Origin of the sequence: Pseudoalteromonas sp. S8-8 (genome assembly GCF_000497875.1) — a bacterium.
In the GTDB taxonomy this organism is placed as follows: domain Bacteria; phylum Pseudomonadota; class Gammaproteobacteria; order Enterobacterales; family Alteromonadaceae; genus Pseudoalteromonas; species Pseudoalteromonas arctica.
Window position 1 is genome coordinate 163,237 of record NZ_AUTR01000039.1, and the last position, 87,412, is coordinate 250,648.

At 38.7% G+C, this 87,412-nt stretch carries 70 protein-coding genes and 1 pseudogene; 39 read left to right on the plus strand and 32 right to left on the minus strand.

The window, feature by feature from the left end; all coding sequences use genetic code 11:
• A partial coding sequence (locus L659_RS1000000124125) for a PQQ-dependent sugar dehydrogenase (RefSeq protein WP_442960114.1) occupies nucleotides 1-564 on the minus strand: 564 nt, incomplete at its 3' end.
• 275 nt (nucleotides 565-839) lie between these two features.
• Between L659_RS1000000124125 and L659_RS0113570 the strand changes: the two genes are divergently transcribed.
• The 3 genes from L659_RS0113570 to L659_RS0113580 all read left to right on the plus strand — a co-directional run bounded on the left by L659_RS0113570 (nucleotide 840) and on the right by L659_RS0113580 (nucleotide 4,126).
• Nucleotides 840-1,883, plus strand: a complete 1,044-nt coding sequence (locus L659_RS0113570) for a flavin reductase family protein (RefSeq protein WP_024590896.1) — start codon at nucleotides 840-842, stop codon at nucleotides 1,881-1,883.
• Entirely contained in the window at nucleotides 1,880-2,932 is a 1,053-nt protein-coding gene (locus L659_RS0113575) for a fatty acid desaturase family protein (protein WP_024590897.1), read from the plus strand. Before L659_RS0113570 ends, L659_RS0113575 begins: the two co-directional genes overlap by 4 nt.
• A gap of 135 nt (nucleotides 2,933-3,067) precedes the next feature.
• The gene (locus L659_RS0113580) at nucleotides 3,068-4,126 is read left to right on the plus strand and encodes a branched-chain amino acid aminotransferase (RefSeq protein ID WP_226929038.1); all 1,059 of its coding nucleotides are present in this window, start codon (nucleotides 3,068-3,070) and stop codon (nucleotides 4,124-4,126) included.
• A gap of 81 nt (nucleotides 4,127-4,207) precedes the next feature.
• On the opposite strand, the gene L659_RS0113585 is transcribed toward L659_RS0113580, so the two are convergent.
• The gene (locus L659_RS0113585; RefSeq protein WP_024590898.1) at nucleotides 4,208-6,778 is read right to left on the minus strand and encodes a TonB-dependent receptor plug domain-containing protein; all 2,571 of its coding nucleotides are present in this window, start codon (nucleotides 6,776-6,778) and stop codon (nucleotides 4,208-4,210) included.
• A 669-nt stretch (nucleotides 6,779-7,447) separates the two neighbouring features.
• Nucleotides 7,448-7,762, minus strand: a complete 315-nt coding sequence (locus tag L659_RS0113590) for a DUF962 domain-containing protein (protein WP_002959779.1) — start codon at nucleotides 7,760-7,762, stop codon at nucleotides 7,448-7,450.
• A gap of 164 nt (nucleotides 7,763-7,926) precedes the next feature.
• Here L659_RS0113590 and L659_RS0113595 point away from each other — a divergent pair, with 164 nt between their 5' ends.
• Nucleotides 7,927-10,083, plus strand: coding sequence for a prolyl oligopeptidase family serine peptidase (locus L659_RS0113595; RefSeq protein WP_024590899.1), 2,157 nt, complete (start codon nucleotides 7,927-7,929; stop codon nucleotides 10,081-10,083).
• A gap of 103 nt (nucleotides 10,084-10,186) precedes the next feature.
• Here the strand turns inward: L659_RS0113595 and L659_RS0113600 are convergent, their stop codons facing one another.
• Nucleotides 10,187-11,479 (minus strand): anti-phage deoxyguanosine triphosphatase, encoded by a 1,293-nt coding sequence (locus tag L659_RS0113600; protein WP_024590900.1) that lies wholly within the window; start codon nucleotides 11,477-11,479, stop codon nucleotides 10,187-10,189.
• 247 nt (nucleotides 11,480-11,726) lie between these two features.
• Here L659_RS0113600 and L659_RS0113605 point away from each other — a divergent pair, with 247 nt between their 5' ends.
• Both L659_RS0113605 and L659_RS0113610 read left to right on the plus strand, forming a co-directional pair.
• Entirely contained in the window at nucleotides 11,727-12,533 is an 807-nt protein-coding gene (locus tag L659_RS0113605; protein ID WP_010552527.1) for a glucosaminidase domain-containing protein, read from the plus strand.
• Nucleotides 12,526-13,194 (plus strand): DUF2987 domain-containing protein, encoded by a 669-nt coding sequence (locus tag L659_RS0113610; protein WP_024590901.1) that lies wholly within the window; start codon nucleotides 12,526-12,528, stop codon nucleotides 13,192-13,194. Before L659_RS0113605 ends, L659_RS0113610 begins: the two co-directional genes overlap by 8 nt.
• Nucleotides 13,195-13,266: 72 nt before the next feature.
• Here L659_RS0113610 and L659_RS0113615 read toward each other — a convergent pair whose 3' ends face one another.
• From L659_RS0113615 to L659_RS0113625, 3 genes are all read right to left on the minus strand, one after another.
• Nucleotides 13,267-14,271 (minus strand): LacI family DNA-binding transcriptional regulator, encoded by a 1,005-nt coding sequence (locus tag L659_RS0113615; RefSeq protein ID WP_010552528.1) that lies wholly within the window; start codon nucleotides 14,269-14,271, stop codon nucleotides 13,267-13,269.
• Nucleotides 14,272-14,333: 62 nt separating this feature from the next.
• Nucleotides 14,334-15,656, minus strand: coding sequence for a glycoside-pentoside-hexuronide (GPH):cation symporter (locus tag L659_RS0113620; protein ID WP_024590902.1), 1,323 nt, complete (start codon nucleotides 15,654-15,656; stop codon nucleotides 14,334-14,336).
• A 46-nt stretch (nucleotides 15,657-15,702) separates the two neighbouring features.
• Complete coding sequence (locus L659_RS0113625) at nucleotides 15,703-17,031, minus strand: GH1 family beta-glucosidase (protein ID WP_024590903.1); 1,329 nt, start codon at nucleotides 17,029-17,031, stop codon at nucleotides 15,703-15,705.
• A 258-nt stretch (nucleotides 17,032-17,289) separates the two neighbouring features.
• On the opposite strand from L659_RS0113625, the gene L659_RS0113635 reads away from it, so the two are divergent.
• Complete coding sequence (locus L659_RS0113635; protein WP_024590904.1) at nucleotides 17,290-18,564, plus strand: sugar MFS transporter; 1,275 nt, start codon at nucleotides 17,290-17,292, stop codon at nucleotides 18,562-18,564.
• A complete protein-coding gene (locus L659_RS0113640; RefSeq protein ID WP_024590905.1) occupies nucleotides 18,564-21,116 on the plus strand; it encodes a glycoside hydrolase family 3 protein in 2,553 nt (850 codons plus the stop codon). Before L659_RS0113635 ends, L659_RS0113640 begins: the two co-directional genes overlap by 1 nt.
• Before the next feature lie 189 nt (nucleotides 21,117-21,305).
• Here L659_RS0113640 and L659_RS0113645 read toward each other — a convergent pair whose 3' ends face one another.
• Both L659_RS0113645 and L659_RS0113650 read right to left on the minus strand, forming a co-directional pair.
• On the minus strand, nucleotides 21,306-22,259 hold the full coding sequence (locus L659_RS0113645; protein ID WP_081709162.1) for a GGDEF domain-containing protein: 954 nt from the start codon (nucleotides 22,257-22,259) through the stop codon (nucleotides 21,306-21,308).
• A gap of 354 nt (nucleotides 22,260-22,613) precedes the next feature.
• On the minus strand, nucleotides 22,614-23,504 hold the full coding sequence (locus L659_RS0113650) for a TIGR01777 family oxidoreductase (RefSeq protein WP_024590907.1): 891 nt from the start codon (nucleotides 23,502-23,504) through the stop codon (nucleotides 22,614-22,616).
• A gap of 169 nt (nucleotides 23,505-23,673) precedes the next feature.
• Here L659_RS0113650 and L659_RS0113655 point away from each other — a divergent pair, with 169 nt between their 5' ends.
• Nucleotides 23,674-24,711 (plus strand): AI-2E family transporter, encoded by a 1,038-nt coding sequence (locus L659_RS0113655; RefSeq protein ID WP_024590908.1) that lies wholly within the window; start codon nucleotides 23,674-23,676, stop codon nucleotides 24,709-24,711.
• Nucleotides 24,712-24,780: 69 nt separating this feature from the next.
• Here the strand turns inward: L659_RS0113655 and L659_RS0113665 are convergent, their stop codons facing one another.
• The 6 genes from L659_RS0113665 to L659_RS0113690 all read right to left on the minus strand — a co-directional run bounded on the left by L659_RS0113665 (nucleotide 24,781) and on the right by L659_RS0113690 (nucleotide 29,096).
• Complete coding sequence (locus tag L659_RS0113665; protein ID WP_024590909.1) at nucleotides 24,781-25,860, minus strand: flavin monoamine oxidase family protein; 1,080 nt, start codon at nucleotides 25,858-25,860, stop codon at nucleotides 24,781-24,783.
• Nucleotides 25,861-25,967: 107 nt separating this feature from the next.
• Nucleotides 25,968-26,378 carry a hypothetical protein gene (locus tag L659_RS0113670; protein WP_024590910.1) on the minus strand — a complete coding sequence of 137 codons (411 nt, stop codon included), beginning with the start codon at nucleotides 26,376-26,378 and terminating at the stop codon, nucleotides 25,968-25,970.
• On the minus strand, nucleotides 26,365-27,702 hold the full coding sequence (locus L659_RS0113675; protein ID WP_024590911.1) for an ATP-binding protein: 1,338 nt from the start codon (nucleotides 27,700-27,702) through the stop codon (nucleotides 26,365-26,367). The genes L659_RS0113670 and L659_RS0113675 overlap by 14 nt, the downstream gene beginning before the upstream one ends.
• Nucleotides 27,696-28,370, minus strand: a complete 675-nt coding sequence (locus L659_RS0113680) for a response regulator transcription factor (RefSeq protein ID WP_007375447.1) — start codon at nucleotides 28,368-28,370, stop codon at nucleotides 27,696-27,698. Before L659_RS0113680 ends, L659_RS0113675 begins: the two co-directional genes overlap by 7 nt.
• A 3-nt stretch (nucleotides 28,371-28,373) precedes the next feature.
• Nucleotides 28,374-28,631 carry a PepSY domain-containing protein gene (locus tag L659_RS0113685; protein WP_002959808.1) on the minus strand — a complete coding sequence of 86 codons (258 nt, stop codon included), beginning with the start codon at nucleotides 28,629-28,631 and terminating at the stop codon, nucleotides 28,374-28,376.
• 162 nt (nucleotides 28,632-28,793) lie between these two features.
• Nucleotides 28,794-29,096: a YciI family protein gene (locus tag L659_RS0113690; protein WP_010552536.1), complete on the minus strand. Its 303-nt coding sequence runs from the start codon at nucleotides 29,094-29,096 to the stop codon at nucleotides 28,794-28,796.
• A 188-nt stretch (nucleotides 29,097-29,284) separates the two neighbouring features.
• On the opposite strand from L659_RS0113690, the gene L659_RS0113695 reads away from it, so the two are divergent.
• Nucleotides 29,285-30,709: a sodium-dependent transporter gene (locus tag L659_RS0113695; RefSeq protein WP_024590912.1), complete on the plus strand. Its 1,425-nt coding sequence runs from the start codon at nucleotides 29,285-29,287 to the stop codon at nucleotides 30,707-30,709.
• 275 nt (nucleotides 30,710-30,984) lie between these two features.
• The gene (locus tag L659_RS0113700; protein ID WP_024590913.1) at nucleotides 30,985-31,437 is read left to right on the plus strand and encodes a DUF1311 domain-containing protein; all 453 of its coding nucleotides are present in this window, start codon (nucleotides 30,985-30,987) and stop codon (nucleotides 31,435-31,437) included.
• Nucleotides 31,438-31,490: 53 nt separating this feature from the next.
• Here L659_RS0113700 and moeA read toward each other — a convergent pair whose 3' ends face one another.
• Nucleotides 31,491-32,708, minus strand: a complete 1,218-nt coding sequence (gene moeA, locus L659_RS0113705; protein WP_024590914.1) for a molybdopterin molybdotransferase MoeA — start codon at nucleotides 32,706-32,708, stop codon at nucleotides 31,491-31,493.
• A 45-nt stretch (nucleotides 32,709-32,753) separates the two neighbouring features.
• On the opposite strand from moeA, the gene modA reads away from it, so the two are divergent.
• From modA to L659_RS0113720, 3 genes are read left to right on the plus strand one after another with little or no spacing between them, the layout of a single operon-like run.
• Nucleotides 32,754-33,506, plus strand: coding sequence for a molybdate ABC transporter substrate-binding protein (gene modA / locus L659_RS0113710; protein ID WP_024590915.1), 753 nt, complete (start codon nucleotides 32,754-32,756; stop codon nucleotides 33,504-33,506).
• Complete coding sequence (gene modB / locus L659_RS0113715) at nucleotides 33,493-34,170, plus strand: molybdate ABC transporter permease subunit (RefSeq protein ID WP_002959821.1); 678 nt, start codon at nucleotides 33,493-33,495, stop codon at nucleotides 34,168-34,170. The genes modA and modB overlap by 14 nt, the downstream gene beginning before the upstream one ends.
• A gap of 1 nt (nucleotide 34,171) precedes the next feature.
• Complete coding sequence (locus L659_RS0113720; protein WP_024590916.1) at nucleotides 34,172-35,200, plus strand: ATP-binding cassette domain-containing protein; 1,029 nt, start codon at nucleotides 34,172-34,174, stop codon at nucleotides 35,198-35,200.
• On the opposite strand, the gene moeB is transcribed toward L659_RS0113720, so the two are convergent.
• Entirely contained in the window at nucleotides 35,201-35,959 is a 759-nt protein-coding gene (gene moeB, locus L659_RS0113725; RefSeq protein WP_024590917.1) for a molybdopterin-synthase adenylyltransferase MoeB, read from the minus strand.
• Nucleotides 35,960-36,248: 289 nt separating this feature from the next.
• Between moeB and L659_RS0113730 the strand changes: the two genes are divergently transcribed.
• The 12 genes from L659_RS0113730 to L659_RS0113785 all read left to right on the plus strand — a co-directional run bounded on the left by L659_RS0113730 (nucleotide 36,249) and on the right by L659_RS0113785 (nucleotide 48,975).
• Nucleotides 36,249-37,718, plus strand: a complete 1,470-nt coding sequence (locus tag L659_RS0113730) for a NarK family nitrate/nitrite MFS transporter (RefSeq protein ID WP_024590918.1) — start codon at nucleotides 36,249-36,251, stop codon at nucleotides 37,716-37,718.
• Between the two features lie 13 nt (nucleotides 37,719-37,731).
• The gene (locus L659_RS0113735; protein WP_024590919.1) at nucleotides 37,732-39,474 is read left to right on the plus strand and encodes a bifunctional protein-serine/threonine kinase/phosphatase; all 1,743 of its coding nucleotides are present in this window, start codon (nucleotides 37,732-37,734) and stop codon (nucleotides 39,472-39,474) included.
• A gap of 9 nt (nucleotides 39,475-39,483) precedes the next feature.
• Nucleotides 39,484-40,677, plus strand: a complete 1,194-nt coding sequence (locus L659_RS0113740; RefSeq protein WP_024590920.1) for an alginate export family protein — start codon at nucleotides 39,484-39,486, stop codon at nucleotides 40,675-40,677.
• A 227-nt stretch (nucleotides 40,678-40,904) separates the two neighbouring features.
• Nucleotides 40,905-42,428 carry an FAD-dependent oxidoreductase gene (locus L659_RS0113745; protein WP_024590921.1) on the plus strand — a complete coding sequence of 508 codons (1,524 nt, stop codon included), beginning with the start codon at nucleotides 40,905-40,907 and terminating at the stop codon, nucleotides 42,426-42,428.
• A 43-nt stretch (nucleotides 42,429-42,471) separates the two neighbouring features.
• Nucleotides 42,472-45,168, plus strand: coding sequence for a nitrate reductase (locus L659_RS0113750; RefSeq protein WP_024590922.1), 2,697 nt, complete (start codon nucleotides 42,472-42,474; stop codon nucleotides 45,166-45,168).
• Nucleotides 45,169-45,184: 16 nt separating this feature from the next.
• Nucleotides 45,185-46,156, plus strand: coding sequence for a GTP 3',8-cyclase MoaA (gene moaA / locus L659_RS0113755; RefSeq protein ID WP_024590923.1), 972 nt, complete (start codon nucleotides 45,185-45,187; stop codon nucleotides 46,154-46,156).
• 1 nt (nucleotide 46,157) lies between these two features.
• Nucleotides 46,158-46,838 carry a molybdenum cofactor guanylyltransferase gene (locus tag L659_RS0113760; RefSeq protein ID WP_024590924.1) on the plus strand — a complete coding sequence of 227 codons (681 nt, stop codon included), beginning with the start codon at nucleotides 46,158-46,160 and terminating at the stop codon, nucleotides 46,836-46,838.
• On the plus strand, nucleotides 46,835-47,374 hold the full coding sequence (moaB, locus tag L659_RS0113765) for a molybdenum cofactor biosynthesis protein B (protein ID WP_008135434.1): 540 nt from the start codon (nucleotides 46,835-46,837) through the stop codon (nucleotides 47,372-47,374). The genes L659_RS0113760 and moaB overlap by 4 nt, the downstream gene beginning before the upstream one ends.
• 1 nt (nucleotide 47,375) lies before the next feature.
• A complete protein-coding gene (gene moaC / locus L659_RS0113770) occupies nucleotides 47,376-47,846 on the plus strand; it encodes a cyclic pyranopterin monophosphate synthase MoaC (protein WP_024590925.1) in 471 nt (156 codons plus the stop codon).
• Complete coding sequence (locus L659_RS0113775) at nucleotides 47,824-48,123, plus strand: MoaD/ThiS family protein (protein WP_024590926.1); 300 nt, start codon at nucleotides 47,824-47,826, stop codon at nucleotides 48,121-48,123. Before moaC ends, L659_RS0113775 begins: the two co-directional genes overlap by 23 nt.
• Nucleotides 48,123-48,581: a molybdopterin synthase catalytic subunit MoaE gene (gene moaE, locus L659_RS0113780; RefSeq protein WP_024590927.1), complete on the plus strand. Its 459-nt coding sequence runs from the start codon at nucleotides 48,123-48,125 to the stop codon at nucleotides 48,579-48,581. The genes L659_RS0113775 and moaE overlap by 1 nt, the downstream gene beginning before the upstream one ends.
• 25 nt (nucleotides 48,582-48,606) lie before the next feature.
• Entirely contained in the window at nucleotides 48,607-48,975 is a 369-nt protein-coding gene (locus L659_RS0113785) for a hypothetical protein (protein WP_024590928.1), read from the plus strand.
• 323 nt (nucleotides 48,976-49,298) lie between these two features.
• Here the strand turns inward: L659_RS0113785 and L659_RS0113790 are convergent, their stop codons facing one another.
• Together L659_RS0113790 and L659_RS0113795 are read right to left on the minus strand one after the other, a co-directional pair.
• Nucleotides 49,299-50,459 (minus strand): zinc-binding metallopeptidase family protein, encoded by a 1,161-nt coding sequence (locus L659_RS0113790; protein WP_024590929.1) that lies wholly within the window; start codon nucleotides 50,457-50,459, stop codon nucleotides 49,299-49,301.
• Between the two features lie 69 nt (nucleotides 50,460-50,528).
• On the minus strand, nucleotides 50,529-51,302 hold the full coding sequence (locus tag L659_RS0113795; protein WP_024590930.1) for an SHOCT domain-containing protein: 774 nt from the start codon (nucleotides 51,300-51,302) through the stop codon (nucleotides 50,529-50,531).
• 1,021 nt (nucleotides 51,303-52,323) lie between these two features.
• Here L659_RS0113795 and L659_RS0113800 point away from each other — a divergent pair.
• From L659_RS0113800 to L659_RS0113835, 8 genes are all read left to right on the plus strand, one after another.
• A complete protein-coding gene (locus L659_RS0113800) occupies nucleotides 52,324-55,635 on the plus strand; it encodes a transglutaminase family protein (RefSeq protein ID WP_024590931.1) in 3,312 nt (1,103 codons plus the stop codon).
• Between the two features lie 112 nt (nucleotides 55,636-55,747).
• Nucleotides 55,748-58,267 carry a circularly permuted type 2 ATP-grasp protein gene (locus L659_RS0113805; protein ID WP_024590932.1) on the plus strand — a complete coding sequence of 840 codons (2,520 nt, stop codon included), beginning with the start codon at nucleotides 55,748-55,750 and terminating at the stop codon, nucleotides 58,265-58,267.
• Nucleotides 58,264-59,142: a transglutaminase family protein gene (locus L659_RS0113810; protein WP_024590933.1), complete on the plus strand. Its 879-nt coding sequence runs from the start codon at nucleotides 58,264-58,266 to the stop codon at nucleotides 59,140-59,142. Before L659_RS0113805 ends, L659_RS0113810 begins: the two co-directional genes overlap by 4 nt.
• 46 nt (nucleotides 59,143-59,188) lie before the next feature.
• Complete coding sequence (locus tag L659_RS0113815) at nucleotides 59,189-60,643, plus strand: circularly permuted type 2 ATP-grasp protein (RefSeq protein ID WP_007585223.1); 1,455 nt, start codon at nucleotides 59,189-59,191, stop codon at nucleotides 60,641-60,643.
• A 1-nt stretch (nucleotide 60,644) separates the two neighbouring features.
• Complete coding sequence (locus L659_RS0113820; RefSeq protein WP_024590934.1) at nucleotides 60,645-61,580, plus strand: alpha-E domain-containing protein; 936 nt, start codon at nucleotides 60,645-60,647, stop codon at nucleotides 61,578-61,580.
• A 118-nt stretch (nucleotides 61,581-61,698) separates the two neighbouring features.
• Nucleotides 61,699-62,352 (plus strand): MOSC domain-containing protein, encoded by a 654-nt coding sequence (locus L659_RS0113825; protein WP_024590935.1) that lies wholly within the window; start codon nucleotides 61,699-61,701, stop codon nucleotides 62,350-62,352.
• A 135-nt stretch (nucleotides 62,353-62,487) separates the two neighbouring features.
• Complete coding sequence (locus L659_RS0113830; RefSeq protein WP_024590936.1) at nucleotides 62,488-63,942, plus strand: sensor histidine kinase; 1,455 nt, start codon at nucleotides 62,488-62,490, stop codon at nucleotides 63,940-63,942.
• The gene (locus L659_RS0113835) at nucleotides 63,939-64,388 is read left to right on the plus strand and encodes a response regulator (protein WP_024590937.1); all 450 of its coding nucleotides are present in this window, start codon (nucleotides 63,939-63,941) and stop codon (nucleotides 64,386-64,388) included. The genes L659_RS0113830 and L659_RS0113835 overlap by 4 nt, the downstream gene beginning before the upstream one ends.
• Nucleotides 64,389-64,540: 152 nt before the next feature.
• On the opposite strand, the gene L659_RS0113840 is transcribed toward L659_RS0113835, so the two are convergent.
• The 6 genes from L659_RS0113840 to nirB all read right to left on the minus strand — a co-directional run bounded on the left by L659_RS0113840 (nucleotide 64,541) and on the right by nirB (nucleotide 73,109).
• Entirely contained in the window at nucleotides 64,541-66,259 is a 1,719-nt protein-coding gene (locus L659_RS0113840) for a two-component system response regulator (protein WP_024590938.1), read from the minus strand.
• A gap of 58 nt (nucleotides 66,260-66,317) precedes the next feature.
• Entirely contained in the window at nucleotides 66,318-67,508 is a 1,191-nt protein-coding gene (locus L659_RS0113845; protein WP_024590939.1) for a sensor histidine kinase, read from the minus strand.
• Between the two features lie 278 nt (nucleotides 67,509-67,786).
• Nucleotides 67,787-69,049 carry a nitrate- and nitrite sensing domain-containing protein gene (locus L659_RS0113850; RefSeq protein WP_024590940.1) on the minus strand — a complete coding sequence of 421 codons (1,263 nt, stop codon included), beginning with the start codon at nucleotides 69,047-69,049 and terminating at the stop codon, nucleotides 67,787-67,789.
• 273 nt (nucleotides 69,050-69,322) lie between these two features.
• Nucleotides 69,323-70,186: a uroporphyrinogen-III C-methyltransferase gene (gene cobA, locus L659_RS0113855; RefSeq protein ID WP_024590941.1), complete on the minus strand. Its 864-nt coding sequence runs from the start codon at nucleotides 70,184-70,186 to the stop codon at nucleotides 69,323-69,325.
• A 9-nt stretch (nucleotides 70,187-70,195) separates the two neighbouring features.
• Nucleotides 70,196-70,549, minus strand: coding sequence for a nitrite reductase small subunit NirD (nirD, locus tag L659_RS0113860; protein WP_024590942.1), 354 nt, complete (start codon nucleotides 70,547-70,549; stop codon nucleotides 70,196-70,198).
• The gene (gene nirB / locus L659_RS0113865; protein ID WP_024590943.1) at nucleotides 70,536-73,109 is read right to left on the minus strand and encodes a nitrite reductase large subunit NirB; all 2,574 of its coding nucleotides are present in this window, start codon (nucleotides 73,107-73,109) and stop codon (nucleotides 70,536-70,538) included. The genes nirD and nirB overlap by 14 nt, the downstream gene beginning before the upstream one ends.
• 394 nt (nucleotides 73,110-73,503) lie before the next feature.
• On the opposite strand from nirB, the gene L659_RS0113870 reads away from it, so the two are divergent.
• Nucleotides 73,504-75,654, plus strand: a complete 2,151-nt coding sequence (locus tag L659_RS0113870) for a 2Fe-2S iron-sulfur cluster-binding protein (RefSeq protein WP_024590944.1) — start codon at nucleotides 73,504-73,506, stop codon at nucleotides 75,652-75,654.
• 99 nt (nucleotides 75,655-75,753) lie between these two features.
• On the opposite strand, the gene L659_RS0113875 is transcribed toward L659_RS0113870, so the two are convergent.
• The gene (locus tag L659_RS0113875; RefSeq protein ID WP_024590945.1) at nucleotides 75,754-77,448 is read right to left on the minus strand and encodes a HEPN domain-containing protein; all 1,695 of its coding nucleotides are present in this window, start codon (nucleotides 77,446-77,448) and stop codon (nucleotides 75,754-75,756) included.
• A 203-nt stretch (nucleotides 77,449-77,651) separates the two neighbouring features.
• Nucleotides 77,652-78,275, minus strand: a complete 624-nt coding sequence (locus tag L659_RS0113880; RefSeq protein ID WP_024590946.1) for a glutathione S-transferase — start codon at nucleotides 78,273-78,275, stop codon at nucleotides 77,652-77,654.
• Between the two features lie 117 nt (nucleotides 78,276-78,392).
• Here L659_RS0113880 and L659_RS0113885 point away from each other — a divergent pair, with 117 nt between their 5' ends.
• Nucleotides 78,393-79,310: a LysR family transcriptional regulator gene (locus L659_RS0113885; RefSeq protein ID WP_024590947.1), complete on the plus strand. Its 918-nt coding sequence runs from the start codon at nucleotides 78,393-78,395 to the stop codon at nucleotides 79,308-79,310.
• Between the two features lie 87 nt (nucleotides 79,311-79,397).
• On the opposite strand, the gene L659_RS0113890 is transcribed toward L659_RS0113885, so the two are convergent.
• From L659_RS0113890 to L659_RS0113900, 3 genes are all read right to left on the minus strand, one after another.
• Nucleotides 79,398-80,249 carry a universal stress protein gene (locus L659_RS0113890; RefSeq protein WP_024590948.1) on the minus strand — a complete coding sequence of 284 codons (852 nt, stop codon included), beginning with the start codon at nucleotides 80,247-80,249 and terminating at the stop codon, nucleotides 79,398-79,400.
• 10 nt (nucleotides 80,250-80,259) lie between these two features.
• Nucleotides 80,260-81,750 (minus strand): SulP family inorganic anion transporter, encoded by a 1,491-nt coding sequence (locus tag L659_RS0113895; RefSeq protein ID WP_024590949.1) that lies wholly within the window; start codon nucleotides 81,748-81,750, stop codon nucleotides 80,260-80,262.
• 271 nt (nucleotides 81,751-82,021) lie between these two features.
• On the minus strand, nucleotides 82,022-82,750 hold the full coding sequence (locus tag L659_RS0113900; RefSeq protein WP_024590950.1) for an NUDIX hydrolase: 729 nt from the start codon (nucleotides 82,748-82,750) through the stop codon (nucleotides 82,022-82,024).
• Between the two features lie 128 nt (nucleotides 82,751-82,878).
• On the opposite strand from L659_RS0113900, the pseudogene L659_RS0113905 reads away from it, so the two are divergent.
• Nucleotides 82,879-83,508: pseudogene (locus L659_RS0113905) on the plus strand (MFS transporter); the annotation flags it as partial.
• Nucleotides 83,509-84,077: 569 nt separating this feature from the next.
• On the opposite strand, the gene L659_RS0113915 reads toward L659_RS0113905, so the two are convergent.
• The gene (locus L659_RS0113915; RefSeq protein WP_024590952.1) at nucleotides 84,078-84,545 is read right to left on the minus strand and encodes a hypothetical protein; all 468 of its coding nucleotides are present in this window, start codon (nucleotides 84,543-84,545) and stop codon (nucleotides 84,078-84,080) included.
• A gap of 1,281 nt (nucleotides 84,546-85,826) precedes the next feature.
• Between L659_RS0113915 and L659_RS0113920 the strand changes: the two genes are divergently transcribed.
• The gene (locus L659_RS0113920; protein ID WP_024590362.1) at nucleotides 85,827-86,726 is read left to right on the plus strand and encodes a hypothetical protein; all 900 of its coding nucleotides are present in this window, start codon (nucleotides 85,827-85,829) and stop codon (nucleotides 86,724-86,726) included.
• Between the two features lie 181 nt (nucleotides 86,727-86,907).
• Nucleotides 86,908-87,003: a DUF4236 domain-containing protein gene (locus L659_RS1000000123485; protein WP_076915493.1), complete on the plus strand. Its 96-nt coding sequence runs from the start codon at nucleotides 86,908-86,910 to the stop codon at nucleotides 87,001-87,003.
• Between the two features lie 15 nt (nucleotides 87,004-87,018).
• Here L659_RS1000000123485 and L659_RS0113925 read toward each other — a convergent pair whose 3' ends face one another.
• The gene (locus L659_RS0113925) at nucleotides 87,019-87,354 is read right to left on the minus strand and encodes a hypothetical protein (protein WP_024590361.1); all 336 of its coding nucleotides are present in this window, start codon (nucleotides 87,352-87,354) and stop codon (nucleotides 87,019-87,021) included.
• Between the last annotated feature and the right edge of the window lie 58 nt (nucleotides 87,355-87,412).

Consider the following 87,412-nt stretch of genomic DNA (forward strand, 5'->3'; position numbering starts at 1 on the left):
AATTGAAAAATAAACATAACCTTCATCATCAAACACAATACGGCTGCCGTAGTGCTGGCCTTTGGTACTATTATGCTCGCCTTTGTATAGCAATTGCTGATCAGACAACTGCGTATGATCGCTACTTAGCTTAGCGCGCATTAAGGCGGTGTTACTTCCGCTTCCTTTGCCCTCACTACTTGAGTAACTAAAGTACAGCCATTGGTTTTGCTTACTATCGGTGTGTAGTGATAAATCAAGTAATCCACCTTGGCCATTAGCGTCAATGTCGGGCAGCCCTGAAACCTTAGTTAACGTAGTTGTATTTTTAGGTAATAAAAATAACGTTCCACTGCGCTCAGATATTAGCAAGTCACCATTAGCTAAAGGCTCAATAGCCCAAGGTATAACCACACCTTCTGCCGCTGTTACTGCGTTAACGTTAAGCGATAAAGTATCGAGCTGTTTATAGTTTTTTACGTAATCGCTTTTTGCATTTGCGGGTGCATTAATAGCAAACATAACAACGGTTAAGCCTGCACTTATTATTTTAGGGAGTGTGTTATGTGACATTAAATTTATCATTATGGCTTCCAAAATTAATCCAATCTTACATAACCTTAACATGGCATAAATAAATTTGTTAAGCGTTGAGTTGAATGAAAAACACACACTTATATTTTTATACGATGATCTTTTAACAGAAAATTGTTTTAGTAATTAGCGCTAATAAAAAATTGAATAATTACTCTATTGGGGTTGAAAACTAAAAATTTCAGCGTACACTTGTGCGCTGAAGTTTGAGCGTACACGTGTAAGTTCAAACGTTAAGTATTTTACGATCCAAGAGATTAATAGTGATGATAATTAAAGTATTAAACCAATTTTCAAAATGGTTTTTACACCATCAAAGTTTTGCAGGCTATATAGAGCCAATAATGCAGGTGTTTAAACCTGCGTGGCGTGCAGGACAGTTTAGAGCGCAAGTAGTTAGTACCGCTGTGCTTGATGGCGGTTTTTTAAGTGTGCAACTTAAGCCAAGCAAACAATGGCAGGCGCATACGTCAGGGCAGCATATAAGTTTAACGCTTGAAATTAATGGGCGATTATTAACACGCGTTTTTACCGTGGCTTCAAGCGTTCAACAATTTAAAAATACAGGTTTAGTGCGCTTACTAATCAAAACAAATGCGCAAGGGCGCTTTACAGGCTTACTCAGCAGTGCATTAAAAGCGGGTTTATGGTGCAATATTTCTGCGCCAAACGGCGACTTTGTATTTAAAAATACACATACACCGGCTACTTTTGTTGCCGGTGGGTCGGGTATAACACCTATGCTGGCTATGCTTGATGATTACTTAAGCCAAACTACACAAAAAGTGTCGTTGGTGTATTACGCAAAAGCCACTGAGCATCAATGTGTTGATGAGCTAAGTGAGTTGGCAGCGCAATTTGAGCATTTTTCGTTTTTATTATTAACGCGTGAGCAATCAAGCGATATAACCAGCAATATTAAGCCGTGGGAAAACCCAGACATTTACTGCTGTGGCCCTGCAGCATTTATGCAAACGGTGAGCGATTTTGCTAAAACTCATAAGCTAAATTATTACCAAGAAGCATTTGGTTTAGCGCTGCCTACCTTAAACGACGATAGCCAATTTAATGTAAAAATTAACGCCAGTGCCCATGTTGTATCGGGCAACGATGTTTTACTGACTCAGTTTGAAGAAAAAAAGCTCCCCGTTAAACGCGGTTGCGGTATTGGTATTTGCCATCAATGCCAATGTATTAAAAAGTCAGGCGTGGTACGTAATTTAAAAACAGGTGAATTGAGTGACAACGGCGAGCAATTAATCCAACTTTGCGTAAGCCAACCTGTTAGTGATTTGGAGTTACAATTATGAAAAACATTAACTATGACATGCTCGCAAGCGAGCTAGATGCCATTAAAATGGACACCCTTGGCAAAGTTGGCCAACAAGATGCTGACTATATTCGCTCTGTTGTGCGCAAACAGCGAGTGTGTGAATGGAGCGGGCGAATTTTGCTAATGCTTGGTTTTATTCAGCCACTATTGTGGGTTGCAGGCGTGTTGCTATTAGCGCTTGCTAAAATTTTAGACAATATGGAAATTGGCCACAATGTAATGCATGGTCAATACGATTGGATGAACGACAAGCAACTTAACTCACAACATTATGAGTGGGACATAGCGTGCGACGGGCAAAGTTGGCATCGCGTTCATAACTTTGAACACCATACGTATACTAATATTATTGGTAAAGACAGAGACTTTGGTTATGGCTTGTTGCGTTTAAGCGATGATTTTAAGTGGCGTTTTAAAAATGTATGGCAGTTTTTTACGTATATTAATTTAAGTGTGTTATTTCAGTGGGGCGTGTCGTATCACGAGTTAGCTGCAGAGCGTGTTTTTATTGGTAAAAAGAAAGAAAACCGTGAAGGGCTTGTATCACACTCTACATTAAAGCAGCGCTTTTTTAGTAAAGGCGCTCGCCAGTTAATTAAAGATTATGCGATATTTCCGTTACTTGCAGGCCCATTATTTTTATGGGTATTGGCGGGGAATTTACTGGCAAACTTAATCCGTAATTTATGGACGTCGACCATAATATTTTGTGGTCACTTTACAGAAGAAACACAAACTTTTAAACAAGAAGACTGCGTAAACGAAACGCAAGGGCAGTGGTATTATCGCCAAGTACTGGGCTCGTCTAATATTAAAGGGTCGCATTGGTTTCATGTTTTAACGGGGCATTTGAGCTGCCAAATAGAGCATCACTTATTTCCAGATATGCCGTCTTCGCGCTACCAAGAAGTTGCACCTCAAGTACAAGCCGTTTTGAAAAAACACGGTATTGATTACCATACAGGTAGCTTTTTTAAACAGTATACCTCGGTGCTAAAACGTATTATTAGATATTCGTTCAAGTAAATTATTTACCTTTAAAAAATCGGCTAGTGCAACTGTATTAGCCGATTTTTTTGTTTATAGCACCCAATGCGGTTGATTAGTAAACAGCACTTGCAAAAATTTCTCATAGTTAATTAAAAAAGCCTTACTTTAGCTATGGTTAAACAGCGTGTGATTGTCATACAATGGAGGAAAATAGACCACACAAGAGAGATTAAAATGGCCGCATTTGGTACCGTGTTTATGCCGCAGATGATTCAAGCTCGTTTTTCTGATAATAAATGGAGCGAAAGCTCAATTGTCCCTTCCGATAAACTTGAACTTCATGCTGGTGCGCACGTTCTTCATTATTCAAGTACATGTTTTGAAGGCTTAAAAGCCTTTCGCCATGAAGATGGTTCTGTTTATCTTTTTAGAATGGATGCAAACATTGCACGCATGCAACAAAGCTCAGCGCTATTAAGCTTACCGAGTTTTGACAGCGATATGCTAAAAACGATGATTATCGATATTATGCGCGAATACGCAGATGAAACGCCATTACCGCCGGGCTCTATGTATATTCGCCCAACCCATATTGGTACTGAGGCTGCAATTGGTAAAGCGGCAGCGCCATCAATGAGCTCGCTTTTATATACGTTACTATCGCCAGTAGGTGATTACTTTGCCGGTGGTGCAACTGCACTGCGTGTACTGCTTGAAGAAGATGGCATGCGCTGCGCCCCGCACATGGGAATGGTAAAAAGTGGTGGTAACTACGCCAGTGCTCTAGCACCTATTAGTGCTGCACGAACTAAGTATCAAGCAGATCAAATTTTATTTTGCCCAGGTGGCGACGTACAAGAAACCGGTGCTGCTAACTTTATACTTATTGATGGCAACGAAATTATTACTAAAGCGCTTGATAGCACGTTTTTACATGGCGTAACGCGTAATAGTATTTTAACCATAGCCAAAGATTTAGGTATGACGGTAAGCGAGCGTAACTTTAGCGTTACTGAGCTATTAGAGCGTGCTGCTAAACCAGGTACCGAAGCGGCGCTTTCGGGCACTGCAGCTGTACTAACTGCTGTGGGTACATTTATTCATAACGATAAAGAATACAAAGTAGGTACTGGCGAGCCAGGCCCAACTACTGCACGCCTTCGCCAAGCATTGAACGATATTCAATGGGGTAAAAGTGAAGACAAACACGGCTGGTTAACTAAAATCTAATTATAGATTTGATTCTAACTCGCATTAAAAAGCCACCTAATCGGTGGCTTTTGTGTGTTTGGTTACTTTAAGCTGTGCTTATTAAAACTTCATTTCTATTTTGCCGTACACGTAGCGTCCGTTAAATCCATACGGCGAGAAGCTAGAGTAAGCAAATAAACGAGAGAAGGTGGTTACATCGTCAACATTTTCACGGGTTGCATCTGGGTAAACATCAAAAATGTTATTAGCCCCTAAGCTCAGCGATAAGTTTTCACTAAGCGAGTAGGCGACATCTAAGTCGGTTATCCATTTAGGCTTAAGCACTTCATTACGTTCTGGGATATCTGAAGGGTCTTGAGTTTCACCGTAACGCGTTGTTCTAAGCGTGGTACGTATGTCGTCGTTAGTCCACGTTGCGCTTAAGTTGTACTTATTACGCGGTGTGCTTACTTCAAAACGACGCAGTTCAGTGCCTGAGAACAAGTTGTCTTGATCAAACCCTGCACCTTGCAGCTCTGCTGGTGGGTCGATAATATTTGTTACTTCATTTTTACCGTAGTTGTAACCTAGGTTAAAGGCTAAATCGCCATAACCATCAGTTGCTACATTATAAGAGGCAACCACATCCACACCACGGGTTTTACTGTCAATTGCATTTAAGAAGAAACGACCTTGGTTAGCACCGGTACCTTCAAGTAGTTGCTCAATAGCAGCACCCGATAAGTTATTTGATAATACAATACGGTCATCAATTAATATTTGGTAGTAATCAACCGATAAGCTGAAATTAAAGTCGGTAGACCATGTAAAACCAACGCCGTAGTTTGTTGCTTCTTCAGCATCAAGACCAGGTGAGCCCAGTGCTTTTGCTACATCGCTGCTTGGTGCGAACGTACCTGTTTCGGTTGGTTCGCCATCAACAAATACAGTGGCTACTGAGGTAAAGTATTGTTGCTGCAAAGAGGGTGCTCTAAAACCAGTTGATACAGAGGCGCGCAGCGCTAAGTCTTCAGTTAATGAATAACGAGTCGCAACTTTACCGTTAAGTGTATCGCCAAAGTCTGAGTAATCTTCATAACGAGCAGCAACCGCTAAATTCCAATCGTCGGTTAGGTAGGTTTCAAGGTCTATATATAAGCTCACGTTGTGGCGGCTGTTATCGCCCTCTGATTCGGGTGTAAACCCCGGGAATACTTGTGCCCCCGCTGCGCCAAATGGGCCATCAATTGGGTCGGTTACTGCGCCTCCTGGGCCAAATGTGCCTTGTGCATATGAAGCTTCTTCGCCTGCATCTATTTGGTATCCTTCGCGGCGATACTCAGCACCTACAGCTACGTTTACAGAGCTTTCTAAAAAGCTGACGTCTACCTCGCGGCTAAAATCAACGTTTAAAGTAAGTTGATCGTAGGTAAGTGTTCCTGCATCAAAGCTTGTTTGGCTAGTAGGGCCATATGAGGTATTTAAGCTATTTATAACACCAAACTCAAATGCATCTTGACCATATACGGCCGATACATCGTAATTCCATTCACTTACAAAACCTTTAGCGCCAAGTGCCAGTGAAAAGTCATCTATATCTGAGGTAATAACAGGTAAAAAGCCATCAGGGTATACTTCTTCTATATTACGGCTATCGCTTGCACGGCGATAAAACCCGCCGCCTTCGCCTTCACGTTTGCTGTAAGAGCCAAACGAATATAAGTCGACTTCGTTTGTTAATTGATACCCTGCGTTATAAAACACAGAAAAGTCTTCAACATCGCCATTACCAAAGTTATGGTTATATCGATTTACGGTAAGTTCACGTGGGTCGAGAGAGCCATCATCTAATCGTGCGTAGTTTTCACGATTATCGTAGTCAGAGCGGTTAGTTGAATGGCGGTCGCGGTATTCTGTTGAAATGTTTAAAAAGCCATTATCGCCAAGTTCAAAACCCATATTACCTTGCAGCGTTAGTGTTTGGCCGTCTGTTAAAGAGCGATCGCCTCCTTCAGTAAAGGCTAAATTACCATCACTGCCTTCAGATACTGATTTTAGCTGTGGTACACCGTCCATTTCGGTTACGTTAGCACCATATATAGCCGCAACTGAACCACCGCTGCTGGCACTTTTAAGTACAATATTAATAACACCAGCTATAGCGTCAGAGCCATATTGCGCTGCTGCACCATCGCGTAATACTTCAATACGGGCAATAGCATTTGCAGGTATCGCATTTAAATCAACTGATGATGAACCACGACCCGTTGAGCCATTTAAGTTAAGTAATGCGTTGCTGTGGCGGCGTTTACCATTAACAAGCACTAAAGTGTGATCGGGTGCTAAGCCACGAAGCTGAGCGGGGCGTACATGGTCGCTGCCATCAGTAAGTGATGCTTGTGGGAAGTTAAAGCTGGGTAATAAACTGCTAAGTAGGGCATTCGTTTCAGTAAAGCCTGAGTTTTTAAGTGCATCTGCACCAATTATATCGATGGGTACTGCGCTGTCTTCTACTGTACGGCCTAATCGGCGAGAGCCAATTACGCTTATTTGTTCGATGTTTTCTTCTGCTTTAGTGTCTTGCTCTGCAGCATTTACTGAGAGCGAACCAAGTAGTGCAGCAGACGCGCTCATTGCGAGTAATATTTGTGGTACCGATTGCTGTAATTTAAATAACGGTTTTCTATTCATGCTGTATTTCCCCATACCCATTGAATTATTTTAGTTTTGTACAAAAAGATTAATACCAACCCGCAATAATACTTAATCATTTTTAGGGGCTAAACGTGCCGTTACCTGCGTTAAAAAATTCTCATTTAGAGCAACTAAATAGCGAATTTTTTGCCTAGCTATCAACACGTTTTTCCATCCTCAAAATAGATCACTTAATTAAGCGGATTGGTATAAACTTTTTTGTTACCTTGAACATATACTTAATTAACAAAGTCAGTCAATTGAATAACATTCAATTAATTTAAGGGTTTTTATAATTACATTTGGTTGTTTTTTATAATGACCATTGTTTTAGTTATATAGCGAAGGTAATTGCTAAGTAATTGATGGGTAATGAATTATATTTAAAAATTAAATTTAACGTTTAATTAACTGGTAAGATGAGGTTGGTGGATTTAACTAATCATGAGTAGGAAGCCGTTTTTATTGGGCTGGCAATAAACAACTGTTGAGCTATAAATATTTTTAAAAATATAAAATAAAAACACACCCATTAAATGTTAACTAAATTAACATTTAATGGGTGTGTTATAAATTATGTACTACTTATTAGAACCTATACTTTAAAGCATGAAGTAATTTTGTTTTTATAAGTAATTGGTATAAAAAAGAGTGCTAGAAATAGTGTTAAAATTTAATTTTTCCAACAAGCATATCTTTAAACATTACCCAATCTCCCCACAAACTGTAAAAAGGGTGTTTAAAAGTAGCTGGGCGGTTTTTTTCAAAAAAGAAATGCCCAACCCACGCAAACCCATATCCAATAACAGGTAATAGCCACAATAAACTGTAGTGTTGTTTTAATAATGCTATTGCGATTACAGCAAGAACGAGGGTGCTTCCTATAAAATGTAAGCGGCGGCAAGTAACATTGCGATGCTCTTTTAAATAATAAGGGTAGAAGGCTTTAAAGCTTTTAAACGTGGGGTTTGTACTTTGCATAGTATGCTCTTTTATTGTTTTTTATTTTAATGAGGGTCGTGCTATTAAAGCGTAAGTTTACATTTGTTTACAGCGATAAATGGCGCTTAACGCATCTAAATAGACAAAAGGGCTAAAAGTTAATAACTTAGGCGCACTATTAATAAATAAGAATGGAACTCAGGATGTTTAAACATACTCTAGCGTGTGCTGTAATTGTAGCGCTTAGCGGCTGTTCAGAGCCAACTAATACGGTAACTCAAGAAGAAGTAAAAGCACCTATGAAGCAAGTTAACGCAGTTATATACCCAGAAACAAAAAAAGGCGATATCGTAGACACCTACTTTGAAGAAGCCGTTAGCGACCCGTATCGTTGGCTTGAAGATGATATGAGCAGCGAAACTGCCGATTGGGTTAAAACGCAAAACAATTTAACGTTTTCTTATTTAGAACAAATCCCTTATCGCGATAAGTTAAAGCAGCGCCTTGAAAAACTAATGAACTACGAAAAAATAGGCGCTCCTTTTACTGAAGGCGATTACACCTATTTTTATAAAAACGATGGCCTGCAAAATCAATATGTTTTGTACCGCAGTAAAGATGGCGGCGACGTTGAAGTATTTTTAGATCCAAACAAGTTTAGTGACGATGGTACGACGTCTATGTCGGGTTTATCGTTTTCAAAAGATGGGTCATTACTCGCATATCAAATATCTGAAGGTGGCAGCGATTGGCGTAAAATTATAGTTATTGATGCACATACTAAAGAGCAAGTTGAAGAAGCGCTTGTTGACGTTAAATTTAGTGGCATTGATTGGTTAGGCAACGAAGGTTTTTATTATTCAAGTTACGAAAAACCTAAAGGGAGTGAACTTTCGGCTAAAACAGATCAGCATAAAGCGTATTACCATAAGCTAGGTACTGCACAGTCTGCTGACCAAGTTGTATTTGGTGAAACTGATGAGCAAAAACATCGCTATGTAGGCGCTGATGTAACCCATGACGGCCGCTACCTACTTATTTCGGCAAGTACGTCTACCTCAGGCAATAAACTGTTTATAAAAGACTTAACAAAAGAAAACAGTGAGTTTGTAACGGTTGTTGGAAATACTGATTCAGATACATCAGTTATTGATAACGAAGGCAGCAAGCTGTTTTTAGTTACTAACCTCAATGCACCAAACAAAAAAGTAGTGACGGTTGATGCAAGTAATCCAAGCCCTGAAAATTGGGTTGATTTAATTCCTGAAACCAAAAACGTATTAAACCTTACAAAAGGTGGCGATACCTTTTTTGCTAACTACATGGTTGATGCAATTTCACAGGTAAAACAGTACAACAAAAAAGGCGAGCTAATTCGCGAAATTACATTACCAGGCGTGGGTACTGCACGTGGTTTTGGCGGTAAAAAAGATCAAACAACGCTTTATTATTCGTTCACTAACTACAAAACACCAGGTACTACTTATACGTTTGATGTAACTACGGGTGAATCGGGTGTTTATCGTAAGTCGGCTATTGATTTTAATAGTGATGATTACACGTCTGAGCAAGTGTTTTACACATCAAAAGACGGCACTAAAATACCGATGGTAATTACCTATAAAACAGGCATTAAGCTTGATGGTTCAAACCCTACTATTTTATACGGTTACGGTGGTTTTAATATTAGTTTAACGCCAAGCTTTAGCCCTGTTAATGCAGTATGGCTTGAGCAAGGTGGTGTATACGCCGTTGCTAATATTCGTGGTGGTGGTGAGTACGGTAAAGACTGGCACAATGCCGGCACAAAATTGCAAAAGCAAAATGTGTTTGACGACTTTATTGCAGCGGCTGAGTACTTAAAAGATAAAAAGTACACGTCTAAAAAGCGTTTAGCACTTCGCGGTGGATCTAACGGTGGTTTGTTAGTTGGCGCAGTGATGACGCAGCGCCCAGACTTATTTCAGGTGGCACTACCTGCTGTAGGTGTACTTGATATGCTGCGCTACCATACATTTACTGCCGGCGCTGGTTGGGCATATGACTACGGTACCAGTGAGCAAAGCAAAGAAATGTTTGAATACATAAAAGGGTATTCACCACTTCATAATGTAAAAGCAGGTGTTGAGTATCCAGCCACTATGATCACAACTGGCGATCATGATGACCGCGTTGTCCCTTCGCATTCGTTTAAGTTTGCAGCTGAGCTTCAAGCAAAGCAAACAGGTAATAACCCAACGCTTATTCGCATAGAAACAAATGCGGGGCATGGTGCAGGTACACCAACGAGTAAAACAATTGAGCAGTATGCTGATATATTTGGTTTTACGCTATATAACATGGGCGTAGAGTCGTTATAAAACGTTCCAGCTAAATATAAAAACTAAAAAGGCCGAGTAAATTAAATTTACTCGGCCTTTTTAATAATGCTCAGTTTTATATTACTTACGTCTATTGGTATTGCTACTGCATAGGTGAAAACAATCGTTGATACGTTTTATAAGCGTATTCGTCGGTCATTCCGCTCAAATAATCGCAAATTATACGCATCCCTTGGTTTTGCTTTTGTGCTTCTATGTATTGTGCTTGTGTTGTTTCGGGCAATAAACGCAGCGGATCGCTAGCAAACGCGGTAAATAACTCTATTAGTAAGTTTTGACCTTTGAATTCTATTTGCTGCATTTCGGGGTCACGTATTAAACGTTGAAACACAAAATGCTTAAGTATTTGCAAAACACTGTCGTATTGGGCATCTAATTTAGCGGTGTACTTTAAAATAGGGCATTCAAAGGCATCGTTTTGAATATCTAAATGTATATGAATAATAAAGGTATTAACCAGCTCACCTATGGCATCTTTCCGCTCATAATCATTTTTTGAAAACAAACGCTGGGTGAGTGACTCAAGCATGGTGTTTAACCAGTCAAAGTTTAATGCTTTTAAATGAGGTAGAGCATGAGTTTGCCAATCGTCTAATGTAAGTACATGGGTTGCAATGGCATCTTCTAAGTCATGTACCGCGTATGCTATATCGTCGGCATGTTCCATTATGGCGCTGTCGAGCGATTTATACGTTGTTTTAGCGCGGTACTTATCAATAGCGGCATGGTTACCTAGCAATGTTTTATCGTTTTGACTCAGTGGTTCTACTATCCAATTGAATATGGCTGCATCGTCGTTGTATAACCCTTTGGCAGGTCGCCAATCATCTGCTTTTATAAATGCACGACCGGTTGTATCGTCGGGAATGGTATGCCAAAGCGTATTAATAAACGCGGGGTATTTTATAAAACCTAATAAAGTACGACGAGTTAGGTTCATCCCGTGCCCATTACTGTAGGGCTCAAGTTTTGCAACTATGCGCAGTGTTTGTGCGTTACCTTCAAAACCACCGTGATCGCGCATCATGTAATTTAGCGCTATTTCACCACCATGGCCAAAAGGTGGATGGCCAATATCGTGCGCCAAACACAGTGTTTCTAGCAGTCCGGTTGATGGAAAGTGCGTAAAGTCGCTATGTTGCGCTTTTAAGTGGCGCAATATGCCAGTACCAATTTGCGATACTTCTAAAGAGTGGGTAAGGCGAGTGCGGTAAAAGTCGTTTAGGCCAATGCCCATAATTTGGGTTTTAGCTTGCAAACGCCTAAATGCAGCTGCATGAATAATACGCGAACGGTCGACCTGCCACGGCGAGCGGTTATCGTTAGGACGATGTTTATATTGCTCTATTATTCGGCTTTGCCATTGTTTATCCATACTGCTTACTCACACATAGTTAATATTATTAAACTTTGCCCAGTATACCCATGGACTTATAAATTGCGAATGAACAAATGCACTACATAGGCTCTGTTTTATCTAAAATTCAAATACACTGCTGAAAATTCAACCGTAAAAGGTCATCAAACCCCAGTTATTCGCGTTTATAAAGTGGCTTAGGTATAATGCGCCTTCGTATGCTTGTGTATAAACCATGCATAACTAAGTTTAATAGAGAGAATAGATGTTAAAAACGATTTTTAAGCTTTTACTAACCGTGTTTTTTGTATGGGCGCTTGCATATCCGTTTATACAAAATGATGATGTTGAACTAGATGAACAAACGTCAGAACAACCAAAAAAAGTGAAGAAAAAAGAAAAACCATTACATAATGTAAAACTGCCAAAGTTTTCAGAATTTAGTGATGTTAAAGAAAAAAAACATGCATTTTTTAGCTTTATTCGTCCGCACGTTGAAGCCGAAAATAAAAAAATATTACAGCAACGCGCTAAGCTCGAAATAGCACGCATGATGTTACAAAACGAATTACCTTTAGAAAAAAAGCAAAACAAAGATATTGCTAAAATTTTAAAGTCGTATGACTTACCAACCACAGTTGATACGCTAATACTTACGCAAGCACTACGCCGTGTTGATATAATTCCTAAAGAATTAGCGCTTATGCAAGCTGCAAACGAATCTGCATGGGGCACTTCGCGTTTTGCACGTATTGGCCTTAACTTTTTTGGTCAGTGGTGCTACACAAAAGGTTGTGGCATGGTGCCAAAACGCCGTAATACCGGGGCTGCGCACGAAGTTGCTGCGTTTAAATCGGTAAGAGCTGCTATAAACTCTTACTTTAAAAACATAAATACGCATCCTGCTTATAAAGATTTGCGCGCAATACGTGAAAACTTACGTCTTGAGCAAAAACCAATTTTAGCGACTGAACTTACACAAGGTTTAATGTCTTACTCTGAGCGCGGTGAAGCGTATATAGAAGAGTTAAACACGATGATTAGCCAAAATAGAGCCTACTTTGATGAATAAATACATTTTTAATTGTACCAACGCTATTGTGTTAGTACTGCTGAGCATTAGTGCGTTTAATGTAAATGCGAGAGAATTTGTGATGTCGTATGACGGTTTTTACGACCGCTTAAAAATTGTTAACAAAGGCGATTTTCAATATGCGCGAGTTAACTTTTACATTAGTGATATTGGTACTAATGAAACATGTGCGATTAAAAGCGGTACTATTTTAACCGAAAGAAACGAGTATCCACTTAACTTTACCGATAAAGCACAATTACTATTGCCGTTCGATAAGCAGCTTGATACCGATAAAGCGGTCATTGTAGTAGAGCCGCTCAACCCTGTACACGATTGCCAATTAAAGCTACAAATAGAAGCAAACGAACTTGAAGGTTTAGTATTTTCAAAGCAGTCGTTATATACCATTAACGAAGAACTTGATGAACTATTAACTGATTTGTCGGGCTTTTTTGTAAGTAAATTAATGTGGTTTTTATTACCAGAGCAAAAGGGCGTAGCAGTTACATTTAAAAGCCCAATGCAATTTGATGATGAAAATATAACGTGTGAAAAGTCAGTGTGTTATTTTGCAGTTGAAGATAGCTGGGAAGATGATAGCGCAGTGCTTGGCGATATATCGAACGTTATTAAAGTAACGCCTTGGATTGTTAAGTAGCTCACATACAAAAAGCGGCATTTAGCCGCTTTTTTTGTACCAAAATTAGTACTCGTTTTTAGTCTTTGGTTTTTATTTAATAAGTGGTGCTGATGAATCTCGCTGCATTAAAGTGGGTTCAAAAAAGCGATTTATAACAAGGTTTTTATTTTGATATACGTCTTTAAGCACTAATTTAGCTGCCATTTCGCCCATTTTCCCGACCGGATTATCTATGGTCGTGAGTGTAGGGTATAGGTAGTTTGCAAAAATAACGTTATCAAATCCAACAATCGATAAATCAATTGGTAAGTTATAACCGTGCTCTCGTGCATACTTCATGGCACCGGAGGCCATTTCGTCATTGGCGCATACCAGTGCAGTAAAGCTAAGTTTTTCATCAATAAAATGTTTTAAGCCTTTACTACCGCCAGTTTCGTTAAAGTCGCCAATATAATAAAGCGTAGGATCAAATTTAACACCAGCCTCTGTAAGCGCTTGTTTGTGACCTTCTAAGCGGTTAAAAGCATCGGCTTTAAACTGCGGGCCTGCAATATACGCTATTTGTGTATGGCCTTGATTTAATATCGATTTAGTGGCTAGGTAACCACCTAATTGATTATCTAGGCTGATACAGTTGTCTTTTAGTTGCTCTACGTAACGGCTCATTAAATAAACGGGTGTAGAGCCTTGGCTTAATTTTATTAGGTAGTCGTCTGAGACGGCTTCTACGTGCAAAATAATGGCATCGCAGCGTCTGCTAATTAAAAACTCAATGCCTTCTTGTTCTTTGTCTTCTTCACTGTGTCCGGTGGTAATAATAACGTGTTTACCCGCAGCACGAAGCTCTGACTCAATACCTGCCATCATTTGGGCAAAGAAAGGACCATGTAACTCAGACACTAAAATACCGACACTGTTAGTACAGTTAGAGGCTAAAGATTGCGCTATTGAATTAGGCTTGTAGCCAAGCTGCGCCATAGCATCAAGCACTTTTTGTTTAGTTTTATCGCTTACACGGGTATTTTTGTTCATCACGCGAGAAACGGTGGCTAACGATACGCCCGCAAGCTCTGAGACTTGATAAATTGTTGCCATGTTATTTGTTCACTCGCTTATCCTTAACTACTTCGGCTAAATAATACCTTAGAGTATATATCTTAACTAGCTGTTAGTTTAGATTGAATATTTTCAACAACCTGATTAGTCAGTGTATATTTTTTCATTATGTAGGCAACAAATAATGAGCCAAAAGCAGGTAGTACAGTGAATGACAGTAAAATACCGTGCTGGGTATCAAGAGTTTGTACTGCATCGGCCTGATAACTGTAAAAAGATAACAACCAGCCTGCAATTGCGCCGCCTACAGCCACGCCCATTTTAATAAAAAATATAACGCCCGAATAAACTAAACCCGTAATGCGTACCCCTGTTTTTTCATGCCCGTAATCTATGGTGTCGGCCATTTTTGCCCACAACAACGGGGTTGCCATATCTAAAAAGAATTTCCATAAAATAAAGGCAGTAAATGCGAGTACTAATTGATCTTTACTAATAAAGTAACTAAAACCACAAATAGCGGCGGCAATAACTTGTAAGCTTATATAGGCCTTTATTTTACAAAAGCGCTTTGCAAGTGGTTGAGCTAAAGCACAACCTACCATGCTGGCTGCAACACCTAGCGTCATAAATAAAGTGATTAAATCGTCTCGACCTAAATAGTATTTTACGTAGTAAACAGCAAGCGTAAGCCTTAATACTTGCCCGGTAAGTAAAAAAAATGCAGCTAAGCAAAGTGTTCGCCATTGATCGTTTTTAATTAATGCTTTAACACTTTGGGCAAAAGGAATGTTTTGCTCTTTAGGCTGTTGTATACGCTCTTTTGTGCCTAAAAAACAAAGTAAAAACAGTACAAAACCTAAAATACTCATTGCAGTCATTGTGTATTGATAGCCCTTGGCAGCATCGCCTTGGCCAAAGTACTCAACCATTGGCATAGTACAACCCGCTACTATTACGCCGCCTAGCATACCAAATACAAACCGGTAAGACTGAATAGTAACGCGCTCTTTTACATCAGCCGTAAGTACGCCGCCCAATGCACAATAAGGAATATTGATAGCGGTGTAGACAACCATAAGCAGAGTGTAAGTAGTAAAAGCGTAAATTATTTTATCGGTGCCTTCTAAATCAGGCGTAGTGAACGCTAAAATACTAATAATGGCAAAAGGAAGGGCAAGCCAAAGTAAGTAGGGGCGAAAGTGCCCCCAGCGCGTATGTGTTTTATCAGCAAGGTTACCCATTAATGGATCGGTTACGGCATCAAAAATACGCACTGCTAAAAACATAGTACCTACAACAGCAGGCGATAAACCCACTACGTCTGTGTAGTACAGCATTAAAAACATCATAACTGTTTGAAAAATAATATTACTTGCGGTGTCGCCTAAGCCATACGCTATTTTTTCTTTTACACTGACCATGATTGTTTATCCCGCTTTATACTTGTTTTTAGTTGTGGGTATACTCTTATCTTTTAGAGATGAGTTCTTTATAAGCTAAGCCACTATTTTTAATAGTGCGTTGCTGCGTCTTATAATCTACATACACAATACCAAAACGTTTTAAGTAGCCTTCTGCCCATTCAAAGTTATCCATTAAGCTCCAAGCAAAGTAGCCATGTATAACAACACCTTGTTCAATCGCATTATGAACCGCATTTAAGTGATCATTATAGTAATTTAAACGATCTAAGTCGTTAACTTCACCATTATTATATGTATCGGGCATGGCTGCGCCATTTTCGGTTATATAAATAGGCGGTAGGGTGTATGTTTTATTAAGCGATACGAGCAGGTCGGTGAACGATTGTGGGTAAACTTCCCATCCCATATCAGTTAACGGACCCGTAGGTGCAATGGGTTCATAAATGTCAGTAGGATGCGCTTTATAAATTTGGCGGGTATAAAAGTTAATGCCTAAGTAATCAATTGGCTGAGAAATTAATTCCATATCACCAGGGTGTATGTCTGGTAAATGATTGCTTGGTAATTGGTTAATTATATCGGGGTACTTACCATCCATTATTGGTTTCATGTACCACTGATTTAAGTAGTCATCAGCGTATTTGGCACTGTCTATGTCTTGCTGAGCATCAGTAAGTGGATATGCGGGTGTAAAGTTAAGCACAATGCCGTTTTTAGTATTAGGTGATATTTTATTTAGCACGCTCATGGCCAGACCATGAGCGAGTAATAAGTGATGAGCTGCTTTTTTACCATACTGCTTACCGACCAGGCCCGGGGCATGTATGCCAATTTCGTAACCCAAAAACGCGCTGCAAAAGGGTTCGTTTAATGTAGCGTAAGAATACACTCGTGTTCCAAATGCGTTAGTAATTAGTTCTACGTATTGCTCAAATGCATAAGCTGTTTTTCTGTTGAGCCAGCCGCCTTCATCTTCAAGGTGTTGCGGTAAATCCCAGTGGTACAAAGTAACAAAGGCTTTTATATTTTTTCGTTTTAGCTCATCTAAAATATCAGTATAAAACTTAACGCCTACAGGATTTAACTTTCCGTCTTGAGTCATCACGCGAGGCCATGAAATAGAAAGCCTGTAAGCATCAACACCTAGAGACTCTATTAAATCTATGTCTTGTTGCCAATTGTTGTAATGATCGCAGGCAATATGACCATGTGAATTGTCAGCAATTTTACCTGCAGTACTACAAAAGGTATCCCAAATACACGGTAAGCGATGCTCATACCCGCCCTCTATCTGAAATGATGCTGTAGCTACACCATAAACAAAGTCTTTTGTTAATAGAGGTGAATTAAATGGTAATGATATTTTTGTCATTGGTTACAAACCTTTTTGAGAACTTAATTGCACGCTTAGCGCTTATTTTTACTGACTTTCAGCGGGTACAAAACATTATTAAAAATAAAAGTTGTTGAAATATGTAACATGTTCGTATTTAATTAGCCGTGAAAGCGCTTACATTTTTAGATTAATGTTAATTAATCTTCAGGTCAACTCTTAAATACTGCGCCTTAGCGGGGTTTGTATTAATTACTTACTGAAGATCAATTTATAATAATAAATTGCGGAGAGCACATGGCTAGTTCAGCACCACTGACATCACACACACAGTCGCAAAACCACCAAGATAAAAACTATGGTTTTGCACTTACATCTTTAACTTCACTGTTTTTTATGTGGGGTTTTATTACCTGCTTAAATGATATTTTGATTCCGCATTTAAAAGCGGTTTTCGATTTAACGTATGTACAAGCAATGCTTGTGCAGTTTTGCTTTTTTGGCGCTTACTTTTTAATGTCACTCCCTAGTGGACACATTGTTAAAAAGCTTGGTTATAAAAAAGGAATCGTGGTTGGGCTTTTAATTGCGGCAGTAGGGTGTATCTTATTTTACCCAGCAGCGTCTTTACATAGTTATCCTGTATTTTTATTTGCTTTATTTGTACTTGCCAGTGGCATAACGTTATTACAAGTATCTGCAAATCCTTATGTAAGTTTGTTGGGTTCAGCAAAAACTGCGTCGTCTCGTTTAACACTAACCCAAGCTTTTAACGCGTTAGGTACTACGGTTGCGCCATCATTTGGTGCTCTGTTAATTCTGGACTCAGCGTCAGAAGCCTTTTTAACACCGGCACAAAATGCAGAGTCAGTTCAACTTCCTTACCTCCTTTTAGCTGCAATGCTTATTTTACTAGCCGGTATTTTTGCATGGCTTAAATTACCAGACATTATGAGCGAGCAAAAAGCAGAAGCCGAAAAATCAGAGGCAATTGAAGGCAGTGCTTGGCAGTATCGCCATCTTGTATTAGGTGCTGTGGGTATATTTATGTACGTTGGCGCAGAAGTGGCAATTGGTAGCTTTTTAGTAAGCTTTTTAGCACAAGAAAATATAGCAGGGCTAAAAGAGCATGCTGCAGCTCATTACATCACTTATTATTTTGGTGGTGCTATGGTTGGGCGTTTTATTGGTGCTGCTGTAATGCAAAAATTACCTGCTGGTAAAGTACTTGGCTTTAACGCAACCATGGCTATTATTTTAGTCGTTATTGCCATGAGCACGTCGGGTCAATTAGCAATGTGGTCAATACTATTGGTTGGTTTATTCAATTCTATTATGTTCCCCACTATTTTTAGTTTAGCGTTAAATGGACTTGGCAAACATACAGCTCAAGGCTCTGGTATTTTGTGTTTGGCGATTGTGGGTGGTGCAATAGTGCCACTTTTACAAGGTGCACTTGCTGATAGTGTGGGTGTTCAACTTTCGTATGTTTTACCTATTTTATGTTACATATTTATCGTGTTCTATGGTTTAAGCGGTAGCAAACCAGTTCAAGCGCAGGAGACTCTATAATGAAAACCCCTTTTACACTTAATAAAATAGCCTTAGCAACATTAATTGCATCAGTAGGTACTTTATCGGCTTGTTCAAACGACGCAGTGACATCGGTTGAAAGTAATGAAACGTTATCTAAAACAGCGCAAATTTGGCCAAAACTTAATATTGCTGTTAAAAAAGATGCCAATATTGAAGCTAAAATAGTTAGCTATTTAAAAGCCATGACACTTGAGCAAAAGGTTGCTCAAATGATTCAGCCAGAAATTCGTGATATTACCGTTGAAGACATGCGTAAATATGGCTTCGGTTCATACCTTAATGGCGGTGGTGCATTCCCTAATGGTGACAAACATGCAACACCAATGGACTGGGTCGCCTTAGCAGAGAGCTTTTATCAAGCTTCTGTCGATGACTCAGTTGATGGCAGTAGTATCCCAACTATGTGGGGCACCGATGCAGTACATGGTCATAACAACGTAATAGGCGCGACGCTTTTTCCACATAACATTGGTTTAGGCGCGGCTAATAACCCTGATTTAATAGAGCAAATAGCGTCTATTACCGCAGTAGAAGTAATGGCTACGGGGATAGATTGGGTATTTGCACCCACTGTAGCTGTAGTACGAGACGACCGATGGGGCAGAACGTACGAAGGCTACTCTGAAGATCCAAAGATTGTTCACGATTACTCAGCAGCGATTGTAAATGGATTGCAAGGTAAAGCCGATGGCGACTTTTTAAGTGATAAGCGTGTTATTAGCACGGTTAAGCACTTTATTGGCGATGGCGGCACCGTTGATGGGGATGATCAGGGAAATAATATAGATAGCGAACAGTCGCTATTTGATATTCATGCCCAAGGTTATGTAGGTGGTTTGTCGGCGGGTAGCCAATCGGTTATGGCTTCTTTTAATAGCTGGAATGGCGTTAAAAATCACGGCAATAAATACTTACTTACTGATGTATTAAAAACACGAATGGGTTTTGATGGATTTGTAGTAGGCGATTGGAACGGTCACGGTCAAATTGAAGGCTGTACTAACGAAAGCTGTGCACAAGCCGTTAATGCTGGTCTTGATATTTTCATGGTGCCAACAGGCGCGTGGAAGCCGCTATATGAAAATACAATTGCACAAGTAAATGCAGGTAAAATAAGTATGAGCCGCATTGATGATGCGGTCGCACGTATTTTACGCGTAAAGTTACGCGCTGGTTTATTTGATAAACCAAGCCCGGCTAAGCGTCTTTACTCTGGAAAAACAGAGCTAATTGGTGCCCAAGAGCACCGCGAAGTAGCACGTCAAGCTGTGCGCGAATCGCTTGTATTACTTAAAAATAAAAATAACCTATTACCTATCGCAGCTAATCAACGCGTACTTGTTGCAGGTGATGGTGCTGATAATATAGGTAAACAGTCGGGTGGTTGGAGTATTACGTGGCAGGGGACTAATAATAAAAATGCTGATTTCCCTGGTGCTACTTCGATATATAAAGGGCTTGAAGAACAAATATCTGCAGCAGGTGGAAGTGTTACTTTAAGTGCTGATGGTACGTTTGATCAACGTCCTGATGTTGCCATTGTTGTATTTGGTGAAGAACCTTACGCAGAAGGGCACGGCGATAAAGATAACCTTGAGTTTGAGCGCGGAAATAAAAAGTCATTAGCACTTTTAAGCTTGCTAAAAGAGCAAGGTATCCCTGTTGTATCGGTGTTTATATCAGGTCGACCTATGTGGGTTAACAGCGAACTTAACGCATCTGACGCGTTTGTAGCTGCATGGTTGCCAGGTACAGAAGGCGCAGGTATTGCTGATGTTTTATTAAAAGCGGCAGACGGCACCATTCAAAATAACTTTAAAGGTAAATTATCGTTTTCTTGGCCTAAATCAGCGGTACAAACTGCAGTTAATAAAGGCGATGAAAATTACGACCCATTACTCCCTTATGGTTTTGGTTTAACGTACGGCGATAAAAACGTATTAGCTGACGACCTTGATGAAGACTCTAAACTTGATAACTCAGGGCTTACGAGTATGGATATACTTGTTGGTGCACCTGTAGCACCATGGCGCTTATTGTTAAAATCGGGCGATGAGCTTTTAGATGTATCGAGTAGTACTCATGAATTTGGTGCAATTAAATACCGAACTGAGGACAAAATAGTACAAGAAGACGCGCGCCAATTTAACTTTAGCGGTGCAGAAAAAGCCAGTGCTGAAATAGTAACAAGCTTTGCAGAAGATACCATTACTTACGTTGAAGCAGATAGTGTAATTAGCTTTGATATTAAATTAAACGAAGCACTAACGAGCGATATAGCACTTGCTATGACTTGCTCGGGTGAATGTGGTGCAAGCATTGATTTAGCAAACGTAGTGGATAAAACCATTGAGAATAAATGGCAGTCAGTATCAATCGATTTAGGTTGTTTTGCTGATAAGGGTGTTAATTTTGCAAACCTAACAAGCCCATTTAGCTTACGCAGCAATGGTAAAGCATCAATTTCTGTGGCTAATATTCAGTTTGTGCCTAATAAGGCAGACGAGGCTACACTGTCTTGTAAGTAGTTTATTAACTCTATTGTGTGTATACCAAAGCCCTTCGAATGAAGGGCTTTTTTTATGTAGAGGATTAATACTAACCTGCATAAATACTTGAGCTAATTGATATAACTTAATAGGGGTAAATCTATATAAATACAAAGGGTTACCACGTTTTTATTGGTGGGACCTTTTTTATAATTGCTTATAAAATAATTAGCACTGCATTAAGAGGTTTTTTTCGTCAAAGCTAACTACTTTATCTCTGCCGGTTTCTTTAGCAAGGTAAAGGCGTTTATCAGCCAACGACAGTAAGTCTTTTACACTCATTTTACCATTTACAGAGTGACTCACTCCCGCGCTCACAGATAGGTTTATATGCGCGTTTTGATAATAAAACGGATGCTTAGAAATATTTTCACGTAAGTGCTCTGCATATTCTTTAGCTGCTCGTAGGGAATAGTCTGGTAGTAATATTGCAAACTCTTCACCGCCTATTCTGGCGCAAATACCTTCATCAAAAAATTGCTCTTTTATGTGCTGTGCAATCCATTTAATTGCTTGATCGCCCGTGTCGTGGCCATACTTATCGTTTACATGCTTAAAAAAGTCGATATCTAAAATAATTATAGATACATTTATATCATTGTTATTAGGTTGTTTAAGGACTGCTCTAGCGTTGTTAAAAAAACCTCTGCGATTAAATAACTGTGTAAGAGAGTCGGTATTGGCAAGGTTCGATAGCGTGTATTCACTATTGGAAAATAACAAAAATGGCAGTATAAGAGCACTCAGTGTGGCTAATAGTAAATGACTAATAAGCACAATTTGCAAAGGGGTTGCTACATCTTGAATACTCGAACTAAGTACCGGTATTGATAGAAATATAGCATTTAAAAACATAACTCCACTGTGCACTAAAAAGCAGGTAATTAACGCCTTTTTCTGGGCTTTAGCAACAAAGCTCATGCTTTTGATTAAATACGCTGTGTAAATAAATAATCCGGCAATTACTAAACTCGTTAGCATTTTTGCTGCACCGAAAGGATAAATTGCCAATAACAATAAGCTAGAAAAACCAAATATACAGTAAAGAGGCATTAAGCTGATTTTTTGTACGTTTTTGTACTTATATAGTCCAATAATAATTAAAAGCGGACTAGTAATCATTGAAACACTAGCTAAATAGTGGGTTATTAAAGGAAGATCTATGAATAAGCGCAAACATGCCAGTATTTCGGCTAATGCAAATGTGGCACAGGCTAAACCAAATAATAAAAAAGATGTTTGTTTTTTATATTTGTAAATTGAGAGAAAAAATAAGCTTATTAATAAGTTAAGGATAAAAGAGAAGAAGATCACAGTAGGCAAATGAAACATGATTTATTCTCTTTATTATAAAATGATGAAATATATATTTAACTAACTGTTGTAATTATTATGTATTAATAAGAAAAGGTCAATTCAGTTAAAAGGATTGCTTTTTCAATTTTTATATTTTACCTCAAGAATTATTAACGCCCGCTAAACCAAACTCGCTAAAGCTGATTTAATATCAGGATGATGAAAACTATAATTATGAACGAGTGCCTTTTTAGGGACTACAAATTGTCCCGTTGTTAGTAAGTCTGACATTTCACCCATTAATAGTTTAAGTACTGCAGTGGGCATAGTGATAAATGCAGGTCGCGATAACGCCTCGCCTAAGCTTTTACCAAATTGAGCATTGCTTACAGGATTTGGCGCAGTTGCGTTAACAGGGCCAGTTATTTCTGGATGCTTAATAATAAAGAGTATTAGCTGAATCATATCGTCGATGTGTATCCACGACATTCCTTGCTCGCCATTACCAATTGGGCCGCCTAAACACAATTTAAAGGCAGGGAGCATTTTACTTAATGCTCCACCTTTTTTAGCTAAAACAATACCCGTGCGTAAAAGGCACACTCTGGTGTGTTCTGATTGCGCGAGTAGCGCTGCATTTTCCCAGTCTTTACAAAGCTGGTGGCTAAATTCGTCGTGTGGGTTTTCAAAAGTTTCATCAATAGGGTTACTATTTTGTCGACCATAAAACCCAACGGCGCTTCCAGATATATAAGTATGCGGGGCAGTGCTACAAGCTTTAATAGCTTCACTAATTTGCTGTGTAACACCAATACGACTGTCGCGTATTATTTGCTTTTGTTTGTCGCTCCAGCGTTTATTTACAATCGGTTCGCCAGCTAAATTAATAACAATATCAACGGTGTTAAAATCTACTGCATTAACATTGCTTACGGCTTTAACTTTATGGCCCAATAATACGTTTGCTTTAGTCGGATTTCGGCTAAGCACAGTAACAGTATTATGGTGAAGTAAAAAAGGGCATAAGTGCTTACCAATTAATCCCGTCGCGCCAGTAACAAATATATGCATTATTAATCCTTACAATAAAATAGTAGCAAGTGATTAAAAACATACTCGCTAGCAAACAGCTTTGCAAATTTATACGTAAAACAGGCTTTTATGATCACTTCGTAATTATTTCATTTAATTACCTTTTGCCTTACACTAAAGCCATATAATTAATAAAAGGATTAATAAATTGGCAAGTTTAACTGGAGTAAATAAAAGCTTAATAGTTTTTGCTTCCTTGGTGGTCGTACTCGCGGGGATAAAAGCGGCAAGTGTAATTATTATTCCGTTTATTTTGGCGGCGTTTATTGCCATTATTTGTAATCCGCTTATCAAGTTTTTTGCGCGCTACAAAATTCCTAAAGGCATTGCTGTTATGTTGGTAGTGCTTATTATAGTTGGCTTAGGTGTAAGCCTAGGCGGGCTTGTAGGGCAATCAATAAACGATTTTTCGCAGCAACTTCCTGAGTATAAAACACAACTCAAAGAAGAATTTGTATGGCTGGTCGATTTAGCATCTCAATACAACATACTGATTAATAAAGAACAGTTAATCAATATGTTCGACCCAGGTAAAATGGTTGATGTAGCCACTAATATGCTCACCGGTTTAGGTGGCGTAATGGCAAACATGTTTTTAATTATTTTAACCGTTGTTTTTATGTTGTTTGAAGGGCCAATGCTGAGCAAAAAAATACACATGGCACTTGAAGATCCCGATAGCAAAATGAAGCAAATTGACCGCTTTTTAGAGTCTATTAATTCATATTTGGCAATTAAAACGCTAGTAAGTTTAGGTACGGGTATTATTGCTGCGTTTTACTTATGGATTTTAGACGTTGACTACTTTGTGCTGTGGGGGGTATTGGCATTTATGTTCAATTACATTCCTAATATTGGGTCAATTATTGCGGCTGTACCGGCTGTATTACTTGCGCTTATTACTCAAGGTCCGTTAATTGCGGGATTGGTTGCTGCAGGTTATTTAACAATAAATACGGTGATGGGCAATATTGTAGAGCCTAAGTTTTTGGGCAAAGGGCTGGGTCTTTCAACGCTAGTGGTATTTTTATCATTAATATTTTGGGGCTGGTTATTAGGTACTGTGGGTATGCTTTTATCTGTGCCATTAACTATGATTGTAAAAATAGGCTTAGAAGCCAGTGCTGAAGGTAAGTGGGTTGCCACCTTGCTAGGCAGTGGCGAAGACGTTGCTAAAAATAACTAACATTTATAACCATCAAGGGCTGTAAAATTAAAGCCCTTGATGGTTAAGTTATCAGTAAATACAGGGCTATTAATTAACAAAAAATTTAATAGCGTCATCCACCGCGTTTATTGCGCCTTCTAAATATCCTGCTTCTTGTTTTGCAAACTCACTCGCTACAAAATGAATGTTCAAGTTATTTAATTGCTCATCTAAGCATGAAAAATCAAATTCTGGGTGCTGCGAAGGCTGAGTTTGATCGTCTCTATTAGCTACAAACTTATCGTCTGCCCAGTCTTTAATAAAATACCCCGTTGCCTTTTCAGCATCCTTACCATAAAAGTAGCTAAGCTGCTGGGCACAGGCTTGAATTAATTGCTCTTTAGTTACTTGGTTTCTTGATAAGTAGGGCACACCTATAAAGCCAAATAATGCGGCGTAATTGCTATCCTCAGCACTGGCATCGTGAACTTCGACCATAGGGCCTACGCGACTAAAGCATTGGCCTGATAAGTTTTTATCACGCCAAAATGCATGTTCAAAAGTAGCTATAAATTTGGCTTGTCCTGCCATCCATGTAGGTACGTTATTTAGGCGGTTTATGAGTGTTGGAGTAGCCCATAGTTCAGGTGTTAAGTGTGTTGTAACCATACGAGCAGGAATAGCTGAAATTAGTTTTTCAGTAGTAAGGTGCTTTATATTACCTAAGTGATTAACCGTAATTTGCCAGTTATTATCACCTTTTTTAAGCTCAGTGACATTGTGTTCTAATAACACTGAATCAGGATTAAGTTGCTCGTATAAGGCAGTTATTAAGGTATTCATGCCGTGTTTGAGTCTAAATAGTTGCATATCTCCAGCACCTGCAATTTGTTGAGGCTGCTTGGCGTTAGGTGCTTGATATAACACATCACCTTTGTTGTATTGCTCAAATATACTTAAGTGGAGTGACTTTACTAAAGCTTGGATTTTTGGTTGGTGAGGAAATATCCACGTAGGACCCAAATCAAAACTAACATCGTTATTTATTGGTGATTGCGCAGCAAAAATTCGGCCGCCTAATTGCGATTTAGCTTCCAGTAATAAGTACTCAATATTAAGCAGTTGTAATTTATACGCACTGTACAAGCCGGCGAGTCCGCCACCTATAATTATTACTGGTTTAGTCATTTATTTACCTATTAGCTATTTAGCAATCTACTAGTAGGTAGTTTGTTTTGATATGAATAAATTGTCAAGTAGGCTAAACGTAACTAGTTTAGTGTGCTTAAGTTACGTTAAAATGGGTGTTTTAGTGATTCTGTAAATTGATTTATAAGCTCTATTTCACAGAGTTTATAGCTAATGGCCGCTGTTGTCGCATTAGGAAGTTTTATTAAGTAACGCCATTGGCAGGCGCTCTCAAGGTACTTTTCGTTATTTTTAATGCTGCGCATAAATAACGGTAATACTTGCGTATTGCCTGTGCTTTCTTGTGATTTAGTTAGCTCATATTTGCGCTTTTGTATCCAACTGCCTTGTGCTTGCTTTGCTTTATCAATTTGGGTATCTAGGCATTGAATATACCGCTTAGCTTCATCGGTTGTTGCTTTAGCGGCTAAAGTACATGCCTCATCTGCAAAGCTGTACTGGCTTGTAGCTAATAGCACAATGGCAGTTAGTTTTAATAAATAGTTACTTTTTGTCATTGTAATTAAACTCTAAAATAAATTGAGCGCCGGCTAAGTTATCAGCATCGGTAATGGTAAGCGTCCCGTGATACGACTTAACTAAATCAGATACAATCGCCATGCCTACGCCGTGTCCGCTTTCGTATGTATCGAGGCGAGTACCACGTGTAAGTAAAGATTCACGTTTATCCTCTGGCACGCCAGGGCCATCATCGCTAATTCCAATACACAGAGTTTTACTTTGGATTACTTGTATTTCTACTTGCGAGCGACACGCTTTACAGGCGTTATCAATCAAGTTACCGAGTAATTCCATTAAATCTGTTTGGTCACCTAAAAAGTAATCTTTTTCGGTTACGGTGCAGGTAAAAATAATATCTTTATCACGGTATACTTTTGCCATAGCACTGAGTATTGAATCGAGTACTGGCTTAATAGGTGTTTGCTTTTTCCACGTGTCTGATGCACCCGTTGCAGCACGCTTTAATTGGTGCTCGATCATCACATTAATTCGGTCGAGTTGTTCTTGTGCATCGGCATCATTTGCCAATGGACTTGATTTAAGTACTGCAAGCGGTGTTTTAAGTGCATGAGCAAGGTCGCTTAATGAGGCTCTGTAGCGCTCTTTTTGGCGCTGTTGCGACTCAAGTAGCAAGTTTAGGTCTGCTTTTATTGTTTGCAGCTCTACAGGGTAGAGGCCTTTAATTTCTTGAATATCACCCGATTCAATCGCTTTTATTTCTTTATCGAGTCGTTGGAGTGGGCGAGCGCTCCAAATGAAACCAATCGCCATTAGGCCTGCAATTGCAATCCCCATGATAAACATCCAATCTACAAGGGTTTGCTTAAAGCCATCCATCAAACGAAGTAGAGCGTCGTTTCGTTTAACTAATATAAAGCGGGCTTGTTCTGATTGATCTATGTTGTTTAAAATTACAGTCAGGCTAAGTTGCCAGTACGCGGTATTATTATACTCCACGCGCCTGAAGTCGGCGGCACCGGCTTTGGTCTCTATTTGTTGAGGTACATAGTTTAAATTTACAGCCGATTCTGAGTTCCAAACAGGGTCATCATCGCGGTAAATCATTGCGTAGGTATCTGAATTTAATCTGTTTAACTCAGGCGCTAAAATAGTGCTGGGCATAATAATACCATGCTCAGTAAAGTCGACTTCAGATATTAGCGAGTAAAGCTGTGCCTCGAGGGTTTTTTCTGTCGCATCAACAAGTGAAGCGTAATACGCTTTGCCAATTGAATAAAATAAGATAGGGAGTGCGACTAATAAAACAAAGACAAGGATAAATCCTTGCCTTATTTTTAACGATATTTGCGGTATTACCACTGGCTTTTAAGCCTGTAACCACGCCCACGTAGTGTTTCTACTGGGTTTAGTACGCCTTCTGGATCAAGCTTTTTACGCAAACGTAGTACAAATACTTCAATTACGTTTGAATCAAGGTCGAAATCTTGGTCGTAAATATGCTCAGTAAGTTCTGATTTAGAAATTACTTTTTGCGGGTTTACCATTAAGTATTCAAGTACTTTATATTCGTAAGCTGTAAGGCTAAGTTCTTTATCATCAACCCATACTTGTTGTGAACGTGTATGAATTTTAATTGGACCCGCAGTCATTTCTGGATTTGCTTTACCAGCACTGCGACGGATTAATGCATTACAACGTGCAATAAGTTCTTCAACATGAAATGGTTTAGTAAGGTAGTCATCAGCACCCGCATCTAAACCTTCTACCTTATCCTGCCAGCGATCGCGCGCTGTTAAGATTAAAATAGGGATAGTAATGCCTTGTGCTCGTGCTTTATTGATTAGCTCAATACCGTCTATTTTAGGTAAACCTAAATCAACTACGGCCATATCAAGCGGGTATTCTGTAATGTGGAAAAGACCTGCTTCACCATCGTGACATAAATCCACGCTGTAACGTTCTTTTTCTAAAGCATTACGTAGGTTATCTGCTAAATGTAAATCGTCTTCAATAACTAAAATTCGCATTTGTTAATCCTTTTTCACTTCGCCGGTTTTTTTATTTATATGTAAATCAACGACGTGGCCGTCAGATTTGAGTATTCGTACGGTATAAAAATCTGTTTTTTCGGTAATTTTTAAGGTCTTACCGCCTATTGTTTTCTTTGCAAGTATTACGGCTTTCTTTTTGTCCACCTCAGCATGAGATGCTTGGGTGGCCGTCGCTGCTTGAGCAAAGTTAGCTAAGCTAACACAAGCAATAAAACCGAGGCTTAATAATACGCGCATAATGGAAAACTCCTAGACCAGACCCACTTAGTTTAATTAACTAAGTTACTAAAATTCAAGTAAAAACGCTAAATTCGCTTTTATCTCAGTAATTTTAATTAAAATCTTGTGAACAAACCCTGAATTACAGTGCAACACACGCTCTTAGGGTTTAATACACTTTTAAGCAGGGAACACTTTTTTGAAAGGTTTAACAATTGTATTTTCATAGATGCCAGCGGCAACGTAAGGGTCAGCTGCTGCCCACTCTCGAGCTGCTTCTATTGACTCAAACTCAGCAACAACTAATGAACCGGTAAAACCTGCTTCTTGAGGATCTTCACTATCGACTGCCGGAAACGGACCCGCAGTTAATAAACGGTTTTGTGAATCAAGCTCACTAAGGCGTGCTAAATGTGCCGGGCGTGCTGCTTTTCTAAGCTCTAAGCTGTTTTCAACGTCTGTTGAGTGAATCATGTACAACATAAGGAATCTCATAAAATTGTTAAATTTAATTAACGCAATACTACCACAGCGTTGAAAATTGGTGAATTAAAAGCGTATTTACACAGGTTTACACTTCGATTTTATTTTTAAGCTGTAATTGCTTGAAAATCTCTGTGTAACACTGGTAGAGTCGCTGAAATATACAAAATAATAAAAAGGTTTTATGCATGAGCGAAAATAGAGAACGATTTAGTTCCCGTCTCGGATTCATAATGGCAGCGGCAGGTTCGGCTGTTGGTATTGGTAATTTAGTTGGTTTTCCGGTTTCTGCTACCAAAAATGGTGGTGGCGCATTCTTATTAATTTACGCCTTATTTGTCGTGTTCATTTGTTTACCAGTCATGATGGCTGAAATGGCAATGGGTCGTAACGCTCAAAAAGATCCACTTGGTTCGTACAAGCTATTATCTACTAACGATAAAAAATGGAAGCTAGCAGGTTTTTTAGCGGTGCTTACACCATTTATGATTGCTGTGTTTTATATGGTAATTACGGTTTGGATTTTTGGTTACTTAACGCAAACAGGCCTCGGTAATTTAGATTTACTTGCAGATCCTGGCCACTTTGGTGTTTTTATTAATAGTTACACTGTGTTTGGTTATATGGCCGTTGTGGTTATTATTGTTAACTTAATTTTATTAGGGGGTGTTAAACAAGGCATAGAAAAAGCCGCTAAATTTTTAATGCCAGCCTTACTTTTCATGCTACTTGCCTTAGTTACTTATGTATTAACGCTTGATAACGCAATGGCCGGTGTTAAATACTACATTATTCCTGATTTTTCTAAGATGAGTGCAAGTGTACTTAATGGCGCATTAAGCCAAGCGTTTTTCTCGCTATCGCTGGGTATGGGTATATTAATGACTTACGCGTCGTACATTTCTAAAAAGGATGACATTGTAAGTAGCGCTAAAATGGTCGCTATTACAGACTCACTCGTTGCGTTTGTAGCGGGCCTAATGGTGTTGCCCGCTATATTTAGCTTTGATCCAAACACAGACCCATCAGCACTTTCTGACTCGTCTGTATCAATGATTTTTGTATACCTACCTAAAATATTATTAGCACTGCAAAATGATATTGGTTATGTCGGTGCGTCTATTGTTGCGTTCTCATTCTTCTTATTAGTATTTTTTGCAGCGATTACTTCACTTGTTTCAATAGTAGAAGTACCGACAGCAACACTAAGTGACCGTAAAGGTATTAGCCGTAAAAAAGCATTGGGCATCCTTACACTTTCAACCGGTGTACTTACTATTTTATGTACAATGTCGTTTGGTATGATTGACAGCCTTACTTCGTTCACCAGTTATGGCGGCGTTAATAAGAGCTTTTTTGATATTATTGTTGATGTATTTTACGACACAATTTTACCGCTTAATGGCTTAATGGTGTGTTTGTTTGTAATGTACCGCTGGAAAAAAGCACGCTTAACACAAGAGCTAAGCTTAGGTTCGCCTAATTATGCTGGAAGCTTGATGGAAAAGTACGTTAACTTTTCACTTTCAACGTTTATTCCTGTCATTCTAGCTGTGATATTTATAAATACAGTGGCGACTAAGTTTTTTGATTTAAAAATATTTGGTTTTTAAATAGACCTCTTTAAAAGCTTGTTGAATAATAAAATGCCGCTCAGCTAAGCTTAGCGGCATTTTTTATAGGCGTTTTTTACAGGTATCTGGTCTAACTATTATACCAACCTGCATAAATCTTTGATCAATTTAACGAATTAAATTGCACTAAAACGTCGTTAAAAATTTTTTATTTAGAACAACTAGATACAAAAATTTTTGCCTAGTTCTAGCGTAATTTTCTTAACGTTAAATAGACCCCATATATAAGCAGATTGGTATTAAAGAGATTTAAAATGAATAAAATTATTATTGGGTTTGCTTTTGCTATTTCATCATTTGGCGCATTTGCACAAAGCGCTGATGGTTGGCCAGAAGGCGGTGCAATGCACACCGGCAATACTTATAATTTAGAGGGTAATAGATACAAAACTAAAATCAGTAAAATGATGGATGAAATTTACGCGCAACTAACTGATGATTACCAAGTTGATGCAGTTAAAGCGCAAATATCAGCATGGGAGCAGTATATAGATGCTACATGTAATGTTGTTGGAGTAGCAACAGGTGCTGGTGGCTCTTGGCCCTCAACGTATAGTGTTAAATGCGAAAGAAGCCTAAGTTATGATAGATACTTTGCGACTAAAAATGCGCTAAAGTGTGTTAATAGATTGAGCAAAGAAGAGTTTGTAGGACATAGCGAAAAGTTAAATTGTTTAATTCAAACATTAAATATAAAAATATTTTAAGACCTACATAGCGCTACAGCTAAATTATACAGTTAGCTGTAGCATTTTAGGCTTTATAGCAACTCAATACTTACTGTTGCACCTTTTTCGATATTGCCGCTTTGTGCTGGCACTACAATTAAGCAGTTAGCTTTACTAAGCGACGAAAGTACACCCGAGCCCTGTTTATTAAACGGGGCAACCACTAAGTCACCTTGCTCGTTAATTGTTGCTGTACCACGCTGAAAGTCAGCTCTGCCAGGGCGCTTTTTAATAACGGATGTAGTAACAGCGTTAAAGCGCATTTTAGGGTTTACTTCACCAAGACCCGACAGCTTTTGCAGTGCAGGCTCTACTAATTGATTAAACGTAACAGCAGCCGACACAGGGTTACCTGGCAAGCCAAAAAAGTAACTGTTACTTAATTTACCAAAGGCAAAAGGTTTGCCTGGTTTCATGGCTATTTTCCAAAAGTGGATATTGCCAATTTCGTTGAGCACTTCTTTAGTAAAGTCGGCTTCACCAACCGATACACCGCCTGAGCTTATTACGGCATCGGCAAGTTCGTTCGCTTTTAAAAATGCATTAGTGATGAGTTCTTTGTCATCAGGAATAATTCCTAAATCAATCACGTCGATATTGTTTTGTTGCAGCGCACTAATAATAACAGCGCGGTTACTTTCAAAAATAGCACCTTGCTTAAGCGGCTGACCAGGTTCTATTAGCTCATCACCAGTAGAAAGCACGGCTATTTTTAAGGTTCTTACCACGTCTATATTGGCAATCCCTAAAGATGCAAGTAATCCCACATCAACGGCTTTTAATTTATCGCCTGCTTTTAAAATAACATCGTCAATTGCAATATCTTCACCAGCAAAACGCACGTTTTCATTTAGCTCAGGTTGCGCAGTAAACGTAATTTTATCGCCATCAACCGAGGCGTTTTCTTGCATTACAACGCCGTTAGCGCCGGGTGCAATGGCGGCGCCGGTCATTATTCTTACGCATTGCCCTGGGGTAAGCGTTCCTTCAAAAACTTGACCCGCAAACACGCTACCTACTTGTGTATAGGTTAAGCTTTTATCTGAAATACATAGCGCATAGCCATCCATTGCAGAGTTGTTATGAGCTGGTACGTTTATAGTTGATTTAACATCGCTTGCTAAAACGCGATCAACGCTTTGCATTATAGTGATGGTTTCAACGTCTTTAACAGGCGTTATTGAGCCAAGTATATTTTGTATTGCAGCTTCAATTGGCAATAAACCGGGTGCATTGCAAACATCGTTCATATATATTGCTTACTTAAATCATTTTATTTTGAAATAATACTTATAATGTCAAAGCTTTACAATACATGGTTGGGTTATTTTTTGCTTATAGCATGCACGCTTTCGTGCGGCGTAAACGCAAAAGAAACGCTGCAAGTAGCCGTAGCGAGTAATTTTAAAACTGTATTGCAAACCCTACTAAAAAAATCCCCATTACCTAATGTTGACGTGAAAATATCAGCCGCTTCTAGCGGTGTTTTATATTCGCAAATAGTGCATGGTGCGCCATTTGATGTGTTTTTATCGGCTGACGATTTTCGACCGCAATCACTTATTAAAGAAGGTTATGCCGAGCAAAGTAGTTTAATCACTTACGCGTTAGGCGAACTTGCTTTGTGGCAACCCAAAGCTGAAAAAGTAAATGATAAAGTAGCCATTGCTAATCCGCGTTTTTCACCATACGGGCGTGCCTCAAAGCACTACGCGAATAACCATTTTAAAAAGCCAGTAAATTATGTGTACGGTAATAACATTACGCATGCGTTTCAGTTTGTTGAAAGTGGTAATGTAGGAGTAGGGCTGGTAGCTGTTTCATCACTAAAGGCGGCTTACAGCAACACGCATGATCAAAAATATTTAGATTACACCGTGCTGCCTACAAATCAATATCCCGATATAATTCAACAAGGCGTTATTATTAAGTCGACTAAAAAGCGTGCTAGCGCTAAGCAACTCATGCAATTTTTAATGACGCAGGCTACGCAGCAGCAGTTAATTGAATTAGGTTACAGAATAAAGGACAACAATGCTTCAAAGTGATTTAACCGCGCTGTGGTTAACTATAAAACTTGCCTTTATAACCGCAGTGCTCCTTCTTGTTTTTTGTATTCCACTGGCTTACAAGCTCGCTGGCTATAACGGTAAATTTAAACCATTTTTAGAGGCATTAATTGCAATGCCTTTAGTGCTGCCGCCTACGTTATTAGGGTTTTACTTACTTGTTTTGTTTTCGCCTGATCACGCTTTTGGGCAGTTTTGGTTTTGGCTAACGGGTACTCAGCTTGCGTTTAGTTTTCAGGGCGTGGTTATTGGCTCGCTTTTTTATTCGCTGCCTTTTGTAATGCAGCCGCTTGTGGCTGGGTTTAAGCATATTAATCAAACCTATAACGAAGCAGCCATTGCGCTTGGGTTAAGCCCGTTTAAACGCTTTGTGCATTTAATTATTCCGCTTTTAAAACCCAGTATTGGTAGCGCATTTGCTTTAGGCTTTGCGCATACATTGGGTGAGTTTGGTTTGGTATTAATGATTGGCGGTAATATTCAGGGGCAAACACAGGTGGTGTCTATTGCGCTTTATGACCATGTTGAATCGTTAAATTATACGGCGGCGCATCAGCTTTCACTTATTTTACTGGCTATTTCGTTTGCCTGTTTAGTGCTGTTATTTAAGTTTAATAAAAGCATTGTTGGGGTTAAGCAATAACATGATTAAGTTAAGCCTTTTTAAAGCACTCAATAATTTTGATTTAGATATAAACCTTGAGCTTGAGTCGTTTAATGTATTGGGTGTTTACGGGCCTTCTGGCTCGGGTAAGTCAACATTACTGCGTTGTATTAGCGGTTTAGAGCCTGCAAAAAGTGTTTATGTAAACAATCAGCCAGTGCATGAGTTGCCAAGCGATAAACGCGGTATTACGCTTCAGTTGCAATCGTGCCCGTTGTTTCCTCATTTAGATGTGGCAGGTAATTTAGCGTTTACACAAAAACACTGTGCCAATAAGCAAACCAGCTTAACGCTTCAATACGTTGTTAAAACACTTGAATTACAAGATTTACTAAATCGTGATGTACAAAGCTTATCGGGCGGTGAGCGCCAACGTGTAGTATTTGCGCGCACTTTGCTTGCCGGGCAAAAATTTATAATGCTTGATGAGCCTTTTAGCGCACTTGATTGGTCATTGCGTTTTAAAACGCTCACTAAACTTAGCGAGTTTGCAGTTAAGTTTAATATTAAATTTATAATAGTAAGTCACTCATTAAAAGAGCTGCTATTTTGCTGCGATACCCTTATTCAGCTTGATAAAGGTAAGGTGATAAACCAAGGTGCAAGTGCACACGTTGCAAAAGCTATTTATGCAAACGATAGACAAACACCGCTGAGCTTAATTAATTACAATGTGGTTAAATTTGATGAAGACTACGGGCTATATCAACTGCAATTACAGCAAAGTGAGCAACCGCTTTTTGTGCTTCCTGCACTTATAGATAGCAGTAATAAGCTAATTATAGAAAGTGAGCAAATGTCGTTTAGTGCGTTAAAGCCTGAGCAAACAACGCACAGTAATGTTTTAAAGTCGATATTAACTCAGGCTGAGCTTATTAATAATAAGTGGCAGCTAACGCTTAATGTAGATGGGCAAACATTGTATTGCTTGGCTTCAAGACGAGTGTGGGACAAAAACGACTTTAAAGTGGGCGATGTGCTTTATACAACAATCAGCAATCTAGAATAACTAAATACTGCACACCGCACATTGACTGTTTTTAGCTATTTTAAAACGATTAAACTCCATGCTTAAACCATCCACCAGCAATAAGTGTTCGCTTAAGCCGCTGGGTAAACCAGCAAGCATTTTTAGCGCTTCAGTAGCCTGAATACTGCCTATTAGCCCCACAATTGGGGAAAGTACGCCGGATTCAGAGCAGCTTTGTGTTTGTTCACTAAAAAATTGCGATAAACAACCATAACAGTGGCTGTTTTCATCCATAGTAAAACAGGCGACTTGTCCTTCCATACGTATTGCAGAGCCTGACACCAGCGGAACTTTAGCCTTAAAACAGGCGCTATTAAGTGCATTGCGCGTTGTTAGGTTATCTGAGCAATCAATCACTATATCAATGTTATTAAATAATTGTTCTGTAGAGGTACTTGCATCAAAAAATGCCTCAATAGTGTTTATGTCTATTTCACTATTAAGCGCGTTAAGCTGTTTTTTAGCAGCACTGCATTTTGAGCTACCAATATCACTTTCTTTATACAGTATTTGCCTTTGCAGGTTGGTCACGTCTATTTCATCGTTGTCAACTAAGGTAAGCGTCCCAACGCCAGATGCCGCTAAGTATTGACCTACCGCACACCCAAGCCCACCCACACCAATAATTAAAGCATGCGATTGCCATAGTCGCTCTTGTCCGTCTATATCAAGCTGCGGGAGCATAATGTGCCGAGAATAGCGCAGTTGCTGCTGGTAAGTTAGCGGTGTTTTTTGCATTTTCAAACTTCTCATACTTTTTTTGAACAATACCAAGTTGTTAAATCCAAGAGCAAGTAGTAACGCTTTTTATTTGCACTCTAACAACCCAGAGCCCTTCACTCATATAGTGCAACTATAACGTATAAAAACAAGTGTTGCATGTAACCATATGAAATTTATGATTTTTAATTAGTGGCTCAGTAATTGCTATATCGGGTTAACTTAAATTTAACAAACATTGGGCTGCTACTCATATAAAAGGGTGGGGCATTAATAAAACAATAATACGTTTACGAGGAAAATAAACATGCAACCGAGTTCTGGGTTTAACCTAATATCCTTTAAAGGAAAAATGAAAGTATTACATCTGAGTTGGATGGTCTTTTTTGTGTCATTTTTTGTATGGTTTAACCATGCTCCATTATTAGGTGCTATAGCAGGTTCGCTTGGGATCACCATGGCACAAGTTAAAACATTACTAATTTTAAATGTAGCGTTAACTATTCCAGCGCGTGTTGTGGTGGGTATGCTAACCGATAAATTTGGTCCCCGTATTGTTTATGCGGCACTACTTATTAGCTGTAGTATTCCATGTTTTATGTTTGCTATGGCAACCACATTTGAGCAAGCCGCAATAGCGCGTTTTGCTTTAGGCTTTATTGGTGCTGGCTTTGTTGTGGGCATTCGTATGGTGAGTGAATGGTTTCCTGCTAATGAGTTGGGTATAGCTGAAGGTATTTATGGCGGTTGGGGTAACTTTGGTTCAGCAGCAGCGGCTATGTTATTGCCAATTATTGCACTAATGTTTGGCGGCGAAGATGGCTGGCGTTATGCAGTAGGTTTAACCGGTATATTAAGCGTTATATTTGGTGTTATTTGGTACTTAAATGTAACCGATACGCCAAAAGGCGGTACATACTTTAAGCCTAAAAAAGTAGGCGCAATGGAAGTAACCAGTAAAGGCGACTTTGTATTACTGCTTATTATGAAAATTCCTATGTACGGCGCATTAGCATTACTTACTTGGAAGCTTTCGCCAACCGGTGCTAACCTAATTTCGGCTAATTTTGTACTTGTTGTGTATGCTTTTTTAGTTCTACTTTATATTTACGAAGTGTATAAAACCTTTGACGTAAATGGTCATATTTTTAAAGAGCCTGTACCTGAGTCGCATCGTTATGAGTTTAAGCAAGTGGCTGTTTTAAATATTTTATATTTTACAACTTTTGGTTCTGAGCTTGCGGTTGTCTCTATGTTGCCGCTGTTTTTTATGGATGTGTTTGCGCTTGATATGGTGTATGCCGGTATTTTAGCCTCTGCTTACGCATTCATGAACTTAGCATCTCGCCCTGGTGGCGGTTGGATTTCAGATAAATTGGGTCGTCGTATAACACTTATTGTACTTACGATGGGTCTTGCTGTTGGTTATTTTTTAATGGGCTTGGTTGATGCATCGTGGCCTTTATGGCTTGCAGTTGTAGCGGCTATGGCGTGTTCGTTCTTTGTGCAAGCTGGTGAAGGCGCTGTATTTGCCGCAGTACCGCTAATTAAGCGCCGTTTAACAGGGCAAATTGCAGGTATGACAGGCGCTTACGGTAATGTTGGTGCAGTAGTTTACTTAACGGCATTGTCACTTGTTGATTATCAAACCTTCTTTTTCATTATTGCGGGTAGTGCATTACTTGGCTTAGGCGCACTGTTTTTTATGAAAGAACCAGACGGACACATTACCGAAGTAAATGAAGACGGCACCGTTGAACTTATTTCAGTGACTTAAGGCATTATTGACTATGTTTGATGAAACACACCACGCTAAAGCGCTAAAAAATGAACTCAATGTTTCATTTGGCGGGCACAGCGCTAAAGGGTTAAAAGCAGAAAACCAAGATGCGTTTGCTGCTCTTAACACTAAAGCGCAAGAAAAAGAGTCTAAAGGCGTTATTGCCTGCTTAGCCGATGGGTGTTCATCAGCAAAAAATGCGAAACAAGCGTCTCAACTTTCGGTTACTCATTTTATAAATGAGTATTTAAATACCCCCGAAAGTTGGGCGGTTAAAAAGTCAGTGTCGAAGGTGTTAGCAAGTTTAAATCAGTGGCTTTATTCGCAATCGGTTAATTACAATCACTTAGGTCAGCGCCAAGCCGATTGGATGACGACTTTTACAGCACTTATTTTAAAGTCGGCAACGGGTTATATATTTCACTTAGGTGATACGCGTATTACTCGCTTGCGAGGAAATAAAATAGAGGCAATAACACGGGATCACAAAGTAAACGATACGCTAACGCGTGCACTTGGCGCACAACTTCATCAAGAAATAGATGTATACGAAGTTGACCTAAAAGCAGACGATATTTATATATTAACCTGCGATGGCGTACACGATGTGCTCCCAAGTAGTGATATAGCTAAATTAATTAACGAGCACACTAATTTAGAAGATGCAGCTAAAGCAATTACCGAACTTGCATTAGCGCGAGACAGTGACGACAACGTAAGTTGTTTACTGGTAAAAGTAGAAAATATTGCCGAGCAAAAGTTAGATGAGCTTTATCATTCGCTAACACGACGAAAAATTCCACCTGCGCTTAATGTTGGACAAAAAATTGATGACTACACGGTTATCCGTAAATTGCATGCCAGTAGTCGCTCGCATATTTATTTAGTGCAACAAGCGCCCGATATACCGCCAGTGGTTTTAAAAGCACCTTCGGTTAATTTTGAAGACGATGTGCACTATCTTCAAGGCTTTATAAGAGAAGGCTGGGTAGGGCAACGCATAAACCATTTAAACGTGATGAAAGTACTGAGTACGCAATCGCAGAGTCGTTTTTTGTATCATATTTGTGAGTACATGGACGGGCAAACACTCAGTGATTGGAAGCACGATGTGCCGCACCCAGAAATAACCCAAGTGCGCAGTATTATTGAACAAATAGTACATGCACTAAGGGCGTTTCAGCGACTCGATATGGTACATCGTGATTTAAAGCTCGATAATGTAATGATAGATGCGCACGGTAAAGTAACGCTCATTGATTACGGCACAGTAAGTGTTGCGGCTATGGACGAGTCGGTTAAACAAATTGCGGATGATTGCCCGCAAGGCACTGCCGACTACACCGCACCCGAAACACTTATTACTATGCATGCCGATTTTAAAAGTGATTTGTTTTCACTTGGCGTTATTGCATACGAGTTATTATGCTCAAAATTGCCTTACAAACCACTGCCACTTAACCATGTAGCGCCAAAAGATTACAGCCATTGGCACTACACAAGTATTCGTAAATACAGAGCCGATATTCCGTTTTGGTTAGATCAAGCCCTAATGAAGGCGCTTGCCCCTAAACCAGAGCTCAGATACCAAGCTTTTTCTGAGTTTATAAACGATATCAACAAACCTAATCCTTATTTAGAAAGTACCGCTAATAAAAGTTCAATAATGAAACGCGATCCAGTTATGGTATGGAAATGTATTTCGCTGTGTTTATTTATTGCTTTGGTATGTGTATTAATAATTAAAACTTAGAGAACCAAAATGCTTAACTATAAGAACAACTTACCTATTATTTTTATACTGGGTTGCTTCACTGCGCCTTCAATAAGCTTTGCTGCGCAAACTGATCTTGATTTTAGACTGCGTTTTGAAAGCGTTGATCAAGAAAATGCCTTAAAAGATGCAAGCGGCTTAACACTTAGAACCCGCTTAACGCATCAAACAGATGAGGTGAATGGTTTTTCAGTACTTATTGAAGTAGAAGACACTCGCAGCCTATTTGGCGTAGATGATTACAACAATACGGTGGGGAAAAATACTAATTACTCTGTTATTGCAGATCCAGAAAACACTGAGATAGACCAAGGTTTTGTTAAATATGCCCGCGATGGTCTATCGCTAAAAGTAGGGCGCCAAATAATAGCCCTTGATGGGCAGCGTTTTGTTGGGCACGTAGGTTGGCGCCAAGACAGACAAACCTTTGATGCAGCAACCATTAATTACGCATTTAATAACATAGATTTACAATACAGTTATTTAAATAAGCGTAACCGCATATTTGCTGACGATAAAGACATTAAATCGTCCGATCATCTAATTAATGCAAGCTTTAAAACAGACTACGGTAAAGTGGTTTTATACAGTTACTTATTAAGTGACGATGCACTACAAGACGACAGTTTAGACACTTATGGCGTTTCTTTTAACGGTAATAAAACCCTAAACGACATAAAATTTTATTACAAAGCGGAGTATGCAACGCAGTCTGCCTCAACAAGCGTGAGTGATTTTGATACCGATTACTATGCACTTGAAGGCGCTGTGGATTTAAATGGGTTGGGTATAAAAACAGTAACATTAAAAGTCGGCATAGAGTCACTTGGCTCTGACAATGGCGATTACGGCTTTGCAACACCACTTGCCACGCTGCATAAATTTAATGGTTGGGCAGATACATTTTTAAATACACCCACACAAGGCTTGGACGACACCTACATAAGCTTAAATGGTAAAGCGTTTGACGGAAAATGGCTGGTGGCTTATCACAGTTTTGATGCTAATGAGCAATCAAATGGGATTGACGATTTAGGCAATGAGCTAAACGTACAATACGTTAAACCTATTAATAAACAGTACGCAGTGGGTGTTAAATATGCTGATTACTCAGCGGGCGATACTGCAGCTAATAAAGTCGATACTCAAAAATTGTGGGTCTGGATGAGCGCTAAATTTTAATCCTCTTTATCTTCTAATATTCACTTGTAATTTATAGCGACACAAGATGGTGCAATTGCACCATCTTGTTGAGCTTTATGCTTTTCACCTCTGCACCAATGTAGCCAACTTGCTGATTTTAAATGCTTATATATTTGGCTTACATATTGCTATAACAAACCTATAACAAATTATTCGATTTCAATTTTAGTCAATTACTAAAATAGGTATCACTTTAAGGTGAGTAAATGCTAAGCAAGCAGCGTGTTGTAGTGGTAGGAAACGGAATGGTGGGGCATCATTTTGTGCAGCAGCTAGTTTCTCAAAATCAAGCTGATGAACAATTTGAAATTATGGTACTGAGCGGTGAAGACCGTTTAGCGTATGACCGAGTGCAACTATCTTCCTTTTTTAAAGGTAAAACCGCAGACGACCTCGCACTTACATGCAGTAAAACCTATGACGATTGGCAAGTGTGCTTTCATACTCATTCTAAAGTGGTTGATATAAATCGTGATGCGCAAACAGTAACAACCGCTAAAGGGGAGTTGTTTGAATACGACAAGCTTGTGCTTGCTACAGGTTCATTTCCATTTGTACCTCCTATACCGGGTAAAGATCGTGAGCATTGCCTTGTTTATCGCACCATTAACGATTTACACGCAATAAAAAACTCAGCCCACGGTAGTAAAGTAGGCGTGGTAATTGGTGGCGGTTTACTGGGGCTTGAGGCTGCAAACGCATTAAAGCAACTGGGTTTACAGACTCACGTAATAGAATTTGCACCGCAACTTATGGGCGTACAAGTTGATGCGGGAGGCGGTCGGTTACTAAAAAACAAAATTACAGATTTAGGCGTTACTGTGCATACATCGGTAGCAACCGAGAAAATAGTAGAAGGTGAAAGTTGCCGTTATAAAATGTGTTTTAAAGGCGGTAAAACCCTTGAAACCGACATGATTGTATTTTCTGCGGGAATTCGCCCTTATGATAATTTAGCCCGCGAGTTTAATTTAGAGATAGGTGAGCGCGGCGGTATTGTAATTAATAACCATTGCCAAACGAGTGATGAAAACATATACGCGATTGGTGAATGTGCACTATGGAATAATTTTATTTTTGGCTTAGTGGCACCCGGTTACGCCATGGCTAAAATAGCAGTTGGGCATATTTTACAACAGACCCAGCAAGACTCTCTGCAAAGTACTGGCTTAGGCAATAAAGCCGATGAATTTAGCGGTGCCGATATGAGTACTAAGCTTAAATTAATGGGTGTTGAAGTAGGCTCTATTGGCGATGCACATGCACGCAGCGAAGGCGCAATAAGCTATTACTTTGAAGACCAACCCAATGGCATTTATAAAAAAGTAGTCACTAATTCACAAAGTAATAAGCTGATTGGCGCAGTACTTGTTGGCGATACCAGCGATTACGATAATTTACTGCAATATCATTTAAACGACATTGAACTTACCACCGCCCCCGAAGCGCTCATCATGCCCCTTGCCGGCGACATCGCAGAGCTAAGCGCCGACGACTTGCCTGATGACGCCATTATTTGCGCTTGTCATAAAGTAACTAAACACACCATTGAGCAAACAGTCGCTAAAGGCTTTATAGACCTAGCAAGTGTGCAGCAAAGCACCAAAGCCAGTACAGGTTGTGGAGGGTGTGAAAAACTCGTTCAAAACGTAATAAACAGCGCACTCGCAAAAGCTAGTAACACCATTAACGTAGTTACCCTTAATGAGCCTGTAAAGCAACCTGCATAAATTAAAACGTACTAATTAAAGCACACTAAAAGAGAGCAGTAGCATGACAACCGCAAACACGTCACCAACTATAAATAAAACCAGTTTAAAACAAACAACATGTGCTTACTGTGGTGTAGGGTGTGGTGTTGATATTTCACTTTTTAATAATGTGCCTACCAAGCTTGAAGGCATGCGAGAGCATCCCGCAAACTTTGGTCGCTTATGTGTAAAAGGCACGCATTTGCTCGACACGACAGGCAGTGATAATCGCTTAACGACGCCTCTTATTAATAACCAAGCCGTTACGTGGGATGAAGCCACCGACCATGTTGCCAATAAATTTAACGACATAATACAAAAGCACGGACCCGATGCTGTGGCATTTTATGTATCGGGGCAACTGCTTACAGAAGATTACTACATCGCTAATAAATTAATGAAAGGCTACATAGGCTCAGGCAATATTGATACAAATTCGCGCCTGTGTATGTCATCTGCTGTGGCAGGTTATAAACGCGCTTTTGGTGAAGACGTAGTGCCGTGTACTTACGAGGATTTAGAGCAAACTGAGCTGCTTATTTTAATTGGCTCTAATGCCGCGTGGACTCATCCGGTTTTGTATCAGCGAATGGAACGTGCAAAGCAGCTTAACCCAAATATGAAAGTGGTGGTTATTGATCCGCGTAAAACCGACACAGCTGAGCTTGCCGACACATTTTTAAATATAAAACCAGGCAGTGACGCCGCACTTTATAACGGCTTACTTAATTATTTAAATGAGCATAACCACCTCGATACGCAATTTATTGCTCAGCACACAAACGGCTTTGAAAGCGCACTGCAAGAGGCAACAAAATGGAGCTGCGAGGCAGTTAGCGACTTTTGCGATATAGCAATTGAGCAAGTCACTGAGTTTTACGCGCTATTTGCTAACAGCCCAAGTGCGATTAGCTTTTACTCAATGGGTATAAATCAATCAAGCTCGGGTGTAGATAAATGCAACGCCATTATTAATGCGCACTTAGCCTCAGGTAAATTACTTAAACCAGGTAGCGGTCCGTTTTCGATTACAGGCCAACCCAATGCGATGGGCGGGCGCGAAGTAGGTGGTTTGGCTAATCAGTTAGCGGCGCATTTAGATATTGAAAACGAAGCGCATCAATCACTTGTGCAACGTTTTTGGCTCTCGCCAACTATGGCTAAAAAAGCAGGCAGCAATGCCATTGATATGTTTGATGAAATAGCCGCAGGCAAAATAAAAGCAGTGTGGATAATGGCAACAAACCCAATGGTGAGCTTGCCCAACAACGCCGCTATTAAAAAGGCATTAGAGACCTGCGAGTTGGTGGTTGTATCTGACTGTATTGCAAAAAGTGATACGTTAAAATTTGCCGATGTTGCTTTTCCATCAACTGGATGGGGTGAAAAAAACGGCACTGTGACTAATTCAGAACGCAGAATATCAAGGCAACGACCGTTAGTAGCGCCTTATTCGGGTGCTAAAAACGATTGGCAAATTATGTGCGACGTTGCTAAAAAAATGGGCTTTGAAGGGTTTGATTTTATAGAACCTAGTGGCATTTTTGAAGAATGGGCACAATTAACTGATTTTGAAAATAACGGCAGCCGATTACTAAATCTTTCTGGTTTAGTTGGGCTCACAAAAAGCCAGTACGATAATTTAAAACCCATTATGTGGCCGGTTGTTAAAAATCAGCCTTATAAAAATGGTCAGGTTTTTACAGATAACCAATTTAGCACCGCTGATAAAAAAGCACGCTTTATACCTATAACGCCGCAATTACCGGTGCAACAAACATCAAGTGATTATCCGTTTGTAATGAACTCGGGTCGTATACGCGACCAATGGCATACCATGAGCCGCACCGGTAAAAGTACCGCGCTTTCATCGCATATTACACGCCCGTATATTGAAATTAATCCGCTTGATGCCAGTAAATTAGCAATTAAACAAAACGATTTAATTAGTGCGATTGCCCAAACAGGGCAGGTTACCGCGCATGCAAAAGTAACCGATGCCGTGCGAAAAGGCGAATGCTTTATGCCTATTCATTGGAACAAGCAATTTGCGTCATCAGCAACAGTAAGCGGGCTGTATCAATCGGTAGTTGACCCACTATCTGGTCAGGCTGAGTGTAAACACGGCGCTGTTAATATAGTTAAAGCACCGTATGCGCAATATATGCAGCTGTTTGCTAAAAACGAACTTGTTATAAAAAGTGATTTTTGGCTCAAAGTTAATGCAAGTAATTGCTTTAATTATCAGTTGGCGCTTAATGAACCACAAAGTGATTTACTGTATTTCTGCCAAACCTTAACCGGTTTGCAAGGGCAGTGGTCGGCTATGAATACGGCAAAAGCTATGCATGTGCAGTGTATTCAAAACGATCAATTAGCGTTTGTTGGTGTTATATCTAATGAGCAAAAAGAAATATCACTTGAGTGGATAAACCATTTATTTGCAGAGCCTTTGCTGAGTTTTACACAGTTACAGTCTTTGCTTTATGCAACCCCCGATGAAGAATTTACCCAAGGTATGCAAGTGTGTAGCTGCTTTAAAGTAAGAGAGCAGCCAATTATAAACGCCATTAAAAACGGTGCAAACACGGTAGAGCAATTGGGGTCAGAACTTAAATGTGGAACGAACTGTGGTTCGTGTAAAACACAATTAAGCCAATTAATAAAACAACATTACAAAGCAGGTTCTAGCAGCATTGATGTTGCGGTTGTAATGTAAAGAAAAAAGGAAGCATATGCTTAATGATCAATTTGGTCGGCAGTTTAACTATTTGCGTCTCTCAATAACCGATGTATGTAATTTTAGTTGTAGTTATTGTTTACCAAACGGGTATCAGTGCGATACGCCGCGTAATTTTTTAAATAAAAACGAAATTAGCACGCTTGTAAATGCGTTTGCAGAACTAGGTACTAAAAAAGTGCGTATTACAGGTGGCGAACCATGCTTACGAAACGACGTAACCGATATTATAAAGCTCTGTAAAAATACGCCAGGCATAGAAAAAGTAGCTATTACTACCAACGGGTTTAATTTATTAAATAAAATTGATGAATTTGCAGAAGCAGGGCTTGATGCGCTTAATGTCAGCATTGATAGTTTAAATCCGAGTATGTTTAAACTCATAACAGGGCACGACAAACTTACCCTTATTTTAAAAGGGATTGAGCGCGCGGTAGAGCTGGGCATAAAAGACATAAAAATAAATGCAGTGCTTGCCAAGCAGTTTAATAAAAACCAATTGAAGGATTTTTTAGCGTGGGTAAAACACCACAAAGTTACGGTTCGCTTTATAGAATTAATGGAAACAGGTGACGGCGCAACCTTTTTTGAAGAAAACCACTTAAGTGGGCAAACGGTTAAAGCCCAATTACTCGACCAAGGTTGGTTACAAGTAGTTAGGGGGAAACTAAACGGACCCGCTGAGGAGTTTTGTCATCCTGATTACGATGGTCGTATTGGTTTAATAATGCCGTACAGTAAAGATTTTTGTAAAAGCTGTAATCGCTTAAGGGTGTCGGCGCTGGGTAAATTACACTTATGCTTGTTTGCCGAGCAAGGTATAGATTTACGCGAACTACTAAACGAGGACGATACTGCAGCGACCGTAAAGGCAATTCGAGCCGCTATGGGCAATAAAGAAATAAGCCATGAGCTAGATAAACGCTTAACAGGTGCGACAACTCACTTAGCTATGTTGGGCGGCTAATATGGAAGTAAAAGCTAATCGAGATTTTACAGGTGTTGTGCTTGCTGGTGGTAAGTCATCAAGAATGGGCACAGACAAAGCCGATTTAGTTTTAAAAAATAAAACGCTATTGCACAATGCGTGTGATTTATTAAAAGACGCAGGCGCTAAAAACATACTGATAAGCCGCAACGTTACAAATCCAATCAAATCATTGAACCATTATTCACCGAGCGATTATCCCTCAGAAAAGTACGTTAAAGATATATACCCAAACAGTGGGCCCCTTGGCGGAATTTACTCAACATTAATAGCCACTGAGCACGATTTACTTATTACTGCGGTAGATATGCCTCTACTTACGAGTAGTTTGTTAAGCACAATAGTGCTGGCTTCTCAGACAAATAACGTACAAAGTGTGAGCAATCAATTAAATCAGTCACAAATACATGCTTGGCACTTTGAAAATGAACCGCTACCGCTGTATATTCGTAATACAAGCAGTGTAAAAAATCATTTAAAACACATACTCACAAACGCAAACAGTCATAAATCAATAAAACAGTTTACCCAAAGCATTGGTGTGCAAACGCTTTTATGTAATAAAGCGCATGCATTAATAAACACCAATACACCGGCGCAATTTAAAGCTGTAAATGAGCATTTTGACCTAAGCATTAACCAATTGAGAAGAACATTATGAGCCACACAAGCGAGTCACAAATACCTTTAAACATTGCCGTACTTACCGTAAGCGACACGCGCGATGCGATTACCGATACTTCTGGTCATTACTTAATTAAAGCGCTAACTGAGGCGGGTCATCACTTAGCGGATAAAGAAATTGTAAAAGATGATGTGTACCAAATGCGCGCTATTGCATCGCAGTGGATAGCCGACGACACCATTCACGCTATTTTAGTGACTGGTGGTACAGGATTTACCGAACGTGATTCAACACCTGAGGCATTTGCGCCGCTGTTTGATAAAAGCGTAGACGGCTTTGGTGAGCTATTTAGACATATATCGTACGGTGAAATTGGTAACTCAACTATTCAATCTCGTGCACTTGCGGGACTTGCTAACAACACCGTTATTTTTTGTATGCCAGGCTCTACAGGCGCATGTAAAACAGCGTGGACAGGTATTATAAAAGATCAACTTAACTCAATGCATAAACCGTGTAACTTTGTACCGCATATTACCATTGGTAAAAAGTGTGAATCGCGTGAGCAATAGTATGTTAAGCCACGTTGACGAAAACGGCCAAGCTAATATGGTTGATGTATCGCTCAAAGACATAACCCTGCGCGATGCCTCAGCTGAAGCATTTATTAGCATGAGCAAGCTTGCCTTTGAACAAGTAATGCTTAATCAAAACAAAAAGGGCGATGTGTTAGGCGTGGCACGTATTGCGGGTATTCAAGGCGCTAAAAAGTGCGCCGATTTAATTCCGCTTTGTCATCCGCTTGCACTTACTAAAGTCGCTGTTGATTTTGAACTTGATGAAGCAAACAGCCAAATTAAAATAACCAGCTACTGCAAACTTGCCGGTAAAACTGGCGTAGAAATGGAAGCGTTAACAGCGGTATCTGTGGCTGCGCTTACTTTGTTTGATATGTGTAAAGCAGCCGACCCACTAATGGAAATTAGCGGTATGCGCGTTACTCAAAAAGCTGGGGGCAAAAATGGCAGTTGGCAGCGAGATTAATCCAAACGATGCTATATCTAGCGCCCAAAATGTAGAGTTATTGTTTTTTGGGCAACTAAAAGAGCGCTTGAAGTGCAGTAAATTAAGCCTTGAGATTACGCAGCCGCTTAGTATTTCAGAGCTTAAATTAAGATTAGTTAGCCAATACCCGCATTGGCAACCGTGGCTGGAGGAGCGTGAGCTACTTGCAGCGCTTAACCAAACTATGTCATCAAGCGACGCAATAGTGAAAGCAGGGGATGAGCTTGCCTTTTTCCCGCCGGTTACAGGTGGCTAATGAGCATACATATTCAAGTACAAATTGATGATTTTAATGTAGGTGACGAGCACAATGCGCTTTGTAGTAATAATAAAAGCGATGGCGCTGTTGTCACCTTTACAGGTTTGGTAAGAGAGTTCAGCAGTGGCGATAACGTTACTGCACTTGAGCTTGAGCACTACCCTGGTATGACCGAGCAACTGCTTCAATCTATTGCAGAGCAAGCACAAACTCGCTGGCAACTGGCGAGAATATGCATTATTCACCGCGTTGGTTACTTAGCACTTGGCGAGCAAATTGTATTTGTAGGCGTAACTTGCCGCCATCGCCAAGCCGCGTTCGAAGGCGCACAATTTATAATGGATTATTTAAAAAACCACGCCACGTTTTGGAAAAAAGAGCACTTTAAAGACTCATCAAATTGGGTTGAGTTTAAACAAAGCGACAAACAAGCGCTGGGTAAATGGGAAGAGTAGTTATAAATGTAATGTGTGAATAAAGATGCGTTCAAAATTTATCTCAAAAAGAGAGTCATTAGAGTCCGCTGCACTTTGGGTAGCGGCTCTATTAATTTTAGCTATTATGTTAGAGCTCATAACAGGCTGGTCGATAGGTGGAAAAAGCACTGCTGGTCACTCTATAAATATTGAGCCTGAACAGTTTTGGTTTGAAATAAAATTGCACTGCAGCTTAGTATTGTGGTTTATTTTTAGATCTTTTTTTACTTTTCCATTTTTTAGGGCGCAGTACAATAGCTTGCTTAGCTTCAGAGAAGAACACAAAATCATATCAAATATTCTTTTTTATATACTTACTCCCATTTTTGTAGTGTTTCTAATTTTAACTTTATTATTTATTAGCGACTTATAAATATTGTTCAGTTTCTTATTAAGAACGAGTGATTAAAATTTATACGCTCTTACTATTAGCCATTTTTTACAGCCGTTCTATATTTACTTTTTGCCTTAGTTGGAACGTTAAGCCTTACTCATTTTACAGTGAAGTGTTTTAGGGGCATTTACATATCGTGATTATTTTATTGTCGCTTATAGCACCCAAAATTCTAAATTTAAAACTAATAGAATATAGTCTTCGAAAAGATCAATACGCCCTAATGTTTTCTATCTCTTTATCAGTTATTTTAATAGTTTACTGAGTAAAACAGTAAACTATCTTACTCAATTAATTACTTCTTATGTTAGTAAATCAGGCATTAAATTGAGCCTGTTATGAATAGCATGATGGATGAAAGACAACTTAGTTCGCACCGCTTGAGTAAGTACAAATGGGTAGGCATCGGCAAGTCCCATGCTGCGATTTAGTGAATTTAGAATGATCGAAAATTCCATCCAAGTATCTAAAATAGCATCAATCGATGTTTGTGAATTAAAGTAATAAGCACTTTGTGGCAATCGAAGCTCGTCTGCTTCATCTAATTCAAACTCATTACCCGTTGTTGAGCCTGTAATTGAAAAGTTTTTGGCTGTTTCTAGCGTATCGATAATATGCATGTAATGCGCCCATGTTTCTGCCCAGTCTTCATAAGGGTGCATAGTAGCGTATTCACTAATAAAGGTTTCATGCCAGTTAGCTGGCGCGCCTTGCTTGTAATGAGTATCGAGCGCTTGCTGGTAATCTAATTCGTCATCACCAAAATATTGCTTACATAAAGCATGTTTTTTTGGTGAATTTGCGATTAGTTGATCAAAATAATAATGACCAAGTTCATGGCGAAAATGACCAAGTAAAGTACGGTAACGCTCACCCATTGCTATTTTAGCTTGAGAGCGTGCTACGTCGTCTGCTTCAGCTAGGTTTATAGTGATATGCCCGCAATCGTGTCCTGTAAATACAACGTCCTGACCTATAATAGGGCTTACAAAGTGATCGCTTACGTTACGGTCTGCTATAAAATCGAAGCTTAATCCGCTTTCAGGTTCTTGAATCGTTGTATTTAAAGGGAGTGATAATGATTTTAATGTATACAAAGCGCGACGTTTTGCAGTCTCCATTTTTTTCCATAATGGAATATGTTCAACAATACTTAAATCGGGCACCGTTTCATTAAAGCGGCACGAAAAACACAGCACTTCGTCTTTATCGGCAACAGGTATAAATGTGTCTAAATTAACCATACCATTGCATACGTGATACTGAGCGTTGTTATCACATTTTTTATAAAAAACTTCAGGCGCTTCTGCTTTGTAAAATAACCCCGATTGCTCATCAATTTCATAGGGTTCAACTTGATCGAAATCGTCGTCTATACCCACGGTTCTGCCGCAAGCCAAACAATGGCTGCTTTCAAAAAATAAAATAAGTTGATCTGTGCAATTACATTTAAATGTTTTCATATGTTACCGAATAAAAAAGAGACCGTATAAACCACTTTTACTTAGCGCTATGCTATTGGAGGATAGTGGTTAAATCCTTTTTAATAGTTCAGACTTTTTAATATTAAATTCATCATCACTCAACGCATTAGAGTCGCGAAGTTGTGCTAACTTTTCAATTATTTGAAGCGTTTCGTCTACCGAGTATTGCCCCACAGTATTATTAGCCGGTGCTTCAACTTGGTTTGGTGTTAACGATGCAAAATTCGGCTGCGTTACTTGCTGCGTAAAGTCTTTTTGTGGTTCTGGAGGCGTTGGCGTTTGCCCTGAAATTAATGGCAGGGTATTTACATTAATTGTCCCCCACTGACTGTTAAATGTAAGAGAGGTATTATTGCCTTGCTGTTGGCTTACACCACCAATATTATGATCTAACGTGTCGTATACGCTCACTTGTCCATTTAATTCAACGGCTAAGCGATTAGGGAATATAGCGTAGCGAATATTATTTTGCGCACCACTGCTAAATGGGCTGCCTAGATTACCTGGCCACCATTGATTGATGCCAGGCGTTCCTGCAGGAATAACCGGAAATATTTGGTTATTGCTCAATATATTAGCAAGTTCGTTGCACAAGTTATCAACGGTTGATTTTAAACCGTTGTTAAACATGTCGCCAACCATTGTCATTCCGCCACGCATCCATTGACCAGAACCACCAAGTTCTGGGCAATTAAACTGTGCCATTGAGCAACCGCCGTTATTAACGCTAACTAACATGTGAATTACTGCATCGTGACTGAGGTTATAACGAGATGCTATACCATTAACTAAGTTTTCACCGACATCTGTTAGCTTTTGCATAAGAAAATATCCTATTAGGTAGATTGGGTTGATTTAAAAAATCTGAAAATACGCTAGGCCGTGTTGATTTTTGGGATTGAAATTTGTTCAATCTAGGGGCGATTTAATCGCGGCGCGAGGTTTGTAACCTAGTGGGCTAAGTAAAAACCGAGCAACAAAGAGTCAATCGTCCCTAGAAAGAACCCAGGGGCAGCGCATGTTTGGCATTTATGCTGCGTTATCGCCTATGTATGGGGAACAACCACACATCATAGACTCTGCCTTGCTTAAATACCAAACACACTGCTGCAAATTCAACCACCAAAGAACAACACGCCCTAGTGCTGCATTACCTTTAGCATTGATGATAATGAAAAATTAACAGGTTAGTGAGATGTGTTGGTTTTTCAAATTGGACGTGTTCTGTTTTGTTTGAAATTAAAACACACCGCTGCAAAACTAATCTTTAAAACAAGCATCTTTGTATTAAAAGTTACTTGTTTTATCTCATCGAGATTGTTAGTTTTGCTGTAACGTAAGCGGTTAAAAATCGATCTAGTATAGCACCGTTACTTACTTTAACAGCAGCTTTATTGTGAACTATTTCTTACTATTTAATGATTTTTTTTAATGATTTTTAAACTATAAATAAATACTTTTAATTATACCTGTTTAGCGTTATAAATAACGGAGTAAGTATTTTAAAAAATTAACATTATTTGTTTTATTTCAATATTTTAAATTAACTAGTTTTAATTGTAAGTTATTTTTAAGCACTATTTTGGTGCATTATCTGCACCATTAAAAATCTAAAATTGATGGTATAAATTACACCAAGTTTAATATTTACAGAGTTGGTGTGTTTTTTCTATTAATTTGGTCAAAACCTTTATGCATGGCGTTGCTTTGTGTATGAGTCGGCAAATGGATGAGGAGCACTAATTTATAAGTTTGCTGGTATAAAAATTGCACAGGTGAATTAGTCCAAATAATATTTTCAGCGTTATATTGTGGCCATACATTATTAAAGGGGAATTAATAGATGACAATTACAGTTGGGATTTCGCACCATACTCAGTATAAATACGATCGGTCAGTTAATATGGGGCCGCATATATTCCGATTACGTCCAGCGCCACATAGCCGTACAAAAATTAAAAGTTATTCTTTAAAAATAGTTCCAGAAGATCATTATATAAATTGGCAACAAGACCCTTTTGGTAATTACCAAGCGAGGGTGGTGTTTAACAAACCAACTACCGAATTTAGTTTTACGGTCGATTTGGTCGCCGAACTAACGGTTATTAATCCTTTTGATTTCTTTTTAGAAGATTATGCCGAAAACTTCCCATTTGTTTACGATGCTATTTCAAAGTCAGAGCTCGCTCCTTATTTAAAAAAACGCAAAGCCAGTCCAAAATTTAAAGAGTTAATTGAATCTTTAAATCCTAAAGAGCCGCTTAGAAGCGTTGATTTTTTAGTGGCTGTTAATCAAGCTATTTATGAATTAGTAGGTTATGGCATTCGTTTAGAACCCGGTGTGCAAACGGCAAACGAAACAATAAGTAAAAAAACAGGTTCGTGTCGTGATTCTGCTTGGTTGTTAGTACAACTGTTTCGTCATTTAGGGTTGGCATCTCGATTTGTATCGGGCTATTTAGTCCAGCTAACCTCAGATCAAAAATCATTAGATGGTCCAAGTGGTCCAGAAGAAGACTTTACCGATTTGCATGCATGGACCGAGGTGTATATTCCGGGTGCAGGTTGGATAGGGCTTGATCCTACCTCGGGTTTATTTGCCGGTGAAGGGCATATTCCATTGGCATGTACGCCAGAGCCAAGCTCGGCGGCGCCGGTTACAGGCGGTATAGACGACTGTAAATCTGAGTTTAGCTTTTATAATAAAGTAACGCGTGTACACGAAGACCCACGTGTAACTAAGCCATATTCTGAGGCGCAGTGGGCGGCAATTAACCGCTTAGGTCAGCACGTTGACAATGTTTACAATGAAGAAAATATACATTTAACCATGGGCGGCGAACCTACGTTTATTTCTATTGACGATATGGAACATCCTCAGTGGAACACTGATGCCGATGGTAAAGAAAAAAGAATATTAGCTCAAAATTTATTTGTAGAAATGAATAAAGTATACACAAAAGGTGGCTTTACTCATTACGGACAAGGTAAATGGTATCCGGGTGAGCCATTACCACGTTGGCAATATGCGTGCTATTGGCGCAAAGACGGCGAGCCTTTATGGCAAGATGCTGCACTATTAGCCGATCCTAATAAAGATTATAAATTTGATCATACCGATACTAAAAAGTTTGCTGATAAACTGTGTGACTCACTTGGTCTTGAAACCAAGGCACTTACTACGGCTTATGAAGATATTTTATATCACATGTGGCAAGAAGCCTCATTACCTACCGAAATAAAGCCAGATCAACCAGAACTTCTCCATGCAATGAGCCGAAAAGGCTTTTTAGCTAAAATGGATAAAGGCATAGAAAAGCCTGTTGGCTATGTTCTACCTTTAAAATGGAACGATAGTAAAAACTGTTGGCAGTCGTGTACGTGGGAGTTCAAACGGGGTCATTGTTTTTTATTGCCGGGTGAATCACCACTTGGTTATCGCCTACCTTTAGACAGCCTTGAGTGGAGCGGCAATATTATTGACCGCGACCCGTTTGATATTCCAGAAAATTTTACCAAAGCTAAAAAGCTTAAAAAGGGCTTTATTGGTAAAGAAATGGTTAAAACTGCGCTTGTAATGGAAGTGAGAGAGGGGCGTTTATATATATTTATGCCACCAACAAGTCATTTTGAACATTACATGGGTTTAATAAGTAGTATAGAGAGTGTGGCTAAAGAACTTAAAATGCCGCTTGTTATTGAAGGCTATAGCCCACCTAAAGATAGCCGCGTAGAAAAATACGCTGTAACGCCAGATCCAGGTGTTATTGAAGTAAATATTCATCCTTCAACATCGTGGGATCAATTAGTCAGTCGAACCACAACGTTATACGGTTTAGCAAAAGAATGCCGATTAGGTACCGATAAGTTTATGGCAGATGGTCGCCATACTGGTACTGGTGGTGGTAACCACGTAACGCTTGGTGGCGAAACACCTGAGCAAAGCCCATTTTTACGCAGACCTGATATTTTAAGAAGTTTTATTACCTATTGGCAGCATCATCCTGGTTTGTCGTATTTATTTTCGGGGCTTTTTATTGGCCCTACAAGCCAAGCGCCGCGAGTGGATGAAGCCCGTGATGAAGTTTTATACGAGCTAGAAATTGCCTTTTCGCATATGCCCGAAGGTGAGGTGCCTGAACCTTGGTTAGTTGATAGGTTACTTCGTAATTTATTAGTGGATTTAACGGGTAATACACACAGAGCAGAATTTTGTATTGATAAGCTCTATTCACCCGACTCAGCCACAGGTCGTTTAGGGATTGTAGAATTTAGAGGCTTTGAAATGCCTCCACATTCACAAATGAGTTTAGTGCAAATGCTACTGTTGCGTACTTTACTTGCTTGGTTTTGGAAAAAACCTTACCACAAGCCATTAATACGTTGGGGTACTGAGTTACACGACAAGTTTTTATTACCACAATATGTAGAAAACGATTTAGCTGAAGTAAGCCGCGATTTACAACAAGCAGGTTTTCAATTTCAGTTAAGTTGGTTAAATCCATTTTTTGAATTTAGGTTTCCGGTATGTGGAGCGCGAGAACTTGATAACGTGACACTTGAGCTTAGAACCGCAATCGAGCCTTGGCATGTACTAGGCGAAGAGGCAAGTGCGTCGGGTACGGCGCGCTATGTAGATTCGTCATTAGAAAGAGTACAGATAAAAGTACAAGGAACAATGAGCGACCGCTATGTTGTAACGTGTAATGGTCGAAGAGTGCCGCTTAAACCGGTTAAAGGTAAAGCAAAAGATGAAATGGTCGCGGGTATACGATACCGAGCTTGGCAACCACCTACAGCGCTTCACCCAACTATTGGCGTACATGCTCCATTAGTTTTTGATTTAATCGATACGTGGGAAGGTCGTTCAGTTGGAGGCTTTGTATATCATGTGAGCCATGCTGGGGGTCGTAATCCTGAAACGCTACCGGTTAATGCATTTGAAGCTGAAGGGCGCAGAGTTGCAAGATTTTGGGAGCATGGGCATACACCATCGTTACTTGCATCAGCAGAACCAAGCTGGAGCCCATCGGCGGTTACGCATAGTTTTCAATCGGCGCAAAGCGCAAGTGAATACGTGGTACCTGATGAAGAAAGTAGTAATCCTGATTATCCAAATACCTTGGATTTACGCAGGCAGCCTAACTTTAAATAATAATTGATAGTTGTGTCATTCCACTTTGAAATTATTTAAAGTGGAATGACTAAATATTTTTAAAGCATCATTATGAACACGGCTATTTACTATAAATTGGAGCACTTTCAGCTTGTATATTAACAATAACGCGATGCCGGAATTGCCTGAGTGGTTGTCTTTATACCTTGATAAATCACATGGACATGATGAACTGGCAAACCACAGTGGTTTAAACCCAGACCATTGGGATACTTTATTTAAGCGTTTAGCTAGTCTAACAGCAGATGATGTTAGTAGCCGCGCTACAGAAATAAGCCAATTGCTACAAAATGGCAATATTAAAAATGAAAGTAATAAGCAGTGGCACTTCGACCCGTTGCCATTTATGTTATCTAAAGCTGATTGGGCGTTGCTCGAAGAGGGAATAAAACAAAGAACCCTTTTATTAAATAAAATTCAGCAAGATATTTACGGTGACCAAACATTATTAGTTGATGGTCATATTCCTGCAAAGCAGCTTTTTCAAGACCCTAATTACTTACGCGAAGGTTTTAGTTTACCTAGCAACGAATTAACACTATTTTTTACTGCATTAGATGTTTACCGCACGCCAACAGGCGAATTTAAAGTATTAAGCGATCATTGTCAGTGCCCGCTGGGCTTAGGGCTATTAATTAAAAGCCGTATTATTGCAAGGCGTGTAATGGCTGAAGAATTTGCCGAATGTAATGTTCAGCAAATTAAAGAATTTTTAAACCTATTCCAAGAGGGTATTAATGAATATACCCACTATATGGATGACCCACGAATTGTAATTCTAACCCAAGGAATTGATGACCCTAACTACAACGAGCATGCATTCCTATCTACCTACTTTGGCTATACATTAGTACAAAGCGCCGACTTAACCGTACGTGGTGGTGACGTTTGTTTAAAATCGTTACAAGGCTTGGGTAAAATTAATGTCATTTTACGCTGGGTTTCTGATCGTTGTATTGACTCTTTAGAGCAAACTGAATATTCACTTCATGGTATTCCGGGCTTATTACAATCTGTACGACAAGGGTCGGTTAAGGTTTTAAACCCGTTTGGTAGTGGTGTGCTCTCGTCACCTTCAATAAAATGCAACTTAGAAAAGTTATCGCAGCAAATTTTAAAACAACCGCTGTTGTTAGGTGAGCCAAATTACTTAAGTGTAAAAGAAGCGCAAGCCATTGATTGGAATAACCTCGAACTACTATCTGCTATAGACCCTACACTTAAGTTAGATGGAGTGTTAGACGAGCAAGAAATAAAGCTACTTATTAGCAAAGAACCCGATAATTACTTTTTCCAAGAAAAGCCTTCTTTTAGCAGTGCACCATTTTGGCATGACGGGCAATTAATCTCCAAGCCAGTGGTGTTTAGATGCTATGCATTAACCACAGAAAATGGCGTAGAAGTACTTCCTTCAGCACTGTGTTTTTCGAACGAAAAAAGTAACAACCCGAGAATATCTGGTTGGATCAAAGATACATGGATAAATACAGCCGATAGAGTTGATTTAGGCGAGCATAATCCACCGGTGCCAATTAGAAAAAGAATGGATGTAACGCTACTCGAAGGGGTTATTTCGAGCCGTACGGCTGAGCACCTTTTTTGGTTGGGTCGATACTTAGAACGCTGCGAAAACACCATACGTATTTTGCGTATTTTTATAGACAAGTACACCGAGTTTTCTGTTTACCCAGATTCAATACGAAAAAGTATAGTTGCACGGCTTTCTAATGCCATTAGGTCGCAATATATTGTTTATCCCTATATAGAACCTGATTTAAAACTAGATGGCATTGATGTAAATCTGTCTAAAGAAACTTCTTTTCAACTCCTTGCAGACGAGCAATGCGCTGGCAGTATTATTAATACATTAAAGTACATTGCAAATGCGTCGGTGCAAATTCAAGAATTACTATCTCATGATAGTCGCCGAATAATTGATGATATTAATGAGCAAATTAAAGTATTTAAAAATGTAAATATTAATATTCCAACGCGTGCAATGCAAAGCAGCCTAGATAGAGTTATAGGCTCAATTATGGCTTTTAATGGCTCGATTGCAGATTGTATGCCAAATAGTAATGGCTGGTTTTTACTCGAAATGGGCAGAAGAGTAGAGCGTAGCTTACAAATAACATCACTAAGTGCGGCTTTATTAACCAAAGAGTTAGACGAGCCCGAAGAGCTTGGCTTACTTGAAGCAGTGCTAAGTTGCCAAGTTAGTTTAGTTACGCATAAGCGCCGATACAGAATGTATCAAACCATTGGTACAGGGCTTGAGCTATTACTTTTAGATGCTGAATACCCACGTTCTTTATTATTTCAGTTAGAGGAAATTAATAAGTTGTGTAAGCATTTACCCACAAAACGCAGACAAGGCGTAATTGCGGCACACGAAAAAGCAATTTTACTGTCTAAAACAAGTTGTTATGTAACTGAGAAAGATTACCTACAAAAAAGTGAAAATGGACAACGTAACCAGTTAATCGAATTTAACCATAATACGCGTATGAACTTAGATACATTTTGTGATGTATTATTACTACAGTATTTTTCTCATACCCAAACGGCAAATAAATTGAACTGGACTAATATTGAGCAAGCTCAATCGTGAAATATAAAATAAAGCACTCGACTACATACAACTATTCAGACTTTGTTAGTTTGTGTCAAAACCAAGCGCGATTAACGCCAAAAACGAATCGCGGGCAAATATGCCACAGTAGTCGTGTAGAAATTGAACCTACACCGACTTACTTACAAACATTTACTGATTATTTTAATAATCAGGTAACAGCGTTTGAAATAGCAATACAGCATAAAAAACTTAAAGTAACGATGATCAGCGAGGTAGAACTGTTAGTCGGCGCTAATAGTAATTTAGAGAGCGTTGATATTGCTTGGCGAAAAGTACGTGATTTATTGGTTAAACCAAATACAGCGGAATTATTAAAAACGTCTGAATTTGTACTACCTTCACAGCTTATTCCAATAGATAAAGGAATTAAGGAATACGCATTAATTTCGTTTGATGCACACAAAAATATAATTTCTGCATGCAAAGATCTAATGGCACGGATTTTTCATGAATTTCATTATGATCCTGGTTTTACAACAATTAGTACGCCTTTGAGCACTGTTTTTGCACAAAAAAGGGGCGTTTGCCAAGACTTTGCACACTTTGCGCTTGCATGCTTACGTAGCGTAGGGTTAGCAGGTCGATACGTAAGTGGGTACATAGAAACCATGCCGCCAGAAGGCGAAGAAAAGCTAGAAGGTGCAGATGCAACTCATGCATGGTTTGCGGTATTTGTGCCAAACTTTGGTTGGGTTGATTTTGATCCAACAAATAATGTTTTACCACGCGATCAGCATATTACTCTAGCCGTAGGGCGAGACTTTTCTGACGTAACTCCTTTAAAAGGAGTGGTATTTGGTGGCGGTAGTCAATTGCTTGATGTAGCGGTTGATATGATTCGAATGGAATAGCAGTTTAACTACGTCATATATGATGATGGATAAGGTGAAAGAGTGTATGAAAATTGATTGGAAAGCGTACCAAACAAAAGGTTTCTTTGATGAATTAATTGATGCACAAGGAAACGTTAGATCGCATGGAACACAATTAGCACAATTTTTTGCTAATTTATCAGCAGAAGAATTAGTAAAAGCCAGAGCGGTTGCTGATTTAGCAATTAAAGAAATGGGTATTACTTTCACGGTTTACAACGAAGGTAATATGATTGATAGAGCCTGGCCGTTTGATATTATCCCTCGAACTATTGGTAAAAAAGAATGGCAAAGCGTAGAGGTTGGTTTAAAGCAACGTGTTGAAGCGCTTAACCTTTTTATAGATGATTTATACCACGACCAAAAAATAATAAAAGATGGTGTTTTTCCAAAAGGGTTACTAGAAAAATCAGTTAACTTTCGCCAGCAATGCGTGGGAATAAACCCGCCAAATAAGATATGGGCGCATATTTGTGGCTCAGATTTAGTACGCGATGGTAGCGGTACAATGTATGTGCTTGAGGATAACCTGCGTGTTCCTTCTGGTGTATCTTATATGCTTGAAAATCGCTCTGTAATGAAGCGTGTATTCCCTGAATTATTTGAGCAAGTATCGATTTTACCTGTTGATGATTACCCTTCACAATTATTTGATATGCTAGCGGCAATGTCGCCTCGTCCACAAGATAAACCAGAAGTCGTGGTACTTACTCCTGGGGTGTTTAACTCCGCTTATTTTGAGCATTGTTACCTTGCCCAAGAAATGGGTTGCGAACTGGTAGAAGGGCGCGATTTAGTTGTTGAAAAAGATGACTGTGTATACATGAGAACAATCACAGGGCTACAACGAGTTGATGTTATTTATCGTCGTATAGATGATTTGTTTTTAGACCCAGAAGCCTTTTTACCAGAATCCCAACTTGGCGTTCCTGGATTAATGCGTGCTTGGTCTAAAGGTAATGTTGCTTTGGTTAATGCACCAGGCGCAGGTGTTGCTGATGACAAAGTAGTTTACGCCTATGTACCTGAGATGATTAAGTACTACTTAGGCGAGGAAGCTAAACTTGCTAATGTCCCAACGTTCAAATGTTTAGACCCGAAAGAATGCGACCATGTGATTAAAAATATCGATAAGCTTGTTGTTAAACCAGCAAATGAATCTGGCGGATATGGATTATTAATTGGTCCTAAATCGACTAAAAAAGAACAAGAAGCGTGTATTGCTCAAATTAAAGCGGACCCACGAAACTGGGTAGCTCAACCAACATTAGATTTATCAACAGTACCAACATTTGATGGTAATAAACCAGATGGTCGACATACCGATTTAAGACCGTTTATTTTATCATCAGGTAAAGATACGCAAGTTACCACTGGCGGATTAACGCGTGTTGCTATGGTTAAAGGCTCTTTGGTGGTTAATTCATCACAAGGTGGTGGCAGTAAAGATACTTGGATTGTTGACGAAGAGGCTAAATAATATGTTATCAAGAGTAGGCGAAACTTTATATTGGGTATCTCGATACATTGAGCGCGCGGAAAATGTAGCTCGTTTAATCAACGTTAACAATTTACTGATGATGGACTTACCCAAAGGCGTATGTACCGGCTGGGAGCCATTAATTGATATTATTGGTGTGCGTAAAGCGTATTCAGAAAACCATACTGATTTTACTGAACAAAAAGCATTAAGGTATTTACTTGTTGGTAGTGATAACAGCTCGTCAATTTTAAACTCTATTACTTCGGCACGAGAAAGCGCGCGTACAATCCGCGATGTAATTCCTCGAGATGTATGGGAAGAAATTAACTCTCTGTATTATTATGTAAAAGATAATCAAAAAGAAGGGATAACAAAGCGCGGACGTTTTGATTATTTAAAAAAGATTATAGATTCAGCCCATCAAATATTTGGGGCGTTAGATGCCACAATTAATCATGATCAGGGCTACGTTTTTATCCGCTTTGGTTCGATTATAGAGCGCGCAGACATGACATCGCGAATTTTAGATATTCGCTCTGCTACGTTAATTACTAATGAAGAAAAAGTAAAACCGTTTGATAATATTCAGTGGATCAGTTTATTGCGCTCATTAAGTGCTTATCAAATGTATCGCCAAGAAATGGGCGTTAGAGTACAGCGTGCAGATGTAATAGAATTTGTGATGCACAGCAAAGTATTCCCTCGGTCAATTTTATTTTGCATGAATGAATTAAAAGCATTGGTTTTACCTTTGCCAAACTCAACAGAAATTATTAAATCAATTGATGATGCAATTATTGAGTTAGAAAATAAAGACGTACGAGTACTTAAAAATGGTCTGTTGCATGACTTTATCGATGAAATACAAATAGACTTAGCTGGAATACATAATGGACTGGCCGAAACGTATTTTTTAAAGCAAGCAGAACAATAAAAAATGTATATTTTAAAATGACTGCTTAGCTTTAAGCGGTCATTTTTGCTTTAATTTATTTATAATAATTTTAAAATCTTCATAATTAATCTCCACTTTCCCAGCCGTTGGTATCGCAGTGAAAATAATCTCGACTAATATCTCTAAAATTAAAACTCTTATCCACAATGGTAAAGAGGTGAAAACGGGAATATTCAAAACCCCAACTAACGAACCTGTAGTGATTGAAAAGCTAAACATTATAGGTGATGAGCAAGCTGATTTAGTTAATCACGGCGGGGTAGATAAAGCGGTATATGCTTTTTCGCACAATCATTATGAGTATTGGCAGAAGACTCTTGAAAACGAGAACTTAAGTAGCGGTGTATTTGGCGAAAACTTCACGATTTCTGACCTTGATGAAGCGAATATACACATAGGTGACCATATTCGAATTGGTACTGCACTGCTTGAAGTAAGCCAGCCTCGTGTGCCTTGTTTTAAATTAGCTATCGCCCTTAATAATAAAAACAGCCTTAAACTGTTTACGCAGCATTACTGCACTGGCGTGTATTTTAGGGTACTAGAGCAGGGCGTTGCAAAAACGGGTGATAGTGTTGTTATCGAGAAGAAAGCCTCGCACGACATATCAGTTAAAAAACTGTTTCAGGCATTTTTTGATAAAAAATATGTAGGTTATGAAGACATACTTTTAGAAGCATTAACTTTGCCAGAGCTTGCTGTAGAGTGGCAAGAAAAGCTAAAGAAGAAGCTTGCTATTAAAAGTGAATAAAGTTAAATATAAATTGTTATTTATAGAGCATCTAGTAAAAAAGATAAAATCTGCTATACCTAAGGTTATAAATACTATACTTAATATAGTGTTACGCAAAAACTATTGGGTTAGTAGCTAAAATAGGTGTCGTATATGAATATCTCCAGAAAATTGATGCTTATTGTGATTTTAACTGCAGCAGAGGTAAGCATTACTGTTTATTCAGCTTTTGAAATCGCTAAAGGGGCTAAGTTTCACCAACTTAATTTTCTTCACTTAAAATATACACATCAACTTACCAAGTCAGTTAAAAAAATAGAAAACAATATCCCCATAGATATAAATACCATTGAGTCAGATATATTGTCAATTAGGCAGCAACCGATTGAATGTATTGAAGAAATAAACCCATTAAATTATGCTGTTATGAAATTTATTAACACAGAGCAAACTTTAACAATTTGTGAAAACGATATAGAAATTGCGGATAAAGCACTATTGTCAGTTATTCAATATAATAAAGGTGAACTCAGCAGAGATGATTTTTTATTAAACCTTAATGTTGCACTTGATAGCTTTAACAAACACTCTGAGATGTTTGAAGAACCAATCAGAAAAACAGTATCGTTTATACTAATGACGTTAATTCCACTTGTTATAATCATATCTTTTATTAATATTCTTTTTATAAGTTATCTTTCTCGCACAATATCCAGCTCTATTCGAAATCTAACTGTACTTTTATCAAGTAAGCCCGAAAGCAATATTAATCTAGACGATGAACTTGATATAAAAACGTCGGGTGAATTAAAAGCACTCGTTATCGCGGCCAGGCAGCGGGTCAAAAATGATCTTTTAAATATTGAAAACAGTATTGAACTCAAAGAGATTATAAATAGCCAAACAGCTTCCCTGCAGCAAGCAAATGACGAACTTGCACAGTTTGCTTATCGAGCTTCTCATGACCTGAAATCACCGCTGTCAGGGGCTAAATCCTTAGCGAATTTTGTTATCGAAGATATAAAAGCGGGAGACACAGAGGAGGCAAGCCGAAATGCACTGGTTATTTATCAACAAATGGAAAAGTTAGAAACACTTGTTGTTGATATTTTATTGTTAGCCAAAGCTGAAATTGGTAATGAGGATAGAGATGTAATTGACTTTAATCAGTTAATTATTGATATGAAAGAACGACTGTCTTGGCTCATGAAAGATAATCCTTGTACGCTCGAAACAACAATTAATCTATCAGTACCTATAAGGTCTGAAAAAGCACGTTTTGCACAAATCATTGAAAATTTAATATCAAACGGGTTGAAGTATTACGACAGAAATAAAGACTCGCCTTATGTCCGCTGTGATATTTTCAATGAGCAAGAGACGTTTTTTATTACTGTTACAGATAACGGAATGGGAATACCACAAAAGCATCAAAGTGAAGTGTTTGATATGTTCAAGCGATTCCATGCACAGACGAGCACAGGCTCTGGTTTAGGGATGGCGTTGGTTAAAAAACATATTGAGTACTTAAGCGGAGAAATATCACTGCAAAGCTCTGATGAAGGTACAGCGTTTAAAATAATAATACCAATGGATAAGCTAACATGACAAAAATTAAACCCCCTATATTAATTGTCGATGACAATGAAGTTGACCGGTATATTCTTAAAAGATTAATTAAAGAGGCTGAATTAGATCTTACAATTTTTGAAAAAAAAGATGGCCAGGAAGCATTAGAATTTCTCGAGAATTATGAAGCTAACAGAAAAGAGTACCCTGATGGATTTCCTCCAATACTCATATTTTTGGACATCAATATGCCAAGAGTCAATGGTATTCAGTTTTTAGAAGCGTTTTCTAAACTGAGGAAGATGATAGAAATCAGCTCTTGTGTGGTTATGATGTTTAGCTCATCAGAAAGAGAAGAAGAAAAAAAGATTATAATGTCACACGATTTTGTTAAAGGTTACCTTGTAAAAGGAAGTTTTCAGGCAGCAGAGTTAAAAGAAAAAGTATTGGCTGTCATCGGTCAGCATTTGGAAAAACACAGCTGATTTGCATGTGTTTTAGGTTTTAACCCGCTAGGCGGTGCAAATTGGAGAACCTTTAGTTTGAGTATGTGGCACAAACCAAAGGTTTTAGCTTAATTTTATACAGGTGTTTGATTTAAGCTTCAATTTTACAAAGGCTCAAAATAACCTATTTATTAAAGGCTTATTTTTTTACAATAGTCATCGAGCAGCAAATTAATTTCGTTTACAGGCATAGGCTTTGAAAAGAGAAAACCTTGTAAGTAGTCTATATTTAATTTTTTACATAGCTGATGCTGGGTTTCAGTTTCGATTCCTTCAGCTACCACAGAAAAATCTAGTTTTTTCAGCATTAAAGATAAGCTCTCGATTATTTTTAATCGCTTATTATTTTCTCCACTTAACGATTGCATGCTTTTGTCTAATTTTACTATATCAATAGGGTAGGAAATAAGGTGAGATATGGATGAGTAACCCATACCAAAATCGTCCAAAGCAATTCTAAACCCTTTGTTAGACAAATAGGTTAATATCTCAATCACTTCTTTACTGTTTTCCATAAAAGCTGTTTCTGTTATTTCTAGAATAATACTACTGGTTTTTAAATTGTATTTTTCGACTGTCTCTAATAGATACGTTTGTAAAACTTCTCTTTGCAACTGTATCGGTGAAATATTAATAGATAGAGTTAACGGCGTTTGGTAGTCTTTCTGCCACAAAGATAACTGCTTTAAAGCGCTCGCAATTATCCATTTTCCAAGGGGGGCTATTAATCGGCACTCTTCAGCAATAGGAATAAACTCATCGGGGGTATAATTAACGGTTGTATCTGGCCAACGGATCAGGGCTTCGACACCTGTCATTATTTGTGTTTTTGAACAGTAAACAGGTTGATAAAATAGCCTAAAGTTTTTTTCCTCTATGTGCTCTTTTATACTATTTTGAATATCTACCCGACGACTAAACTCATATTGATATTGCTCTTTGTAAAAGCTTATTCTACTTTTACCACTTTGCTTTGAGCGATACATTGCAATGTCAGCGCATTTTAGCAGTTCATGCGATTCAGTCGCATCATTTGGGTATAAGGCACTTCCTATACTAACACTGCAATTTAAAGTTCTGCCTTCATGCAAAAAGGGTTTAGAAACTTCAGCTAATATTCTATTTGCTATCATACCTATTTGATTAATGTTGCAAATCCCACCTATTATAACTGCAAATTCATCGCCTCCTAACCGTGCAAATCCTTCATTTTGCCTCAGGCAACTATGAATTCTTTCTACTGTTTGTATTAAAATTTCGTCGCCGACACTATGGCCAAGCGTATCATTAATATTTTTGAAGTTATCTAAATCTAAAGCAAGTAACGCCACGCAGTTTTTAGCACGTTTATTGTTAGCTATCATTACTTTTAGTATTTCTTCAAAATGATATCGATTAGACAAACCAGTAAGCTGATCCCGTTCTGCCATATGCTTTACAGCAAGATAACTGTTGTGAATACGTTGTTCTGCTTCGAAGCGTTTTTTGGCATATATAAGCGCTTTATTTAAACTATCCCTCGTTATATCACCTTTTGGTAAAAAGTCTTGAGCGCCGGCTTCTATACACTCAATAGCCAAAGCTGAATTTTCTGAGGAGCTAATCATGATAATTGCGGTGTTACCGAGTTTAGGCTTTGCACGCATTTCAATTAGCATTTCAATGCCATCTTCTTTAGGCATATTATAATCGAGTAGTATTATATCAAAGTGCTTGTTTTCAATGGCTTTCAAGCCCTCGGATACGCACGTTACCTCGGTAATGTCATGATGATGAGATCCATCAGAAATAAGCATTTTTTTAATTAATTTGCGATCAACTAAGTCATCATCAACAATTAAAATATTCATAAGTTCCTTCTAAGAGCAGCATCTACATGATGCTCGTTTATAATTGATAATTTCATAGTTAAACTTTGGGCCAAAAAATAGTGAATGTACTGCCAAGTTTCCCATCGGAGGCTACTTCAATTTTGCCTCCATAATTAATAATGAGCTTATTGGCAATACAGAGTCCAATGCCGCTCCCTTCAACATCATCTCGAGATTGCAATGTCTGAAATAACTTAAATATGAGTGAAAAATACTTAGGGTCAATTCCAGGGCCATTATCTTTTATTTCAATAATGTAATATTGATTAGAGGGGATAAGTGAAATGTCGATAACCGGGTGCTCTTTATTGTTATGTTTTATTGCATTACTAATAAGATTTTGAAAAACAGTTTTAAAAGGGAGCAGCGGTATATCGAGCACTTCGTTCTTGGCGTGTATGTAAACAGTGACAGTTTGTGGAACTTCCAAAATTTGTTCTACATTTTGGTAAATACTTTCTAAAGATATGTTTGCACGAGTTGAATCACAGCCATTTATTCTCGAGTAGCTTAGTAAATCTTCTAGTAGTACTTGCATTCTATTAGCTCGGCTGAGCACAAGCTGAAAGTTTTCTAGGTGCTCCTGAGGGAGTAAATCTTTGCAATCATCATAAACCCACTCTAATAAACGTTTTATAGCATTTAATGGTGACTTTAGATCGTGTGAAGCAATACTGGTAAATTCATCAAGTTCATCGCTCATTTTTTGTAATTTTTTGATTAGGCGATCTTTTTCAGTTTCGTCTTCTTTTAGCTCGCTAATTGTTGAGTGAAACTTAGAGCTGTTTATTTTATCTAATGAATTTTTACGTTGGACTAACTGATTAACAAAGTTTTTTTGTAAACTATTTAAGATTAATTGTTCTTTTTCGGTAAGTAGTGAATCACTTGCTCGCTCGAATACCAACCATCCAAACTTAAGGTTTGAGGGCAAAATAATAGGTGATACCACTCTAAATATTTTAGGATCATGCTCGATAATCGATTCATTAAAAACGTCATCAGATAGTTGCTCTTTAGCTACTGTTATTTTTGGACCTGATTTATATAGCTCGACAGCACGTTGAGGCAGGTTAGCAACAATAGAGATTGAGCTTGCATCAAAAATGTTTAAAATTAGCTCAGCAAAGCTTTTTAAGCTTGTTTGAATGTCATTATCAAGAGAAGTCGTTAATTGCTGCTCATCTATTAATGATACACCTTCTAAATAACTCTCTACATTGGGCATTCAAACTCCTACAACAGTATTAAATAAATATGCCTCATTAAAATGAGATGCAACAAATGATTAACTTATTGTAGTTGATTATTTTGAATGTGTTGAATTATTCACTTTATAAATTAACGCCAAATTAAAGCCTTACCTTATTATAGTCAGTAGCTTATGAATCTATTTTAAATAAGGTCAAACTAAGTCTGATCGTGAAGTTTATAACTGAATAAATAAGTATTATGTAGAGTAGTGTTCTTACTAAAGAGCAACATGCCCTAGTAAAAACAGCATATTTAATCGCTCATTTGTACAATTGTTTGCGCTACGCTAAATAAGGTTTTATGTGTATCCATTGCTTGTTTTTGTAGCTGTTTATGGGCTTGCTCTTCAGTGAGTTTTAACTGTTCAATAAGTATATATTTGGCTTGGTGAATTACCTTTTGCTCACTAATTACTTTTTTAGCGTCAAGTAACGCTTGGTTTATTTGTTTAATATGTTGGCTTTGCTCGATAATTAAATCGTACATACTTTTATTACTATTGAGCTTATCGGCCGCTATGTTTTGGCTTACTTCTGGCTCTGGTTGCTTAACGGCTAATTGGCCAAAAGTAGGGGCTATTTGTTGCTCTACCATATTGTTAAGTACCTGCTTATTTGTATTTAAGCTACGTTGAGCACAGGCTATTTGCATTGCTGCGGTATCAATTAACTGATCTGCTATATTTTGTTCAATTTTGTGCATTATATCTATGCGCGTAGTGGTTACTTCATACCATACTTCGCTCAGTTGTGAGAGCGGTTGAGCGTTCTCGTCATCGAGCTTTTGCAGTAAACTTCTAAGTTGCTCTACCTGATTATTAACCTGATGCGTTGTTAGTGTGCCAAAACATTTTAAAAGGTGCGCATCGGCGTACTCATTAAAAAAGTCAAAGCTGTGGTTTTGTTCTTGTACAAAATGCGCGAGTTGTTGTTTTTGCTCTGTGGTAAATTTACTCGCTGCAAATGCTTGTGCACCACAGGCACGCTCTTGTCCTGCGTATTCTTTACCTTGCATAAAGTTAAAAAAGGCAACTAATAAGCGCGTTATTTTGGGATCGCTTGCGCCATCTGCTGCCTCTAAAATAATATTGAGTAAACTAGCAATTAACTGAGTGAATGACTGCGTAGCATGTACCGCACTAATGTTTTGTTGTGCTATTTGCTTGCGCAATACCGGTAATGCATCGAGTGCTTGTAAGCTGTAGGTAATTAAATTAAATAACCGAGTATGGCCAGTATCGGCGTTGTCGTTTATAAATGTTTGTTTAAGAGAATCATAAAATGCAGTTTGTGCGCTGTCGCTTAAAGGGATTTGTTCTTGTAATTGGGTTTTAAATCGCTCTCGATTTGAGGCCAAAAATATATTACTCATTGCGCGTTCTTTTTGTAACTGATGTACAAAATCGCCTAATTTAGTAAGCGAGGCACAACTATTTTGTAATTGCTTTAGCGCGTGTATTTCTTGATATTTAGCCGCTAATAAAAACTGTTTTGTGAGAGGATTGCTTGTCGCCATAGGTATTATTCCACACTTTTTTGTTTTTAAAGTGCAACCACTGTTCCAATCATTAATAAGTTTCATCATTGAATTTAAAATCAAGCTAATACAATTGCTTAAAGTGTTGTTTTTGTTTGTCACTGTGTTTCTATAATTTAAATTACCATTACTTTTAACTTATTTGGTGCATTTAAACATGTTATTGCACACAACTTGAACCCAAATTAAAAACAAAAAAGCGCCTACTCCTGGGGAGGTAGTAAGCGCGAAAAGTGCATTATTCATTTTGTATCATGCGTTAACATTTACACTGTTTAATAACTCAGGGCTAATTGCCATTTTATGATTTATTACTTCGCCAATCATAATTAGGGTAGGGCCTTGAAGGTTGTGTTTAGCATGCTCATTTACTATTTTCTCAAGCGTACTGGTAATTACTTTTTGCTTAGTGGTAGTGGCATTCTCTATTAGTGCAATGGGTGTATTACTTGGCCAGCCCACTGATTGCAAACCGCAGCTTAGCGTTTGTAAGCGCGAAAGTCCCATATAAACCACTAAAGTGGGGTTGTTGTTTGCAGGCATAAACGCGTAATTTTGCCAATGAGGTTGCTTGTTAAGATCGGCAAACTGCGCCGTTAAAAATGTAACACTACGCGCTACATCGCGTGCAGTGAGCGGAATACCCGTATAAGCAGAAGTAGCACAAGCCGTTGTAACACCCGGAATAATAGCAAAATTAATATTATGCTTGGTAAGTGCATCGGCTTCTTCGTTAATACGTGCAAATATACTCGGATCACCGCCTTTTAAACGCACTACGTTTAAGCCTTGTTGCGCGTATTTAACCAGTAGTTCGCAAATGTTAGCTTGGGTCATCGAATGCTTACCAGCACGTTTACCTACAAATACACGCTGCGCTTTTTTAGGAAGCGTTTTTAATAAATCATCGCTTACTAACCAATCGTATAAAACAACATCGGCGGTATTAATTAAACGCTGCGCTTTTACCGTAATTAGCTCTGCGTCTCCTGGGCCCGCACCAATTATATAAACGTTGCCGCTTTTAGCACTGCGATCATTTGAGCTTGTTAGCTTAGTAACAAGCTTATTTAGCCACACGTTTTCAATACCCGAAAAATAAGACAGTACACTCATAATATTCCCCTAAGCCACAGCTGTTGTAACTTTTGGTTCAGAGCTTATAAATACACTGCCGTCTTCAATTTTTGCATTAAAAACCGGTAAGTGTATTGCTTCTGCTTCTAAACATTCGCCTGTTTCTAGGCAAAAGTGTTGCTTATATAAAGGCGATGCGACAACTAATTTATTGTCGGTTGAGCCAATAATGCCACGCGATAATACATTGGCTTTGCCAATCGGGTCGTAGTTGCTAATGGCAAACACAGCCATTGGATTTTGTGGAATGTAAAAAATAGCCACTTGCTGATTATTAACTAATGCGCATACGCCGCTATTAGCTACTAGGTTGTCGATTGTTCCAATATTATGCCAAGACATCAGCTTGCTCCTCTTCAACTTCCATTACTGGAATACGGTTTTGTGTATTACGTTGCTCACGCTTTTCGGCTTCTGTAGCAGGGCGGATTTGGTTACGCTCTTGCACAAACAAAATGTTGTCGTCGGTTTCGGGGCTATTAATAAACTGGCGGAATCGTTTGGCTGCATCTGGGCTTTCAATCGCTTTTTTCCACTCACAGGCATAGGTTTGTGTAATTAATTCCATTTGCGCTTCTAGCTCGTCGCAAATGCCTAAGCTGTCGTCAATGACTACGCTTTTAAGGTAGTCTAAACCGCCTTCAAGATTTTCCATCCATACCGACGTACGTTGTAATTTGTCAGCTGTTTTTATGTAAAACATAATCACGCGGTCAATGTATTTGATCAGTGTTGGCGTGTCTAAATCGGTCGCAAATAAATCAGCATGGCGAGGGCGCATACCGCCATTACCACACACGTATAAGTTCCAGCCGTTTTCGGTAGCTATAATGCCAATATCTTTACTTTGTGCTTCGGCGCATTCACGGGTACAACCCGATACCGCCATTTTAAATTTATGCGGCGCACGTAACCCTTTGTAGCGGTTTTCTATTTCTATTGCGTGTCCAACGCTGTCTTGCACACCATAACGACACCACGTACTACCCACACACGATTTAACGGTTCTAAGAGACTTACCATAGGCATGACCGGTCTCAAATCCGGCTTCTATAAGTCGCTCCCAAATAACAGGAAGCTCTTCTAAGCGCGCACCAAACAAATCAATACGTTGACCGCCAGTGACTTTGCAGTACAGGTTAAAGTCTTTTGCTACTTGTCCAATTACAATGAGTTTGTCGGGTGTTATTTCGCCACCAGCAATACGTGGTACTACAGAGTACGAACCATCTTTTTGCATGTTTGCTAGGTACGTATCGTTAGTATCTTGCAAGCCAACATGAGCGGGCTCTAAAATGAAGTCGTTCCATGTTGAGGCTAAAATAGAGCCAATGGCAGGTTTACATATTTCACAGCCATGACCGCTGCCGTGTTTAGCTAGTAAGCCATCAAAGCTTTTAATGCTTTCTACTTTTACCATGTGCAGTAGTTCTTGGCGTGAATACGCAAAGTGCTCACATACATGGTTGTTAACTTCAACACCGCGGCTTGCTAATTCGTTATCAACAACAGATTTCAATAACGCAGCACAACCACCACAGCCGCTTGCTGCTTTAGTGCATGATTTCACCGATGCTAAATCGCATGAGCCGCCATCAATCGCACCTACAATGTCGCCTTTACTCACATTGTGACACGAACAAATAGTGGCTGTGTCGGGTAGGGCACTGCCCGATAACGACGGCGCGCCGCCGCTATCTGGTAAAATTAAACACTCAGGGTTTTCTGGTAAGTCCATGTCGTTAAGCATGTACTGTAATAAAGTATCGTAGTCGCTGGTATCGCCAACAAGTACAGCGCCCAGTAATTTGTCGCCTTTTTCACTTAGTATGATTTTTTTATAACAGCCGCGAATAGCGTCTTGGTATATAAGTTCTTTACAGTCTGGCGTTTTTGCATGAGCGTCGCCAATTGAGCCTACTTCTACGCCTAACAACTTAAGTTTAGTGCTCATGTCGGCACCTAAAAACTCAAGCTCGCCACCACTTAATTGGCTCGCTGCAACGCGCGCCATGTTGTAACCCGGTGCTACTAAGCCAAATAGTTTTTTGTCCCACAGGGCACATTCACCAATGGCTAAAATATCAGGATCTGACGTTTGGCATTGGTTATTAATAATAATACCGCCGCGCTCACCGAGTTCTAAATCAGCAATTTTGCCTAGTTGGTCGTACGGGCGAATACCGGCAGAGAACAAAATCAGATCTGTTTCTAAAAATGATTCGTCCGAAAAATTTAATCTAAAGCGACTGGTTTCGCCTTTTACTATTTCGCTGGTTGCTTTTGATATGTGTACTGTTACGCCAAGTTTTTCTATTTTATTTTTTAGTAGCGTACCGCCTTGTCCATCAAGTTGAACAGCCATAAGTTGTGGTGCAAATTCAACTACGTGGGTATCAAGCCCTAGTTGCTTGATGGCATTTGCGGCTTCAAGCCCCAACAAACCTCCGCCAATAACAACACCGCTTTTACTTACAGCGGCACTGGCTTTTATTTGTTCTAAATCTTCTAATGTGCGATACACCAAACAATGGGGTTGGTCGTTACCTTTTATAGGCGGCACAAACGGAAACGAACCTGTAGCGAGTATAAGTTTGTCGTATGGGTATTGCTCACCGGTTAATGTGGTCACTATTTTTGCTGATCTATCAATGCCTTCAACCCACTGGCTGGTATGCACATTAATATTAAGCTGTTTGTAGTTGTCGTGAGTTGTTAGTGCTAAATCGGCGGCGGTTTTGCCATCAAATACACTTGATAAGTACACGCGATCGTATGCAAGATTTGCTTCTCCGCAAAGTACAGTAATGTCTGCGTTGGCATCGCTTTGGCGCATTTGCTCAACAAAGTGGTGTCCGACCATACCATTACCAATAATGAGTATTTTTTGCGAGGTTTGCATAGGGCATTCCTTAAAGTGACGGTTTAAATACAATTAACAAAAAAGCCCGCCACAAATACGCAATATGCATAACTGTGTGCGGGCTTCTTTGCCGATGGTTGCTAATAGCTATTGTGCTCACAACCTAAATTTTTGCCGTAAGTAAAACGGGCTTGTTAATAGAATGTTTGCAAAAATACAGCCAATTTTTTAAGTTATTGTTTAAATAGTATTTAATGTATTTTTAGAGTGAGAATAAAACCTATTTTGTTATATGTTGGTGCGCGCATGGCACTAAGAGGGTGCAAGTATTGTCATTGTTTTGTGCATTATCAGTCAATAAAACACCCATTATCATTCATTGTGTATTGAGTTAAATTTACCCCATGAAATACGCACACGAATTACGAGCAAAATGACTAACACAAACTCAATAGATGCTTCACCTTTTCACGAAGGCGAGCTGGCAATACAAGACAAACTCGGTAAACGAGAAATAATGGCAACATTTGGCAAACGTGCCGTGCGCTCATTTATGCCAAAGCAGCATCAAGCCTTTTTTGAGCAGTTACCATTTGTGGTTGCAGGCAGTGTTGATGAAAACGCCGATGTGTGGGTATCTATTGTTTCAGGGCCGTCAGGCTTTTTAAGCTCACCCACACCCACGTCGTTATTAATGAGGCACGCGGTTGATAAAAACGACCCTCTACATAACACATTAAAGATTGCCGGCTCGCCAATTGGTTTGTTAGGCATTGAGCTAAGTACGCGTAGGCGTAACCGTTTAAATGTGCGCGTAGGTGAGGTAATTAGTGATAATCAGGTGAGTTTTAGTGTTGATCAATCCTTTGGAAATTGCCCGCAGTATATTCAAACGCGAGACTTAACGTTTAATAGAGATCCTCTACTTAAAAGTAATGCGGTACAAAAAGTTGAATTTAATACACTTGATAACGCAGCCAGTACGTTAATTGACACCACCGATACGTTTTTTGTTTCAAGCTTTATAACCGCTAAAAACAATCCAAAAATTGAAGGTGTTGATGTTTCTCACCGTGGTGGATTGCCGGGTTTTGTAAAGCGAGAAGGTAACACATTAACGATTCCTGATTACGCAGGTAATAATTTTTTTAATACCTTGGGTAACTTTTTATTAAACCCAAAAGCAGGTTTGTTATTTCCTGATTTTGACACGGGTAATGTATTAATGCTTACCGGCAGCGTTGAAATTTTATGGGACGGGCACCCAGAACTTGAAGGCTTTATTGGCGCAGACCGAGGCTGGAAATTTACCCTCACTAAAGGAATGTGGCTTAAAAATTTACTCCCGTTTAGTGCTAAATTTGATGCTTATTCCCCTAACACTAAAATGACGGGCACGTGGCTTGAGGCTGATAAAAACAAACAAGCCGAAAAACTAAAACATACTTGGCAGCCTTTTAAAGTAACTAAAATAATTAAAGAAAGTAATGTAATTACCTCCTTTTATTTAGAAGGGCATAACAATATAACCTTGTTACCGTTTAAAGCAGGGCAGCATTTAACCGTACAAATACCAAGTAAAAGTAGTAGTAATAACAGTAACAGCAAACCTGTTATTAGAACCTACACCGTTTCATCAAGCCCTCATGAACTCTTTTATCGGTTATCTATTAAAAAAGAGCTCAGTGGCGAGGTGTCTAACTACTTTCATAATAACGTAAATGTAGGCGACGTTATTTTAGCTAAATACCCACAAGGGCAGTTTTTTATTGACCCAACTAGTACCAAACCAGCGGTACTAATTGGTGGCGGAATAGGTATTACACCTATGATCTCAATGGCTAAACATATTGCACACGAAGGGTTAAGAACCCGCTATACACGCCCTTTGCATATTTTTCACAGTGCTAAAAATAAACAGCAGCGTGCGTTTTATAACGAGCTAAAAACACTTGCAGATACGAGTGTCGGGGCAATTGATTACTACTCACTTTTATCGCAGCCTGAGCTTGATGAAAAGCAAGGCAATGGCTCTAATTTAAAAGATGAGAGCTTTAACTTAAAAGACGAAAGCTTTGATTTAAAAGGGCGCATAAATGCGGATGTGTTTAGGTATTATTTACCACTTGATGATTACGAGTTCTTTTTATGCGGACCTGCTGCGTTTATGCAACACGTATATAACGAGCTGTTATTGCTCGGTGTGCAGGATAAAAATATATTTGCTGAAGCATTTGGACCCTCCAGTATTAAGCGCAAAGTGCTTAACACAAGCGAAGCGCCTAATAAAAGCAAAGAGATTAGCACTGAGGAAGCCGACAACACTGTAATTAAATTCAGTAAATCGGGCTTTGAACAACGCTGGAATAAAGGCGATAACACTATACTTAATGTAGCCGAATCCCATGGTTTAGAACCTGAATTTGGCTGTCGAAACGGTAGCTGCGGCAGTTGCGCCGTAAGAATAAATGCAGGCGCTGTGGTTTATCGCAATAACGTAAGTTACCCAGCAGAAACAGGCCAGGCGCTTATTTGCTGCGCCGTACCTGCTAAAGGCATTGAGGAGCTTGATTTAGAGCTGTAGTTTTTTTCAAAATATAAATCTTCAGCTTTTATCATTGTAGGGCAATAAAGGCTCACTATTGATACAAAATAAACGTGTGATTGCAGTACATTCTTGCCTCTAACGAATACTATAACTTCTTAACTTTTTCGGGGTATCAACAATGATTACACCATGTAGTCTATGGTTTTTCTGTTTGTGTGTAATGTATGCATTACCAGTGTATTTAGCTTCTAATTTCGGATTTTCTAGCAAGGTTTGCACGTATTCATCTAGGCTCCTTATTTGCCTATCTGCAGAGTTTTTAGCAGTAAAATAGTTCGATAGTTTAGTTGTGTACTCTTTATGTATTTCGTAAAGATTTTCATTCCGCGCTAGAACAAGATATGTTCTTAGTTTAGATGACACATCATTAAACACTGATTCTGAAACAGGTAAAGTAATTGCTTGATTTAGTTTGGTATCAAGTTTAAATTCATTTTTATCGCAGTTCACAACTAACTGATTAAATGTATAAGAAATAATTTTGAGGAAGTTACTATCAGATATACCTAAATCCTTGTATATCAGGTAAATAACCAACATCCTTAATTTCCAGTATATTCCGCTTACTTCTTCTGTAGTGTATATTTCTGGTTGACCATGAGCAGCTCTATCTCTAACGTCCTTAATAACTTTCAGATCCTTTGTTGAAATAAATATCTCTGTAACGTACTTACCCACGTGATTCAGGTACTTTTTAACTTTTTGTATATAAGTTGTAGCAGAGCTATTAGGTAAGAGTTTTTTAAGTACTTCAACGTTACTCAAATCAGCCAAGATATCTTTTGAAAAAGTTTTGACTAGCTCTGAATCCTCAGAGATCAAGCCTGTAAGTCTATTCGTTAGTTCTGTGTACTCATCTTCATCAAGCTTGGTATCAAGATTGAGTTGATGTAACTTGTGGCTGCAATACTTTTCGAGAATGGAAGCATAGAGCATGGTTTCATACTCTAGAACTCCATTGAAATTGTATAAAGGGACTGTTCGTGACCAAATGTCCTCAAATTCAAACGTGTTTTTTTCAAAATATGACTCACAAATTTTTACGAAATTTTCTCTTAATTGTGCTGCTAGCATGAAGCCGTTTGGGTATGATAGGTCGTGTTCGGATGTATCTTTAACTGACGGAGTGTATAGAGTTCCTGTATTTTCACCATCAGAAACTTCGATTTTAGATACTTTGATTGGAAACCCTGTAATCCAAGTAAAAAGATTTTTAGACTTATACAAATACTTTTCTATTTCACTAAAAGTAATGGTGTTTTCAAATTCAAAAACTAGAGTCATGGAGCTTGTGAACTGAAAGCCATCTTTGGTTGATGTATCAGAAAGTTGATAGTTTTGATGCAATCCAACCTTGATGGTTTGATCACTATTTAATATTGTTGCTTCCATTGGCTCTATAGTGATATTTCCACTCAAGTCACCATTTTGTTCTAGATTTTTTGAAATTTCGTTGTTGAAATACGCAGCTAGTTCAGGGAATGTGAAGTATACTTTTTTTAGGTTAGTTGCTTTTGCTTTACCTGAATATATATATCGAAATAGCTTAGATGATTGCCCGCCAGAATTAATAGCACCTGACAACAGGTACCTTGGAGTTCGTTGCTCAGTATAATCCTCTACCTGAATTTCATCTTCTTTATATTCATAAAAATGATTGCTAACATGAGTTAATAAAGGCATTTTGCCGTAGTTAAGCTTAAGTTTGAAGTATTCACCTTCGGTATTTCGAACGTTTAATTCTAAATCTTTAGTTAGTAGTAAATCCAAAATTCATCCCGTATCCAACAATATACATAAGTATCTTACCGAACTTTTTCTCTTTAGCTATCCATTTCCGAGAGTTATAGTGGTAAGCAATCGCATTTGGCTGCGCATAATAAGTTGTAATAAGTAATTTTGCTTTGTTAGCTCAGTAACGCACAAAAAAGAGGCTTAATAGCCTCTTATAAAACAGTATTAAAAACTTAAAACTAAGCGAGTAAACCCGCTTTTGTTTCAGGCATTGCTATATAGCCATCAAGTTTACGAACGTTGCTTAACCATCTTAGAATATTTGGGTATTCACTAAGTGATACGCCGCCCTCTGGTGCGTGCGCTATGTAAGAAAAGTTGGCAATGTCGGCAATAGTTGGTTGAGTGCCTACTAAGTACTCGCGATTTTGTAAGTATGCATCCATTGTTTTAAATAATGTATGGGCAATATTTATCGCGTTTTGATGATCAAGCTCTGCGCCAAATACAGTGACTAAACGAGCTGCACACGGACCTGAAGCCACAAGCCCTGCAGCAACGCTCAACCAGCGCTGAATGTGCGCTTGAACAGTTACATCTTCAGGGTACCAGGTTCTGTTAGCATCAAATTTTTGTGCCAAATACAGCAAAATAGCGTTTGAATCGTTAATAATGTCATCGTTATGTTTAAGTACCGGGACTTGCCCAAAAATATTCATTTTTAGAAAGTCAGCTTGCTTTTGTGCGCCGTTTTGCAGTGCCACATCAACCATATTTACATCAAGCTTTAAAAGCGATGCAAATAACTCTGCACGATGTGAATGACCAGATAAAGTAAAACGGTATAGCGTTAGGTTGCTCATGGGTTGTCCTGTTTTTTAATTTTGAATAGTGATTTTTAATAACGCTATTCTTTCACTATTATCAGTATTGAAAAACCGAGCTAGTAAGGAATAAATGTCAATGCTATATTGACAATCATGGATACTATTATTGGCATTAAAACAATCATAGCGGTTGTTGAAACAGGCTCTTTTACAGCCGCAGGCGATAGACTAGGGCTTTCAAAGGCACTGGTTAGTAAATACGTGGGCATTGTAGAGCAAGACTTAGGGGTTAGATTATTTAACCGCTCCACGCGCAGAATTTCGATTACCGAGGCGGGGCAAAGTTATTACGCAAGCGTAGTGCCTGTAATTGAAAGCTACAGCGAAATGCTCGATAACTTATCGGGTCAAACAGCGCTTGCTAGCGGCAAGCTTAGGGTGAGTGCGCCGGTGTCGTTTGGCGAATCAAATCTTGCGCCGTTAATGCCTGAGTTACTGAGCCGCTACCCTGATTTAAGTATTGATTTAGTGCTTTCAGACAAAACAATTGATTTGCTAGAAGAGGGGGTTGATTTAGCAATAAGAATTGGCAGTGTGTCTGACTCTAATTTAATTGCACGGCAAATTACCAGTTACCCTTTAATTTTATGTGCATCAGCCGAATACATTCAGCGTTTTGGCGCACCAATGAGTGTTGATGAGCTTGAGCAACACGCTACGGTGATTGATAGCAACTTTAAAATAGGTCGCCATTGGCCTCTAGTTTCACCAAGTGGTGAGGCATTAACGGCAAGCGTAAACTCGCGTGTTTCGGTTAATAATCCACAAGCTGTAAAAGAGGTGGTTGTAGCGGGTGGCGGTATTGGCTTAATCCCTGAAATAGTGGTGAGAGACGATATTGCATCGGGTAAGCTTGTACAGGTTATGCGGGACTATAAAACCTTTGAGTTTGGCTTATTTGCTATTTATCCGCATAGAAAGTTTGTGGCTCAAAAGGTTACGTCGTTTGTTCAGTTTTTATTTGAAAAGTTTGAAGCTAAGCCAAAAACAAAAAAGCCTAAAATCAGTTAAGTGATTTTAGGCCTTTTAAAGTAGGTCATTAAAATATCATTTAAAACAGGTGCTTACTTTAAAGTGGTGCTTACTTAAAACAACCACTTACTTTAATATAATAACTGGCACATCGTTGTTTTCGAGCATTTTAATGGTATTACTGCCCACAAAAAACTGCCTTAACTTAGAATGCCCAAAAGCCCCCATAACAATCAAATCAATGTTATTTTGTTCTTTGTATTGCATTAACGAGTCAAAAATATTGCCCTCTAAAAAGCTTGCAGACACTTCAAAACCCATACTACTGAGTTTAAATTGAGCGTTAAGAAACTTCTCTTCTAAGTTCTTCTCATTATTATTAATACTCACTAAATGACAATGAAGCCCATGTAATAAACCACCATCAATAACTTGTTGCAGTGCTTTGTCGGCTGTTTCGCGACCATCGTACGCAATCATAAATGATTCAGGCTGCTTAAACTTTCTAGAAATAAGCAATATTGGTTGCGAGGCGCTACGCACGAGCGTTTCGATGTGTGAACCAAGTGCATTTAAATCAACACGATGATCAACACCATTTCGACCAATAACGATTAAGCGAGTATCATCTTTAAAATCAATAATAGCGTCGATTACATCACCGTGACGTTTAATTAATTCATAGTTTTGAATATGAGCAATTTTTGCTTGTACAGCAACCGAGTCGAGTAATTTATCTGCTAGTTTTAAAGAAACTTTACTACGATGTTCATCGAGTTTTGTCATTTCTTCAAGCAAAGCCGATTGGGCACCTAAACCAATCGTACCGGTGTAGTTACCTACATTAGTTTGTTGTATTTTTTCAAGCATATGTATAAAGCTAATTGATTTATCTAACTTTTTTGAAGCCCAAATAGCAGCTTCGGTTACAGCGTGTGTAATGACAGAGCCATCGATACAGGTAATTATTTTTTTCATTACATTCTCCTTAATGACCGCCAAGTAGTTTATCGACTTCTTTAGGGTCGTTATGTACGCCAAACTTATCAACAACTGTTTCGGTTGCGCTATTCATACCAACAATATTAACTGTTGCACCTTCGCGTCTAAATTTAATAACCACCTTATCGAGTGACGATACACCGGTTATATCCCAAAAATGTGCATGGGTTAAATCTATAACAACATTTGTTACCGCACTTTTAAAATCGAACGACGCTATAAACTGCTCTGCTGAGGCAAAAAATACCTGACCTACAACTTCATAAGTTACTAGGTTTTTAGTTTCATCGTGCTTAGTTGTAACAACCATAAAGCGACCAATTTTGTTCGCAAAAAACAACGTAGCTAACAACACGCCAACTAAAACGCCAATGGCTAGGTTATGCGTCGCAACAACCACAATAACGGTGGAAATCATCACTACGTTTGACGAAAGCGGGTTCTTTTTTAAATCTTTAACTGATGCCCACGAAAACGTACCAATCGATACCATAATCATTACTGCAACTAATGCCGCCATAGGAATTAAACGCAGCCACTCATCTAAAAACACCACCATGATGATTAAAAATAAACCAGCAATAAAGGTTGAAAGTCGTCCACGACCGCCCGATTTAACGTTAATAATTGATTGCCCAATCATGGCGCAACCCGCCATACCACCAAATAAACCTGCGCCAATATTTGCAATACCTTGACCTTTACACTCTTTATTGCGATCGCTCGTTGTATCGGTTAAGTCATCAACAATAGTGGCGGTCATCATCGATTCAAGTAAGCCCACAACAGCAAGACCAATCGAATACGGTAATACAATTTGCAGCGTTTCGAGTGTTAGCGGTACATCAGGCCATAAAAATATAGGTAGGGTGTCTGGCAGTTCGCCCATGTCGCCAACGGTTCTTATATCAAGCCCTAAAAACAGTGCAAGTAAGGTAATAACAACAATACACACTAAAGGGGAGGGAAGGATTTTGCCAATTGTTGGAATATACGGAAATAAGTAAATAATACCCAAACCCGCTGCAGTCATCGCATAAACATGCCAAGTAACATTAGTCAGCTCAGGTAACTGCGCCATAAATATTAAAATCGCCAGTGCGTTTACAAACCCTGTTACAACAGAGCGCGATACAAACCGCATTAACTCACCGAGCTTTAAAAAGCCTGCAAATATTTGTAGTACACCGGTGAGTAAGGTAGCAACCAGTAAGTATTCCAGACCATGATCTTTAACCAGCGTCACCATTAACAGTGCCATTGCACCGGTAGCAGCCGATATCATGCCAGGGCGTCCGCCTACAAAGGCAATAATAACCGCAATACAAAATGAGGCATATAAACCCACTTTAGGATCAACACCCGCAATAATAGAAAAGGCAATAGCTTCAGGTATTAGGGCAAGCGCCACAACAATACCAGCAAGCACATCACCACGAACATTAGAGAGCCAATCTCTTTTTACGTGATCAAACATGTAATAAACCTAATTAGTTAGTTTCCCAAAGTATAGGGGAGTATTTTATTTAAATAACAATGATTCTCGCGCAGATGGCGATTAAGGTTGCACGCAACGTGCTGATGAAAAAGGGAGTGGTTGCCTAGGGCGGCGTAAGTTTCAAGTAAAAAGCTCCTTTTTGATTAGTTTATATTAATAATGCAAACGAATTAAAGGTATCACATATATATTAGCAATATGCTGTTTTGCCTTAAAGACCAAACTTTAATCCAATAATGTTTTTGAATATTTAAAACTCAAACGTAAAACCAAACTCTTTTAATTTTTCGTACACGTTTATGTCAAAACGATAAAGCGTTGCGGCTCTGTGAGCTACATTTGTTTGTTTTTCTTTGCAGTTTATTAGTAAGTTCATTTTTTGAAACTTACGTCTAAAGTTAGGTTTATCGAGTGATTTATTTAAAATCGACTCGTAAATTCCTTGTAGCTCAAGCAGGGTAAATTTTTCAGGGAGCAGGCTAAAACCAATCGGCTCGTGTCTTACTTTGTAGCGTAAGTAGTCTAAGCCACTTTTTAAAATATCGGCATGGTCAAACATTAAAGCCGGTACACTATTTACATCAAACCATTCACATTCTAAAGCATTGTCGCCGCTCACAAGGTTGGTTTCTTCAAAGCGAACGAGCGAATAATAAACAATAGTAATAATGCGTCTAGCAGGGTAGCGGTCTACGTTACCAAAAGCACCTAACTGATCTAAGTACAGGTTTTCAACACCGGTCGTACTTTTAACAACACGCAGAGCTGCAAGGTCTAAGTTTTCATCTTTACGAACCCAATGACCAATTAAACCCCATTGGCTTGTTGCAAGGCCCCGATTATATTTAACCAGCAACACCTTTAACTTACCTTCATGAATAGCAAATACAATATTATCTACGGTTAGATTGCTAATGCAGTCATCAGGAATCGATTCTTCGTCAATGTTGTTAGAAATGTTTGATGTTTTATAGTGCATAAATTACTCAGAAAAAGCTATACGAAGATATTGTTATAAAGACTATTAAGGGTATATAAAAGGTGGGTAAAGCGCAAATAAAAAGCTTTTATAATTCCTATTTAAAACAATCAGATAAACCTAAAAAACGTTTACGCCCCATTGTTTGGATAGGAATTGGCTTAGCTACATTTCAGCAATTAGTCGGCATTAACGTTGTTTTTTACTACGGCGCGGTACTTTGGCAAGCAGCCGGTTTTACTGAATCTGACGCGTTACTCATTAATATAATAAGCGGCTTTGTAAGTATTTTAGCGGTGTTTATTACCATGTATTTTATAGACACAATTGGCAGAAAACCTTTTTTGTTAACCGGCTCAATTGGTATGACGGTGACACTTTCGGTTATTGTTTATGCCTTTTTAAACGCAGATATTGGCTCAACAGGTAATTTAGAGCTAGGAGAGCAGGGCATAGTTGCTTTAATAGCCGCTAACGCTTACGTGTTCTTTTTTAACCTATCGTGGGGCCCTGTAATGTGGGTTATGTTAGGCGAAATGTTCCCTAACCAAATTCGCGGCTCTGGCCTTGCAGTTACCGGCTTTGCCCAGTGGATAGCTAACTTTTTAATTACCTGGTCGTTCCCTGTCATGCTCACCGGTATAGGTTTAGCAGGGGCTTATGGTTTTTACGCATTTTGCGCGTTTGTTTCAGTTATATTTGTATTTAAGTTTTTACACGAAACCAAAGGCAAAGAGCTTGAACAAATGAAAGGGTAAATATTATCCCTTTAATAAGCGCCAAAACTAAAGCAATAGAACTAGAATAATAGAACTAAAGCAATAGTTTTGGAGTTGTTAGACTGCTTCACTCGTTAAGCTTTCTTTTTACTAAACCCAAACACTTTATAAACTCGCAGCAACTATCTCATTTCTCAATAGTTAAATTATTAATGCATTTAAGTAAAGTGTGAGTCGCTTGTTCAATATCACGATTTGTAATAGCGTTTAACATCATTTTTTAAACTTTTATTATTTCGATTTAAGCTGCCTTCATCGACGTCTTCCTTTGGTTTTTAACTGGATTATCAACTTTCGACCATGTTGTGAAAATGAATAATATTAGACGTGACGTAGTTTTTGTAAAAAGACGTAGTTGCGCAGTTTGTGTAATAAGCAACTAAAAAGCAAATACAGCTGATAGTCTGCAGTGAGCGAGAAGCAGACGGTCGGTTAAACTCGTTTTTGGACAAAACTGAGTTACGAAAGTAATGTGGCGAGATAACTTTTAGATTAGAAAATCTATTGTAACGTTGAACTGAGGTTACTCTTACCTCGCCAATATCTTTTTAGGTTATCATGCCCACTAAACCTATAACTATCGGAACACATAATATTACAGCACTAAACAATGCGATATTTTTAGTACTTTTAGCTATACCCAAACTATCTACTTCACGCAGTGCTTTGCTTTCTATCATTGCATCCTCTTCTTTCGAAAGCCATTGTTTAACCAAGGCTTGTTCAAAATCTTTGTAATTACTTGATTCACATTTTTTTTGAACTAAAGAATACCCTTCAGTCTTTAACTGCTCAAAAAGAGAACATTTAAACTCCTTAATAGCTTCCTCTTCTACACTTGTATCTTTTACGGAAATATATCCATTTTTAATTCTTCTTAGGATTCCTGGCTGTATCTTTAAAGCCATCCACTGACGAATATCTAGCGGGTTTTCACCATCCTTAATGGTGATTTCTCCCTCTGACGTTTTTACTACATTTGCCGCGGCTGCTTTATAAATTATAGTAACTATCATCAAGTACCATCCTCAAATATTTAAGTTTTGATTTTCTAAGTATACCTAAAAAAGAGTCTATTACAAATGAAGTTTCGATATAAGGCTTTGAATAATAAGCAAAAATTCGGTGTTGCGGTATTGCGTTATCGTTTATCTTGGTACGTATTCGTTATCGCCAATATTGCTTGAAGTTCACATCTAAGTTTTGGGCTGATTATAGATGTAAATAAAATTGTCTCTAAATATGGCAATTAACATTAGTTGAAATAGGGCTTAACCTAGCTAAGCAGAATGCAGCTGAGTACATGCCCTGAATGATAATGGGGCAGAAACGAGTTACGACTGATAGCACTAAGCTGAATTTCGGCAAAGAACGAATAGCGGTCATTGTGATTGGCTAAAAATAGTTAATTACTCATATTGGTGTTTGTTCACATATACAAGTAAACGTGCTACGAGCAGACATTTGCGCGGCTCGCATACAGTCAAATTTTTACCCCCACAAACCGATATAATGAGGGAAATAAATCAATTACAAGAAAAACGATTTTAATTGGCGAGTTTAGTGTGCTCCAGTTTTTTATTGATCTTTAAGCTTAGCACGCTACAAAGCGGTTCGTGGATGAGTGATAGCCAGGTATTGAGGCGCTAGTTATATTAAGTTGTTCGAGGCGGAGGGTGGACTATATTTATTTAGTCAAGACGATTGAGGCATCTACTTAATAATTGGCTATAAAAAAACATCTTATTCTCTTTTATTGACTACAGTTTTAGGTGGCTACAGCGGTGCTAAAAACAAGAGTTATTAAAAAGGCGTTAGCCTGTGAATAAGTTACAAAACTTTAAGCATTAAAGCCACTCTTCAGTTTATACTCCTGTCGGCCTTTCCCCTAGCTACGGCATCCCCCAAAAAATCACGACACTTCACTCCTCAGAGTGATTCTAAGCGACTTTGTATGAAAAGTGATGCAATTTACCTGTGCCTATGAAATTTCCTTATCGAGCCTCTAAGCTCCATAAAGAGAAGTTTATCAAGGCACGATTAGCTTTTTTTAGCTGGAAGATTGGTGAACGCGTTTTTTAAGGACTATTTTGCATTTAACTCTGTAAAGTCGCGCTCGTTCCTCGCTACGGCTTCGCCTAGTTAAAATTAAAAGCCGCGATATAGTGGGTTAGTTACCCATCCCCCATACATTAACTCTTAATGGGTAATGCTTTTGTAGTTGTTAATGATTTAAAAGTAATGAAAAAGAAATTATAATAATGTTTCTTTTACGTTTATTTAATTATGGAATGATTATGATAAAAAATTTACTTTTAACATCTTTAATTGGACTAGTTTCTTTCTCAAGTTTAGCCTCGGAAACTCCACTTTACACTGAATGCTCAACATGTTTTTCTTTCGAACAGTTCAAAAATACAGCAAGATTAAAAGCTAAAGTAGATCGCCCTCGCGATGTTTATGTAATGAATCTAGATAAATCAATTATTGAGAAATTCAATGTTTCTAAGACCATTACAGGGTACAGGATATTAAAAGGAGATAATGAACCTGATGGTCGTGGTGGTCATATTCAAGATGTAAGAATACCTATATATAGTTGGACTGTAGATAGCTATGGTGTAGAGCAGGACGCTTTAAATACTTTTCATAATATATCTGATGCAAAAAGTGCTGTTGTTGCAAGCTTAGCTGGAGTAAGCGCAACTATTGTGCCTAAAGAGATTGCAGGTAGCGCTTGGGACTTAGTTGGATTTGGTGCAAAACAATATGAAGTTTCATCTTATTATAATGAACATACAACCCTAGAACAGGATATATCGAACTTTACAATCGCAGCGGCAAAAGTTTCTGGCGTTGCTGAAATTGAAAAAGTCTTTATGCAGGTTGCTTTTGATGACAAAAGCATTGCAATATATTCGTTATATGGAATTATTGGTGATGAGCTTATATGGGATTTTGAACATGGTAGAGATGTTGACGGAAACAAAGTTGAACCTACACTTCCTGTAACATCACCACGTACATATACCTTTAAAAAAGGTGGTTTATCAACTTTCTCAAATTTTTATGATGCTGCCGTGCGTTCTGGAGCCCAATTTTACAGTACCTCTGCTAAATCACCTTCTTCTGCAGGTCGAGTTTCTTGTGTAGGCGGTAAAGCTCCTGGTTCATATATATGTACTTATACAAAATAATTAATTAAAAAATAGAGCCTTGTAAAACAAGGCTTTAAAATACATGAAAGTTCAACTCCTATGTAACACTATTTCTAACATCCATTATGAACCTTATTAAGTTTTCTTTTGTTGCTCTGATACTTTGAGCTTTGTTAAATTAAGATATAGAGTAAACATTAATTAATGCAGGGACAGCTACATGAGATTTAGAAAGAGCATCAGAATAGGTAAGGGTTCAAGGGGCAACCTAGGAAAAAAGGGAATTACTAGCATTTCTGTTGGAGGTAAAGGTTGAATTCGAAGAGAGCTTTTATGTTTCATAGCTCTCTTCGATGAATGAACTTAAGTATTCAGCATTGGTCTTTAATTTATTTATCAAACTGTTTTTTCGACTAAGAGCGTTACCGTGATTTTTTGCCTTCTGTTTTTCGATTTTCATTTCTCGTTTATTGTGCTGTATTAATTCGTTTTTTTCAGTCAGTGTATTTCCAATTTCATCCGATTTTCTTTTTTCCTTTTGATAGCACTCGTTTAAATCTTTTTTAGTCTCTGATATTAGTATTTTTTCAGCTTCAATTTCTGCTTGTTCTTGCTCTACTTCGAGCTTAGCTTGGATGCGGGCATTGTCTAGAAGCGTATGGGTCACACATTAAGAATCTTCAATGTCTGCTAGTGGAACTAAGCCGAACTTCGGCAAAGAGCGA

Coding starts and splice junctions, on each gene's coding strand:
- L659_RS0113570 (WP_024590896.1), top strand. CDS start 840: ATGATAATTAAAGTATTAAACCAATTTTCAAAATGGTTTTTACACCAT.
- L659_RS0113575 (WP_024590897.1), top strand. CDS start 1,880: ATGAAAAACATTAACTATGACATGCTCGCAAGCGAGCTAGATGCCATT.
- L659_RS0113580 (WP_226929038.1), top strand. CDS start 3,068: ATGGTTAAACAGCGTGTGATTGTCATACAATGGAGGAAAATAGACCAC.
- L659_RS0113585 (WP_024590898.1), bottom strand. CDS start 6,778: ATGAATAGAAAACCGTTATTTAAATTACAGCAATCGGTACCACAAATA.
- L659_RS0113590 (WP_002959779.1), bottom strand. CDS start 7,762: ATGCAAAGTACAAACCCCACGTTTAAAAGCTTTAAAGCCTTCTACCCT.
- L659_RS0113595 (WP_024590899.1), top strand. CDS start 7,927: ATGTTTAAACATACTCTAGCGTGTGCTGTAATTGTAGCGCTTAGCGGC.
- L659_RS0113600 (WP_024590900.1), bottom strand. CDS start 11,479: ATGGATAAACAATGGCAAAGCCGAATAATAGAGCAATATAAACATCGT.
- L659_RS0113605 (WP_010552527.1), top strand. CDS start 11,727: ATGTTAAAAACGATTTTTAAGCTTTTACTAACCGTGTTTTTTGTATGG.
- L659_RS0113610 (WP_024590901.1), top strand. CDS start 12,526: ATGAATAAATACATTTTTAATTGTACCAACGCTATTGTGTTAGTACTG.
- L659_RS0113615 (WP_010552528.1), bottom strand. CDS start 14,271: ATGGCAACAATTTATCAAGTCTCAGAGCTTGCGGGCGTATCGTTAGCC.
- L659_RS0113620 (WP_024590902.1), bottom strand. CDS start 15,656: ATGGTCAGTGTAAAAGAAAAAATAGCGTATGGCTTAGGCGACACCGCA.
- L659_RS0113625 (WP_024590903.1), bottom strand. CDS start 17,031: ATGACAAAAATATCATTACCATTTAATTCACCTCTATTAACAAAAGAC.
- L659_RS0113635 (WP_024590904.1), top strand. CDS start 17,290: ATGGCTAGTTCAGCACCACTGACATCACACACACAGTCGCAAAACCAC.
- L659_RS0113640 (WP_024590905.1), top strand. CDS start 18,564: ATGAAAACCCCTTTTACACTTAATAAAATAGCCTTAGCAACATTAATT.
- L659_RS0113645 (WP_081709162.1), bottom strand. CDS start 22,259: ATGATTACTAGTCCGCTTTTAATTATTATTGGACTATATAAGTACAAA.
- L659_RS0113650 (WP_024590907.1), bottom strand. CDS start 23,504: ATGCATATATTTGTTACTGGCGCGACGGGATTAATTGGTAAGCACTTA.
- L659_RS0113665 (WP_024590909.1), bottom strand. CDS start 25,860: ATGACTAAACCAGTAATAATTATAGGTGGCGGACTCGCCGGCTTGTAC.
- L659_RS0113670 (WP_024590910.1), bottom strand. CDS start 26,378: ATGACAAAAAGTAACTATTTATTAAAACTAACTGCCATTGTGCTATTA.
- L659_RS0113680 (WP_007375447.1), bottom strand. CDS start 28,370: ATGCGAATTTTAGTTATTGAAGACGATTTACATTTAGCAGATAACCTA.
- L659_RS0113685 (WP_002959808.1), bottom strand. CDS start 28,631: ATGCGCGTATTATTAAGCCTCGGTTTTATTGCTTGTGTTAGCTTAGCT.
- L659_RS0113690 (WP_010552536.1), bottom strand. CDS start 29,096: ATGTTGTACATGATTCACTCAACAGACGTTGAAAACAGCTTAGAGCTT.
- L659_RS0113695 (WP_024590912.1), top strand. CDS start 29,285: ATGAGCGAAAATAGAGAACGATTTAGTTCCCGTCTCGGATTCATAATG.
- L659_RS0113700 (WP_024590913.1), top strand. CDS start 30,985: ATGAATAAAATTATTATTGGGTTTGCTTTTGCTATTTCATCATTTGGC.
- moeA (WP_024590914.1), bottom strand. CDS start 32,708: ATGAACGATGTTTGCAATGCACCCGGTTTATTGCCAATTGAAGCTGCA.
- modA (WP_024590915.1), top strand. CDS start 32,754: ATGTCAAAGCTTTACAATACATGGTTGGGTTATTTTTTGCTTATAGCA.
- modB (WP_002959821.1), top strand. CDS start 33,493: ATGCTTCAAAGTGATTTAACCGCGCTGTGGTTAACTATAAAACTTGCC.
- L659_RS0113720 (WP_024590916.1), top strand. CDS start 34,172: ATGATTAAGTTAAGCCTTTTTAAAGCACTCAATAATTTTGATTTAGAT.
- moeB (WP_024590917.1), bottom strand. CDS start 35,959: ATGCAAAAAACACCGCTAACTTACCAGCAGCAACTGCGCTATTCTCGG.
- L659_RS0113730 (WP_024590918.1), top strand. CDS start 36,249: ATGCAACCGAGTTCTGGGTTTAACCTAATATCCTTTAAAGGAAAAATG.
- L659_RS0113735 (WP_024590919.1), top strand. CDS start 37,732: ATGTTTGATGAAACACACCACGCTAAAGCGCTAAAAAATGAACTCAAT.
- L659_RS0113740 (WP_024590920.1), top strand. CDS start 39,484: ATGCTTAACTATAAGAACAACTTACCTATTATTTTTATACTGGGTTGC.
- L659_RS0113745 (WP_024590921.1), top strand. CDS start 40,905: ATGCTAAGCAAGCAGCGTGTTGTAGTGGTAGGAAACGGAATGGTGGGG.
- L659_RS0113750 (WP_024590922.1), top strand. CDS start 42,472: ATGACAACCGCAAACACGTCACCAACTATAAATAAAACCAGTTTAAAA.
- moaA (WP_024590923.1), top strand. CDS start 45,185: ATGCTTAATGATCAATTTGGTCGGCAGTTTAACTATTTGCGTCTCTCA.
- L659_RS0113760 (WP_024590924.1), top strand. CDS start 46,158: ATGGAAGTAAAAGCTAATCGAGATTTTACAGGTGTTGTGCTTGCTGGT.
- moaB (WP_008135434.1), top strand. CDS start 46,835: ATGAGCCACACAAGCGAGTCACAAATACCTTTAAACATTGCCGTACTT.
- moaC (WP_024590925.1), top strand. CDS start 47,376: ATGTTAAGCCACGTTGACGAAAACGGCCAAGCTAATATGGTTGATGTA.
- L659_RS0113775 (WP_024590926.1), top strand. CDS start 47,824: ATGGCAGTTGGCAGCGAGATTAATCCAAACGATGCTATATCTAGCGCC.
- moaE (WP_024590927.1), top strand. CDS start 48,123: ATGAGCATACATATTCAAGTACAAATTGATGATTTTAATGTAGGTGAC.
- L659_RS0113785 (WP_024590928.1), top strand. CDS start 48,607: ATGCGTTCAAAATTTATCTCAAAAAGAGAGTCATTAGAGTCCGCTGCA.
- L659_RS0113790 (WP_024590929.1), bottom strand. CDS start 50,459: ATGAAAACATTTAAATGTAATTGCACAGATCAACTTATTTTATTTTTT.
- L659_RS0113795 (WP_024590930.1), bottom strand. CDS start 51,302: ATGCAAAAGCTAACAGATGTCGGTGAAAACTTAGTTAATGGTATAGCA.
- L659_RS0113800 (WP_024590931.1), top strand. CDS start 52,324: ATGACAATTACAGTTGGGATTTCGCACCATACTCAGTATAAATACGAT.
- L659_RS0113815 (WP_007585223.1), top strand. CDS start 59,189: ATGAAAATTGATTGGAAAGCGTACCAAACAAAAGGTTTCTTTGATGAA.
- L659_RS0113820 (WP_024590934.1), top strand. CDS start 60,645: ATGTTATCAAGAGTAGGCGAAACTTTATATTGGGTATCTCGATACATT.
- L659_RS0113830 (WP_024590936.1), top strand. CDS start 62,488: ATGAATATCTCCAGAAAATTGATGCTTATTGTGATTTTAACTGCAGCA.
- L659_RS0113835 (WP_024590937.1), top strand. CDS start 63,939: ATGACAAAAATTAAACCCCCTATATTAATTGTCGATGACAATGAAGTT.
- L659_RS0113840 (WP_024590938.1), bottom strand. CDS start 66,259: ATGAATATTTTAATTGTTGATGATGACTTAGTTGATCGCAAATTAATT.
- L659_RS0113845 (WP_024590939.1), bottom strand. CDS start 67,508: ATGCCCAATGTAGAGAGTTATTTAGAAGGTGTATCATTAATAGATGAG.
- L659_RS0113850 (WP_024590940.1), bottom strand. CDS start 69,049: ATGGCGACAAGCAATCCTCTCACAAAACAGTTTTTATTAGCGGCTAAA.
- cobA (WP_024590941.1), bottom strand. CDS start 70,186: ATGAGTGTACTGTCTTATTTTTCGGGTATTGAAAACGTGTGGCTAAAT.
- nirD (WP_024590942.1), bottom strand. CDS start 70,549: ATGTCTTGGCATAATATTGGAACAATCGACAACCTAGTAGCTAATAGC.
- nirB (WP_024590943.1), bottom strand. CDS start 73,109: ATGCAAACCTCGCAAAAAATACTCATTATTGGTAATGGTATGGTCGGA.
- L659_RS0113870 (WP_024590944.1), top strand. CDS start 73,504: ATGACTAACACAAACTCAATAGATGCTTCACCTTTTCACGAAGGCGAG.
- L659_RS0113880 (WP_024590946.1), bottom strand. CDS start 78,275: ATGAGCAACCTAACGCTATACCGTTTTACTTTATCTGGTCATTCACAT.
- L659_RS0113885 (WP_024590947.1), top strand. CDS start 78,393: ATGGATACTATTATTGGCATTAAAACAATCATAGCGGTTGTTGAAACA.
- L659_RS0113890 (WP_024590948.1), bottom strand. CDS start 80,249: ATGAAAAAAATAATTACCTGTATCGATGGCTCTGTCATTACACACGCT.
- L659_RS0113895 (WP_024590949.1), bottom strand. CDS start 81,750: ATGTTTGATCACGTAAAAAGAGATTGGCTCTCTAATGTTCGTGGTGAT.
- L659_RS0113900 (WP_024590950.1), bottom strand. CDS start 82,750: ATGCACTATAAAACATCAAACATTTCTAACAACATTGACGAAGAATCG.
- L659_RS0113915 (WP_024590952.1), bottom strand. CDS start 84,545: ATGATAGTTACTATAATTTATAAAGCAGCCGCGGCAAATGTAGTAAAA.
- L659_RS0113920 (WP_024590362.1), top strand. CDS start 85,827: ATGATAAAAAATTTACTTTTAACATCTTTAATTGGACTAGTTTCTTTC.
- L659_RS1000000123485 (WP_076915493.1), top strand. CDS start 86,908: ATGAGATTTAGAAAGAGCATCAGAATAGGTAAGGGTTCAAGGGGCAAC.